Here is a 112,518-nt window from a genome sequence, read left to right as displayed (position 1 = left end):
CAGCTGGGTTTGCCGATCACACTGCCCTCCGGGGAAGGAGGGTCATCTAGACAGCAGACGACCCGGCCTGCCAAAACGCCCGGCTACTGGTCCTCGCTCGACTCGGTTGAGGTGGTTCCTGCACCTGCCAGCGCCTGCATTCGACCGTCCTCAGGTGCTCGATCAAAAAGGATGTCGAAATATTCCTGCCATTGCGACCTCGCCTTTCCGAGAAGACCAGCCCAATCGGTCGCATCCATTCCCTGCCTACGCAGCCCAGCAAGCTTCTCAGTAAACCCTGCCGGCCTCTCCAATCTGTCTGCCACCATCAGACCAGTCACCGACGTGAAATCTCCACCTCGATTCGCAATTATCGCTTCTCGAAGGGAGAAAATGTAGCGCTCGAACCGGCCGACGTGATCCCAGTCGGCCGTGACTCCGGGACGCATAAATTCAATCACAAGAAGCTGATGTCCAGAACAGAGCACCAGATCCACTCGCCCCTTCCATCCTTCCAAAGTGTCAAGGGACGTCTCCCCGACCATCTTCATCAGGTTTTCAAGGCTCTTCTCGACCTTAAAAGTATCCCACTCCGGCGAGATCATCCACGGATTCTCCGCGATGTAATCTCGCACAGCATTCTCAAGTTCGCGATTCTTGATGCGCTGCTCAAGGCCTTCAAGAAGATTCAGTTGGATCTTGACGCGCTCCGCCGCATGAAGCGCGTTCATCGCTCGGGATTCAATCAAAATTCTGACAAGTGCGTCGGCATCCATCTCGCCGGTCTGGCCGAGATCATCGATCAAGTCGCGAAGTCGACCTCCTTCCCATGCGCTCAAGATGGCATTAGCCAAATCCTCGAACTGCTCGTCTGAAATTACGGCGACCCTGGCAAGCGATGTCAAGGCGCGATTCACAATCTTTCGCTCATGCCTCTCAAGCTTTCCGAGGCGCTGCGAGAAAGGCTCAATCCTGGCGTTCATCGCCTTCACCTTCGACTCGGCGCGCCGATCTTGCCAGATCCTCAGAAGGGCCTTCACTCGATCCTGACCCCACGCAGCCAGAGGGAGAGCCGCGTCCGCCTCCCAGTTGATCCGCTGCCGTTCCGTCGAGATCAAATCTTTCTCTTGATCATCAATGAAGTCGGCCTCGATTCGACCTGACAGGTAACTCGTACCTTGCTGCCCTCCAATTCCGCCACTCAGATTGAAGAAGAAGGGGCGCTGAGAGAGTTTATGATGACTGAAGATCGAGATGCCTGCCAGCTCTTCCTCATGGATCGGGTCCCGGTAGAAATGAAACTGCCAGCGAATCTTTTCTCCATTGGAGAGCCGCTCGACTCCCCAGCCTCCGTCGAGGGTCAGACCAGCCGGCGCTTCACCCTCGGCGTAGTCAGCAGGGAAAGAGAACTGAATCTTCTCCACATCCCCCTCATCTGCGATCGGCTTGCCATCCACCAATACTTCAAACTCGTCCGAACGCTCTAGCAGGAGAAAACGTCGCGCCATGCTCAACCGAAACTGATCACTATTCGGTCGCTTCTTGAGCGTTAGATTACGGAGATAGATGGTCGTGCCGCCATCCTTCCTCATGGACTCATTCGGGCCAGAGTAATCGACTACCTCCACATCGAGGCGGGTTTCGCTGGCATATCCGTCGGATTCTCCCGTGAGGCGAGCAACGTCGAGCTTAAAAACCGTCCGCTCTCCCGTCTCTCGACTCACTGTGTCGACGACGACAAGATTCGCGATTCCGAATCCTGCGAACTTTCCAATCCCCTTGCGCCCCATGACCGGACGGCCACCAACAGTGAACTCCGATTGCCGATCCTTCCGGCGATTGTAGCCAACCTTCAGGTATCGATCCTGACACTGCTTAAGGGACATCCCCTCCCCAGTGTCCGAGATTACGATCTCGGCGTCTGCTGAAATGTCATCCGGCAAGCTGACCGTCACGCGTCGAGCGTCAGCATCCCAGGAGTTCGAGACGAGTTCGGCAATTGCGGCGACCGGGGATTGATACATGTCGATTCCAAGGTGCTCGATCACTCGACCATGGAACGCGATGTACAGCTTGGCCGCTTCAGTTGTCACCGTATTCAACTTCTTCCTGTCTGAGGACGCTGTTTTCCGCCAGCGCCTTCTGGCCACCCGATCTCGCCAAGGAGCGCTCCCCGCCCCCGCACGCCGAGTCTCGCCCTAGCTATATGACACGGCCTGGCCGCGTGACAAGATCCTCAAAGACTAGACACGGAGGTTCTGTTGGGCGGCAGGTTTCGCGTAGGGCAGGTCTACCGCTACGCCAGCGGAAAGGACCCCCTACCGCAGGTGCTGGACGGCTACCCAAACTTCCACCACGTGACCTTCTCCCCGGGGCGGAAGCGGGCGTTGCTCGAGCGTGGCATCAACGGGATGGCGAAGGTCTCAGCCCTCGGCGGCGCCCGCAGGCCAGCCATCTTCATCCGGTCCAGCCCTTGGAAGGCAGGGACCGAACAGACGCCGTGGCACGACGTGTTCGACATGGACAACGGGCACGTCCGGTACTTCGGGGATCACAAGGCCGGCCTAAGCATGGCTCCGGGCACGACCACCGGCAATGCCACCCTGCTTGACGCCTTCGATGGCCACCAGGGTCGTACGCCCGAAGCGCGAGCCGCGGCGACACCACTGCTGCTCTTCCGGTCGGTCTCTCGAAACGGGCAACCCAAGGGGCACGTTGAGTTCTGCGGGCTTGGTGTCATTGAACGGACCGAACGGCTCGTTCAGTGGGGTGGAAGTGACCACACCACGTTCGTGAACTATGTCTACGACATTGCACTTCTCGATCTAGCAGTTGAGGGCGATGAGGTCGCCTGGGAGTGGATCGAAGCCCGTAGGGACGAGACCGTCACAGACGCCGAGGCCGTCCAGCTCGCGCCCACGGCGTGGCGGGAATGGGTGAAGCACGGCATCTCAGCGCTGCCACGGCTACGACGTCGTGTCGCTCGTGCCAAGGTCAGCAAGGTTCGCGACCAGCGGCCTAAGCCTGGTAGCAGTGAACATGCCGACCTTGAACTGATCTACAAGCACTTCGACGGCCGCAAGCACGATTTCGAAGCCCTGGCGTCCGCGGTGGCGGCTCGTGTCCTGCGAGGATCCGGGCATAGCTACGTCGAAGGATGGTTGACGCGGCGCTCAGGAGACGGCGGCGCCGATTTTGTGGGTCGCATCGATCTGGGAAGCGGCTTGGCCGGCACGAACCTCGTGGTGCTGGGGCAGGCCAAGTGTGTGAAGCTCGACACGCTCGTCACCGCGGAACAGATCGCTCGCGTCGTGGCGCGGCTCCGGCGAGGGTGGATCGGCGTCTACGTCACTACCGGGGCGTACTCGGAGCCCGCACAGACCGAGATGGTCGAGGACCAGTACCCGATCGTTCTGATCAACGGATCAGAACTGGTGCGTGAACTCAGAGCTATGGCTAGGGACGACCACGGCGGCGACCTGACGGCGTGCATTGAACACATACTCGCTGGGCAGGAAACTGTGATCACGAACCGCAGGCCGGAGGAGATCCTCCTTGAGTGAGCTCTGACGGTCGCGGTCTATTCGCGGACAGGCAGGGGACATCCATGGGCTTGCAATCCTGCCGGGGGCACTTCGCAAGGAGTGCCACACAGACCCCGTCAACAGCGGAAACGCTGAGGACGGGGTCTTGTTGTATGTGCGGGCGTGTGCGGCTCGGAGCAGCCGTATGTCGGGGTCTGTGGACGAGGCGTGGACGGGATCTTGGGCCATCGCCGCAGGTGAGGTGCACGAGGAGACGAGAGGCCGCATCAGCCTGCAGGCAGACCTCTGAGGTATCGGCCGCGCCGAGGAGCCTGCCCGCGGTGCTCCTGGAGACGACCAACGCCCCACCGAGGCACGGCTCAAGCCTTGTTCCATGCCTGGCGATGGCGAGCGACGCTGTAGACCTGCTCGACCTGCTCGGCCGTCAGCACCCCCGAGAGCGGCGCCAGAGCAGCGACTTGGCGCTCCTGGTACACCCGGACGCTGAGTTGCGTGGCGACCACCTTGAGATCGGTGACGCCGACGAAGACGAGGACACCGGTTCAACCGGTACAGGGAAACCGCAGTAGTGCTCAAGCACCCGGACCACACGCTTGGCCTCAGCTCGGCTCTTGCGGACGTAGGGCGCCGGCTTGCCGTGATTGACCTTCACTGCGTCGTCGCCGACCCATACGGCCTTGTCGTGGTGGTGCTTCGTGTTGATGCTGAACACTCCTCCAGGGCCGATCAGCAAGTGGTCGACGTCCACACGTTCGCCCAGGGGAATGGAGTGCAGGACCCGCCAGCCGTGCCGCTCCAGGCGGTTCAGCACGCCTCCCACGCGCTTCTCCCCCCGCCAGTCCTTTCCGCCACGAGTCCCACTTGCTGGGGCGCCGCAGGAGTCGTGAGACAACACGCTCCATGAGACCCGGGCCGGACTTGTCGAGCAGGTCACGAAGGGCTTCACCGGGGCGGTTGGCGGACAGGTCGTCGGTCGGCAGCAGAGGCGGCAGTACCGGACGGGCTTCAGCCCGCGATGCCGGCTCCCGTGGCGAGACCCGCGCGGAGATCTCCCGTAAGTGGTCTGTCAGCAGGGCGATCACGTCATCGCGATACTCGGCAGCCAGGACGGTGATGTCCCCCGTGTCACGTCCGCCCAACCGACCGCAGTGCCATCGGGCAGATTCGCGTACAGGCGATCATGTCCGTACCGCTTCCAGCGCGTGACTTTCAGCTCCACGAGCCCCCCTCGTCCGCTCTCAGCTCGCAGCATTGCAGCGGGTAGGGCTGAAAACGAGTGAGGCCCCGGACAAGATGCCCGGAGCCTCTCTGGGGTGGTGCGGGATGCTTCACTCGTACTCGCGAAGAAGATCCTCAATGCGCCGGTTGGCGACGTCCTGGCGCCCGTCGAGGCACTTCGCGTATCGGGTCAGCAGGACCTCCACGCTGTTGCCGGCGCGCTCCGCAACCTTCAGTCTGGCCCGCACCTTCCTCGCCGAGGGGCGCACGGCCGACGCATCGACGCCCGCGTTCAGCCAGGTCGACAGCGCCGAGTGCCGAAGGTCGTACGGCCGACTCGCGAGCGGCGAGGCGGCGACGGCCGGCGGAAGCGCGAGGAGCCGGGCCTCCTGCCACACGCGGTAGTAGGTCGAGGATGGCACTACCGAGCCCTTCTCACTGAAGAACAGGCGCCCGTCGTCCGCCGTGCCGAAGGTGGTCAGGTGCTCACGGAGAACGGCGACCAGGTGCGGCGGTATGGGCACCCTGCGGACGTCCTCATTCGGGCGGTTCTTCAGCCCGCTGTCGTCGTGGGTCTCTCCCGAATCCGTCCACTGCCTGCCGACCGACGGACGAGTCCGATGAAGAAGGGCCGAGCCCCAACCCTGCGAGGGAAGGTCCAAGTCCGTCTCGACCAGGCCGACGGCTTCGGCCGGACGAAGCCCACCGAAGTACATGGCTGCACGGTCCAGTGGCGCGCTCCACCTGGACGCCCGGCACCGCGCCTGCTCCACAGCGTGTGGGTCGACGGCAGACGGGATGGGAGTTGAGGCGAGGGTGGCAGGTCGGAACGAAGCTCACGCAAAACCCGCCGCACGGCCCTCCGGAGTGGCTAATCTTCTGCGAACCACCCGGGTGTTGGACACCTGAGAGCAGTGGAATACGTGACGGATATTTTCGGGAAGCTGACGGACAGCCTTTATAACCGGATAGAGCAAAAGTCGCATTACTAGCGCGCAACGACGAAAAGCCAGACATCAAGCAAGGGTCCAGCTTCATGACAATGCCGACTAGCGGCGGCGAGTAATCGAGCACATCTACGGTCAATTTGCAGCGGGCGATTGCACGCCAACCCAATGCGACAGGCAGTTATACCGCAAAAGACCCAGGAGGCGACCCATGCCAACACCCCGAGAAAAGGCAGATGATGAGATCCTTAATCTCCGCTCGAACTTGACGACCCTAGGAGTCGCGATCGGAGTAACGGGGCCCACGCGAACAATGATTCGCCGCTATCACGCAACCCGCATGTGGTTCGGCAGATCCCTTTTCAACCTCTTCATGTTCTTCTTCATTCCGACCTTGGTGCTCCGGATTTACCTAGATTGGGTTGAAACCGTCGTACGGGCCATGCGGAATCCTCCCATTGACGTAGCGATACCGGCGGACAACCTGAACGAGTGGTGGAGTCTAGCCAAGGAGGCAAACCCTATAGCCTTCTCTGCAGCCGTTTCCATGGCTTTCATGGTACTTCTCATTGGCATCATTTCTATTGTGGCAGCTGCGCTTCTCATCTACTTCGTTACGATATTTTCATTTAAGCACTTCTGGAGGTCACCCTCAAGGAAGTACGTTCTAGTGCATCATGTTTCTAATGCGATAGATTATGCCGCGCGCGCATACCAGAAGGCGCCGGGAAGCGCAAAACAGCAGATCCTCCTCCGTGGCTTGAGTAGCGAGCTTCGTGAAATCCATAAAGAGGTTGCACTGATTACTCGATTTAACAAAACCATAACGAGAAGCTCTCACCGTAGAATCCCCCTTCATACGCATCATTTGCAGGTTATCGCCAAACTTCAGGAGCAGGAGAGAGGGATTGACGTGGATGTCAGGTCCGCTCTCACTACTCTTGCGGAGACGCTCACCAAGGTGGCTAATGCGCACTCGGTAGGGAAAATCGGCGAGCTACTCTCGGAGACCGAGGTGGGGAGCCTCTCGCCAGCCCGCTCGCGGGATTTTGAACCCCTCAAGATGGCCCTAACGGCCCTGATGCTGAGTGGCTCTGTTTTGCTTGTAACTTTCCTAGACCTTCCCGACGCGGCGGTCACGTCTGTGGTTGGGGCCATGGGCATCCTCGCTGTATCCGTAATTTATGGAAGCAATGCGCGTCGAGGCTTGGAAATTCTAGACTCGGTTCGCGGAATTCAACGCCCATAGAATCCTGCTCTGGCGAGGCAGGGCATGGATTCATCGGCGGCATTCACATGCGTGCGAGTTTGGATTGGCGCTCAACGCGGCGAGAGTAGACCCGGGGAAGACCACAATCCTGCCGGGGGCACTTCGCAAGGAGTGCCACACAGACCCCGTCAACAGCGGAAACGCTGAGGACGGGGTCTTGTTGTATGTGCGGGCGTGTGCGGCGCCTAGAAAGGCTCGGCATCCGCCGTGATCACCGCAGCGCTCGGCGCGGTCGCCTTGTTGGGAACGGCGCCGACAGCACACGCGATCCCCGCCCCCAGCCCCGGCTCCATCGTCGACAAGGGATCGCCACGTGACGTAGGGGCAGCTATCGCCTGTCCGTGGTTCCGTCGGGTGGGGCACCGTGATCGGTCGAGCCGCTCAGTCGGGTGGATCCGTAGCGGCGGGCCTCTCCTCGGACTTGCCCTGCCCTGCCGTGCCGTGCCGTGCCGTGGAGGTCAGGGCGGTATTACGCTTTGACCGGTTCGCCTTTCGGGGTGTTGGTTGATGGGCCGTCAGGTGTCGCTGGGTGATTCCGGCGGCTTCGGCGTCGAGGACGGCCGGGGGGCCTAGGTCGGGGGGAACTGTGACGGGAGAGTCCGTGTCCAGGCGTACCGCCAGGAAGGTCGAGCGAGCGTGGCGTGAGGGGGTCGCGCTGCTTCGGCTCGGGCAGTTCGATGCCGCCGCCGTTCGGTTCACCGAGGTTCTGGAGTACGACCCCACGGCCGCCGACGCCTGGTTGGGGCTGCATGCGACAGGGCGGTCCCAGGCCGAGGCCGTCGAAGCCATGGGGCGGTACCGGCATTCCTTCGGCGCGCTGCGGAACACGTGTGCGCTGACCGTCCGTTCGCAGTTCGACCTCGGCGTCTACGTCACCTTCCGGCTGGAGACCTCGCGCGATCTCTGGCTCGCCGGCATGGCGCAGCAGCTCTCCTCGGGGCGCGTCGACGAGGCCGAGCCGGCTCTTCTCACCGCCGTTCTCGACTGTGACGAGACGCGGTTCCTCTGCACCCGTTACGCCTACCTCAAGCAGAACTGGCCGCAGGTCCTGGAGTTCTCGCGGGGCATCCAGGCACCCTTCCTGCGCGACGAGGCCCAGCTGTACGTCGGGTACGCGCTCGCCCGCCAGCGCGTCTTCCACGAGGTCCTCAACACCGTGGCGCCCCTCCCCCGGGTGCTGGGCCGTGGCGGGAGGTTCGACGGCGAGGTCGCCTACCTGCGCGGGCTCGCCCAGGAGGGTGTCGGCGACGGCCGGGAGGCGCTGCGCCACTTCCAGTACGCCTTCCGCTGCTTCCCCGGCCTCGCCGACGTCGCCCAGCGCGCGCAGGCCCATGTGCCCGTTCAGGTCCCCGCCGCCGCCCCGGAGGGGGCGGCCGCCTCCGCCGCGCCTTCCGGGGAGGGGGCCACCGCCACCGCCGCGGACCGGCGGCTCGACGAGGCGCTCGCGCGGCTCGACCGGATGATCGGGCTCGAACCGGTCAAACGGCAGGTGCGGACCCTCGTCGCCCAGCTGCGGATGGCCACCGTCCGCAGGGAGCAGGGCCTGCCGACGACCGCCGGGCCGCAGCACTTCGTCTTCGCCGGTCCCCCGGGCACGGGCAAGACGACCGTGGCCCGCATCATCGGCGACATCTTCGCCGGGCTCGGCATGCTGGCGACGGGGACGCTCGTCGAGACCTCGCGGGTCGACCTCGTGGGCGAACACCTCGGGTCGTCGGCCATGAAGACGAAAGCCGTCGTCGACTCCGCCCTCGGTGGCGTCCTCTTCGTCGACGAGGCCTACGCGCTCCACAACACCGGTTACTCCGGCGGCGACGCCTTCGGCAAGGAAGCCCTTCAGGTGCTGCTCAAGCGGGCCGAGGACGACCGCGACCAGCTCGTGGTCATCCTGGCCGGATATCCGGACGAGATGGCCGAGCTCCTTTCCACGAACCCCGGCCTCACCTCCCGTTTCAGTACGCGGATCGACTTCCCCTCGTACTCGGCGGCGGAACTCCTCCGGATCGCCCACGGCGTTCTGGAGGCCCAGGGCGACGTCGTGGACGAGGACGCCGCCGCCGTCCTCCACTCCCACTTCCGGAGCGTCGTACAGGACGGGCTCGTCGACCGGCTGGGCAACGGGCGGCTCGCCCGTGAGCTCTGCCGCAAGGCCGCCTCCTCACGCGACCTGCGCCTCTACGACACCCACGGCGGGAGCGCGACCCCCAGCCGGGACGACCTCGTCACCGTGCGCGTCGCCGACGTCAACACCGCGTACGAGGAGTTGCGTTCCGCCGGCGGCGCTCCTTCCAGATGACACCCGGGCACCCGTTGGGCGGGGTGTGGGCGGTGTACGGGCGGGGAGCGGGCAGGGTGTGGGCAGGGTGCCGGCGGCCCGTGGACACCCGAGTGCGCCTTGCGCCGTGCGCTTGCCTGAGGCCGCCGCCCCTACGCCGTGCGCTCGCGCGAGGCGGCCGCCCCTACGCCGTGCGCTTGCGTGGGGTCGCCTTCTTCGCCGTCGTCTTCTTCGCCGTCGCTGTCTTCTTCGTCGTCGTCTTCTTCGTCGCCGTGCTCTTCGTCGCCGCGCTCTTCGCCGTCGTCTTCTTCGCCGCCGTCTTCGACGTGGACTTGCGCGCCGGCGCCGCCGTCTTCTTCGCCGTCGTCTTCGACGTGGACTTCTTCGCGTCCGTCGCCTTCGGCGTACGCGCCCGTGGCTTCAGCTGGGTGACCTCCGCCTCCCTCTTCCCCTTCTCCGGCTCGCCCCTGGCCTCCTTCGCCGCCCTCACGCTGTTCTCCAGGGCGGCCATCAGGTCGATGACCTGGCCGCCGCCGGGCTCCTCGCCCGCGGCCGGGGGTGCGACTCCCTCGCCGCCCTCCGCCTTCGCCGCGATCATCTCCTCGACCGCGGTGCGGTAGTCGTCGTGCAGGGTGCTCATGTCGACCTCGCCCAGGGTGGCCATCAGGGCGTCCGCCAGGTCGAGTTCGGCGTCCCGTACGCTCACCGGGTTCTCCGGGGCCACGCCCTCCGGTGCGCGGATCTCGTCCGGCCAGAGCAGGCCGTGCATGGCGATCACGTCGTCCACGACGCGGAGCATCCCCAGGCGTTCCCGTCCCCTGAGGGCGTACTTGGCCACGGCCACCTTCTCGCTGCGCTTCAGCGCCTCGCGGAGCAGGGTGTACGGCTTGGCCGCCGGGACGCCGTTCGCCGAGAGGTAGTACGCGGCGTCCATCTGCAGCGGGTCGATGTCACCGGCCGGTACGAAGGCGACGATCTCGATCGTCTTCGCGGTGGGGAGCGGCAGCGAGGCCAGGTCCTCCTCGGTGATCGGGATCATGGTCCCGTCGGCGTCCTCGTAGGCCTTGCCGATCTCCGCCTGCGGGACCTCCTCGCCGTCGAGCTCGCACACCTTCTTGTAGCGGACGCGGCCGCCGTCCTCGGTGTGGATCTGCCGGAAGGAGACGGACCGGCTCTCGGTGGCGTTCACCAGCTTGATCGGGATGCTGACCAGGCCGAAGGATATGGCGCCGTTCCAGATGGATCGCACAGATGTTCCCTTCGGGTCGGATCAGGACGTTTCGTCGTCCCCGATTTGTCCGTAATCGTGGGATTCTCATCGTATGACGCCTCTCACAGAGGTGGAGGGACGGCGCCTGGCGCTCAGCAACCTGGACAAGGTGCTCCACCCGGTCACCGGCACCACCAAGGGCGAGCTGCTCCACTACTACGCGACCGTCGGAGCCGCGATCCTGCCGCATCTGCGCGATCGCCCGGTGTCCTTCCTGCGCTATCCGGACGGTCCCGAGGGGCAGCTCTTCTTCACGAAGAATCCGCCGCCCGGCACACCCTCCTGGGTGAGGACCACCCCCGTGCCGCGCTCCGAGGCCCCCCGGGCCCGGCAGGTGGTCGTCGAGGACCTCGCCTCGCTGATGTGGGCCGCGAACCTCGTCGTGGAGTTCCACACGCCCCAGTGGCGGGCGGCCTCCCCCGCCGTCGCCGACCGGCTCGTGTTCGACCTCGACCCCGGGCCGCCCGCGACGGTCGTCGAGTGCTGCCGCGTCGCCCTCCACCTGCGCGAACGGCTCGCCGCGGACGGTCTCGACGCCTTCGCCAAGACCTCCGGCTCCAAGGGGCTGCACCTGCTCGTCCCGGTGGTGCCCACCCCGTCCCCGCTCGTCTCGGCGTACGCGCGCAAGCTCGCCGTGGAGGCGGAGGCCGCCCTGCCGCGGCTCGTGGTGCACCGGATGGCCCGGGCGCTGCGGCCCGGGAAGGTCTTCGTCGACCACAGCCAGAACGCCGCCGCGAAGACCACCGCCACCCCCTACACCCTGCGGGCGCGGCCCCTCCCCATGGTGTCCGCGCCCGTCACGTGGGAGGAGGTCGAGGAGTGCGCCGGGGCCACCGCGGACCCCGAGTCCCTCGTCCTCCTCATGGATGACATCGCGCCACGTCTTGAGCGGTACGGGGAGCTCCTCGCGCCACTTTTCGCGCCCGAGCGGGCGGGGGACGTGCCGTGAACCGGGCCGGGGACGCGTCGTGAACGGGGCAGGGGCGCACGCCCGGGGCGGGCGTGGTGCCGCCGCGAGCGCCGGTGGCGGCGCTCCGGGCGGGCTTGGCGGCACCCCCGGCGGGGCCCCCGGCCGGGGCGCGCCCGCAGCCGGTGGCACTCCGGGCCACGGTCGCGCCGAGCCGCCTCGCCCCGGCAGCGGCCCCGATCGCGGTCCCGCCCCCGGCCACGGCTCCGACCTTGGCTCTGACCCCGAACCCGCCTCCGGCCGCGGCTCCCGCCCCCGCCCTCGACCCCGCCGCGACCTCGGTCCCGGGGCCGACCCTCGCCCCGGGGCCCACGACCTCGTGCTTCTTCCGCCCGTCGACGTCATGAGGCCCCGCTCCGCCGACGAGATCCCCGCGCAGGGAAGTCCGCCCAGGGAGCTCCAGTACTCGCTCAAGCTCGACGGCTTCCGCGCGCTCGCCTTCGTCCTCGGCGACGGGAAGGTCGTCCTCCAGTCGCGTTCCCGTCGCGACCTGGCCCCCGAGTTCCCCGGGATCGCCGCGCACCTGCGTGACCAGCTGCCGCCCGGGATCGTCCTCGACGGCGAGCTGTGCGCCTACCGGGAGGGGCGGCTGAGCTTCACCGACCTGCTGCGTTCCCCCGCCGACCGGGCGCGGGCCGGCGTTCCGGTCTCGTACATCGCGTTCGACCTGCTCGCGGTCCCGGGGCGCGACGTACGGGCACTGCCGCTCCGCGACCGGTGGGAGCTGCTCGGTACGGCCCTGCTCGACGCCGAGCCGCCGCTCCAGCGGGTGCTCGCCACCCGGGACGAGGAGACCGCCCGCGAATGGTTCCGCGATCTGCGGGACGCGGGCGTCGAGGGGATCGTCGCGAAGTCCCTGACCTCCACCTATCGGGCCGGCTCCACCTGGGCCTGGCGGAAGATCCGGCACATGGAGACGAGCGACGGCGTGCTGCTCGGTGTCGTCGGCCCGCCCGATCGCCCCCGGGCCCTGGTCGTACGTCTCGCGGACGGTCGTACGGTCTCCACCTCGCCCCGGCTCACCCCGGCGCAGTCGCGTGAGGTCGGCGCCCTGGCCGGGGATCGCGCGGGGCCGCTCGCCCAGGACCCCGAGCACGGTCCGGTGCGGTGGATCGACCCGCCGCTCCCCGTCGAACTGCGGCAGCTCGCCGTGCGGCAGCGGCAGGAGAACGCGACCTTCGTCCGCGTCCGGTCCGAGGGGTAGGCGGCCGGGGGACCCTGTTTCCGGGGTGGGCACTGAGTGCAACTGCCCCACTGCGTACCGCACATGGCGCAAAGAGACCGCAACTGGGGGTCTACGCGCGCCCGGTGTTGTCGGTAAGGCCTTGCTGCCTGTCCCGTGGTGCACACTTGCTGCCTGGTACAGGGCTCACGGGGAAGGCGGCCTGGCACATGCTGACGGGGATCGAGGAGGTCGACTGGGCCTCGCTGGGGCACGCGTACGGCCCCGCGGACGACGTGCCGGAGCTGCTCCGCGGACTCGCCTCCGCCGATCCCGCCGAGCGGGAGACGGCCCTCGACGGCATGTACGGGGCCGTGCACCACCAGGGCGATGTCTACGACTCCACCCTCGCCTGCATCCCCTTCCTCCTCGAACTCGTCGCCGACCCCGCCGTCCAGGACCGCGGCTGCATCGTCGAGCTGCTCACCAGCATCGGCGGGATCGAGCTCGACGACGACGAGGAACTGGACGAACTCGACCCCGACGAGGAGGAGTTCATCCCCGCCGCCAACTACGCGATGGCCGCCGCCGCGATCGCCGCCGGCGCCGACGTCTTCCTCGGGCTCGTCTCCGACCCCGACCCGGAGGTGCGGCTCGCCGCGCCCTGCGCGCTCGCCTCGCTGCACCCCGAGCCCGCGCGGGTGCTGACCCTGCTGCGGGAGCGGCTCACCGTCGAGCGGGACACCGAGGTGCGGCTCGCCCTGGTCGCCGCCGTCGGGCGGATCGCCCTGCGCCACGCGTCGCTGCGCACCGAGACCGTCGACTGGCTCGACTGGCTCGCCCGCGCCGCCCAGGACCCCGGGCTCCGGCTCGCGGCCCTCGCCCAGCGGGCGCGCTGCGCGCCCGGCGACATCCCCGACGACATCGTGCCGTGGGTGACGGGACTCCTGGAGGAGATCAGGACCTCGGCGCTGGCACCGGCCGTGCCCGGCACCGAGCGCGCCGCGACACCGACCCTCATCGGGCAGGTCCGCGAGCTCCTGGAGGAGCACGCCGCCGGGCGCCCCGCTCCCTGGACGGAGGAGCTGCTCCGGACCCTGCACGCGGCGCTCGACGACCGGGTCGACGACCGCATCGCTCTCATCCTGGCGCAGCTGCGGAGCCCCGACTGGGGCCAGCGCTCGGACGCGATCTGGCTGTGCGGCGGGTTGATACGGATCTGGCGGGGTCGGTACGAGGAGGTCGTCCGGCTCGTCGGCGACCAGCTCAACGACCCCGAGCCACGACTCCGGGAGGCCGCGACCTCGTTCCTGGAGCGTCTCTTCGAGCTGGGCGCACCCGCCGCCGACGCGCTCGCCGCCCGCCTCGCCGTGGGCACCGGCACCGGCCCTGCCCAGGCGAGCGGCAGCGGCGGCAACATCAATGGCAGCCCTCAGGCGGGCTTCGTCGGACGGTCCGGGCGCGACGGCGCCCTCCTCGCGCTCGCCCGCGCCGGGGACACCCGCGCCGTCCCGCTGCTCGCCCGCGCCCTGGAGGAGCGCGAGGTGCGGCGCGAGCTGCTGTACGCGATGGACGGTCTCGGGCCCTCCGCCGCCATGCTGGCCCCGCTGCTGCGGCGCCGGCTCGCCGAGGTCGAGCTCGACGAGCGGCTGTACGACCGGGCGGCGCCCCTGCTCTACGCCCTCGCCGCGGTACGAGGCTCCCAGGCGGTGCCGGAGGTCCTGCGGGTACTGCGCGGCGCGCCCGCGAACCGGCGCGACTGGGTGCGCGAGTCCGCGCTACGGACCCTGGCGGCGTTCGGGCCCGCGGCCCAGGAGGCCGTTCCGGACATGCGCGGGCTCCTCGCCGTCGACTCGGCCACCGTCTCCACGGCGGCGGCGCGCGCCCTGTGGGCGGCCGAGGGTGATCTGGGTGAGGTCCTGACCGCGCTGGAGCGGTGGCTCCGGCCTGGCGCCTCGGGCGCGGACTGGTGCTCGGCCGCCCAGGCCCTCGGTGAGATCGGCCCGGCCGCCGCCTCGACTGCCCACGCCCTCGGACCGGGTCTGGGCGCGCGGGACCTGTGGGTACGGGTCCGCAGTGCCGCGGCCCTGTGGCGGGTGTCCGGGGACGCGGCGGCGGCGCTGCCGGTGCTGCTCGCGGCCTGGGAGGAGAACCGGCACGCGCGCGTGGACGTGGCCGAGTGCCTGGCGGAGATGGGCCCGGCCGCATCGGAGGCGCAGCTGGTGGTCCTCACCGAGCTGACCCGACGGCGCCGTCACAACGCCCGCGAGGGCGCCTCCGGCAGCCATGACATCCACCTCGACGAGAAGCTTCTGACCGTGTGCCGGGCGGCCCTCGCGAGGATGGAGCGGGGCGCGTTCTAGGCTCCACAGCCCCGCCGGTGGGGCTGTGGAGTCCGGTCGGCGGAGCCGTGGAGCCTCAGGCCGGTGGGCGGTGGAGTCCCGGGCCAGGGGTGGCGGAGTACCCGGCCGGTGGGGCGGGCGGTTCCGGGCGGTGGGACAGTGAGCGGTGCCGGACCGACCGGGCCCGCTGCCGAACCGGCCGGGCCTATGAGTAGACAAAAAGGACTTCCCTCCGAATAAGGTCTACTGGAAGCGGGCCCGGACCGGTTCCGCCGCCCGGCGCCCCGGCCCCGGGCCACCCCGGCCGCCCCACCGACCGACCCGTACGAGGAGCAGCGTGAGACCGCGCGGAGTGCAGCTCGCCGCCGCCGGTGTCCTGTGTGCCCTCGTACTCGGCGGCGCCGTCGGCTGCGGACGCAACGAGGGCGGGCTCCAGAGCGCCGGGTCCACACCCACCGCCGTCGGGCCCGTACGCCTCTGGCCCGATCTGCCGCCCGCCACGGATCCGCCGGTCGACTACGGGGAGTCCGACACCGAGCGCGTCCCCGGCATCAAGGTCACCGACAACGACGTCCACACCGTCGACGCCGTCGCGGTGGTCGCCGCCGAGGTGCGCGCCCACCCCGGCACGTACAGCGGCGGCGACGGGCTCTACGAGGAGACCGCCCGCGCCATCGAGACCTGCGACACCGCACCGGCCGCGTGCCCCGTCATGCGGCCGTACTACCGGGACCTCACCGGGAACGGCCGGGACGAGCTGATCGTCGGGATCCGGATGCCGGACCAGCAGGTCGGCGTGCGCGTCTACCTCGCGGAGAACGGCGGGCTCACCCGCATCATGTCCACCGTCGACCAGGTCATCAGCGTGGAGCTGGCGGGCCGTGACCTGATCATGCGGGTCAGTTCCGCGGGCATCCCCGGGTACGAGTACCGCACCGCCTGGTCCTGGGACGAGCAGCAGCACAGCATGCTGCCCACCCGCGACGAGATCGTCCGCGTGAAGCCCGGCCGCACCGCGCCCCCGACCGTCCCCGCGCCCCGCCTGGTCAGCCCGACGCCGACCCCGGGCTCGACACCCCTCCCGGTCCCGCCCGACGTGGCCGTTCCCGCCGAGCCGAGCCCGTGAGGGCGCCCCGGCTGCCCGCCTGGACCGCGACCCTCACCTGGAAGGCCGCGGTCTTCATCGCGGTGATGTGCTGCGCCCTGGCCGCGCTGCTCGGCGTCCTCGTCCATGTGTCGGTGACCGGTCAGACCGTGAACGACTCGCGGGAGAAGGCCCTCGCGCGGCTCACCGACGTCACCCGGCTCTACGAGGCCGGCGAACCGCTCCCCCGGTTCGCCGGGGTCGACCCGCCCGGGCTCCCGCCCTCCCTCCACGCGCTCGCCGTCCGGGGCGAGCGCGGCACGGTGGTCGCCGACGACCGGGGCAGGCCGACGATGTGGGCGGCGGGCCCGGCGGACGGCCGCGCCCTCGCCGTACGCCTCGACTACACCCAGAGCGCCGAGACGATCGACGCGCTCGACCGCTCGATCCTCGGCTCCTCCGTCCTCGCGATCGGGGCGACGCTGCTCGTGGGCGTCTTCGCCGTCACCCGGGTCACCCGGCGGCTGCACCTCACCGCCCAGGTGGCCCGCCGGATCAGCGCGGGCGATCTCGACGCGCGCGTCGACGACCCCCGCACGAAGGACTCCTCGCGCCCCCAGGACGAGGTGGCCACGGTGTCCGGGGCGCTCGACACGATGGCCTCCTCGCTGCAGAGCAAGCTGCAGAGCGAGCAGCGGTTCACCGCCGACGTGGCGCACGAGCTGCGCACTCCGCTCACCGGGCTCTCCGCGGCGGCCGAGCTGCTGCCGGAGGGACGGCCGTCGGAGCTCGTACGGGACAGGGTGCGGGCGATGCGCGGGCTGACCGAGGACCTCCTGGAGATCTCGCGGCTCGACGCCCGCAACGAGACCGTCGACCTGGCCGTGCACGAACTCGGTCCGCTCGCCGAGCGGGTGGTGCGCGCCTCGGGCACCGCGACCGAGGTACGGGTCGTGCGGGACACGACGGTGGAGACGGACCGGCGGCGTCTGGAGCGGGTGCTCGGCAATCTGATCGCCAACGCGCACAAGCACGGCGCTCCGCCGGTGGTGCTGACGGTGGACGGCCCCGTGGTGTCCGTACGGGACCACGGGCCCGGCTATCCCGCGTATCTGCTGGAGTCGGGGCCGCAGCGGTTCCGCACCGAGAGCGGGGGCAAGGGGCACGGCCTCGGGCTGACGATCGCGGTGGGGCAGGCGGAGGTGATCGGCGCCGAGCTCGTCTTCGCGCGCGCCGCCGACGGCGAGGGCGCCGAGGCCCGGCTGCGACTGCCGGAGTACGTGAGCCTCGTGGACACGACGCCGGACGACTGACGGCACGGCCTGGCGGAAGGACCGGGCGCAGGCTGAGCAGCCCTGGTGGCCGGGAGCAGGCGAGCCGGCCCGAAATGCGGGGAACAGAAGCGCGCCACACGGCACACCGTCACACAAAAGGGACATAGGGCATACCGCTTGCTACGTTGCGGCCATGACCGCACCGCGCACGGACGCTCCCCCGCCCGGGGTACGCATGCCGAAGCGCCGCGGCGTGGAACTCTCCCTCCTCGTCTGCGCCGTCCTCATCTGCGTCTACGGGTACGCCGAGGTCGGCCTCGCCCGCAGCGGGGCCGTACCGCCGGACGCCGCGCGCTACGGGGCCGGACTCGGTCTGCTCGCGCTCCTCGCCCACCTCGCGGTCCGGTTCCGCGCGCCGTACGCCGATCCGCTGCTCCTGCCGATCGCGGTCCTGCTCAACGGCCTCGGCCTGGTGCTGATCTACCGGCTCGACCTGGAGACGCCGAAGGACCAGGCGGCGACGACGCAGCTGATCTGGTCGACGCTCGGGGTCGCGCTCTTCATCGTGGTCGTGCTGCTGCTCCGCGACCATCGCGCGCTCCAGGGGTACGCGTACGTGTCGGTGGCCGCCGCGCTCGCCCTGATGATCCTGCCGATCTTCTTCCCGGCGGTGAACGGCGCCAAGATCTGGATCCGGCTCGGCGGTCTCTCCTTCCAGCCGGGCGAGTTCGCCAAGATCCTGCTCGCGGTCTTCTTCGCCGCGTACCTCGCCGCCAACCACAACGCGCTCGCGTACACCGGCCGCCGGATCTGGAAGTTCCAGTTCCCGACCGGGCGGGTGCTCGGGCCGATCGTGGCGATCTGGCTGCTGAGCGTCGGCGTGCTCGTCCTCGAACGGGACCTGGGCACCTCGCTGCTCTTCTTCGGCCTCTTCGTGATCATGCTGTACGTGGCGACCGGCCGGACCGGATGGATCGCGGTCGGGCTCGTCCTCGCCGCCGCCGGGGCCTTCCTCGTCGGCTCGCTCGAACCGCATGTGCACAGCCGGGTGCAGGACTGGCTCGACCCGTTCGCCTCGATCCGGGCGGGGGACGGGCCCGGACAGCTCGCCCAGTCGCTCTTCTCGTTCGCGGCCGGCGGGATGCTCGGCTCGGGACTCGGCCTCGGGCATTCCGTCCTCATCGGCTTCGCCACCAAGTCGGACTTCATCCTGGCCACGGCAGGCGAGGAGTTGGGGCTCGTCGGCCTGACCGCGCTCTTCCTGCTGTACGCGCTGCTCGTCGCCCGCGGCTACCGCGCCGGCCTCTCGCTGCGGGACCCGTTCGGGCGGCTCCTCGCGATCGGGCTCGCCTCGATCGTGGCGCTCCAGGTGTTCGTGATCGCGGGCGGGGTGATGGGCCTGATCCCGCTGACCGGGATGGCGATGCCGTTCCTGGCCCAGGGAGGGTCGTCGGTGGTCACGAACTGGGTGATCGTGGCGCTCCTCATCCGGGTCAGCGACTCGGCGCGCGCACCGCAGCCGGACGACGCCGACACGGGGACGCTCGCACCGGTGAAGGAGGGGGCCTCGTGACCCGGCCGCACGCCCCCGGGGGAACCACGTGATCCGCTACGCCCGGCGGGCGGCCGCGCTCTGTCTCGTGCTTCTCGTGGCGCTCCTCGTCAACTCCGCGCGCGTGATGGTCTTCGAGGCCGAGTCGCTCGACGGCAACCCGGCCAACCGGCGCATCGCGATCAACCGCTACGCGCAGCCGCGCGGCGAGATCGTCGTCGACGGGAAGCCGGTCACCGGCTCCCGGGACAGCGGACAGCAACTGCGCTGGGAACGGACCTACCGCCGGGGACCGTTGTACGCGCCGCTCACCGGCTACTCCTCGCAGACGTACGGCACGACCCTCGTCGAGCACGCCGAGGACGCGATCCTGGCCGGCACCGATCCGATGCTGGCCCCGCTGCCGCTCTGGAACGACCTCACCCGGGGCCGGCAGCCCGGCGGCGACGTCGTGACGACGATCCGCGGCTCGATGCAGGAGGCGGCCTTCCGGGGCCTCGCCGGGAAACGGGGCGCGGTCGTCGCGGTCGAGCCGCACAGCGGCCGCATCCTCGCGCTGGTCAGCTCACCGTCGTACGACCCGGGTGTCCTCTCCGGTACGGGGCAGGGCGTCAAGGACGCCTGGAGGCGGCTCACCACCTCGCCGAACCAGCCGATGCTGAACCGGGCGCTGCGGCAGACGTATCCGCCGGGCTCCACGTTCAAGATCGTGACGGCGGCGGCGGCGCTCGACGCGGGGATGGTGCGGGACGTGGACGCGCCGACGGACACCCCGGACCCGTTCGTACTGCCCGGCACCCGGCAGGTGCTGCCGAACGAGGCGAAGGGCTGCGGCGACGCGTCCCTCGCGTACGCGATCCAGTGGTCGTGCAACACGGTGATGGCCGGCCTGGGGGTGGAGGTGGGCCTGGAGGGGATGGTCGACGCGGTGGGGAAGTTCGGCTTCAACGACACGGGGCTGCGGGTGCCGTCCTGGGTGGCCAAGTCCAACTTCGACCGGGAGATGAGTCCGGACCAGCTCGCGCTGTCGTCGATCGGACAGTTCGACACGACGGCGACGCCGCTCCAGATGGCGATGGTGGCGGCGGCGGTCGCCAACAACGGCGAGATCGCCCAGCCGTACCTCGTCGACCGCACGACGACCTCGGGCGGCACGACGATCGACCGTACGGGCCGCCGCAGTTACCGGCAGGCGATGAACCCGGCGACGGCGATGCAGCTCCAGCGGCTGATGGTGAAGGCGGTGACGGAGGGGACGGGGACGAACGCGGCGATCCCCGGGGCGCTGGTCGGCGGCAAGACGGGCACGGCCCAGCACGGTTTCGGCAACACCGGCACCCCGTACGCCTGGTTCATCGCCTGGGCGCAGGCGGAGGACGCGGCCCAGCCGGCGGTCGCGGTGGCGGTGGTCGTCGAGGACGCGGAGGCGTCCCGTACGGACATCAGCGGGGGCGGGAGCGCCGCGCCGATCGCGAGGGCGGTGATGGAGGAGGCGCTGCGGCTGGAGGAGGAGGCGCGGGGGTAGACGGGGGCGCGGGTGCGGGCGCTCGGGACTGCGTCCCGGCGGCCCCGGGTGCCTGAGCACCCTCCGCCCTCGCCCTTCGCCCTTCGCCTCCGCCCTCGCCCTTCGCCGTTCGCCCTCCGCCAGCCGTCTGCCGCCTGCCGCCTGCCGCCTGCCGTCTGCCGTCTGCCGTCTGCCGTCTGCCGTCTGCCGTGGACCGTCAGCCGGGGACCGTCAGCCGTCAGGCGATCGGCTTGCGGATCTCCGCGCGGATCTTGGCCGTCTTCTCGGCGAGTCCGGCCAGGTCGATGTCCTTCGGGTCGGCCGTGGCCTCCCCGGCGCCGACGAGGGCGACGGCGGCGGCGGTGTTCTCGTCGCCCCAGGCGCACATGGGCAGCGTCGTCGTGCTGAGTCCGTCCCTCGACGTGGTGACCTGGCAGCTGACGGTCACGCCGTACCCGGCGGGTGTGAAGTCCCTGGGCTTGACGACGAGCTTGGAGCCCTTGTCCGTGGCGGCTCCCTTGAGGATGGACGAGCGGGTGGTACCGGGGCTCTTGATCTGCCCGTACAGCCCGGAGAGGACGAGGACGGACTCGTCCTTGCCGCTGTACTGCCCGACCGCCGCCGTCGCGTCCTTCACGGTGAAGTCGGGGGTGTCCTCGATCTCCTTGCCCTGGGTGTCGGAGAGGTCGGAGACGAGGGCGAACTCGCCGTCGAGGACGGTCTGTGGGACGACCAGCTTGTGCGTCGCCGCGGGGAAGGAACCGGTGACGCCGTCGAGCCCGGCCTTGACCCCGTAACCGATGCCGCCGACCACGACCAGGGAGCCGACGACGATGGCGACGATCGCGCCGGCCGACAGCTTCTTCTTCGGGGGCGGACCCATGGGCGGCTGCCCCCAGCCGCCGGGGCCGGGGCCCGCCGGGTACTGCGGCGGAACACCGTGCTGGGGGTAGGCCTGTTGGGGGTGGCCCGGCGGAGGGAAGCCCTGCGGGGCGCCGTACGGGCCGGGCTGCTGCGGGGGCGGCACCGGCCCGCCGTACGGGTTGTGGGGCGGCTGGTTCGGCGGTGGCGGCATGGTCATGACGAGCACGCTACGTCACCTGTACGACAAACCGTTCTTCCGGGGACTCAGCCCTGCGCCGCCCCGTCCGCGATCGCGTCCGCCACCTCCGCGACCCGGGCCTGCTCCTCCTTGGCGAAGCGCTCCGCGTCGAGCTGTTCCGCGATCTCCTCGTCCTGGGTCATGAGGAGGTCGAGATTGGAGTCGCCGAGGTCGAAGACGCCCATGTCGAGGTAGGCCTTCTGGAGGCGTTCGCCCCAGAGTCCGATGTCCTTGACGCAGGGGACGATCCGGCTGAAGAGCAGCTTGCGGAAGAGGTGCAGGAACTCGCTCTGCTCGGTCAGCTCCTCCGCCTCCTTCCGCGGGATGCCGAAGTTGTCCAGGACCTCGACGCCGCGCAGCCGGTCGCGCATCAGATAGCAGCCCTCGATGACGAACTCCTCGCGTTCGCGGAGTTCGGCGTCGGACAGCTGCCGGTAGTAGTCGCGCAGGGCCATCCGGCCGAAGGCGACGTGCCGGGCCTCGTCCTGCATCACGTACGCGAGGATCTGCTTGGGCAGCGGCTTGTCGGTGGTGTCGCGGATCATGCCGAAGGCGGCGAGGGCGAGGCCCTCGATGAGGACCTGCATGCCGAGGTACGGCATGTCCCAGCGGGAGTCGCGCAGGGTGTCGTCGAGCAGGCTCTGCAGGTTGTCGTTGATCGGGTAGAGCATGCCGACCTTGTCGTGGAGGAAGCGGCCGTAGATCTCGGCGTGCCGGGCCTCGTCCATGGTCTGGGTGGCCGAGTAGAACTTGGCGTCCAGGTCGGGGACGGACTCGACGATCCTGGCGGCGCAGATCATGGCGCCCTGCTCGCCGTGGAGGAACTGGCTGAACTGCCAGGAGGCGTAGTGCCGGCGCAGGTCGCCCTTGTCCTTCTCGGTCATCTTCGCCCAGTGGCGGGTGCCGTGGAGGGTCAGGACCTCGTCGGGGGTGCCGAGGGGGTCGTACGGGTCGACCTCCAGGTCCCAGTCGATCCGGGTGGCGCCGTCCCACTGTTTGTCCTTGCCCTTCTGGTAGAGGGCGAGGAGGCGCTCGCGGCCGGCGGCCTCCATGTCGTATTCCCAGTTGAAGCGGGCGGCGCCGGTGGCGGGGACCTGCCAGCTCGGGGTGGACGGGGCCGTGGTGTAGAGGTCGCGCGTCGACACTGACGCCTCCTTGGGGGGTCGGGCCTTTCCCGTGGTGCGAGTCCTGTGGCCCGGCCAGGCTCACACGTTGGTAGACGGATCGTCAACAAGTCGCGCACAAGGGATTGACGGCGCTACTGACGGGCAGTCTGATAAACGGTGACCATCGGTAACGTCACACCGTCGCGACGAGCACAGCGAGGTGCCCCGCAACCATGACCCCCTTCACCGAGTCCACGGAGCCGGACTTCAGTCTCCTCAGGGACGCCCTGGGGCCGCTGCGCGACCGTGAGCAGGTCGCCGAACGCCTCCTGGAGTCCTCCCGCAAGCATTCCTACGACCCCGATGCCGAGCTCGACTGGGACGCGCCGTTCGAGGACGACAAGTGGTTCTGGCCGCCCGAGCTGCTCTCCCTGTACGACACGCCGCTGTGGCGCAGGATGTCCGAGGAGCAGCGGATCGCGCTCTCGCGCCACGAGGCGGCGTCGCTCGCGTCGCTCGGCGTCTGGTTCGAGATCATCCTGATGCAGCTGCTCGTCCGGCACATCTACGACAAGTCGCTGACCAGCCATCACGTCCGTTACGCGCTGACCGAGATAGCGGACGAGTGCCGGCACTCGATGATGTTCGCCCGGCTGATCCAGCAGGGCGGGACCCCGGCGTACCCGGTACCGAGGCTCTACCACAACCTCGCGCGCCTGCTGAAGACCGTGTCCACGACCCCGGGCTCGTTCGCCTCGACGCTGCTCGGCGAGGAGATCCTCGACTGGATGCAGCGGCTGACGTTCCCGGACGAGCGGGTGCAGACGCTGGTGCGCGGGGTGACCCGCATCCATGTGGTCGAGGAGGCACGGCACGTGCGGTACGCCCGCGAGGAGCTGCGGCGCCAGATGGCGACAGCGCCCCGCTGGGAGCAGGAGTTCACCCGGGTGAGCTGCGGAGAGGCGGCGCGGGTCTTCTCGACGTGCTTCGTGAACCCGCAGGTGTACGAGGCGGTGGGCCTGGACCGGCGGGAGGCGGTCGCCCAGGTGAGGGCGAGCGGGCACCGCCGCGAGGTCATGCAGTCCGGCGCACGCCGCCTGACGGACTTCCTGGACGACATCGGGGTGCTGCGGGGGGTGGGGCGACGGCTGTGGAAGTCGTCGGGGCTGCTGGCGTGAGGTGTGTGACGGGGAGCGGTCGGGGCGGAGGCTGCCGCCGCGCCGGAGGCGGCGCGGCCCGGGGCTTCGGCACTCGGGGGCCCCGCGCCGCTGTCCGAGCCGCCCCCGTGCGGGCTCCCGCAGCACAGGACGGGAAGAGAGCGCGGGCCCGGGGGAGGAACAGGCGCCCACAACGGGGGCCAGCAGCGGCGCGGGTGGCAGCCCGCGGCGGCGGGGCCCGGCCGGGCGGGCCCGGTCATGGCAGAGGCCCAACGGCGGCTGCGTCGCAGGCGGCGCGGGCTGCCGGGCGGCGTGGGCCACGGCGGGTGGGGGCATGAGGGGTCCCGCTACGCTGCGGAGCATGACTGCCGCCGCCACCCCCGCGTACCGCAGGCTCAGCGTCGAGGCGCGCCGCGGCCAGCTCCTCGAAGCCGCCCAGGAGCTCTTCGCCCACCGCACCCCCGAGGACGTCTCCCTCGACGATGTCGCCGAGGCGGCCGGCGTCTCCCGGCCCCTCGTCTACCGCTACTTCCCCGGCGGCAAGCAGCAGCTCTACGAGGCCGCCCTCCGGTCCTCCGCAGACGCCCTGAACCACTGCTTCACCGAGCCCCCGGTCGGAGCGCCCACCGAGCGGCTCGGCAGGGTGCTCGACCGCTATCTGGCCTTCGTCGACGAGCACGACGCCGGTTTCAGCGCCCTCCTGCGCGGCGGCAGCGTCGCCGAGACCTCCCGCACCACCGCGATCGTCGACGAGGTCCGCCGCGCGGCCGCCGGCCAGATCCTCGTCCACCTCGGCGTGGACCGCCCCGGCCCCCGCCTCGGCATGCTGGTCCGCACATGGATCGCCGCCGTGGAGGCCGCCTCCCTCATCTGGCTCGACGAGGACAAGCGGCCCCCGGCCCGGGAGCTGCGGGAGTGGCTCGTGGACCATCTCATCGCCCTCCTCGCCGCGAGCACGGCCAGTGACGAGGAGACCGCGCGCGTCGTCGGACGCCTCCTCGCCGAGGAGACGCCCGAGGGGCCCGTGGCCCGGCTGGCCCGCCGGGTGATCCCGGTGGTCGGCGAGGCCGCTCATCTCCTCTGAGCAGGAACCGGAGGCCGGAGGGGACACTGGAGGGGTGAGAAGCCAGAACACCTCCTTCCGTGGCGGCCCCCTCGACGGCCGGGTCCTGCCGATCCTGCTCGGCCCGACCGGCCACCCGCCGAAGTGGTACGAGATCCCGGTCCCGGCCCACAACGGGAACCCCCCGACCCTCCACACCTACCGCCGCGAGCCCGCGGGCTACACGAAGCGACTGGGTCTCCAGCGCGGCTGGATCTACGAGTACGCCCCCGAGGGCCGCGAGCGTCGCGAGCTGAAGTGGCCCTGGTCGAAGCCGAGCACCGGCGCGACCCCTCCCCGGGGCGGCGCTGAGCCGAACGAGTGAGGACGCCGGACTCACCCCCATGCGTACGGTAATCACATGAAGTGACACGTCATCATCCCCGTGGAGGTGGTGACGTGTCGCGAAGGCTGCTGCGTACGGTCTGCACGGGGGCCCTGGCCGCCGCGACCGCCCTCACCGGCGTCCTCCCGGCGGGCGCCGCCGCTCCCGAGCCGCCCGCCGATCCCCCGGTGGAGGCGCCGATCGCCTGGGCGGACCCGGCTGCGGAACCGGTGGGACCGGTCGACCCGGACGCGCCCGCACCACCCAAGGCGCCCACGGCACCCACCGCGGAACCAGCCGAGACAGCCGAGACAGCAACGACCGCGGCGGGCTCTTCCGGGAGGCAGGACGCGGCCGATCCCGCAGACCCCGACGACCCCGGCGACCCGCGGGAGTCCGCCCCTCCCACCCCGCCTCCCGCCACCGACGACGACGCCGCCGCTCTCCCTCCCCCCGGCGGCGACTCCGTCACCGCCCTGCTCACCCGGATGCGGACGCTCTACCAGCAGGCCGAGGAGGCCACCGAGCGGTTCAACGCCGCCGAGGAGGCGCTGAAGCTCCAGACCGCCGACACCAAGAGGGTCACCGCCCGGCTGACCGCCGCCCGTACCGCGCTGGCGCAGGGGCGGGCCGAGGCCGGGCGGATCGCCCGGGACCAGTACCGGGGCGGGTCCGAGTTCTCCTCGTATCTGCGGCTGCTGTTCGCGCCGGATCCCCAGTCGGCGCTCGACCAGGGGCATCTGATGGCGCGGACGTCACGGGACCGGGCGTCGGCCGTGCCGCGGCTCGAGAAGGCCGAGCGGCAAGCCGGCAGCCTGGCGAGCGCCTCCCGCAGGGCGCTCGACCGGCAGCAGACCCTCGCCGCCACGCAGCGCACCCGGCGCGACGAGGTGCGGGCCCGGCTGGCGGAGGTCGAGAAGCTGCTCGCCGCGCTCTCTCCCGAACAGCTGGCCCGGCTCACCGAGCTGGAGCGGGTCCAGACGGCGGGCGCGCAGCGCGAGCTGCTCGACTCGGGTGTCCTGAAGGGCCGGCGTACCCCGTCCGGGGCGGGCGCGGAGGCGCTGCGGTTCGCGGTGGGCCAGATCGGCAAGCCGTACGAGTGGGGGGCGGAGGGCCCGGAGACGTACGACTGCTCGGGGCTGACCCAGCGGGCGTGGGCGGCGGCGGGCCTGGAGGTGCCGCGGACGAGCCAGGAGCAGTGGGCGACACTGCCCCGGGTGTCGCTCGCGGAGCTCCGTCCCGGGGACCTGGTGGTGTATTTCCCCGGCGCGACGCATGTGGCGGTCTATCTAGGCGAGGGCCTGGTGGTGCAGGCGCCGCGGCCCGGCGGGAAGGTGAAGGTCTCCCCGATCGCGGCGAACCCGCTGCTCGGGGCGGTGCGCCCGGATCCGGACGGGGAGGCTCTGGCCGCGTACACCCCGCCGGCGCTGCCGGCGGGGGCGAGGGACGGAGCGGACGAGGGATACGACCGCGGCCCGAGGCGGTCGGCCCCGGCCTGCTCATCGCTCTGTGCATCGGCGGGGGCCGCCCCGGCTGGTACGTCGTCGGCGCGCTCTTCGCCCTGACGGGTCCGCCGGCGCCGTGGGCGGTCCGCCGGGCGGAGGCCGGCGGGCGCTACGAGAAGAGGGAGACGAGTCCGAGCACCCAGATGCCCACCATGACCACGGTTCCCGCGAGGGCGCCGGCGCCCGCGATCACTCCGGCGGACGTCCAGCCGCCGGGTTCCGGGGCGTCGGCCTCTTCGCCCCGGTCCGCCGCGTAGGTGCCCGGGTCGTCCCAGTCGACGGGGTGTCCGAGCCGCTCGGCGCAGGCGGTCCGCACCGCGGCGAGCTGCTCGACGGCGAAGGAGGACGCGGCCAGCGCCTCGGGCCCACGCCAGGCGAGGGCCTTCATCCGCCACCCGGGAGTCCCGTAGCGCTCTTCGAAGGCGGCGGTCTCCTCCGCGTTCCGGTCCTCTTCGAGGTACATCCAGCGCCCCGCCTCGGCCGCGTCCCCGTACAGCCGGTACACCTCGGCAAGCCGACGCCGCAGCGTCAGATCGTCCGGAAACGACGAAACCAGCCCACGCAGCCGCTGCCGCGCCATGGGGACCCTCCCGGCGATGAGGTCGGCGTCCACGCGGGCCAGGGTGTTCGTCTGAGACATGGACACATCATCGAGCACGGGGCGGGAGATCTCGATCCGTTTTACGACCGCCGTTGGACGGTCGATCCCGGGAAGACCGACGCCAGACGAGCCGACGCCAGACGAGCCGACGGCAGACGGCCGGCACCCGGGCCTGGAGCCCCGGGTGCCGGCCGTCGAAGGGAACCGTCCGCGGTTCAGCCGCCCGCGACCTCCGCGAGGTACGCGTCCGTCCTCTCCGGGTCGAAGAAGAAGTTCTCGAAGTCCGACGGGTCGTTGAAGCCGTTCGCGAAGCGGTCGGCGACCGGCTGGAGCCGGCCCGCTGCGCCCAGGAGGTTCAGGACGTGCTCCGGCGGGGGCGCCAGCATCGCGTTCGTCCACTTGGTGACATGCTGGGCCGTCTGCCAGTAGCGGTCGAAGGCCGACTGCATCCACTCCTCGTCGAAGGGCTTGTCGCCCTGCTCGACGATCGCCGCCAGGTACGCCGCCGCGCACTTCGACGCGGAGTTCGAGCCCTGGCCGGTGATCGGGTCGTTGGCCACGACCACGTCGGCCACGCCGAGGACCAGGCCGCCGCCGGGCAGCCGGCCGATCGGGTTGCGGACCGTCGGCGCGTACCGGCCGGCGAGGGTGCCGCCCGCGTCGGTCAGTTCGACCCTGGTGGCCCGCGCGTACTCCCAGGGCGTGAACTTCTCCATCAGCTCCAGGGTCAGCGACAGGTGCTCCGCCGGGTCCTTGACGCCCTGGAAGGCGTCGAGCGGGCCGCCGGGGACGCCCTCCCAGAAGAGGATGTCCGCGCGGCCGCCCGTCGTCAGCGTCGGCATGACGAACAGCTCGCCCACGCCCGGGACCACGTTGCACCGCACCGCGTCGAAGTCCGGGTGCTCGGGGCGCGGGCCGAGGCCGTGGACGTACGCGACGGCCAGCGCGCGCTGCGGCTCGCTGTACGGCGAACGGGACGCGTCCCGGCCGAACATCGAGACCAGCTCGCCCTTGCCCGCCGCGACGAGCACCAGGTCGTAGCTGCGCGAGAAGTAGTCCAGGTCGCTGACGGCCGCGCCGTGTATCACCAGCTGGCCGCCGCGCTGGGCGAAGGTCTCCATCCAGCCGGCCATCTTCACCCGCTGGTCGACCGACTGCGCGTACCCGTCGAGCCTGCCGACCCAGTCGATCGCACGGGTGGAGTCGGGCGCGGCGACCGAGACGCCGAGGCCCTCGATGCGCGGTGCCTGGGACTCCCAGAAGTTGAGGCCGAGGTCCCGCTCGTGCTGGAGCGCGGTGTGGAACATGCACTGGGTGGACATGACCCGGCCGGCCCGGATCTCGTCCGCCGTCCGGTTCGACATGAGGGTGACCTCGTACCCCGACGACTGGAGTCCGAGGGCGAGCTGCAGACCGGACTGGCCGGCGCCGACTATGAGTATCTTCCGCATGGGTGGTGCTCCTGGCGTGACGGGGAGAGCTGAGCGATCTATTCGGGGGTGTGTTCCAGCGCGTGCGCGACCATCGCGAGCAGGCTCTCGACGACGCTGTACCGCTTGCGCGCGTCCATGATCACCACGGGGACGTGCGCGGGCACGGTCAACGCCTCCCTGACGTCGTCCGCCTCGAACAGCTCGGTGCCCTCGAAGTGGTTGACGGCCACGATGTACGGCAGCCCACAGCTCTCGAAGTAGTCGAGGGCCGGGAAGCAGTCCGTGAGCCGCCGCGTGTCGGCCAGCACGATCGCGCCGATCGCCCCGCGCACCAGGTCGTCCCACATGAACCAGAAACGCTGCTGTCCCGGCGTACCGAAGACGTACAGCACCAGGTCGTTGTCGAGCGTGATCCGGCCGAAGTCCATCGCCACCGTGGTGGTGAGCTTGTCCGGCGTGGCGGTGAGGTCGTCGGTCTCCTCGCTCGCCCGGGTCATCAGTGCCTCGGTCTGGAGCGGGGTGATCTCCGAGACCGCGCGCACGAAGGTGGTCTTGCCGACGCCGAATCCGCCCGCGACGACGATCTTCGTCGCGATCGGGGCGCGGGTGTGGTCGAGCTGCCAGTCCTGCGCGCCGTCCTCGGCGTCGGGCTCGGCGGTGGCCGACGCGGTCGTATCTCGCTGGAACAGGTCGGCCTCGGGGGCCTGGGGCTGCGCGGGAATGCCGGTCACCGCCGGTGATGCGGTGTCGGCATCGGAGACGGCGGAGGCGTCAGAGACGACGGAGTCCACTCAGCACCCTTTCGAGGAGCGCGCGGTCGGGCTGCCCGGTGCCGTGACCGGTCCCGTACACACGGATCTTTCCCTGGTCGGCCAGGTCGCTGAGGAGCACCCGGACGACCCCCAACGGCATCTTCAGAAGCGCCGAGATCTCCGCGACCGTCCGCATCCGGCGGCAGATCTCGACGATGGCCCGCATCTCCGGCATCAGACCGCGGGCGCCCGGCCCGCCGTCCGTCAGGAGCTTGCGCACGGCGGGCGCTTCGAGCGCCGCCACGAAGGTCTCGACGAGCAGGACATGGCCGAAGCGGGTCCGCCCGCCGGTCAGCGAGTACGGGCGTACGCGCGCGGGGCGGCGTCCGTCTCCTCGTACGGGCAGCCGGTGGGCGGGAAACCCCGAAGACACTGACGTCACTGGGTGCTCTCCATCGATTTGCGCAGCTCACTGCGGACTTCGGGGGTGAGTACGTGACCGGCGCGGCCCACGAAGAGCGCCATGTGGTAGGCCACCACGCTCATGTCGCAGTCGGGCGTGGCGTGGACGCCGAGCAGCGAACCGTCGCTGATCGACATGACGAAGACGCTGCCCTCCTCCATCGCCACCATGGTCTGCTTGACCCCGCCGCCGTCCATCAGGCGTGCGGCGCCGATGGTCAGACTGCCGATGCCGGAGACGATGGTGGCCAGGTCGGCACTGGAGCCGCGCGGCCCGTTCGGACGGCCGGCTTCGGCGGCGGCCGTCGTGCTCTGCTGGGCGGCCGGGTCGGACGAGAGCAGCATCAGGCCGTCGGAGGAGACGACGGCGACCGAATGGACCCCGGGCACCTCCTCCACCAGATTCCCCAGCAGCCATTGCAGGTTGCGGGCTTCCGTGCTCAGTCCGAACGTTCCCGTCGCAGTCAACTGCGTGCCTCCTCGACTGTGTCCCCCGTCATCTCCTCTGTACGTGCAGTCTTTACGTCATCTATGCGCGCCGTCTCCATCTCCGCCTCCACGTCGCGGCGCCCGGCCTTGGCGCCCTGATGGAAGCCGCCGAGGCGGCGGCGCAGGGCCTCCGCGTCCACGCCGCCCTGACGAGGGGTCGTGGTGGCGGGGCCGGCGGGGCGGACCACCTGCGGGGTCCGCTTGGGCAGGCCCTTGTCGGTGACGCGCTCCCACTGCGGGGTACGCGGCCCGGGAACCGGCTGGTCGGTGACTGGCTCGGGGGCGGCGGGACTCTGCGGAGCCGGGGGCTCCTCCTGGTGGGCGGGAGTGGTGACGTCCGCCGCGCGCTCGTGGGCGTCGGGCTCCGGCGGCGGGTCGGGCAGCCGGACCTGGAGCGTGGTCTCGGAGACGCTCTCACCGAGGGGGACGGGCTCGTCGTGGGTGACGGGCTCGCGGTGGGCGAGCTCGGGCTCGTCGGGGGGCGCGGGCTCGTCGTGGGCGGGCCCGGGCTCGTACGCCGCCTGCGGCTCCGGCTCGTACGGCGCGTCCTGCCCGGGCTCGTAGGAGCCCTCCTGCGGCTCGGGCTCGTACGCCGCCGGCTCCTCCGCCGGCTCCGGCTCCTGGTCCCGCTGTTCCCTCGCCTCCGTCACCTCGGCCTCCATGAACGCCCGCTCCGCCGCCTCGACGAGGGGATCGCGGTTCCGGGACGGCAGCGTGTTGGAGTTGGCCTCCGCGGCCGAGCCGGGCAGGAGGATCGTGGGTGCCGCGCCCGCCACCCGTACGGGCTCCGTCACGGTGGTCGGCAGGGCGGTGGGGAGCAGGGGCTGCGGCAGGACCACGACGGCCGCCGTGCCGCCCTGCTGCTGCTCGCGCAGTTCGACGCGGACGCCGTGGCGGGCGGCGAGCAGGGCGACGACCCGCATGCCGAGCCCCTCGCCTTCGAAGGCGGTGGGGTCGGCCTCGGCCAGGCGCGCGTTGAGCTCGGCGAGCCGGGAGGCGGTCATGCCGATGCCCGCGTCCTGCACGGAGAGCATCACCTCGCCGGACTCCAGGAGCCAGCCGGAGAGCTGGACCTCGGCGTCGGGCGGCGAGAAGGAGGTCGCGTTCTCCAGGAGTTCGGCGATGAGGTGGCTCAGGTCGTCCGCGGCGAAGCCGGCGATCTGGGCGTGCGGCGGCAGGGACTGGATGGTGACCCGCTCGTACCGCTCGATCTCGCTGACGGCGGCGCGCAGCACGTCGACCAGCGGGACGGGCCCGGGGTGACCGTGGACGTGCTCGTGCCCGGCGAGGACCAGGAGGTTCTCGCTGTGGCGGCGCATGACGGTCGCCATGTGGTCGAGCTTGAAGAGGGTCGCGAGGCGATCCGGGTCCTGCTCGCGCTCCTCCAGCTTCTCGATCACGCCGAGCTGTCGCTCGACGAGCCCGAGGCTGCGCAGCGAGAGGTTGACGAAGGTGTGGTGGACGGTGCTCCGGAACCGTTCGAGGTCGGCGGTGAGGAGTGCGACCTGCCCCTGGAGTTCGGCACGCTGGGTGGCGAGCTCGGCGCCGAGTGCCTCCTTGGCGGCGGTCAGGTCGGTCCGGTCGTCGGTGAGCCGCTCGGTGTGCGCGGCCAGGCCGGCGAGCTTGCCGTGCAGGGTGTTGAGCGAGCGGACGACCTGCGCGAACTCGTCGTTGCGGCCGGTGAAGCGGACCAGCTCCTGGGCGCCGGGCTCGGGGGCGCCGGCGAGCCGGGCGGCGCCGAGCCGGAGGACGGCGAGCGGCCGGGTGAGGGTGCGGGCCACGTACGTGGAGATGCCGATCGCGACGATCAGACAGCCGCCGAGGAAGGCGATCCGCAGTTCGAGGGCGGTGACGTCGTCGTCGCGGAGCGCGCCGAGGCGTTCGACCCGCTCGGCGGAGAGGGCGGATTCGACACCGCGCATCTGCTCGATGCGGGCGGAGAGGGCGGACTCGAGCCCGGCCGGGTCGGTCTCGCGCTCGGTCTCCGTCAGCCGCGGCTGGTCGGTGAGGGAGGCGAGGGAGCGCTCCGCGCTCTTGACGTCGGGGCCGGCCACGGTGGCGGCGAGGGAGTCGCGGGCGGTGGAGCCGGCGGCCTGGTCGAAGTCGCCGAGGGCGGCGAGTTCACGGACCCTGGCCTGCTGGGCGGCGGCGGTGAGGATGTCGCGGGCGCGGGCGGCCTCGGCGGTGCCCGCGGGCACCTCGGGGACGTAGGTGCCGGTCTCGGCGTCGTACCGGACCTCGCCGGTGGGCTCGGGCTGCGGGACGGAGAGCGCGGCGAGGAGCAGGCCGCGGGTGGCGGAGGCCTGCTCGACGGCGCGGCTGAGGGCGGCGGGGGCGCGGGTGGCCTCGGTGAGCGCGGTGTCGGAGGCGCGGGCCGGGGTCTTGTCGGCCAGCTCGTCGGCGAGGGCCTGGAGTTTGGTGATGATCTCCGAGTACGCCCGGTGGGCCTCCAGGGCCGTGCCCTTGCCGGTGAGGGCGGTACGGCGGACGGAGGGGACGCCGGCGAGGTCGCGGCGGAGCTCGGCGGAGGCGGCGGGGCGGATCTCGTCGATCTGGCGGTCGACGCGGGTCGATCGCGTGCTGGTGATCTGGCGCCTGTGCTTGGCGTCGCCGCTCTGGGCGTCGCGGCCGGCGGCGATGTAGGCGACGACCTCGTCCCGCTCGTCGGCGAGCGAGTGGGCCAGGGTGACGGCCTGCCGGTCGAGTTCGGCGAGGGTGACCAGGCTCTGGGAGTCGTTGAGCTCGGTGGAGGCGGCGAGGACCGCGGGCGCTCCGGCGACGAGGACCGTGATGCCGACGAGGGCGACGCCGGCGACGAGACGGTTGCGGACGCGCTTGGGACGGCCGGTGGGGGCGCTGCCGGTGAAGGTGCTGCCGTCGGGGAGGCTGCCGGCGGGCGCCGCGGCGCCGTCCGGGGTCGGCACCGCACCGGGGGTCTGGCTCCGCGTGCCGTTCTTGCTCCGAGGCCGCTTCATCTGCACCGGTGCTCGCATTCTTGATTCGTCCGCCCACAAAGCAGAGGTGACGGCCGGTCACATGGAGCGCCCCCACCCCTGGTACGGCTTCCGACCATTCCAGCGCTTCTGGGAAGGGGGCGCGCATCGGCCGCTCCGCCACCCGAACGAGTGAACAACACTCCTGAGTTGGCGAACAACTTCTCCGGGTGGGCCGAGGCGTCCCCGAAGGGCCCCTGGTTGGATCTTCCGCGCGGGCTTTGGCAGGATGCCCGCCCGCAGCTCCCCGGAGTCCGCCGCTCCGGCTCCCCGGGACCGCCGCCGGGTTGGTACAGGCCATTTCCGCACGTTTGCAGGTCCGGTGAAGACGTACACCGGGAACGTACGCCGCCCCGGGCACACTGGTCGTCATGCGCAGTGACGTCGCGACCCTCCCCGGCAACCCCGAACGCCCCAACGAGGACTGGGTGGCCGCCGCCCAGCCCGCCTCGGGCGGCGGCGGAACCGTCGTCCTCCTCGACGGCGTCACACCACCGGCCGGTGATGACGGTTGTGTGCACACGGTGCCGTGGTTCACCGCGCGCCTCGGCGGGTCTTTGACCGAACTGTCCGCTTCCCGCCGGGACATGTCCCTGGCCGGGATCCTGTCGCTGGCAATCCGGCGCACCGCGGAGGCCCATCGGGACACCTGTGACCTTTCTCACGTCCGTACGCCCCAGGCGACCGTCGTGCTCGCCCGCTGGGACGAGACCTCGGTCGAACACCTCGTCCTCTCCGACTCCGTACTCCTCCTGGAGTCGCCGGACGGGTCCGTACGGGCCGTGCTCGACGACCGGCTCGACCGCGTTCCCGACGAGGTCCTGCGGTCCCTGGCGGCGACGGACCGGCTGCGGAACCGGGAGGGCGGCTTCTTCACGGCGGCGGCGGACCCGGCGGTCGCCGCGCGGGCGGTGACGGGGACGAGCCCGCGCGCGGAGGTACGGGCCCTGGCGGCGCTCACGGACGGGGCGAGCCGCTGGGTGGAGATGTTCGGCGAGGGCGACTGGACGGACTGCTTCGGCGTCCTGCGCAAGGAGGGCACGCTCGGGCTGCTCCACCGCGTGCGCGCCCTGGAGGCGGCGGACGCGTCGGCCGGCGGGACGCGCCGCTGGAAGCCGCACGACGACGCGACGGCGGTACTGGTGGAGCTGGGAGCCGGCTGAGCGACGACCGCGCCGACGGAGGCCGGGGCCCGCCGAGCCAGGCCGGTGTCGGCGGAGGCCGGGGCCACGGGCCCGCGATGGGCCGTGTGGACCCGCTCAGCCTTCGGAACGGACGTTGAAGTGGTTCAGGAGCCGGGCCAGTTCGGCGACCTCGGCGCGGTCCCAGTCGGCGAGCTTGCGGACGTACCGCTCGCGCCGCGCGTCCCGGACGTGCCGGAAGCGGTCCCGGCCCTCCTCGGTGAGCCGGACCAGCGAGGCGCGTCCGTCGGCGGGGTCGGGGTCGCGGGCGACGAGCCCGAGGTCTTCGAGGGCCCGGAGCTGGCGGCTCATGGTCGCCTTGCCGACCCCGAAGTACCCGGCGAGTTCGGTGGCCCGCTGGGGCCCGGCGTCGTCGAGCCGCACGAACAGGCCGTAGGCGGCGGGTTCGAGTTCGGGGTGGACCTCGCGGGCCATCTCGCCGGACTGGGCGCGGGCACGGCGCAGGAAGACCGCGAGTTCGCGTTCGAGCGCGAGGAACTCCCGGTCGACCCCGCCGGACGGGGCGTGGGGTTCGCCGCCGACGGTCGGCGGGGCCCCACCGTCACTTCCCGTACCGCTTCCGTGCACGTCAGCACCTCTCACACGTTCTCCGGCGATCCGCCGACGGCTTTCCGGCCGCTGAAAGTTTCTTTCGGCCGGGGCCATCGCCGCAGCTCTTCCAGTATTTCGCAGGCGTAGACCAACGGCGGTATCCAGGCCCTCTTCCATGGGCCGGGTCTACGTGCGTAGCGTCGTCCACGACACCCGCGCTGACATGTCCACACCATGACTGGCGGCGGGCGTCCAGGACCGTCGACCTCGCTCCCCCCACCGATCCTTTCGGAGGCACGCAATGCGTGTGCACAGATCCGGAACGACCCTCGCCGGCGCCGCGCTCGCGGCCCTGACCCTCCTCATCCCCCTCGCCGCGTCCGCCGGAGCGGCCCAGGACCCCGGTGCCCGCCAGGCGCCGCCGCGCGGCTCCGCCAGCATGGGCATGGGCGTCCTCGCGCACGACGGGCAGGGCGGCGCACCCGGCGGCGTCTCCGCCCAGGCCGTCCAGACCGAAGGCGTGGACGTCTCCAGCCACCAGGGCAACGTCGCCTGGTCCACCCTGTGGAACAGCGGCGTCAAGTGGGCCTACGTCAAGGCGACGGAGGGCACCTACTACAAGAACACCTACTTCAACCAGCAGTACACCGGCTCGTACAACGTCGGCATGATCCGGGGCACGTACCACTTCGCGACCCCGGACACGACGACGGGCACGGCCCAGGCCGACTACTTCGTCAACAACGGCGGCGGCTGGTCGAAGGACGGCAGGACGCTTCCGGGCGTGCTCGACATCGAGTGGAACCCGTACGGCGCGACCTGCTACGGCAAGACCCAGGCCGGGATGGTGACCTGGATCCGCGACTTCGTGAACCGGTACAAGGCCAGGACCGGCCGGGACGCCGTCATCTACACGGCGACCAGCTGGTGGACCCAGTGCACCGGCAACTCCTCCGCCTTCGCCACGACCAACCCGCTGTGGATCGCGCGGTACGCCGCGTCCGTGGGCGAACTCCCGGCCGGCTGGCAGTACTACACGATGTGGCAGTACACCTCCTCCGGCCCGACGGTCGGCGACCACAACCACTTCAACGGCGACCTCTCGCGCGTGCAGGCGCTCGCCAACGGCTGACGCCCCCGCGCGTACGGCGGCCCCCGGGTGTGCGGCACCCCGGGGGCCGCTTCGGCTTTTCCGGCCCTCCCCCTTGCCTATTGGTATGGACCAATGCGAGGCTCTACGGCGATCGCCCGGGATTCAACTTCCGTGTGCTCAGCGCGCGTTGCTCGTCCGTCCTCCCCCACGCACGAGAGAGAGCCCCCGCATGCAGTCCACCCGCCGCACCGCCGCCGGCGTCGCAGCCCTGTCCGCAGCCGCAGCCCTCGTCACCCTCACCCCCACCACCGCCAGCGCCCACGGAGCCGTCTTCAACCCCGTGAGCCGCGTCGCCGCCTGTTACGCGGAGGGCCCCGAGACCCCCAAGTCACAGGTGTGCAAGGACCTCGTCGCCGACTCCGGCACCCAGCCGCTCTACGACTGGAACGAGGTCAACATCGCCAACGCCGCCGGGCAGCACCAGGCCCTCATCCCGGACGGCAAGCTCTGCTCGGCGAACCGCGAGAAGTACCGGGCGCTCGACTGGGCGCGCACCGACTGGCCGGCGACGGCGGTCGCGGCGGGCAGTTTCGACTTCAAGGTCCGGGTGACGGCCGCCCACTCCGGCACGATGACCGTCTACATCACCAAGCCGGGCTTCGACCCCACGCAGCCGCTGAAGTGGTCGGACCTGGACGCGACCCCCGTCGCCGTCTACAACACCGCCCGCACGGCCACCGACGGCTACTACAACTTCACGGGCAACCTCCCCGCCCGCACCGGCCGCCACATCGTCTACAAGGTGTGGCAGCGCAACGACAGCCCCGAGGCCTTCTACAGCTGCTCGGACGTCACCTTCGGCGCCGCGGCCGCGCAGCCGGCCGCGGCGAAGGCCCAGGCCCCGAGCGAGGCGAAGATCGCGGCGGGCGCGTCGCTCTCCACCGTGAGCCACGCGGGCCACGGCGGCGACGAGCAGGCCCCGGCCCTCTCCGCCGAGACGACCGAGACCCCCTCCTCGCCGCTGCCCATGGCCCTCGCGGGCGCGGGCGCCCTCGCCGCCTTCGGCGCGGGCAGCCTGCTCCTGGGCCGCCGCCGGAACTCGTCGGCGTCCTAGGAGCGCTCCGGAACCGTCCGGCTCCCGGGGCCGCGGTCCCGAGCGTCCTAGGAGCCGGACGCAGCGAGCGGGAAGAGGGCGGTGAGCCGGGGCATCGCCACCCCCTCCGGACGAGACCCCCGGGGCTCGCCGCCCTCTTCCCACTCCCCCTCGAAGTCCCCCGCGAGCTCGTCCGCGAGCTCCTCGGCACGCTCGTCCACGGCGTCGTCGAACTCCTCGCCGCAGTCGTCCTCCTGGCCGGTCAGCTCGTCGTACGCGTCCTGCGCGACGTAGTCCAGCCACTCCCACTCGGGCCACTCGTCGTCGTCCCACTCGTTCCTGTGCCGGCCCACCAGGGCCCGGATCCCCGGCACGTCGGCCAGCGCGTCGGGGTCGGCGACGACCGAGTCGTACACCTTCCGCCCCTGCCCGACCAGCCAGAGGGTGAAGTAGTGGAAGCCGTCGTCGGTGGAGGCTCCGCTCTCGATCCGGTCCGCCGCCCGCCACAGCGCGCGCGTTCCCGCGACCTCGCACGCGTCGTCGAGGCGCACCTGGAACTCCACGCTCTCGGCGGCCGGACGCCGGAGCAGCTCCGTGCGCAGCCACTCCATCCGCTCCTCAAGGTCCTCGGTGCGGCGGCTCAACTCGTCGATGAGAGCCCAGAAGGCGTCTTCGTTCATGCGTACGAGCATGACACCCCCGGCCGACATCCGGGTGACGATTTACCTGCGAGTACGCGGACGCGCCGGGCATGACGGAGCGGGGTGCCCCCTGTCGGGGACACCCCGCTCCGTACGGGAGTTACGCCGCCGCCACTCCCACGGGCACCGCCGCCGGCGCCAGGGCGATCTCCAGGACCTGGCGGACGTCCGTCACCGGGTGGACCTCCAGCTTCTCCAGGATCTCCGCCGGGACGTCGTCCAGGTCGGCCTCGTTCCGCTTGGGGATCACGACCGTGGTGATGCCCGCCCGGTGCGCGGCGAGGAGCTTCTGCTTCACGCCGCCGATCGGGAGGACCCGGCCGGTGAGGGAGACCTCGCCGGTCATGGCCACGTCCGTACGGACGAGCCGCCCGCTCAGCAGGGAGGCGAGGGCGGTCGTCATGGTGACGCCCGCGCTCGGGCCGTCCTTGGGGACCGCGCCCGCGGGGAAGTGGATGTGCACGCCCCGGTCCTTGAGGCCGGTGACGGGCAGTTCCAGTTCCGCGCCGTGCGAGCGGAGGAAGGAGAGCGCGATCTGCGCCGACTCCTTCATCACGTCGCCCAGCTGACCGGTGAGGGTCAGCCCGGCGGCGCCGGTCTCCGGGTCGGCCAGGGACGCCTCGACGAAGAGGACGTCGCCGCCCGCGCCGGTCACGGCGAGCCCGGTGGCGACACCCGGTACGGCGGTGCGGCGCTCGGCGGGGTCCTGGGCCGACTCGGGCACGTGGTGCGGACGGCCGATGAGGTCCCGGAGGTCGTCCGGGGTGACCGTGAACGGCAGCTCGCGGTCGCCCAGTTCGTGCTGGGCCGTGATCTTCCGGAGCAGCCGGGCGACGGCGCGCTCCAGCGTACGGACGCCCGCCTCCCGGGTGTACTCCCCGGCGAGCTTCCGCAGCGAGGCGTCCTCGAGGACGACCTCGCCGGGCTCCAGACCCGCCCGCTCCAGCTGCCGGGGCAGCAGGTGGTCACGGGCGATGACGACCTTCTCGTCCTCCGTGTAGCCGTCGAGCCTGACCAGCTCCATGCGGTCGAGGAGGGCCTCCGGGATGGCTTCGAGGACGTTGGCCGTGGCCAGGAAGACGACGTCGGAGAGGTCGAGTTCGACCTCCAGGTAGTGGTCGCGGAAGGTGTGGTTCTGCGCCGGGTCGAGGACTTCGAGGAGGGCCGCCGCGGGGTCGCCGCGGAAGTCGGAGCCGACCTTGTCGATCTCGTCGAGCAGGACCACCGGGTTCATGGACCCGGCCTCCTTGACGGCCCGCACGATCCGGCCGGGCAGCGCGCCCACGTACGTACGCCGGTGTCCGCGGATCTCCGCCTCGTCCCGTACGCCGCCGAGGGCGACGCGGACGAACTTGCGGCCCATCGCGTGGGCGACGGACTCGCCGAGCGAGGTCTTGCCGACGCCGGGCGGGCCGACGAGGGCGAGTACGGCTCCGCCGCGGCGGCCGCCCACGACGCCGAGACCGCGCTCGGCACGCCGCTTGCGCACGGCGAGGTACTCGGTGATCCGCTCCTTGACGTCCTCAAGGCCCGCGTGTTCGGCGTCGAGGACCGCCTGGGCGCCCGGGATGTCGTACCGGTCCTCGGTGCGCTCGTTCCAGGGCAGTTCGAGGACGGTGTCGAGCCAGGTGCGGATCCAGGAGCCCTCGGGGGACTGGTCGCTGGACCGCTCCAGCTTCTCGACCTCCTTGAGGGCGGCCTCCCGGACCTTCTCGGGCAGGTCGGCGGCCTCCACGCGGGCGCGGTAGTCGTCGGACTCGTCACCCTCGGCTTCGCCGTTGAGGTCGCGGAGCTCCTTGCGGACGGCTTCGAGCTGGCGGCGGAGGAGGAACTCGCGCTGCTGCTTGTCGACGCCCTCCTGGACGTCCTTGGCGATGGTCTCGGCGACGTCCTGCTCGGCGAGGTGCTCGCGGAGCTGGGCGGTGGCGAGCTTGAGGCGGGCGACCGGGTCGGCGGTCTCCAGGAGCGCGACCTTCTGCTCGACGGTGAGGAAGGGCGAGTATCCGGAGTTGTCGGCGAGGGCCCCGACGCCGTCGATCTGCTGCACGCGGTCGACGACCTGCCAGGCACCGCGCTTCTTGAGCCAGCTGGTGGCGAGCGCCTTGTACTCCTTGATCAGGTCGGTGACCTGACCGGGCAGCGGTTCGGGCAGGGTCTCCTCGACGGTGCTGCCCTCGACCCACAGGGCCGCGCCGGGTCCGGTCGTGCCGGCGCCGATGCGCACGCGGCCGAGTCCGCGGATCAGGGCGCCGGGGTCGCCGTCGGACAGTCGTCCGACCTGCTCGACGGTGCCCAGGACGCCGGTCCCGGCGTAGGTCCCGTCGACGCGGGGCACGAGCAGCACCCGCGGCTTGCCCGCTCCGGGCCGCGCGGCGGCCTGGGCGGCCTCCACCGCGGCGCGTACGTCGTTGTCGGACAGGTCGAGCGGCACCACCATTCCGGGCAGCACGACCTCGTCGTCAAGCGGCAGCACGGGCAGAGTGAGCGGCACGGACGGCTTGGAGTCAGCCATGATCTCCCCTTCGGCAGTCAAGTTGAGCTATGCCGACTCAATGCATGTGAGCCCATGAATGTTCCCGGACGTCCGTTCGCTCTGAGCGATCACCCTCGCACGGGCCACTTTCGACCGATGTAATGACTGCATGGATATTGCAGCTCTTACATCGGCATGGGTCGCGGGCTGGACCGTCTCCCGCGGGACCCCGGCCGCCGTCCACGAGCCGTGGGGCCACCGGATCGACGTGGGGCTGCCCCGGCACGTCGTACGGCATGTCCTGCCCGCTCCCGACGCGGCCACCGTCGGCGCACTCTGCGCCCGGCTGACCACCCCGTACAGCTGGCTCAAGATCATGGCCGAGCCCGCGGACGCGCACGCGTGGATCACGGAGGGATGGACGGTCCCCGACGACCCGGGCTTCATGATGATCAAGCCGCTGGACCCCGGCGCCCGGCCCGCCCCGCCCGAGGGGTACGCGCGGACCACCGAGGTCCGGGACGGTGTCATCCGGGTCCGCGTCCTGGCGCCCGACGGCACCCTCGCCGCGAGCGGCCGGATCGCCCCGACCGGTTCCACGGCCGTCGCCGACCAGATCGAGACCGACCCCGCGCACCGGCGGCGGGGGCTCGGCGCCAACGTCATGCGCACCCTGGAGGCGGCCGCCGCGCAGGCCGGCGCCGAGACCGGCGTGCTCTCCGCGACCACGGACGGCCTCGCGCTGTACGACTCCCTCGACTGGCGCTACCGCGGTCCGCTCACCGGCATCGTCCGGGACGGCGGCGGGACCGGCTGACGGTCGGGTCCGGGCCCGAACCTGACCGTCCGGCTGCGCGCGGTGCCCGTCCCTTGGCATGCTCGGTCCATGGTGAGAGGCGTACGGGTGACGTGGTGCGGGACCCTGCTTCTGGTGGGGGTCCTGGTCGGTGGTGCGAGCGGCTGCGGGCCGGAGACGCCGCCCGCGCCGGGCGGACCGCCGTCGGAGCTGAGCGGACCCGCCGAGCCGGCCGCCACGACGACGGCCCCGGGGGCCACGGCGACCCCAGGAGTCACGACGGTGCCGGGGACCACCGCCGCGCCCGGCACCCCCACGGCGGACCCCCACCCGGCCGAGGTCCTCGTCGAGGTCGTCGTCAACGGCGGCCTCGCCGGTGTCCGCAACAAGCTCGTCGTCCACTACGACGGCTCCTGGACCAGCCGCTCCGGCACCAAGGCGCCGCGCACCGGCCGGCAGACCCCCGCCGAGGCCGCCGAGCTCCGGGCCGCCCTGGAGGACCCCGCGTACGCCCGGGTCCCGGAGCGGCCGACGGGCGGCCCGGTCTTCGACGGCTTCCAGTACTACGTGACGTACCGCCACCGCCTCGTCGTCTCGGGCGACGGCGAGCGCCCGGCCGCGCTCCAGCGGGTCTTCGCCGCCCTCCCGGAGGGCGGCCCGCCGACGAACCCCTGAGCCGGACCGCCGGCGGACCCCCGCCGGCGAGCCCCTGAAAGGGCCGCCGTACTCCCGCACCGGACCGGTGGACTCCCGAATCGGGCCCGGCACGGAGAACCGAACCGGGGCACGCGCGCGATAGGGAAGGCGTGAGACTGTTGCGCCCCGCAGGGGGAGGCCCCTCCGGGGGCGACGAGGACGACGCGGCGCTGCTGCGCGCGGTCGCCCGGGGAGACTCCGAGGCGCTCGCCGTGCTGTACGACCGGCACGCCGGCTGGCTGCACGCGCGCCTCGCCCGGCGCTGCCCGGACGAGGAGACCGTACGGGAGGTCCTCCAGGACACCTTCGTCACGGTCTGGCGCTCGGCGGGCGGCCACCGGGGCCGGGGCGAGGCCGGTGGCTGGATCTGGGTGATCGCGGCCCGGCGCCTCGTGGACGCGCAGCGGGCCCGGGCCCGCGCGGAACGCGTCGTGGAACGGGCGGCCGAACACGCCGCCGTGCCCACGGAGCCGTCCTCCGCCGAGGACCGCGTGCTCGCCGGACTGGAGTACGGGGAGGTGGGCGCGGCCCTCGACCGGATCTCGCCCGAGCTCGCCGAGGTCCTGCGGGCGACCGTCGTCGACGGCCTGACGACCCGCGAGACCGCCCGGCTCCTCGGCATACCCGAGGGCACGGTCAAGACCCGCGCCCTGCGCGCCCGCCGCGAACTGCGCGCCGCGCTCGGGGCGGCCCACCCCGGTGGCCCACACGCCTTGGGAGGCACCGCATGACGACACGACGCCCCCCTGCCGACGTCCCCGGGAGCCCCGGGCTCCCCTGGCACGTCAGCGACGCCCTCGCGCGCCGGTACGCCGACGGGTCGGCCGCCGAGACCGACGCCTGGTCGCTGGAGAAGCACGTCGAGTCCTGCGCGGGCTGCGCCGGCCGCGTCTCGGCCGCCGTACGGGCCGGAACGGCCGGCCCGGTGCTGGCGAGCGTCCGCGCCGAGCTGCTGGCGTCCCTCGGACCCGGTCGGGCACGGGAGGGCGCCCGGGCCGTACGCCCGGGTTCCCCCGCCCACCGGACCGCACCCGGCGCCCCCCTCGGCCGCCGGATCGCAGCCGTCGCCTCCCTGGGGCGGCGACCCGGACCCACCACCTCGCCCGGGCTCCGACCTGAATCCGCCACCCCCGGCGCCCGGCCCACCCGCGTCGCGCACACCCCCACCCCGCACGCCCCCACCCCCTTCGGCCGGTGGGCGCGGCTCTGGTGGGCCGTCGGGCCCGCCCTGCGCGGGTCCTGGGTGGTGGCCGTGATGCTGGTCGTCGGTGGGGCCTACGGGCTCGCCTACGGAGCCGGGGTCCAGGGGGCGCGGAGTCTGCTGCTCGCCCTCTCGCCGGTCCTTCCGCTCGCCGGCGTCGCCGTCTCGTACGGACGTCATGCCGATCCGCTGTACGAGATCACCGCCGCCACCCCGTCCGGCGGGCTGCGGCTGCTGCTCACCCGTACCGCCGCCGTCCTCGCCGTCTGCGTACCGCTGCTGACCGCGGGCGGCGCGCTGCTGCCGCCGGTGGCCGGCTTCCCGGGAGCCGCCGCCTGGCTGCTGCCCGGCCTGGCGCTGACGCTGGCCACGCTCGCACTCGGCTCGTTCGTCGGCTGCCGTGCGGCGGCCGCGACGCTCGGCGGCGGGTGGCTGCTCGCCGTCACGGGTCCGCTGCTCGGGCCCGTGGACACGGCCGCTTCGGCCACCGCGCTCGCCCTGTACTTCTCCGGCCCCGCCGCCCAGGGGGGGTGGGCCGCCGCAGCGCTGGCCTGCGCGGCCCTCCTCGTGCTGCGGCGCCGTTCCTTCGACCACCTGGAGTCCCGGTGAACGTCTCGACCGCCGTCGCGGTGAGCGGACTGACCGTCCGCCATCGCCGTACCGTCGCCCTCGACCGGCTCGACCTGTCCCTCGGTCCCGGCGTCCACGGCCTGCTCGGCCCGAACGGCGCCGGAAAGACCTCCCTCATCCGGGTCCTCGCGACCGTCGCCGCACCCTCCTCCGGCCGGGTGGAGCTGCTCGGCGGGGACGCGACCAGTCATCGCGAACGCACCGGCATCCGGCGCCGGCTCGGCTATCTGCCGCAGGACTTCGGCCACTACCCGGCCTTCACCGTGCGGGAGTTCGTGGCCTACGTCGCCTGGCTCAAGGAGGTGCCGGCCGAGCGGGTCCCGGCTGCCGTGGAGCACGCCGTGGCACGGGTCGGGCTCGGCGACCGGATCGACGCGAGGATGAAGACGCTCTCGGGCGGCATGGTCCGGCGCGCCGGAATCGCCCAGGCCATCGTGAACGAGCCCGAACTGCTGCTGCTCGACGAGCCGACGGCCGGTCTCGACCCGGAGCAGCGGGTCGATTTCCGTTCGCTGCTGCGGGAGTTGGGCACGGAGGCGACGGTGGTGGTCTCCACGCACCTGGTGGAGGACGTGGCCGCGGCCTGCACCGACGTCGCCCTCATCGAGTCGGGCCGCCTCGCCTTCCAGGGCTCGACGGCGGAACTCACCGCGCTCGGCGGGGAGTCCCCGGACGGGAACGACTCCACGACCCACGCCGTCGAGCGCGGCTACACGGCCGCCCTGCACGCCCACCGAACCCCCTCGCACACCGCGAAGGGAGCACTCCGGTGACCGCCACCCTCACCCCTCCCCCGCCCCGGACCGCCGGACGGGCCGTCCGCGCGCCGAGGCCCGTCCTCATCGAGCTGCGCCGCGGACTGGGCCCCTGGACCGGTACCGCCGTCCTGCTCACCGTCCTCGTGGCGATGTACGGCAAGACCCCCGGCTGGCAGGGGCGTTGGGCCGACGCCACGAACCTGCTGCACGTGGCGGCCGGGCTGCTCGCCGGACCGCTGGCACTCGCGGCGGGCTGCTGGCAGGGCGGCAGGGACCGGCGACGCGGAACGCTGGACCTCTGGGAGTCCGCACCCCGCTCGCCGCTGCGCCGCCTGTTCGTCGCGGTCGCCCCGTCCGCGCTCTGGCCGGCCGCGGGCGTGCTCCTCGCCGACGCCGTCTGTCTCCTCGCGACCTGGCCGTACGCCTCCGGCGGCCGCCCCTTCCTCGAACTCCTCGCCGCCGACGCGGTCGCCGTCGCCGCTCTGGGCGCCGTCGGCCATGTCGTCGGACGTGCGGTCCGCTGGCGGCTGACGGCCCCGCTCCTGGGCATCGTCGGGTACGTCGTGCTGGGGGCGGGCGCGTACAGCCAGGGCCCCGCCCGCTGGCTCGGCCCCGCCGCCGAGCACCAGTTCCTCTGGGACCGGCCGGTGTGGTGGTTCGGTCCGGTGTCGATGGCGTGGACGGCCGGACTCGCGCTCACCGTCCTCCTCGCGTACGGGATCCGCCGGGCGCGGCTGCGTCCGCTCGTCCTGGTGCCGCTGGCCGTGGCGGTCGCCGCCGCCGCTGCGATCCTGCGCCTGCCGTCGGACGAGGGACCGTGGCGTCCGGACCCGGCCCTGGCCCGTCCGCTCTGCGACGACGGCACGCCGCAGGTCTGCCTCACAGCCGTGGACGAACGCCTGCTGCCGGAGGTGACGGCGGCGCTCGCCCCGCTCAACGCGCGCCTCAAGGGGCTGCCCGGCGCCCCGGTCCGCTGGGTCGGCGGCCCGTTCGGTCCCCCTCGCCCCGGGGACGTCGAACTGCCCAACGCGGCGACCGCCGCGGTGCGTGGCCGGCTCCCGCGCCCGGATCTGTTTCTGAACTCGGCGGTGTCGTGGCTGTTCTCGGACACGTGCCGACCGGGTGACAACACCGGCCCGGACGCGGAGCGGGCGAGCATCGTCAACCTCGCCGTCATCGAGTGGCTGGCGCCGACCCCCGAGGGCTACGGCCCCGACACCACCGCCGCCCGGCCGTACATCGACCGCCTCCGCGCCAAGTCCCCTGCCGCCCAACGCGATTACCTGGGCCGCTACCTGGCGGCGAACACCTGCCACCCCGACGAGGTGCCGGTCCCGTGAGGCCTTCCGCCCTGCTCTATCTGCGCTCCCGCGCCCTCCCCGGTGCCCTGGCCGCCCTCGCCGGAACGGCGGTGGCCGCCGCCTGGGCGGCCTGGTGGCTGGAATCGCGGCCCGACTTCGACCACACGGCCCGGCTGCCGGTCGTCGTCCTCGGCCCGCTGCTCGCGGCCGCCGCGATCGGCAGCAGTCTCCACACGCCGAGCGACGAGCTGGACCGTACGGCCGTGCGCGCGTGGTGGCCCCGCCGTCTCGCCCATGTACTCGCCCCGGCCGCCCTCGCCGTCACGCTGCTCGCCCTGGCGGTACCGGGGCACGCGGAGCAGTTCGGCGCGCTCGCCGCCGTACGCAACACCCTCGGGCTCGTGGGGGTGACGGCGGTCGCCGCCGCCGTCGTGGGCGCCCGGCTGAGCTGGCTGCCGCCGGCCTTCTTCGTGGGCACGGTCTATCTCGCGGCCCCGTCCACCCCGGGCGGTGGGGCGCAGTGGTGGGCCTGGGTGATGCAGCCGGGCACCCAGGCGGGGGCGTGGACCGTGGCGGTCGCCACGCTCACGGTGGGCACGGCCCTGTACGCGTGGCGGGGCGCGCGGCGGGTGACGGGCGAGTCCTGAGGACCGCGCGCGCGGCGGCCGCCACGCCCGCGCGCGCCGTGACCACCCCCGCACGCCATGACGCGGGTACCCGTGAAGTGAGGCCGGCGCCTGTGAGGTGAGGTCGGTACCCGTGAAGTGAGGTCGGTACCCGTGAAGTGACCGGGTGACTTCGAAGTGCCTTCTTCCCCGAATCTCCGCCGTGCCGCAGGATTTCCCCATCGACGCGTGGGAATCCCGCGGCACGGCTTTCTCCTTGTGCCGCGCCCCTGCCGGGCCGGCTTCTCACGCGGATCACGAGGGAATGCCGCGCGCCTGCCGCAAGAATTCGGCCGATTCCCCACGACCATTCCTCCGCGCACAAGGAGCAATTCTGTGTCCATCCCGAAATCCCCGTCGAGCAGCGGTACGGACCGGATGAGCGGGCGCGCCTGGGGCGTGCTGTTCGTCCTGTGCGGCGCGATCTTCCTCGAGGGCATCGACGTGGCCATGCTCAACGTGGCCCTGCCGTCGATCCGCGAGGACCTGGACATGTCGACCGGCATGCTCCAGTGGGTCATGAGCGCCTACGTACTCGGTTACGGCGGGTTCATGCTGCTGGGCGGCCGGGCCGCCGACCTGTTCGGACGCCGCCGGATGTTCGTCTTCTGGCTGGTGGTCTTCCTGCTCTTCTCCGGCCTCGGCGGGTTCGCCACCGAGGGCTGGATGCTGATCGTCGCCCGCTTCGTGACCGGTGTCGCCGCCGCGTTCATGACTCCGGCCGGCCTGTCCATCATCACCACCAGCTTCGACGAGGGCCCTCAGCGCAACAAGGCGCTGCTCGTCTACTCCGGCACCGCGGCCGGCGGCTTCTCGATCGGCCTCGTCGTGGGCGGCCTGCTGGCCGCCGTCGACTGGCGCTGGGTGTTCTTCGCGCCGGTCGTCCTCAGTCTTCTCATCCTGATCGCGGCGATCGCCCTCATCCCGGGGTCGCCGCGCCCGGACCGCGCGGGCCGGGGCATCGACCTGGCGGGCTCGATCAGCGTCACCGGCGGCATCCTGCTCCTCGTCTTCGGCGTCGAGCGTGCCGCGCACGTCTCCGTGGCGTCGACGGTCGGCACCGTCGCCGCGAGCCTGGTGCTCTTCCTGGTCTTCGTCGCCGTCGAGCGCAGATCGCCCTCGCCGCTGGTGCGCCTGGGCCTCTTCCGCAACGGTTCGCTGGTCCGCGCCAACCTGGCGGGACTGCTCTTCGCCGCGGGCTTCTTCGGCTTCCAGTTCATCGCGGTGCTCTACCTGCAGGAGCTGCGCGGCTGGTCGACCCTGCAGACCAGCTTCGCCCTCATCGCCATCGGTGTGGACGCGGTCCTCTCCCCCACCCTCACGCCCCGGCTCGTGGCCAGGTTCGGCAACGCCCGGGTGATCTTCGGCGGTCTGCTCCTCGCCGCCTTGTCGTACGCGCTGTTCCTGCCGGTCGGCGCCGACTGGACGTACCTGGCGATGTTCCCGAGCCTGATCATCCTGGGCCTGGCCTTCTCCCTGGCCTACGGGCCGCTGACCATCGCCGCCACCGACGGCATCGCCGAGGAGGAGCAGGGCGTCGCCGGCGGTCTGCTGTACACGTCCTTCCAGTTCGGCGCCGCGCTGGGCCTGTCCGCCGTCGCCGCGGTGAACATCGCGGCCACGGACGGCACCTCGCCGACGGCGCTCCTCGACGGCTACCGGGCCGCCCTGGTCGTGCCGCTCGTCGCCGCCCTCGTCGCCGCCCTCGTCAGCGCCTTCGGCCTCCGCGGCCGGGCGGGGGCTGCCGACGCCGGACCCGGTCCCGGCACCGACCCCGCGGACATTCCCCGTACGGCCGAGCGCGTCGACGCGTCGATGTAGCCGTCCCGTCGACCACCGGAATACGGGATACGGGATACGGGATACCGAAAGGAATCGATATGGCCATCCGCGTGGAGTCCTTCTCGGAAATCGAGGACAAGTTCAACGCCTATATCCAGGACATCGTCTACTGCACCATGATCACCGTCGACAGTGCGTCGCGCCCCAGGGCCCGGGTACTGCTGCCGGTCTGGGAAGTGGTCGACGGAAGGCCGGTCGGCTGGCTCGCCGCCCACAGGACACCCGTCAAGGTGGCTCATCTGGCCGGCAACCCGCACACCACCTACTCGTACTGGAACCCGCGCCAGAACGCCGTGTTCATCGACAGCGTCTCGATCTGGGCGGAGGACCGGGAGAGCAGGCGGTACGCGTGGGACCTCTACCGCGAGGGAAGCCCCACGGGCGTCGGGTACGACCCCGCCGGATTCTGGCGCGGCGGTCCCGAGGACCCCGACTACCACGTCCTTCGCATCGAACCGTGGCGGGTTCAGGTGCTCCGGGGCTCGGACCTCGGCAGCCGGATCTGGACGGACGGGACCCGGCGCTGAGCGCGGCGCGGGCGGGGAGCGGGCCTCTCGCACGGCTGTCCGATCCCATCCCCTCCCATCCCCCCTTCCCCGAAACGGGTTTGTCCCCGCCCCGATCGCCCGCGAGGATGGCCGGGGACCCACTGCCGAGCCGAGAGCGGAGCGACCGACCATGTCCGGAACCGTCACCCTCGACCGCCGCGAAGGACCGTACGGAGAGGTCGTCCTCCGCCGTCGCGACGAGCACTACGAGATCATCGCCAACGGGACCTTCCTGATGGACACCTCCGACGGGCGCTCCGAGCGACTCCTGATCGACGCGGCGCAGGCCGCGCTCCCCGAGCCGTCCCGCGCCGGCGCGTCCGTCCTCGTCGGCGGTCTCGGCGTCGGTTTCTCGCTCGCCCACGCCGCCGCCGACCCCCGCTGGGGCCGGATCACGGTCGTCGAGCGTGAGGAGGCGATCATCGACTGGCACCGTCGGGGGCCTCTCGCCTCGATCTCGGGGGCCGCGCTCGCGGATTCCCGGACCGTGATCCTGCACACGGACCTGGTGGACCATCTCCGCACTTCCCCGGACACCTACGACGCCCTCTGTCTGGACATCGACAACGGACCCGACTGGACGGTCACCGAGGACAACGAATCCCTGTACGCGGCCGAGGGTTTGGCGGCCTGCGCGGCCCGTCTGAACCCCGGCGGCGTGCTCGCCGTCTGGTCCGCCCGGCCCTCCGCCGATTTCGAATGGTCCTTGCGGAATGCCGGATTCAGCGCGGTACGGACGGAAGAGATCCCCGTTGCCCGGGGCGTCCCCGACGTGGTTCACCTCGGCGTCCGCCCCGAGTAAGTCCTGGATAGCCGGGACGCCTGCGGTACCTCTAGGCTGCAGAGCCGACATCGGCGACGCGAGGCGGGGCAATGGAGCAGACACACACCACTCACCACGGTGCGGCGGCGACTCCGGGTGCCCAGCGCCGGGTGCTCGTGGTCGAGGACGACGCCACGATCGTGGAGGCGATCTCCGCTCGGCTGCGCGCCGAGGGCTTTCTCGTCCAGACCGCGACCGACGGCCCCGCGGCCGTCGACGCGGCCGAGGCATGGCAGCCGGACCTGATGGTCCTCGACGTGATGCTGCCCGGGTTCGACGGCCTGGAGGTGTGCCGCCGGGTCCAGGCCCAGCGCCCCGTCCCGGTCCTCATGCTGACCGCCCGCGACGACGAGACCGACATGCTGGTCGGCCTCGGCGTGGGCGCGGACGACTACATGACCAAGCCGTTCTCGATGCGGGAGCTGGCCGCCCGGGTGCACGTGCTGCTCCGCCGCGTGGAGCGGGCCGCGCTCGCGGCCGTGACCCCGCGCAGCGGCATCCTGCGCCTCGGCGAGCTGGAGATCGACCACGCGCAGCGCCGGGTCCGGGTGCGGTCCGAGGACGTGCACCTGACCCCGACCGAGTTCGACCTGCTGGTCTGCCTGGCGAGCACCCCGCGGGCGGTCCTCTCCCGCGAGCAGCTGCTCGCCGAGGTGTGGGACTGGGCGGACGCCTCGGGCACCCGGACCGTGGACAGCCACATCAAGGCGCTGCGCCGGAAGATCGGGGCCGAGCGGATCCGCACGGTCCATGGCGTCGGCTACGCGCTGGAGACCCCGGCGCTGTGAGCCGGCGGAGGCCCGGGCGGCCGCGGGAGCTGCGGGGGCCGGAAGGCGAGGCGCGCCGGCCGCGCCGGATCGCGATCTCGATCAAGACCAAGCTGGGCACGCTGGTGGTCGGGGCGGTCCTGCTGACCTCCGGGCTCGCGCTGGTGGCGATCCGGACGTCCACGGAGTTCCGGTACATCACCATCTTCGCGATGATCGCGACCCTGCTGATCACCCAGTTCGTGGCGCAGTCCCTGACGGCGCCGCTGGACGAGATGACCACGGTGGCCGGGACGATCTCGCGCGGGGACTTCACCCGGCGGGTGCGGGGCGCGGACCGGCGCGACGAGCTGGGCGACCTGGCGTCGACGATCAACCGCATGGCGGACGACCTGGAGGCGGTGGACCGGCACCGCAAGGAGCTGGTCGCCAATGTGTCGCACGAGCTGCGGACCCCGATCGCCGCACTCAGGGCCGTACTGGAGAACGTCGTGGACGGGGTCTCCGAGGCGGATCCGGAGACGATGCGGTCGGCGCTGAAGCAGACCGAGCGGCTGGGCCGGCTGGTGGAGACGCTGCTCGACCTGTCACGTCTTGACAACGGTGTCGTGGCGCTGAGGGCGAGCCGTTTCGAGGTCTGGCCGTATTTGTCCGGGGTTCTGCGCGAAGCGAACCTGGCCGCCTCGCAGCGCGGCCTCTCGTCCACCTCGGGCCTGCACAACCGCACGGACGTGCATCTGCATCTGGACGTGTCGCCGCCCGAGCTGGTGGCGCACGCGGACGCGGAGCGGCTGCACCAGGTGATGGCGAACCTGATCGACAACGCGGTGAAGCACTCGCCGCCGCACGGCCGCGTCACGGTCCGGGCCCGGCGCGGCCCGTACCCGGACTCCCTGGAGCTGGAGGTCGAGGACGAGGGTCCCGGCATCCCGGAGTCGGAGCGGCACAAGGTCTTCGAGCGGTTCAACCGGGGCACGGCGCCGCACCGGCAGGGCCCCGGGAGCGACGGCGGCACGGGGCTCGGCCTCGCGATCGCCCGCTGGGCGGTGGATCTGCACGGCGGCGGGATCGGGGTGGCCGAATCATCACGCGGCTGCCGCATCAGGGTCACTCTTCCGGGCAGCCTTCCGCCAAGAGATTGACGTAGGGTTCGAACCGGAAGAGCTCGTTCTGCGTGTACGTGGGGGAGACCTCCGCGCAAGTGAGCGGGACGTGGTCAGAGGTGCGGTCGAAGAGGGCCGTGCCTGCGCTTCTCCCTACCCTCACACATGCGGAACCACGCTTGTTTCCCGCCATTCACGGCCCCGAAACACCGCGTCAAGTGTGACTTGCGCGACGTTGGCGCTCCCCGCCTGCACCTCTCGGCCGGACAGGCGTAGCCTTTATTTCCGCTGTCCATCACCTTGTGAAGCGGAAGAGGGCGGTTGCCGCCGTGTCGTCTCAGTCCCCCAGTACCCCGAGCTCCCCGACCGACCAGGACGGGCAGGGCAAGAGCCCCGCAGCCGCCTTCGGTGCCAATGAGTGGCTCGTCGACGAGATCTACCAGCAGTACCTCCAGGACCCGAATTCGGTCGATCGTGCCTGGTGGGACTTCTTCGCCGACTACAAGCCCGGAGCGTCGGAGACCCCGACCGCCCCGGCTTCCACCACGCCGAGCGCCCCTGCGGTGCCGCAGGCGGGCCCCGCACAGGCCGCGCCTGCCGCTCCTGCGGCCGTTCCGGCTCCCGCGCCCGCTCCGGTCGCGGCCCCGGCCCCCGCAGCCGCTCCGGCGCCCGTGAAGGTCGCCGCGGCCCCTGCCGCGCCGGTCGCCGCCAAGCCGGCCGCCGCCCCGCCTGCCCCGGCCAAGGCCGCTCCGGCCGCCGCCAAGCCCGCGGCCGAGGCCCCGGCCGGCCCCGAGCTGATCACTCTGCGCGGTCCCGCCGCCGCGGTCGCGAAGAACATGAACGCCTCGCTCGAGGTGCCGACGGCCACGTCCGTCCGCGCCGTCCCGGTGAAGCTGCTCTTCGACAACCGGATCGTGATCAACAACCACCTGAAGCGCGCCCGGGGCGGGAAGATCTCCTTCACGCACCTCATCGGCTACGCGATGGTGCAGGCGATCAAGGCCATGCCGTCGATGAACTACTCCTTCGCGGAGAAGGACGGCAAGCCGACCCTGGTCAAGCCGGAGCACGTGAACTTCGGTCTCGCGATCGACCTGGTGAAGCCCAACGGCGACCGCCAGCTCGTCGTCGCGGGCATCAAGAAGGCCGAGACGCTCAACTTCTTCGAGTTCTGGCAGGCGTACGAGGACATCGTCAAGCGGGCCCGCGTGGGCAAGCTGACGATGGAGGACTTCACCGGCGTCACGGTCTCCCTGACCAACCCCGGCGGCCTCGGCACCGTTCACTCCGTCCCGCGTCTGATGCCCGGACAGTCGGTCATCATGGGCGTCGGCTCGATGGACTACCCGGCCGAGTTCCAGGGCACCTCCCAGGACACCCTGAACAAGCTGGGCATCTCGAAGGTCATGACCCTGACCTCGACGTACGACCACCGCGTCATCCAGGGCGCCGCCTCCGGCGAGTTCCTGCGCGTCGTCGCCAACTTCCTCCTCGGCGAGGAGGGCTTCTACGACGAGATCTTCAAGGCCCTGCGCATCCCCTACGAGCCGGTCCGCTGGCTCAAGGACATCGACGCGTCGCACGACGACGACGTCACCAAGGCCGCGCGCGTCTTCGAGCTCATCCACTCCTACCGGGTCCGCGGCCACGTCATGGCCGACACCGACCCGCTGGAGTACAAGCAGCGCAAGCACCCCGACCTGGACATCACCGAGCACGGCCTCACCCTGTGGGACCTGGAGCGGGAGTTCGCGGTCGGCGGCTTCGCCGGCAAGTCGATGATGAAGCTCCGCGACATCCTCGGCGTGCTGCGCGACTCGTACTGCCGCACCACCGGCGTCGAGTTCATGCACATCCAGGACCCGAAGCAGCGCAAGTGGATCCAGGACCGCGTCGAGCGCCCGCACTCCCGCGTGGAGCGCGAGGAGCAGCTGCGGATCCTGCGCCGGCTGAACGCCGCGGAGGCCTTCGAGACCTTCCTGCAGACGAAGTACGTCGGCCAGAAGCGCTTCTCCCTGGAGGGCGGCGAGTCCGTCATCCCGCTGCTCGACGCGGTCATCGACTCGGCCGCCGAGTCGCGCCTCGACGAGGTCGTCATCGGCATGGCCCACCGCGGCCGGCTGAACGTCCTGGCGAACATCGTCGGCAAGTCGTACGCGCAGATCTTCCGCGAGTTCGAGGGCAACCTCGACCCGAAGTCGATGCACGGCTCCGGCGACGTCAAGTACCACCTGGGCGCCGAGGGCACCTTCGTCGGTCTCGACGGCGAGGAGATCAAGGTCTCGCTGGCCGCGAACCCCTCGCACCTGGAGGCGGTCGACCCGGTCCTGGAAGGCATCGTCCGCGCCAAGCAGGACGTCATCAACAAGGGCGGCACGGACTTCACCGTCCTGCCCGTCGCCCTGCACGGTGACGCGGCCTTCGCCGGCCAGGGTGTCGTCGCCGAGACGCTGAACATGTCGCAGCTGCGCGGCTACCGCACCGGCGGCACGGTCCACATCGTCATCAACAACCAGGTCGGCTTCACCGCCGCCCCGGAGTCCTCGCGTTCCTCGATGTACGCGACCGACGTGGCCCGCATGATCGAGGCGCCGATCTTCCACGTGAACGGCGACGACCCGGAGGCCGTGGTCCGCGTCGCGCGGCTCGCCTTCGAGTTCCGCCAGACGTTCAACAAGGACGTCGTGATCGACCTCATCTGCTACCGCCGCCGCGGTCACAACGAGGGCGACAACCCGCAGTTCACCAACCCGCAGATGTACAACCTGATCGACAAGAAGCGTTCGGTGCGCAAGCTGTACACCGAGTCGCTCATCGGTCGCGGTGACATCACCCTCGAAGAGGCGGAGCAGGCGCTCCAGGACTTCCAGGGCCAGCTGGAGAAGGTGTTCGCGGAGGTCCGCGAGGCCACCAACGCCCCGGCGACGGCGACCGTGCCGGACGCCAAGGCCGCCTTCCCGGTCGGCGTCACCACCGCGGTCTCCGCCGAGGTCGTCAAGCGGATCGCCGAGTCGCAGGTCAGCGTCCCGGAGCGGATCACGGTCCACCCGCGTCTGATGCCGCAGATGCAGCGCCGCGCCGCCTCCGTCGAGGACGGCACGATCGACTGGGGCATGGGCGAGACCCTCGCCATCGGCTCGCTGCTGATGGAGGGCACCCCGGTCCGGCTGTCCGGCCAGGACTCCCGCCGCGGCACCTTCGGCCAGCGTCACGCGGTCCTGGTGGACCAGGAGACCGGCGAGGACTACACCCCGCTGCTCTACCTGACCGAGGAGCAGGCCCACTACAACGTCTACGACTCGCTGCTCAGCGAGTACGCGGCGATGGGCTTCGAGTACGGCTACTCGCTGGAGCGCCCGGACGCCCTGGTCATCTGGGAGGCCCAGTTCGGTGACTTCGTCAACGGCGCGCAGACCGTCGTCGACGAGTTCATCTCCTCGGCCGAGCAGAAGTGGGGCCAGACCTCCGGCGTCACGCTGCTCCTGCCGCACGGCTACGAGGGCCAGGGCCCGGACCACTCGTCCGCGCGCCCGGAGCGCTTCCTCCAGATGTGCGCCCAGGACAACATGACGGTCGCCATGCCGACGCTGCCGTCGAACTACTTCCACCTCCTGCGCTGGCAGGTCCACAACCCGCACCACAAGCCGCTCATCGTCTTCACCCCGAAGTCGATGCTGCGTCTCAAGGCCGCGGCGTCCAAGGCGGAGGAGTTCACCACCGGCGGCTTCCGCCCGGTGATCGGTGACGCGACGGCGAACCCGGCCGACGTCCGCAAGGTCGTCTTCTGCGCCGGCAAGGTCTACTACGACCTGGAGGCCGAGCGGCAGAAGCGCGGCGACACGGAGACCGCGATCATCCGCCTCGAGCGTCTGTACCCGCTGCCGGGTGCCGAGCTCCAGGCCGAGATCGCCAAGTACCCGAACGCCGCGAAGTACATCTGGGCGCAGGAGGAGCCGGCGAACCAGGGTGCGTGGCCGTTCATCGCGCTCAACCTGATCGACCACCTGGACCTGGCGGTCGGCGCGGACATCCCGGCGGGCGAGCGCCTGCGCCGGATCTCGCGTCCGCACTCCTCGTCCCCGGCGGTCGGCTCGGCCAAGCGCCACCAGGCCGAGCAGCAGCAGCTGGTCAACGAGGTCTTCGACGCCTGATCGACCGGAGTACGTACGGAGGCCCGGCACCCCGCGTGGGGTGCCGGGCCTCCGGCGTCTCCGCCGGGTGTGCGGGCTCAGCCCAGGTTGGCCTCGAAGTCCCAGTAGGGCCGGTTGCGCTGCCGTGCCGACAGGGTGTGCGGGTGCTGAGCGCCCAGCGTGCGGGTGAGGGTGAGCAGGGCGTCCTCCTCCAGCTTCCCGGCCTCCTCGGTCTCCCTGAGTCCGCGCAGATCGGTGGCGAGGGCCACCTGGCACGACAGGGTGAGCGGGTGCTCGTTGCCGAGGGTGTGCCGGGCCCGGCGGAGGGTGTCCCGGCTGAGCTCGGCCGCGTCGTGCACCCGGCCGTTGAAGTTCCGGGCGGCTCCGGTGTTGAGCGCGCAGCCGAGCACCCAGGGGTGGTCGGACCCGAGCGAGGAGGTCAGGCCGGCGAGGGCGGCCTCCAGGATGGCCAGGGCGTCCGCGCGTTCGCCGGAGGCCTGGAGGACGAGGGCGGTGTTGGCGAGGACGCCGGTGGCCACGGGGTGCGCGGGGCCGAGGAGGGCGCGGTAGCCGGCCTCGGCCTCGCGGCTGAGTTCGCGCGCGTGGTCGAGGTCACCGTGCTCGCGGAGGTAGTTGGCGTAGTTGTTGATCGACGCGAGGGTGATGTAGTGGTCGCGCCCGTGCACCTGCTGCATCTGTTCGAGCACGCTCGCCATGGTGGCACCGAGATCCTGCGGGAACCCGCCCTCCCGCCGACGGCACAGGGCGAGCTGTGCCCGTGCGTACAGGGTCTGCAGGTGCTGGGGCCCCATGACCCGGACGTGCACGCGGACGTTGGCCTCCTGACGGGCCAGCGCCTCACGGTACTGGCCGAGCAGGCGCTGGTCCTGGGCGACGTTGTTGCCGAGGATGAGGGTCTGGGAGTGCAGGGCGCCGAGGGCGCTCTCCGCGCGCGTGAGGGTGGCGATGTCCTGCTCGTACGCCTCCTTGTAGCGCCCGAGCACCCGCAGGGCGACCCCGAGGTTGTTCCCGGCGACGAGGGTGAGGAACTCGTTCTCGCCGAGCAGACGCCGGGACTCGGCGACGACGTCGCGCTGCATCCGCTCCGACTCCTGGTACTGACCGAGGAAGCGGAGGTCGCTGGCGATGGAGATGTCCGATCGGAGCGAGCCGAGCGGGTCGGAGGTCTCCGCCTCGTCGAGGCGGGTGCGCAGGGCGAGATCGAGTTGGTACGCGTCACGGAAGCGCCCGTAGTTGCGCAGGATGGAGCACTCCTGGCTGGTGAGCTCCTGCATCTCGGAGCTCACCGGGTCCATGAAGGTGGACCAGTTCTCCCGGATCCGCTCCGCGAGCCGGATGCCGGCCCGGTATTCGGCGCTGCGGAAGCAGTAGCGCAGACAGTTGAGGACGGCGGTCTGCACGCGTGGGTTACGGCTGTTCAGAGCCCCGGAGGGTTCCAGGTGCGGCAGGAGTTCGGCGTAGCGGGGCCAGTTCCTGCTGTCCATGGGGTTGCCGGGATCGGCCTCGGCGAGCAGGGTGCGGACGGCCTTGCGGTGGGCCGTGCGGTGTTCGCCGTCGGTGAGCCGGGCCACGATGTCGTGGACGAGCCGGTGCATGTGCACGGACTCCTGGTGGGGGCCCATCTCCCCGCTCGGGACCGGACCGCGTGACTCGCGGCTGAGCACGGAGTAGTTGACCAGGGTGTCCAGGGCCCGGGACCAGGCGGCGAGGTCGGTGACCATCCAGCGCAGGTCCTCGGGGAGGTCGGCCTGCGGATAGGCGCGGACGATGCCGAGCGGGATGCGGCCGGGGGCGAAGGAGGCGCACAGGCTGAGCACGTCGATGGCCTGCGGCTGGGTGCGTCGGAGCCGGTTGATCAGTATCGACCAGGAGGTCAGGGAGGCGTTGGGGATGCCGTCGCCGCCGGCCGGCTCGTCCATGGCGTTGATCCGTCCCTCGCGGACCATGCGCAGGTACTCGGGGACCTCCATCCGGGACTCGCCGAGCCAGGCGGCGGCCTGGACCAGCTGCAGCGGCACGTCGCCGAACTCGGCGGCGACCTCGTCGGCCTCGGGTGCGGTGATGTGCGGGGCACGGCGCATCAGATAGGCCGTGGACTCGGCCCGGTCGAAGCCCCGGATGCTCAGGGTGTCCGTGAACTCGCCCCAGCCGCGGTTGCGTGAGGTGATCAGTACGTGGCCGGGTCCCTGCGGCAGCATCACGTTCGCGCCGTCGGTGTCGTCCCAGCCGTCGAAGACGACGAGCCAGCGGGAGTGCGGGTCTCCGCGGCGCAGCGCCTCGCGGACGGCACGGATGCGTTCGCCGGGCTCGTTGCCGGTGGTCAGGCCGAGTTCGGCGGCGAGTTCGCCGAAGCGGTCGCGCTGCACGTTGCGGTCGTCGGAACTGACCCACCAGACGACGTCGTAGTCGGAGCTGAAGCGGTGGGCGTACTCGGCGGCCATCTGGGTCTTGCCGATCCCGGACATGCCGACCAGGGTGCACGCGGCGTTGCCCCGGCCGGCGTCCATGAGTCGCGCCTGAAGCTCGGTGAGCAGGTCGTCGCGGCCGGTGAAGCGCGGGTTGCGGCGCGGGATCTCACCCCAGATCTCGGGGGGTGTGTCCGGGAAGCGGATGAGGGACCCGGCGTGCAGCCGGCGGCCGGAGGCCCGACGCGGATCGATGCCGAGCCGGCTGAGCAGGCGTGCCTCGGCCTCCTCCTCGCCGACGCCCCACAGGCTGACGGGTTCGAGGACGGCGGTGGCCGGGAGCAGGGGCCGGTTGGTGAGGTTGACCGCGGCGAACCGCTCGGAATGGGCGGCGACGAAGCCGCGCAGTACGTCGTTCCACTCACCGGAGGCCCGGGGGCCGAGCTGGAAGAACCAGTCGTCCAGGACGAGCAGCACCTGGCCCCGGGCGAGCAGGAGGTCGCCGAGCGAGTCTTCGAGGGGCACCTCGCGCGGAGGGTCCCAGCGCTGGAGGCTGGCGCGCACGCCGTGGGCGTCGAGCCGTTGGTTGACCCAGGTCGCCCAGGGACGGTGATAGCCGGGGAAGACCACGAGGACGTGTTCCGGCCCGTTCCTGCCCCCGTGGTCCGCCGCGCCGCCCGACCGCTGTTCCGCCATCTGTCGTGTCTCCCGTCCCGCTCCCGCGCAACGCGGTGTCATGTGCCGTGGGCACAGTGTTACCCAGCGACGAGGGGGGTCGTGCCGAGGCTCGCGTGGTGCTGCCGCATTTGATACGCGAACTCCCGCCCCTCCCTAGTCAGTTCATCGGATTCAAGCAGGATCGTCAGCGCCTCGCCCACCTGATCGTGGAGCTCGTCGAACTGTTGCCCGGCATCGGACCGCCAGGACGTCGGCACCCCCTCGACGGTGGCGGCGCGGCGCCACAGATCGGCGAGCGCCAGATGCGCGTAGGCGCCGTGCAGCACGCCGGCGATGGGCCGCGGGTCCGGCCGCCAGCCCACCTGGTGCACGGCGTCCCGCCCGGGGCCGTACAACGGCACGAGTTCGTGGAGCGTGGCCAGCTTGCTGTGGTGCAGCTCGTGGACGAGCGTCTCGGCCATCCCCCACGCCTCGTCGGGCAGCGAGGTCAGCACGGCTCCGGGAGCCGCGCTCAGGGTGGCACCGCGGTGGCCCGGCCCGCACGGGACGAGCGGGACGACGACACGGACCGAGCGGGTGACCTCGAAGGCCCGGCCCGGGTCGGTACGCGCGAGCAACTCCTGGGCCGCGCGCCAGCGGGCGGACCAGACGGCGTGGTCGGTGTCGACGTGGCCGGCGGGGGTGCCGATGGAGCCGCCGGCCGTGCCCACCGGCACCCTGTACGGGTCGAGGTCGTCCAGACGCGTGGTGCCACGGGGCAGCGAACGCACGGGACTCCAGTCGGGCCCGCGTCCCGCGAGCACGCCCCGGCGCCCGGCGAGGAGGGTGAGGACGGTGGGTGCGGGATGCCGGCCGGCGTCCGGATGAAACCGTGCGGTCCGGTTGCCGGCAAGGATCCGGACGCGGTCGGAGGGCATCCGCAGCCGGCCCACGCCCGGCAGGGAGAGCAGGCCGTCCGCGGTCTCGACGGTCAGGTCGAGCGGGTCGCCGGAGCGCAGGGCGGCGGTGAGCGCGACCATGTCGAGACGGGTCAGCAGGCGGTCGAAGTCCGGCCCGGCGGGCTCGGCGAGCGCGGCGGCCAGCCAGACGCCGGTCGTCGGGTAGTCGAGAACGTCCCGGACCACGGCGGGATGGTGCCGCTCGACTTGTTCGAGCAGGTCCCAGGAGCGCTCGAACCGGCCCAGCGCACCCGTTCCGACGGAAGCCCGCTCCCGGTGGACGCGCACCAGGAGCGCCTTGAGGAGCAGCAGCCGCCGTGTGTGCAGGGCGGACCGCAGCAGGGTCAGCCCGGCCGGGGCGGGGCTGGTCCGGGCCAACTCGGCGAACGCGGAGGCCGGCAGGGACGCGACGTTCATGTCCGCCCCCCTTCGAGCCCCCGTGCCGTGCCGCCGTCGCCCGGCGGGCATCTGGCCGGAAACGGCCGGTCGGAGCCGCCCCTCCCCCGGAGGTCAGCCGTGGGACCCGTCCCCGTTGCTCTCCAGCCAGGAGTCGCCGAGGTCCCGCGTCCGCCAGAACACCCGCTCGACGGCTGCCTCCAGGTCGGGATCGTCCATGAAGCGCAAGGTCCGCAGGTCCACGCCGGTGAGATCGGGCAGGCGCCGGGGTCGTCCTTCAGCCCGGTCGACGCCTGCGACCCGCTTCGTGTGCTCCAACACCCTCGGCTCCTCCTCACCGGCCTTTGCCCCCCACGGTCGTAGCGGCGGAGCGGTTCTTCCCTACGCCTCAGAGACGGAAACCCGTTCGACTCAACTGCGCCCATGCGCGCCCCCGTGATCCAGCCGTTCCGCTTCTCCTTCCCGCCACGCCCACCAGGGCGGCGTGATCCTGCGCCGTTCCTCGCGGGAGAACCGCTCCGGCCGGGGGCGGGGGTCGGCACCGACCTCGGCGAGCAGGGCCCGGGTCCGCTCCACGTCCGCCCAGTCCACCGCCACCAGCACGCCGTCCAGCCGCCGCCACTGCTCGGCGGCCTCTTCGAGGAGGGCCGCGGCCTGACCGACACGGTCCATCAGGTACAGCACGGCTCCCTGGGCATGGAGTGCCCGCGCCAGCGTGACCGTGCCGGGGGTGTCGCCGCGGGCGGCGCGGATGCCGTCGGCGGCTCGCTGGAAGGCGGTGAGGGCACCGACGAGCTGCCCGTCCCTCGCCGCCTCGCTCAGCTGCAGCTGCACCCAGCCCAGTTGGAGCGAGACCTCGGCCCGGGTCTCCGGGTCGCGGGCGGTGCGGACGGCCTCGTCGAGCAGGTGACGGCTCTCGTACAGGTCCGGCAGGAAGCCCGCGCGGTCGAAGCGCAGCGCGAGCACGCTGCCGATGAGGATCCGGGCCCGCTCGCGGGCGGCGGCTCCGGCGGGGAGGCTGGTGAGGGCCTCGCGCAGGACGCCCTCGGCCCGGTCGACCGGTGCCGTGCCCGTACCCGCGGCGGCCCGCCGCAGCAGCGATCCGCCCCAGGCGAGCAGGAGCGGTCCGCGCTGTTCGCTGTCGGCGGGGGCGAGCAGGGTGGCCTCCTCGTACGCCGCGTCGGCCGCGGCACCGTCGCCCTCCGTGTCGTACAGCCGCGCGCGTGCGGTGGTGAAGCGCAGCCGCAGGGCGCGCGCGTCGCCGAGGAGGGGTTCGGCGCGGTCGAGCACGAGACCGATGCGGCCGGGGGCGGCCCCGGAGAGATGGAGGGCGTCGGCGAGGTCGAGGAGGGCGGCGGCGCTCTCGTGCAGGGTGAGGGCGGCGGTGAGTTCGGTGGCCGCCTCCGCGCCGTCACCGCGCGCGAGGAGCAGCCGGCCGCGCCGCAGATGGAGGGTGTGGCGGGCGGTCTCCGGCCAGCGGTCGGCGGCTTCGGCGAGGGCGCTGAGGGCCGCGTCGAGATGGCCGGTCTCGTCGCTGTCCCGCCACAAGGCATGGTGGACGACGGCCAGTTCGAGCCGGGCCTCGGCCCATGCCTCCCCGCCGGTCCCGGCGAGCTCCCCGGCCCGTACGAGCGTGTCGGCGGCCGCGCCGAGGAGCTCGGGGCGGCGGCCGGTGCGGCGGGCGGCGGCGGTGCCGGCCTCGGCGTACAGGGCGCGGGCGAGGACGATCCGGGCCTCGACCGGTTCGGCCGGGAGCGCCGCCTCGGCGCGCTCGCGTGCTCCGGCGAGCAGGGCCGGGTCGGACTGGGCGCGGCCCTGCGCGAGGAGGCGGCGGGCCTCGGTGAGCGGGTCGGGGGTGACGAGGTCGGGGTGGTAGAAGCGGAGTACGCGCGCGGGGATACGGGCGAAGAGTTCGGTCTCGGGGCCGTCGGGTCCCAGGGGCTCGTCGGTCGCCTCGGTCTCCTCGGGGAGGTCGGCCGTCCGGCCGTGGCTCCGTCGGGTCCCCGGCGCGGCCGCGGTCCCGGTCCCGGTGTCGGCCTCGGTGTCGGCGCCCGCGAGGCGCGCGGCGGCGAGCGCCGGGAAGTTGCGCATGCCCTGGCCGAAATTGCGCTCCACGTATGCGGAGCAGTGCTTGAGGACGAGGGCGGCGGCGCTGGGGTCGAGCGAGCCGAGGAAGTGCTGCTGGATGCCGGGCGGATAGCTGAAGCAGGGGTACGGGGTGGGCCCGGGCAGTCGTCGCAGGAGCCCGCTGAGCAGCACCTCGGCCAGCTCCATGGGGCCGGTGTCGGGGAGCATGGCGCGCTGCACGAGCTGCATCACGGGCAGGGTCAGCGGGGCCGCCGCGAGGTGGACGGCGAGCCGGAGCGCGCCGGGTGAGGCCGCGGCCCGGAAGGCGCGCAGCAGGTCGTCGTCGCTCCGTGCGGCGCGGGGGGTCCTGGGCGCACGGGGCTCCACCGCCTCGGGGGCGAGCCAGGCGGCCCAGCCGCGTACGGCGTTGCCGCCGTGGCCGGTGTGGAGCCGGGTCCAGGAGGCGAAGGCCTCCGGGGTCGGGGTGAGCACGGGGACGGCTCTGCGGCCGGGGGCGAGTGGCCCCCAGGGCTCCTCGTCGGAGCGGAAGGCGGTGTGGCCGCCGGGGGTGGCGGAGCGCTGGAAGGTGCCGGGCTCGGCGGGGAGCGCGGTGCGGGGCCAGAGGCGCGGCGGCAGCGGCTGGACGAGGGCGAGCGGGGAGTTGCGGGGCCACTGGCGGAGGAAGCGCTGGGCGGCGCCGCGCTGCCAGAGGGGTCCGACGCAGTCGCTGACGACCAGGGTGAACCGGCGGCCTGTGGGGTCGTGGAGCTGGTCGACGGGGCGCAGCCGGGGGCGGCCGTCGGCGCCGGAGGTGGTGGTGACGAGTGGGGGGCCTTCCCCGGCGTCGTACAGCCGGTGCACCTGGACGTCCCGGAAGGCGCCGGACTGCTGGCAGGCCTGGCGGAGTTCCTCGACCATCCGGCTCCAGACGACCATGGCGGGGCCGGTGTCCATGAGGAGCTGGATGTCGGGGCGGCGGCCCGCCGCCGGGCGCATCACGGGGGTGAGGATGCCGGCGGCTGCGCTGCGCTCGGCGGTGGCCTCCTCGTCGAGGACGCCCTCGCCGGGGCGGTGGGGTGCGGGGGCGTAGGCGCGCAGGGGGCGGAGGGCCTTCTGGAGTCCTAAGAGCCCGGGCAGCGCGTTGGCGCCGGGCGCGCGGACGGGCAGGGTCGCGCCCCGGTCCGTACGCCGCTCCTCACCGGTGGCTCCCGTGTCCCCCGGGGTGTGGGTGGCGTCGGCGGCTGGTGTTCCGCTGTTGGCTCCGGCTTCTCCCGTGGTTCCTGTGGTTCTCGTTGTTCCCGTGGCCATGTGGAGGGAGACGGACTCGCGTGGGCCGCCGGGCCCGGCCGCCGCACCCCCGTCCTCGCCGGCGGCACCGGCCGGGCCGCCGCCCGGGTCATGGCCGTCGGCGGAACCGCCCCCGGCCGTCTCCCGCCGAGGATCGGCCGGCGGTCCCTGCGCCCCCTCCGCCCCTTCCTGGTCCGGGGTCGGGCCGGGGAGCCATTGGGACAGCCAGAGGGCGTCCGCGACGTCCTCGGCGGTGGGGTCCTGGCCACCGGCCCGCAGTCTGCGGGTGAGTTCCTCCAGATGCATCCGGTGCATCCGATCGTCACCTCGGCTGATCGAGAGGTTGCATGAGCATGTCGGCGATGCGCTCCCTGGTGACCCGTTCGGCACGGGAGGCGTGCTGGGTCAGATAGAGGGCGTTGAGCAGCTGGTCGGTGGCGATGACCTCACCCGGCTCGCGGTTGAGGAAGCGCTGGACGAGTCCCTGCTCCCCGTCCCCCGCGGCGGCCTCGCTGCCGAGGTGGGCCTCGATCATGGCGCGCAGCTGGTCCTCGCCGGGCGCTTCGAGCTCCAGGCGGATGCAGCGGCGCAACAGGGCGGCGGGGAAGTCCCGTTCGCCGTTGGAGGTGAGCACGATGAACGGGAAGGTGGTGCAGCGGACCCGGCCGCCGAGCACCGCCACCTTGCGGCCGTCGTCGCTGAGCACCTCGACGACGGGCTCCCGGTCGGCGAGCCGCTCCAGCTCGGGAAGGGCGAACTCGCCCTCCTCCAGGGCGTTCAGGAGGTCGTTCGGCAGGTCCAGGTCGCTCTTGTCGAGCTCGTCGATGAGCAGCACCCGGGGCTGCTCGGAGGGGAGCAGCGCGGTGCCGAGCGGGCCGAGCCGGATGTACGAGCCGATGCCGGCCGGCGCCGCGGCGGCCGAGCCGGGCGATCCGGCCTGGGCACGCTCCAGCTGGACGTCCTGGAGCCGGCCGATGGCGTCGTACCGGTAGAGCCCGTCCTGGAGGGTGGTCCGGCTGACGATCGGCCACCGGAGCACGCGCCCGAGGCCCAGTTCGTGGGCGACGGCGTGGGCGAGGGTGGACTTGCCGGTGCCGGGGTTGCCGGTGACGAGCAGCGGACGCCGCAGGTACAGCGCGGCGTTGACGGCGTCGGTCTCGGCGGGCCTGGGGTGATGGTTCTGGACGAGTCTGCGCTTGACGCCGAGCCGCCGGTCGGAGCCCGCCAGGGTGTCGTCGGCGCTGCCCGTGGAGAAGTCGCGCCAGGGCGGCGGGGCGGGCAGCCGCTGTATCTCGTCGTGCGGAAGACCGGCACCACGATAGATCCGCCAATCGCTCACGATGGACTCCTCCTGGCTGTGGTGTCGGTGCCGGGTCCGTCGACGGTACCGCCCGGGAGCGGGGCCTGCCGATGGCCTAATCGGACGGATCGCGGGGCCTTCGTCCCCGTGGGCACTCCGGTCACTGCTCCCCCTCCCCCAGCAGCGGCGGGGGCTCCAGACGACCGCCGTGCGGAGGCCGGTCGGGCGGGTCCAGGAGCAGGGCGATGCTCTCGGCCCACGCGTACTCGGCCGACGCCTCGGGGCCCGCCGCCCGGTCCGTCGCGCGGGTGCGCAGGGATCTGACGGGTCCTCGGACGTCCCAGGCGGTGGGGGCGGCGGAGATCAGCCGGTCGGCCCGGTCGTGGAACTCCGCGCAGTCGGCGTGGTCGTGGGCGCCGGGACGCCAGAGGGCGAGCGGATGCCCGGCGGCGAGCGCCGCGTGCATCGCCATGAGCCCGTCGCCGCTGCCCACGCGGCCGCAGTACACGGGAACGGTGCCGCCCTCGGCCTCCCGCAGCCGGTCGTACGTCTCCGCCCAGGTCTCCCGGCGGACGCGCGCGGTGTGGGCGTCCGGGCCCGTCCCGGGCACCTCCGCGCGCAGCGGGGCGGCGCGGAGGGGCCCGCCCTCCGCCGCCTCCCAGCGCTCGCGCCATTCGGGGGCGGGTTCCCGGTCGTAGCGGCGGCGGTCGCGGATGACGACGAACCTGCGCTGGCCGAGAGAGGGCGCCCAGGCGTCCTCGGGGCCGCCCTGCGGCGGTTCGAGCCGCCAGGTGTCGAGGGGTTCGTCGAAGAGTTCGAGCGGCAGCACCGCCTCCACGGCGGCCAGGTGCCGGCCGCTGTCGCCGCGCCGCAGGGCGTCCGCGAGCGGTTCGCGCAGGGTCTCCCTGAGCTGGGCCCGCGTGACGCCCCGCTCGTCGAAGTGGAGCGGGCTGACCGTGTGCCCGTCGAGGAGGAGCTTGACCCGCCACGGGTACCGACCCGGGTCGTAGACCGGGGGGTCGATCTCCAGGAGGACGTCGGCACGCGCGCGGGGTTCGCGTACGGAGAGGGGGGCCGGCCTGCCGGGGCTGACGAGCCGGTCGATCTCGCGCCGGAGGTGCCGGTCTGCGTCGCCCGACTCGTCGACGATCCAGTGGGTGAGGGCCGCGGTGTCGACCCGCTCGCCGTACCGCCCGCGCACGTGCCGGGCGACGTGAGCGGCGTACAGGAGCACCGCGTCCAGTTCGAGGTCGCGGACGCCGTCCCTGCGGGGCGCCCGCAGACCGCGCAGGAGTCCGGCGCCCTCGCTCCAGGTGCGCGGGTCGTCCTCCAGGGCGTCCGGCAGTTCGTCGTCCCTGATCCAGGCCTTGACCTGGTCGATGAGGTCCATGATCTCGCCGGGCGCGGTGGGCGCGGGCAGCTCGGCGAAGTGTCCGTGCAGCTGGGTGCGCAGTCCCGGGCCGACACCCGTCGAGCCGGTGAGACGTCCCTGGGTGCGGGTCCAGTCGGGCCGGTCGTCCAGGGAGCGGTAGCGGGCGAGGTGGTACCGGTCGTGGGCGCGCAGCGCCTCGCCCATCGCCTCGCCGCCGGGTAGGTCGTGCAGCCGGCGCAGCGCGGTGACGGGGACGACGGCGCCGCCGTCGCGGCCGCGTCCCTTGTTGAGGCCGACGACGGCGCCCTGCTGGTGGTCGACGACGGGCCCGCCGGAGCAGCCTTCGACGGGCATGACCCAGTCGGTGATGAGCGCCTTGCCGTCCGTGCCGATCAGGGTGCCGTGGACGTGCCGGATGCCGAGCTCGCCGGTCTCCCGGGACCAGCCGTGCAGTCCGACGGAGGTCGGCGGGATCGGCGGACGCTCGCCGAGGCGCACACAGGAAGCCTTCTGCGCGCCGGGCACGCGGACGAGCGCGATGTCGGGGAAGGCCCACCGGTCCGGCGGGTCGTCGGGCCGGTCGGGGCGCGGCAGGGCGAGCACGACGGTGCCGGTGGTCTCCCGGGAGGTCTTTCCGTCCTCCCAGGTGATGCCGACGGCGGGCTCGCTCCTCCACACCGCGCTTCCCCCCTCGGCCACGACATGGGCGCAGGTCAGCACCCAGCCGGGGGCGATGAAGAAGCCGGTGCCCCAGTACCGGTCGCCGTGCGGGTCATACCCGCAGTCGGGAGCGGCGATGCGTACCAATGCGGGGCGCACGAGAGCGTCGAAGGCGCTCATGCGGGTCCATCGGCCGCCGGGTCCGCTGCGGAGGGATCGGGTGCGGGGGGCCGGGGCGCGGGAACGCCCGCGGGATCCGCTGCGGAGCCCGGCGCGGGACCGGTGGCGGGCTCGGCGGCCCGGCCCGGTTCGGTCCAGGTCAGGGAGACGTTCACGGACGCCTTGCCCGAGCCGTCGGCGAGGACGCCGATCACCTTGCCGGACTGGGCGGACAGTTCGATGCCGAAGCTGACGGCGACCTCCACGGACCCCTGCGGGTCGAGCCCGGCCCGCAGCGAGCCGACCACTCCGCGCACCACGTCCGTGAGTCCGCCGGCCATCGAGACCACCCGGTCCTTGACGCCGGTGTCCTGGAAGCCACCGCCCCTGCCGAGTTCCTGTACGTCACTGACCCGGGCCCAGACGGGCGTGCCGTCGTCCAGCCGAATACGCGCGATCCCGTGCGTCACAGCGCCCCCGCTCCCCGAAACGATGATGGGGAAGGCTAGTCGGTGGGGCTGACGGGCGACAGGGGACGTGAGGTGTTCCGCCTATCCTGAACGCATGTACTTCACCGACCGTGGCATCGAGGAACTGGAGAAGCGGCGCGGCGAGGAGGAAGTCACCTTCGAGTGGCTCGCCGAGCAGCTGCGGACGTTCGTCGATCTCAACCCCGACTTCGAGGTGCCGGTCGAGCGCCTCGCGACCTGGCTGGCCCGTCTCGACGACGAGGACGACGAGGACGAGTAGGGCCCGCTCGTAGAAACGGCCGCTCCGAGGGGTGTCTCCGCGCGCGGGGTCACCCCTCCCGCAGTCGGTCGTAGGCGAGGCCGAGCGCGCCGTGGGCGACGAGCAGCGCCCCGGCCGTGGCCCAGCCGCCGCTGCGCCGGCCGAGACCCCAGATCAGGAGCGGCATCCCCGCGGCGAGCTGCGCCCCGCCCAGTACGCGCGCCCTGGGGCCGCGCAGGTACGGGCCGAGGGGGCTGCCCTCCACCACGTCGAGTTCGGCGCGTACGGCATCCCTCCAGCCCGACCATTCGAGCTGCTCGGCGCCCTGGGCCAGGGCCACGGAGCGGAGCCGGTCGGCGCTCTCGCCGGGGAGGAGTCCGGTCGGCAGGGCGAGCCCGACGCGGCCGAGGACGGCGACGACGCCGAGGAGCCGGGCGTCGGCGTCGACGTCCGGATCGGGCTCGGTGAGCGGTTCCAGGGCCTGGACGTCCAGGACGGGGTCGAGCGCGAGCCGGGCGGCGAAGGTGCGCATGGCCTCGTCCTCGCCGACGGGCGTGCCGTCCGCGAGCCAGGTGTAGCCGACCGTACGGCGGAAGCCGGCGGCGAGCGTGAGGCCGGCCCGGTCGCGGTCCCACCAGAACGCGACGACGGGCCAGCCGGCGGCCGAGACGGCGAGGGCGGTGGCCCAGCCGGTGACGACCTGTTCGACCGGCTCCCCGCCGTGGAGCCAGGGCTTCCCCTCCGGTACGAGCACGCTCCAGTCGTCGCCCGCGGGGGCGAGCAGCAGGTGCTCGCGGAGCAGCTGGGCGGGTGGCCGGACCGTCGGGGGATCGGCACGGCAGAGGAGCAGTGCCCCGACGGGATGCGGTCCGGATGTCGCGTTCATGGCCCTACGCTAGGCCAATTTGTCCGTGTATGGAGGCAATTGCCCCCACCCTGTCAGGGGAGAGTCAGGGTTGACTTCCCTTCACCGCGATATATCGTGTCTATCGAGAAACACGATATGTTGCGTTGCCGAAACGGGAGGTCAGCACCATGACAGAGTGGTCCGTCACCGAGCCGACGAAGCTGGCCCCTGCCGACCCCGTGACCCGGCTGCAGGTCCGCATCGTCAACGGCACGGTGAACGTGGTGGGGACGGACGAGAGTTCCGCCCGCGTGGAGGTCTCCGAGGTCGAGGGCCCGCCGCTGATCGTGTCCCAGGACGGCTCCACCCTGACCGTGGGCTACGAGGACCTCCAGTGGAAGAGCGCCCTCAAGTGGCTCGACCGCAAGGAGTTCCGGCGCCGGGCCGTCGTCTCCGTCGCCGTCCCCGCCGGCGCCGACGTCGAGGTGACCGTGGTCGGCGCCGAGGCCGTCGTCACCGGCATCACCGGGCGCACGGAGGTGCGCGGAGTCTCCGGCGACACCACCCTCCTCCGGCTCGCCGGCCCGGTCCGCGCCGAGAGCGTCTCGGGCAATCTGGAGGCCCAGTCGGTCACGGGCGCGCTCCGGATCAACTCGGTGACCGGCGACGTGACGGTGATCGAGGGCGCGGGCGCCTCCGTGCGGGCCGAGACCGTCAGCGGCGACATGGTCATCGACCTCGACCCGGCCGAGCTCGACGGGCCGCCCGCCGACATCCGGCTCTCCAGCCTCTCCGGCGAGGTCGCCATCCGCCTCCCCCACCCGGCCGACGCCCGCGTCGAGGCCAACACGACGACGGGCTCCGTGTCGAACGCCTTCGAGGACCTGCGCGTGGCCGGACAGTGGGGCACCAAATCCGTCACCGGCACCCTCGGTTCGGGCCGGGGCACCCTCAAGGCGACCACCGTCTCCGGCTCCATCGCGCTGCTCCGCCGTCCCGAGTCCGAAGAGGACGGCGGCTCCGCCCCCTCCCCCACCCCCTCCGCGACCGGAAAGGTGCTCTGACATGCCGCCCGTCTTCGCGCACGGCCGCCTGCGTCTCTATCTGCTCAAGCTGCTCGACGAGGCGCCACGCCACGGTTACGAGGTGATCCGCCTCCTGGAGGAGCGCTTCCAGGGGCTGTACGCACCCTCGGCGGGCACGGTCTACCCGCGCCTGGCCAAGCTGGAGGCCGAGGGCCTCGTCACCCACGCCAGCGAGGGCGGCCGCAAGGTCTACTCGATCACCGACGCCGGCCGCGCCGAGCTGGCCGGGCGCGGCGCCGAACTGGACGACCTGGAGAGGGAGATCCGCGAGTCGGTGTCGGAGCTCGCGGCGGAGATCCGTGACGACGTGCGCGGTGCGGCGGGCCGGGTGCGCAGCGAGATGCGCGCGGCGGCGGGCCGGACCCGTGCGGCGGAGTCCTCCTCGTTCGCCGAGGCCAAGGAGGAGCTGCGCCGGGTCGGGCAGGAGTGGAAGGAGCAGGCCCGCCAGGCCCGCGCCGAGGCCAAGTCCGCCCGCCACCAGGCGAAGGAGTTCCAGCGGATCGCCCAGCAGGTGCAGGAGGAGGTCCAGGACCGCTTCTCGCGCGGCGACTGGCCCAAGGGCGTCTGGGAGGGCCTCTCGGACATCACGGCGCAGCTCGGCGGTCTCGTCGCGGGCACGACCCACCCGAAGGCCGCCGGCCAGGAGCCTCCGTTCGCGGCGGCCCCGGCCGACGAGGTGCCGGAGTGGGCGCGGGACACGGAGGGCTCGGGCGACCCGGCCCGCGACCTGGACCGGCTCCTCGACCGCTTCCGCGACGAGATCCGGGACGCGGCCCGCGACCACGGGGTGAGCCAGGAACAACTGGCCGAGACCCGCGACCAGCTGTCGACGGCGGCGATCCGCATCACGGGCCTGCTGCGGTCCCGCCCGAGAGCCTGACCGCCGGGGTCGCGGGGTCCGGGCCGAGCAGGACGACCGGGGCCACGCGGGCGCGGGTGTGGAACGGGACGGCCGGGGTCACGGAGGCCGGGCCGCGGGCCTGAACAGCCAGGGCCACGCGGGCGCGGGTGTAGAACGGGACGGCCGGGGGCGTGCGTGAGCGCGTGACCGCCGGGGGCACGACCACCCCCGCCGGCGGTCTGACCCCGCCTCCCCGCAGGACCTCAGCGCCGGGTGACGGTCACCGTCACCCGGGTGCCCGGGGCCGCGAGGACCAGCGCCCGGCCGGGGGTCGGGCGGAGCACCAGCGCCCCGCCCCGGGCCGTCACCCGCCAGTCGCCGGACGGCAGGGCGAGCTCGGTGACCCGGGAGCCGCGCAGCCCGGCGGAGTCGTACGAGAGGCGGTAGACCCCGGCCCCCGGGTCGTAGGCGGCGGAGCGCACCGTGCCCGCGACCGCCTCCGCGTAGGGCTCGGCGGTCAGCTCCTTGTTCGTACGGAACGCCCCCGTGCCGTCCACGGCGCAGTAGCCGCCTCCGTAGCACCATTCCCAGCCCGCCCAGCCGGAGCTGTAGCGGCCGAGCGAGGCCATGGCCTCCCGGTAGAAGCGGTTCATGTTCGGCTGGGAGTTGTTGAGCGGTCCCCACTCGCCCACCACCACGGGCACCTTGTACTCCTTCGGGTACAGGGTGACGGCCTGCTCGTAGTTCTCGATCCAGCGGGCCGCCGGGTCGTAGTCCCCGCCGGCCTCCATCGCGCCGTTGTAGAAGTGCGGGGCGTAGACGATCTTCGGGTCGTCGATGCGGCCGAGTCCCGTGGGCACGCCCTCGCCCACGATGGGCGTCGGTTCCACGAAGATCCAGTTGTCCTTGTCGACCGAACGGATCGCGTCCGCGACGCGGTTGTACATCGGGGTGATCTGATCCCGCTCGATGCGCCGGGCGGCGGTCGCCAGGTCCTCGCCCTCGCGCAGCTCGCCCATCGGCTCATTGATCGGGTCGTAGCCGAGCACGGCCGGATGGTCCTCGAAGCGGTCGGCGAGCACCCGCCACATCCGGGCCTGGGCACGCCTCAGGTCCTCGTCCTCGTACAGGTGGGTGAAGGCGCGCTGCACGGCCGGCTCGAAGTACTCGGAGAACCAGTCGTCGGGGTGCGGCGTGAAGGGCAGTCCGTCGGTCCTGGTCGCCCAGGCGGGCACGCCCCGGTGGCCGAAGGCGGGACCGAAGACGTCCTGGTGGGCGTCGATGAGGACCTTGACGTCGTGCTTCTCGGCCCAGTCCAGGATCCGCTCGATCTTCCGCAGATAGGACTGGCTGTACTGGCCGGGCCGGGGCTCCAGGTCGTCCCAGAAGACAAGGAGCCGGGCGAAGTTGAAGCCCTTGGCCCGCATGTCGCGGAAGTGTTTCTCGGTGACGCCGGAGAGGGCGGCGTCACCGCTGTGCGCCTTGTCCCCGACGTTCCAGCCGCGCAGGGTGAGGGTGCGGCCGCGTTCGTCGGTGAGGGCGGGTATCGCGTCCCCGCCGGTCTCCGGGCGATCCGCGGCAGCGGCAGGCACGGTGGGGGTGATCAGCGCGGCGGCGAGGGCGCCCGTGACAAGGGTGGTTCGCCACGCGTGGGTGGTTCGCGACAAGGTAGACCTCCGGCACGACGAAGTGAGCGTTGTTCACGTTTCACGTGCCGGAGATCTCATCAGTCCTACCGACGAGTCATCAAGAGGTCGTCACGAGGTCTTCAGGACGATCTTTCCGAAGAGTTCGCCGGAGGCCATCCGCTCGAAGCCCTCCCGCGCCCGGTCCAGCGGCAGGACCTCGTCGACGACCGGCCGGACCCCCGTCGCCGCGCAGAAGGACAGCAGGTCCTCCAGTTCGTCCTTGGAGCCCATGGTCGAGCCGACGACCTTCAGTTCGAGGAAGAAGATCCGGGTCAGCTCGGCGTGCGCGGGCCGGTCGCCGCTCGTGGCGCCCGAGATGACGAGCGTGCCGCCGGGCCGCAGCGACTTGACGGAGTGGGACCAGGTGGCGGCACCGACGGTCTCGATGACCGCGTCGACCCGCTGCGGAAGCCGCGCGCCCGGCTCGAACGCCTCGACGGCGCCGAGCTCGACGGCCCGCTTGCGCTTCTCCTCGTCACGGCTGGTGGCGAAGACCCGCAGGCCGGCGGCCTTGCCGAGGGCGATCGCGGCGGTGGCGACACCGCCGCCCGCGCCCTGCACGAGCACCGAGTCCCCGGGCCGTACACCGGCGTTGGTGAAGAGCATGCGGTAGGCGGTCAGCCATGCGGTGGGAAGACAGGCGGCCTCCTCGAAGGAGAGCTCCTTCGGCTTGGGCAGCACGTTCCAGCGGGGCACGGTCACCCGCTCGGCGAAGGTTCCCTGGTAGCGCTCGGTGAGGATGGACCGGGGCTCGTCGGGTCCGACGCCGTGGCCGGTCTGGCCGATCACGGAGTGCAGGACGACCTCGTTGCCGTCCTCGTCGATCCCCGCGGCGTCGCAGCCGAGGATCATCGGCAGCTTCTCCTCGGGCAGTCCGACCCCGCGCAGCGACCACAGGTCGTGGTGGTTGAGCGAGGCGGCCTTGACGGTGACGGTGGTCCACCCCGGCCGCACCTCGGGTTCGGGACGTTCACCCAATTCGAGGCCGTTCAGGGGCTGGTCGCGGTCGATTCGGGCAGCGTAGGCAGCGAACATGGCCCCGACCCTAGGCGGCCACGGGCAGGCCACGGAACCACGCGCCCGTGTGACGCGCGTCCCTCCCTCGTCCCGGCGACCCCCCTTGCACGAGAGGGCCCCGTCCTGGGATCAGGACGGGGCCCTTCACGGGGTGCGCGACGCGTCAGCGGCGGGCGACGCCCTCCGCGCGGGCCGCGGCGGCGACCGCGGCCGCGACGGCCGGGGCGACCCGCTCGTCGAACGGCGACGGGATCACGCAGTCGGCGGCGAGCTGGTCGCCGACGACGTCCGCGATCGCGTTGGCCGCGGCGATCTTCATGCCCTCGGTGATCCGGGAGGCCCGGACCTGGAGCGCGCCGGCGAAGATGCCGGGGAAGGCGAGGACGTTGTTGATCTGGTTCGGGTAGTCCGAACGCCCCGTCGCCACGACGGCCGCGTACTTGTGCGCGACGTCGGGGTGGACCTCGGGGTTCGGGTTGGCCATGGCGAACACGAAGGCGTTCGGAGCCATGGAGGCGACGGCCGCCTCGGGGACCGTACCGCCGGAGACGCCGATGAAGACGTCGGCGCCGGCGAGGGCGGTCTCCAGGGAGCCGCTGAGGCCCGCCTTGTTGGTGAGGTCGGCGATCTCGCGCTTGACCGGGTTGAGGTCGTCCCGGTCGCGGCTGACGATGCCCTTGCGGTCGGCGACGGCGACGTCGCCGAGGCCGGCCTCCAGGAGGAACTTGGCGATGGCGACTCCGGCCGCGCCGGCGCCGGAGATGACCGCGCGCAGGTCACCGAGGGTCCGGCCGGTCAGCTTCGCCGCGTTACGGAGGGCGGCGAGGGTGACGATGGCGGTGCCGTGCTGGTCGTCGTGGAAGACGGGGATGTCGAGGCGCTCCTGGAGCTTGCGCTCGATCTCGAAGCACCGCGGGGCCGAGATGTCCTCCAGGTTGACGCCGCCGAAGGACGGGGCCAGCCGGACGACGGTCTCGACGATCTCGTCGGTGTCGGTGGTGGCCAGGGCGATCGGGACCGCGTCCACGCCGCCGAACTGCTTGAAGAGGATGGCCTTCCCCTCCATGACCGGGAGGGAGGCCTCCGGGCCGATGTCACCGAGGCCGAGGACCGCCGTACCGTCGGTCACGACCGCGACGACCTGGGACTTCCAGGTGTAGTCGTTGACCAGGTCGGGCTGCTCGGCGATCGCGGTGCACACCTTGGCGACGCCGGGCGTGTACGCGAGGGACAGGTCGTCCTTGTTCCGGACGGGAACGGTGGCCTGAATGGCCATCTTGCCGCCCCGGTGGAGGGCGAAGACAGGATCGAAGGGCTCCTCCGGAGCTCCTTCCGTACCGCTGTCACTGCGAGGATTGACGATCTCCGCTGCCATTGGGTTGACCCCTTAAGTCTGCTTCATTTGAGGGTTGGCCGCTCCTGGTGTGGAGCGGTGGGCGGGTCCCGCGGCCGCCGTGTCTGGTAGCCGCGCGGGCGCGCCGCACAACGCGCCCTGAGCCCCGGATGAGGGGTGTAAGGATCCTTCTTACCGGACGGACGGCACCGCAGACGAGTCCATATCCGCTCGGTGACGCGACTCATACCGAGCGCATCCGGACACGGACGGAGGACGACACGTCACCCCATGTCCATATAGGTGCTTCAAGCACCCGATTGGTGGCCTTCGTGTCGTCCGAATGGCGAGATCAACAGGAAATTCTTCGGTGGCGTGGAAGGCATCCAGCAGAAGATCCGGCCCTGATGTACCGGCCTGTTGGCATTCGGGGGTCACCCGTTATCCGATTTTGACATCCGTGGCCGTCGGTTTGAGGCGGTCCGAATGGCAAGATGCCGTAATCACACGAGGTCACGACACTCGAAGAGACATACGTGACCACTGGCAACTCCCTCACACGCCGGAGGAACCCGATCATGACCGCACGCTCCACGCGCTGTACGACCGCCAAGACCCGCACCTCCCGTCTTGCCGCGGTCGCCGCCATCGCGGTCGTCGGCTCCGTGCTGCTGACCGCCTGTGGCGACCAGACCGAGGGCGGCTCGTCCGCCACCCCGACGAAGGACGCCGGCTCCGCCAACGCCGCCCCGCTCTTCTCGAAGCTCCCCGCCGACATCCAGAAGGCCGGTGTCATCAAGGTCGGCACCGACGCCTCGTACGCCCCGATGGAGTTCACCGAGGGCGGCAAGATCGTCGGCGTCGACCCCGACATCGCCGCGGCCCTGGGCAAGCAGCTCGGCGTCGAGTTCAAGTTCACGTCGGGCACCTTCGACGGTCTGATCACCTCGATCTACACCGGTCGCCAGGACGTGATCATGTCCTCGATGACGGACAACAAGAAGCGCCAGGAGGGCCTGGACGACAACGGGAAGAAGATCGGCAAGGGCATCGACTTCGTCGACTACTTCAGCTCCGGCGTCTCCCTCCTGGTCAAGAAGGGCAACCCGCAGAACATCAACTCGCTCGACGACCTCTGCGGCAAGACCGTGGCCGTCCAGCGCGGCACGATCTACGAGGACACCTTCAAGGCCCAGGCCACGAAGTGCGGCGCCAACAAGCTGACGATCCAGGCCTTCGACACCGACGCCGAGGCGCAGACGCGCGTCAAGGCCGGCGGCGCCGTGGCCGACCTCAACGACTACCCGGTCGCCGCGTACATCGCGAAGACCTCGGGCGGCGGCAACGACTTCGAGGTCGTCGGCAACCAGAGCGACGTCGGCCTGTTCGGCATCGGCGTCTCGAAGGACGACACCCAGCTGCGCGACGCCATCAAGGAAGCGCTCGACGCGGCCATCAAGGACGGCACCTACGCCGATGCCCTCAAGAAGTGGGACGTCTCGGACAGCGCCGTCAAGACGGCCACCGTCAACGCCGGCCAGTGACCTTCCTCGTCAACGCCGGCAAGTGACCTCCCCGCTCCACTGAAGGGCAGTCGTCATGACTGACAAGATCTCCAAGGACCCGGCCGCCGCTCCGGCCGGGTCCGGCGCCTCGGGTTCCCCGTACGAGGCGATCAAGGCCATCCCCGTACGGCACTACGGACGCTGGGTCAGCGGCGTCGTCGTCGTCGCGCTGCTCGGATGGCTCATCTACGCCTTCTCCCAGGGCAACATCATCTGGGACACGGTGTGGGACAAGCTGTTCGACCCGTCGGTCCTCGACGGCCTCGCGAACACCGTGATCATCAGCGTCGCCTCGATGGCCCTGGGCCTCGTCCTCGGTGTCGTCTTCGCGGTGATGCGGCTGTCGAAGAACCCCGTGACCGGCGCCGTCGCCTGGCTCTACATCTGGTTCTTCCGCGGCACTCCGGTGTACGTGCAGCTGCTGGTGTGGTTCAACCTGTCGCTGATCTTCGAGTACATCAACCTCGGGCCGATCTACAAGAACGAGACCGTCGACGTCATGACGCCGTTCATGGTCGCGCTGCTCGGTCTCGGCCTCAACGAGGGCGCCTACATGGCGGAGATCGTCCGGGCGGGCATCCAGTCCGTCGACGAGGGGCAGACGGAGGCCGCGCACGCGCTCGGCATGTCCCAGACCAAGACCATGGGCCGGGTCGTCCTTCCGCAGGCCATGCGGGTCATCGTGCCGCCGACGGGCAACGAGTTCATCAACATGCTGAAGACCTCGTCACTCGTCTCGGCCGTGCAGTACACAGAACTCCTGCGGGCCTCGTCGAACATCGGCAGCACGGCGGGCGCCGTGATGGAGATGCTCTTCGTCGCCTCCATCTGGTACCTCGCGCTGACCAGCGTGTTCAGCGTCGGCCAGTACTACCTGGAGCGCCGCTTCGCCCGCGGTTCGCTGCGGAGCCTGCCGCCCACCCCGTGGCAGCGGATCCGCGCGAACCTGACCACCTTCAAGCGATCGGCGGTGTCCGGATGACCGGCGAGCCCATGGTCAAGGCCGAAGGCGTCCACAAGTCCTACGGCGCGGCCCACATCCTCCGGGGCATCGACCTGGAGGTCCAGAACGGAGAGGTCTTCTGCCTGGTCGGCCCCTCCGGCTCCGGCAAGTCGACCTTCCTCCGCTGCATCAACCACCTGGAGCGGGTCGACGGCGGCCGGCTCTCGGTCGACGGCCAGCTGGTCGGCTACCGGGAGAAGAACGGCAAGCTGTACGAGCTGAAGGACAGCGAGGTCGCGGTCCAGCGCCGTGACATCGGCATGGTCTTCCAGCGCTTCAACCTCTTCCCCCACATGACGGCCCTGGCCAATGTCATGGAGGCCCCGATCCAGGTGAAGGGCGAGTCGAAGGCGGTGGCACGCGAGCGTGCCGAGCGTCTGCTCGACCGCGTGGGCCTGCGGGACAAGATGGGGAACTACCCGTCGCAGCTCTCCGGCGGCCAGCAGCAGCGTGTCGCCATCGCCCGCGCGCTGGCGATGGAGCCGAAGCTGATGCTCTTCGACGAGCCGACGTCGGCGCTCGACCCGGAGCTGGTCGGTGACGTCCTCGACGTCATGCGCGACCTCGCCGAGTCGGGCATGACGATGATCGTCGTCACGCACGAGATGGGCTTCGCCCGCGAGGTCGGCGACTCGCTGGTCTTCATGGACGGCGGTGTGGTCGTCGAGTCGGGCAACCCGCGCGACGTCCTGGGCAACCCGCAGCACGACCGGACGAAGGCGTTCCTGTCGAAGGTGCTGTAGCCGGAGACACGGGAAGGGGCGGTACGGGTTCTCCCGTACCGCCCCTTCCCGCATCCGCGCCGGCTACTTCACGGCGAGGAGCAGGGTGTCGGAGGGCGAGGCCCACACGGTCCTGGCCTCGCCGAATCCGGCGGCGAGGAGGGTGTCGGCGTGCCAGCGCGGGGAGGGCATGTCGCCGTCGGCGTGCTCGCCGTAGATCTCGAAGCGGCGGGCGGTGGGCCCGGCGAGGACGGGGTCCTCGGCGGCGAGCGCCCACCACTCGGCCCAGTCCAGGGCGCCACCGGTCCTGGCGCGGTCCATGACGGCGTGGCGCTGGGCGCGCTCGGCGGCGTTGATCCGGGGGGTGGTCGTGTCGATCATGTGGTCGGCGTTCATGAAGACGCCGTCGTCGCGGACGAGGCCGGCGAGCCGGCCGTAGAGGGCCGTCAGGGGCTCGCTGTGGAGCCAGTGGAGCGCGGTGGCGGTGAGGACGGCGTCGTACGCGTCGTGGGGCAGCCCGGCGGCCCAGTCGGGGTCCTTGAGGTCGGCGGTCACGAAGGTGACTCGCTCGTCGTCGGCGAAGTAGCCCTCGGCGATGGCGAGGAGGGCCGGGTCGAGGTCGACACCGGTACTGGTCGCCTCCGGGAACCTCTTGAGGAGCCGATCCGTGATACTTCCCGTACCGCACGCGAGGTCGAGGACGCGGGGCTTCGGTCCCACCATGGCCTCGACCATGTCGAGCATCACCCGGAAGCGCTCCTCACGGTCCGGCATGTACCACTCCTGCTGACGGTCCCAGCTCTGCTGCCAGGCCGCCCAGTCGGTTCCGGTCATCGCCGTTCCTCCCCCTCTTCGTAATACCCTCATAGGGGAAACAGTTGTTACCCCTCCCGACCGAGACACTAGCCCGCCGGAGTAAGGACTACAAGTGGAACTGGCCTATTACTCGGATTACGCCGTGCGTCTGGTCAACACCGAGGAGCCGGCCCGCAACAAGGACGCCCTGACCTCCGTCGAGGTCATCCGCGAGCTCTTCGGCGCCGCCACCCAGATGGCCCGCCGGGCCACCGACTCCGACGTGACCCGCTTCCGCGCGGTACGGGCCCGGCTGCGGGCGGTCTTCACCGCGGCCGACGAGGGCGACCACACGGGAGCCGTGGACCTGCTGAACTCGCTGCTCCTGGAGTTCCCGGTCAGCCCGCAGATCTCGGGCCACGACATCCTCGACGAGGACGGCCGGCCGCGGTGGCACATGCATCTCGCGGACCACCCGTCGAACGCGACCGCGGGATACGCGGCGATCGCGGCGATGGGGCTCGCCTTCCACCTGACGGAGTTCGGCGCGGACCGCCTCGGCCTCTGCCAGGCACCGCCCTGCCGCAACGCCTACCTGGACACCTCCACCAACCGCTCCCGGCGCTACTGCTCGGACCGCTGCGCGACCCGCGCCAACGTGGCCGCCTACCGGGCCCGCAAGCGCCTGGAGGCCGACCGGTCGGACCGGACCGGCCTCACCGCCGAGAACAGCCAGGAGAGCGTCACCCCCAGCGACCGCTGACGCCCCGGTGTCACCGGCCGGTAGCGCGCCCGCACCCGCCCGAGAACCAGCTCGGGCGGTACGGCCCCGAAGACCCGGCTGTCGCCCTCGGCGTCCGGGTTGTCGCCGAGCACCCACCAGCCGCCGTCACGTCGCTCGATCAGCCGCTTCACGATGAGCAGATCCTGCTGGAGCGGGTGCCGCACCACGGCCACGCACCCCGGCCGCAGACGTCCGCCGTAGTGCACGAGCAGCTGATCCCCGTGGAGCAGCGTGGGCACCATGGACACCCCCGTCACCTCGGCGATCCCGAACGGAGCCCCGGCATCCGCCACTCGCTCCCGCCCCGATTCCCTCATCGGCCCTCCCGCTCCGCCCGCCGGTCCACACGCGCCTCCACCCACACATCTGCTCGTTCACTCGTACACGAGTCCCATGGTGACCCTGGACTTTTGACCTAAGCCCCAGGGGGCGCCCGCGAAATCGCCCTTCTCACCGAGTAATGTCCCACCTGAGAAGACGATCACGAGGAAGGACGGCTCAATGCTCTCCCGCCTGTTTGCCCCCAAGGTGAAGGTCAGCGCCCACTGCGACCTCCCGTGCGGCGTGTACGACCCGGCCCAGGCCCGCATCGAGGCCGAGTCGGTCAAGGCTGTCCAGGAGAAGTACCAGGCGAACGAGGACGCGCACTTCCGCGCCCGCGCCACGGTCATCAAGGAGCAGCGCGCGGAGCTCGCCAAGCACCACGTGTCGGTGCTCTGGAGCGACTACTTCAAGGCCCCGCACTTCGAGAAGTACCCCGAGCTCAACCAGCTGGTCAACGACACCCTGAAGGCCCTCTCGGCCGCCAAGGCGTCGACGGACCCGAAGACGGGCGAGAAGGCGCTGGAGCTCATCGCCGAGATCGACCGCATCTTCTGGGAGACGAAGAAGGCCTGACCTTCTCTTTCCCGCTCGAAGGGGTACGACCGCCTGGCGGTCGTACCCCTTCGGACTTTCCCGCCGCAATACCGACGTACCTACAGAAGGGTGATGCTCCATGCGCGTCAAGGCTTTCGACCACCTGGTACTCAACGTGACCGACGTCGAGGAGGCGCTCGCGTTCTACACCGGGCCCCTGGGGCTCGCGGGCGAGCGCGTCGAGGAATGGCGGGCTGGGAAGGTGTCGTTCCCCTCCGTGCGGATCGACGAGAGCACCGTCATAGACCTCTTCTCGCGCCCGCGCGGCGAGTCCAACGTCGATCACATCTGTCTCGTCGTGGACCCTCTCGACTGGCAGGAGGTCCTCGACGCCGGGACGTTCGACGTCATCGAGGGCCCCGTCCCCCGCTGGGGCGCCCGTGGTTCGGCCCAGTCGGTCTACGTGAAGGACCCGGACGGCAACACGGTCGAGCTGCGCTGGTACCCGCAGGACGTCACGGAGTAGGGCCTACCGCCCCTCCGCCGGCGCCGGCAGCGCCAGGGCTCTGGCCAGCGCCCCGGTCACCGCGGTCGCGTGGTCGGGGACGTACCGGGCGGTCCACTCGTCGGCCAGCCGGAGGAAGCCGGTCAGATCGCGTTCCGCGTCGGCCAGCAGGCGCCGCAGGTCGGTGACGGGGAGTTCGATCACCGGGCTGTCGGCCCGTTCGACGTCGACGGTCAGCCGCACCGCGTCGCCGACGCGTTCCGCGAGCGGCGAGGGGTCGTGGCCGAAGCCGGCCCACCCGTCGCCGTCGAGGACCTCGAACCAGTCGCGCCGCTCTTCCAGCCCGTTGCAGCAGCCGGGCAGGAGCGTGACGCCCGTCGCGGTGTCGGTGACCCGCAGACCCCCCGCAGCGGAGAGTTCCTCCACGGTCAGCAGTCCGTGGAGGAAGCTCCCCAGCGGATCGGTGGGACGCGGCGGGCGGCCCTCGTCCGCCGTCTCGTCGCTGTTGTACTCGGCGATGCGCATCACCGCCGTACCGACCTCAGCCGTGCCGAGCCGGCCGCTGAGCGGCAGGAAGCCGTACGGCTCCGATTCCACGACCGGCCAGAGGTCGAAGTCGCGCGTGCCGAGGATCTCCAGGACGGGGTGAAGGGTGATCATCCGAAGAGTGTGCGTCACTAGGCTTCGGGCATGGCCACGTTCTCCCCGTCCTCTCCGTCCTCTGCGTCCCCTCGGTTGACCACCGAAGACGCCCGGGTCCTTCTCCATCTGCTCCCGGCCGAGATCGGGCCCGGTCTCAGTGACGCGGAACTCGACGCCGTCGAGGCGCGGTTCGGGTTCGGGTTCTCGGCGGACCATCGGGTGTTCCTCGCCGCCGGGCTGCCCCTCGGGTCGCCGAACTGGCCGGACTGGCGCGACGGCGACCCGGACGACCTGGCCGACCGGCTCGCCCGGCCGGTCGAGGGCATGCTCTTCGACGTGGAGCACAACGGCTTCTGGCATCCCGACTGGAGCCCCCGGCCCACGGATGCCGCCGAGGCGCTGAAGGTCGCGCGGGCCGAGTGCGCGAACGTTCCTCCGCTGGTCCCCGTCTACGGCCACCGCTACCTGCCCGGCACTCCGGGCGCGTGGGGGCACCCGGTGCTGTCCGTCCACCAGACCGACGCCATCCTCTACGGGAACGACCTCTCCGACTACGTCCGGCACGAGTTCGCCGGGCGGGCGAGCAGTCTCACCGCCCACGTCACCGTCGACTTCTGGTCGTACCTCGTCGAGGGCGGACCCGGCATCGACGTCATCGCGCCCACTCCGTACGCCCCGTACGCCGTCACCCCGCAGGAGGCCGTCGAGTGCCTCCGGATGCTGGCCGTCGAGCGGCTCATCGGCCGGCGGCCCTCGCCCGAGCAGTTGGTCGAGGCCGGGCTCACCGCGCTGCTGCTCGACGTCGAGACGGAGTCCCTTCCGCTGCTCGCCGGTCTGACCCGGTCGGAGCACGAACGCGCCGACGGTCTCTTCGAACGGGTTCTCGGCGAGCTGGGACTTGCCGACGCCCTGCCCGTGGACGACACCGGCCTTCCGTGGGAGGCCGCCCGTTGGGAGCTGGTGCGCTGGTGGCTGGGGCTGATCGTGAACGGTCACCTCGCCCCAGGTGCCGGAGGTGACCTCATCACGTACGAGGGCTGGGGCGCCCTGGCCCGGCCGCGGGTGCTCCGGCCGCTCTTCGAGGCGACCGACGCCCACAACGACTGGGCGGCCGTCCGGTCGGGCGCGCGCGAGCATCTCGCGGCGGCGATCGTCACCGAGGCCGAGCGGCTGCTCGCCGGGCCCTGGCCGCCGGCCCGCGACTGAGCCCCCGCGGGCCGCCTACGCCTCCGTGCGGAGGCTGTAGCGGCGCTTCTCCTTGGACGTGGCGCCCAGCCGGTCGTAGAAGCGGATCGCGTTCTCGTTCCACGCGGGGGTCTGCCACTGGATCTCGGCGAGCCCGAGCCGGCTCGCCTCCGCGCGGACCGCCGCCATCAGGAGCGGGCCCAGGCCGTGCCCCCGGGAGGTCTCCGTGAGGTAGAGGCAGTCCATGTGGAGGTACTCCGTGCCGTCCCAGGTGGAGAGCTCCGGCGCGCAGCTCGCGTAGCCCGCGAGGGTGCCGTCGGGGAGGGCGGCGACCAGGCAGCGGAGGCGGGGCGGTTCGGTGCCGAAGAGGAGGCCGGTGAGCCGGTCCGCGAGCCCGGGGGCGGGGGGCGCCGCCTTCTCGTACGCCGCGTGCTCGGCGATGAGTTCCACGACCCGCGGCAGGTCCTCGGGGCGCGCGTGTCGGACCAGTGCCGGTGCCGGGTGTTCGCTCATGCCGTCATCATGCACGGTCCCACCGACAGGCTCGCGGCCGTTCCCTGCCGCCGCAGCCACTCGCGGTACGGGGCCGCCCTCAGGGCCACCTCCCGGTAGGCCGCCGCGAGTTCCGCGTACAGCGTGTCCAGGGGCGCCCCGGGGCGCGCGTACAGCAGCAGTCGGACGGCCAGCGGGTCGCCGCGCAGCGGGCGGACGGCCATGTCCTCGCGCGGGACCGAGGTCGGCTGGCAGGGGGCGACGGCCTCGCCGAGGACGATGAGGGAGGCGGCCGTGTGGTAGTCGCCGTGCAGCAGCGGCGGGTCGATGCCGGCGGCGTCCAGGACCCGGCGCAGGCCGTCCCATTCGCCGTCCACGGTCGGGTCGACCATCCAGTGGTCGCCGGCCAGGTCGGCGAGGTCCACCACGGGCCGGGCGGCGGCCGGATGGTCACGGGCCATGGAGACGAACTGCGGTTCGCGGGCGACCAGGACGCGCCCCTTGAGGCCCTCGGGGACCCGTAACGGGCAGCCCTCCACCTCGTGCACGAAGGCCACGTCGAGCCGCCCGGCGGCGACGCTCCGCAGCAGCGCGTTCGCGGAGACGTCCATCCGCAGGCCGATGTCGGTGCCGGGCAGCCGCTGGCGGAGCCGGCGCAGCCAGCCCGGGAGCGCCCGGCTGGCGGTGGACCCGACCCGGAGCCCGAGTCCGTCGGTGCGGGCGGCGGCCCGGGTCTCGGTGACGAGCGCCGCCATGTCGGCGACGAGCGGGCGGGCCCGGCTGAGCAGGGAGCGACCGAGCGGGGTGGGGCGGCAGCCGGTTCGGCCGCGGGAGAAGAGCTCGGCGCCCAGGGTGTTCTCGATGCGGCGCAGCTGGGTGGTCAACGACGGCTGACTCATGCCCAGTTGGCGGGCCGCCTTGTGCAGGCTGCCCGTGTCCGCGATGGCGCAGAGCGCGCGCAGGTGTCTCACCTCCAGCTCCATGCCCCGAGGGTAGGGCGGCTCCCTGGCTCGCACCAGATACCCGGAACCCCTCAATCACCTTTGATTTCAAGGGAGTTGAGGGTGTTTCGACCAGGTGATGCGGTGATGCTATCGCCGGTTGACATCATCCCCACGCGCCCCGGCTCCCCCGAGACTCTCTCCCATCCCCTACAGGAGGAGCCCCCCATGCGTCACCCCAAGGTCCTCACCTCTGTCCTGACCACCGCCCTCGGCCTCGGTCTCGCCGCCTCGCTGGGCGCGGCCCCGGCCGTGGCCGCCCCCGCCCCCACCGGCGTCCCCGCGGCCGGCAACACCGCCGTGGCGTACGCCGGTTCGGCCGAGGAGGCGAAGGCCAACCAGGCCTTCTTCGACGCCGTCGTGAAGTCGGTGGCGAAGAAGCGGGCCGCCGCTCCCGGCGCGGCCGCCGTCACCGTGGTCTACAGCGCCGCCAACGCGCCGAGCTTCCGCAGCCAGATCTCCCGCTCGACGCAGATATGGAACAGCTCGGTGGCGAACGTCCGGCTCGTCGAGGGCAGCAACCCGGACTTCCGCTACTACGAGGGCAACGACTCCCGTGGCTCGTACGCGAGCACCGACGGTCACGGCAGCGGCTACATCTTCCTCGACTACCGGCAGAACCAGCAGTACAACTCCACCCGTGTGACCGCCCACGAGACCGGGCACGTCCTCGGGCTGCCGGACCACTACAGCGGTCCGTGCAGCGAGCTGATGTCGGGCGGCGGCCCCGGCACGTCCTGCCAGAACGCCCAGCCGAACTCCCAGGAGCGGTCCCGCGTCGACCAGTTGTGGCGCAACGGCCTCGCCTCCGCGTTCAAGAGCTGAGCACGCGGAAGACGAGAAGCGGCGGCGTCCCCTCCCCGGGGCGCCGCCGTCCTCGTTCTCCGTTCCGGTACGGGTGCTCTCAGGCCGCCTGAAGCAGTCGGCGGCCGAAATCCGCGCCGGGCGGCAGCTGGCGCCTGACCCGTTCGAGCGCCCCGTCGAAGTCACCTCCGGCGACGCACGATTCGAAGGCGGCGCCACCGTAGTGCAGCGTCAGGCTGAGGTCCGCGCGCTCACCGAGGGTCAGCAGGCAGCTCAGCGTGGCCTGCTGGGAGGCGCCGTCCATGACGACGGGGAGCGGCAGGTCCCACTCCAGGACGCAGGCGGTGAGAGGCTGCCCGCCCTCCGCCGCCGCGCTGAGCTCGGCGAAGCCCTCGCCCGTGTACTCGATCCCCCTGATCCGGGTGGCGACATGCCGCCCGTCGGCCGTGATGACGATCGCTTCCGCGCCGCTGCGGTCCCGGTACCAGCCGGTCCAGACTTCCGTCGACTCCGATGACATGCGCGGACTGTAGCCGTACGACCGGCTCCTGCGCGCGTCCGGTCACCCCGTGGCCTGACTTCTCCCGATCTCGCCGTTCTTGCCGGTCACGTGCGTGCTCGCGGCTTCCGCACCCGCGACGGGACGCGTGCCCGCAGCCACGTCGGCGGCCGTTTCCACGCTTTCGCCCAGGTCTGCCTCCACGCTCCGGTAGAGCGTGCAGTCCGGGTTGCGGCAGGGCTGCACCTCCCACTCCGGCACCCAGGCCCCGAGGACCTTGTGCCGGGTGGCCGTCACGGCTCGCGGCTGCCCGCAGGCCGGGCATCCGTGCTCGGCCCGGGGGTCCCTCGTCGTGTGAGGCGCCTCGTCACCCATAGGTCCAGGGTAGGACGGCTCGCACGGGAGCGCCTGCCGCCGTTCACCGCTTCCTGGTGTACGTACGGACGAACGCGCCGTTACCGAAGACGCGCAGGTCGTTCAGCTCGAAGTCGCGGGGCTCGAAGTCGGCGCCGAACATCGGCATACCGGAGCCGTACACCTGCGGATAGGTCTTGATGACCAGCTCGTCGATCTCCTCGATGAGCTCACCGGCGATCGTGGAGCCACCGCAGAGCCAGATGTCCAGGGGGCTGTCCTCGGCCTTGAGCTCGCGGACGCGGCCGACGAGGTCGTCGGCGATGAGCTCCACGTTGGCGTCGGGCGACTCGGCCAGCGAGCGGGTGGCGACGACCTCCCGCAGGTGGCCGTACGGGCTGGTGATGCCCATGTCCAGGGCGATCCGGTACGACCCCAGCCCCTGGACGACGGTGTCGAACCGCTGGTTCTCGGCGTCGATCCCGAGCATCTCCCGGCCCTGCGCCGAGACGGTCTCCGGGTACTCGCCGGTCAGGAACTCCAGGAACTCGGCGTCCACGAACTGGTACATGGAGGTGGCATCGCCCTTGGGGTCACCGATGAAGCCGTCGATGGTGCAGGCGATGAAGTACGTGAGCTTGCGCAAACCGGTCCTCTTCCACTTCGGATCGTGGCCGCGATCGCAACCACGACGGCTATAGTGCTTCACCTGTAGTGGTTACGCAAGCCCTATGTTCGAAGAAGGAGGAAACACGACATGGCGAGAAACCCCGAACGACGTACGGCGCTGCTCGACGCTGCCATCCAGGTCCTGGCGGACGACGGTGCCCGCGGGCTGACCTTCCGCGCGGTCGACGCCTGCGCCGGGGTCCCCACGGGAACCTCGTCCAACTACTTCCGCGACCGGGACCAGGTGCTCTCCGAGGTCGCCGACCGGATCTTCGTCCGGCTCACCCCCAAGCCCGGAGTCATGGAGACCGCCATGCTGCCCGCGCCGAGCCGCGCCCTGGTCTTCGAGCTGATGCGCCAGGTCGCCCAGCGGCTCGCCGCCGAGCGCACCTGCTACCTCGGGCTCTTCGAGCTCCGCCTCGAAGCCGTGCGCCGCCCCGAGCTGCGGACCCAGCTCACCAAGGTGCTCCGGGGCGATCTGGACGCGAACATCCAGGGGCACCTGGAGGCCGGGATGCCCGGGGACGCGGACACCGTCCGGCTGCTCTACTTCGCCCTCACCGGGCTGCTGCTCGACCACTTCACGGTCCCGGGCCTGCACGACGACCGGCACCTGGACGACCTGATCGAGACCGTGGTCAACCGGATCGTCCCCGAGGCGTGACGACGCCCCGGGGCCTCAGCGCGAGCGTCGCGTGACGAACTCCGCGAGCGCCAGCATGTCCCCCGCCGCCGCCAGGTCCGGGACCGCCTGGGCCAGGTGCTCGACGGCACGGCCCATCCGCTCGGCCGCCTGGTCCTGCGCCCAGTCGCGCCCACCGGCCCGCTCGACCGCGTCCGCGGCCGCCCGTACCGCCTCGGCGTCGAGGACCGGGCGGGAGTACAGCTCGGCCAGCTCGTCACCCGCCGGCGTCCCCGAGGCGAGCGCCGCCACCACCGGCAGCGACTTCTTGTGGGCGACGAGATCGGCCCCGGCGGGTTTGCCCGTACGGTCCGGGTCTCCCCAGATCCCGATGAGGTCGTCGATCAGCTGGAAGGCGAGGCCCGCCTCACGGCCGAACGCGTCCATCGCGGCGACCTCCTCGTCCCCCGCGCCCGCGTAGAGCGCGCCGATGGTACAGGAGGCGCCGAGCAGCGCGCCGGTCTTGGCGGTGGCCATGGCCAGACACTCGTCCAGGGAGACCTCGCGCGGCGCCCGCTGCTCGAAGGCGCAGTCCGCCTGCTGTCCCGCGCAGAGCTCGATGATGCAGGCGGCGAGCCGCGCGGACGCGGCCGCCGAGGCGGGGTGCGGATCCTCGGCGAGCATCCGCAGGGCGAGCGCGCTCATCGCGTCCCCGGCGATCAGCGCGTCCGGGATGCCGAAGACCGTCCAGGCGGTGGGCCGGTGCCGCCGGGTCACGTCCTCGTCGACGATGTCGTCGTGGAGCAGGGTGAAGTTGTGCGCGAGCTCCACCGCGGCCGCGGCCTTCACCGCCGAGGCCTCGTCGGCGCCGAGCGCGCGGGTCGCCGCGAGGACCAGGGCGGGCCGGATCGCCTTGCCCGGCTGCTCCCTGGCAGGAGTGCCGTCGGCGTGCTCCCAGCCGAAGTGGTACATCGCGACCCGCCGCATCGAACCGGGCAGGGTCTCGACGGTCGAGCGCAGTTGAGGATGGACGGCCGTCCGCGTCCGGTCCAGGAGCCGCACAGCCCCCTGACCGTCGGTGACGGCATCCCCGCCGGCAATGCTCAAGGTCACTTCCTTCGTCTCCTCCGTGGCGATGCTGCGCGGCGACGAGCCGGGAGCGCCCGGGGGCGGGAGGGTTCGGTCCCCGCCCCCGGGCGTCGTCGGCTCAACGCCAGCGGCTGACCTCGACGTTCTCCAGGACACCGAGCGCGTCCGGGACGAGGATCGCCGCCGAGTAGTAGGCCGTGACCAGGTAGGAGATGATCGCCTGCTCGTCGATGCCCATGAAGCGGACGGAGAGGCTCGGCTCGATCTCGTCGGGGATGCCGGTCTGGTGCAGACCGATCACACCCTGGTCGGCCTCGCCCGTGCGCATGCAGATGATCGAGGTGGTCCGGGCGTCCGAGACCGGGATCTTGTTGCACGGGTAGATCGGCACACCGCGCCAGGTCGGGATGCGGTTGCCGTTGATGTCGATCGTCTCGGGCACCAGTCCGCGCTTGTTGAGCTCGCGGCCGAAGGCGGCGATGGCGCGCGGGTGGGCGAGGAACAGCTTGGATCCCCGGCGGCGGGAGAGCAGCTCGTCCATGTCGTCGGGGCTGGGGGCCCCGTCGTGCGGCTGGAGGCGCTGCCCGTAGTCGCAGTTGGCGAGGAGGCCGAACTCCTTGTTGTTGACCAGCTCGAACTCCTGGCGCTCGCGGAGCGCCTCGACCGTGAGCCGCAACTGCTGCTCGGTCTGGTTCATCGGCTGGTTGTAGAGGTCGGCGACGCGGCTGTGCACCTTCAGCACGGTCTGGGCGACGCTCAGCTCGTACTCGCGGGGCGAGGCGTCGTAGTCGACGTACGTGTGCGGGACGACGGCCTCGCCGACGTGGCCCGCGGAGAGGTCGATCTCGGCCTCGCCGTACCTGTTCGTCCGCTGGTTGGGCAGGGCGGCCACGCTCGCGAGGTGGGCGGCGAGCGAGCCGGCCCGCTCCGCCAGGTTCCGCACGTCGTCCCTGGTGAGCTCCAGGACCGTACAGGCGGTGGCGGCGCGGGCGGACCACTCCCAGGTGGCCTCCGGGTCGACGAGGGCGTTGTCGCCGAAGTAGGCGCCGTCGGCGAGGACTCCGAGGACGGCCTCGTCGCCGTACGGCCCCTCGCCGATCTGCTCGATCCTGCCGTGCGCGAGGAGGTGGACCCGGTCGGTCGGCTCCCCGGCGACGGCGACGACCTCGCCGGCCGCGTACTCCCGCTGGCGGCAGCGAGCCGCGAGCTCGCCCAGGGCCTCCTCGTCCTCGTAGCCGCGCAGGACGGGGAGTTCGCCGAGCTCGGCGGGGATGACCGCGACGCGCTCTCCGGTCTGGACGAAGGTGACCCGGCCGTCACCCACGGAGTAGCTGAGCCTCCGGTTCACCCGGTACGTACCACCCTGCACCTGGACCCAGGGCAGCGCCCGCAGCAGCCACCGTGAGGTGATCTCCTGCATCTGCGGCGCCGACTTGGTGGTCGTGGCGAGGTTCCGCGCGGCCGCGGTGCCGAGACTCTGCTGCGGCGCCTGCTGCTCCGCGACGCGGACCTCGTCGCCAACCGAACCAACGGACATGGAACTCCCTCTCGTATGACTGAGTTGCGAGACGAAGCCTTTCAGCACGCAGCGTGTCGGCGCCATTACACATTCGAGTGGGACTGTTCGACGATCTTCGGGGCATGTCACGTGATTTCCATCCGAACAGCGGAGTCCCGGAAGCCTCACGGGACCCTGTCCGGATCGGCTCGCACACGGTCCGAACGGATGGCGGTGGAGGAGCGGACTCCGGTACTCCGGAACCTCCGGTACTCCGGACTCCGGCGCTCCGGAAGCCCCCACCCGTCCTCCGAAGGGAGTCGGTCATGTCCACCCCCATGTCCGCGAGCAGGTTCCTCGACGCGCTGCGCGACGCGGGCCTCGCGGTCGTCCAGGTCGGCGCATGGTCCACCCACAACCGCAACCACAAGGGTCCCTGGGGCCCCGTGCACGGCGTGATGATCCATCACACCGTGACCCGCGGCACCGCCGGCACCGTCCGGATCTGCCGGGACGGCTACGCGGGTCTGCCGGGGCCGCTCTGTCACGGCGTGATCGCCAAGGACGGCACCGTCCATCTCGTCGGCTACGGCCGCGCGAACCACGCGGGCCTCGGTGACGACGAGGTCCTCAGGGCGGTCATCGCCGAGCAGGGCCTGCCCCGGGACGACGAGGCCACCACGGACGGCAACCGGTACTTCTACGGCTTCGAGTGCGAGAACCTCGGCGACGGCGTGGATCCGTGGCCGAAGGTCCAGCTGGAGGCCATCGCGAAGGCGGCGGCCGCAGTGTGCCGGGTGCACGGCTGGACGCAGCGCTCGGTCATCGGGCACCTGGAGTGGCAGCCGGGGAAGGTGGACCCGCGCGGCTTCACGATGGCCTCGATGCGCGAGCGGGTGGCCGACCTCCTGCGCTGACCGGACGGAGCGTGCGGACGAGGGCCCGGCACACGGACAATGGCCGGGTGAACGCGTTCGACCTCTCCCGCCTGCGGCCCCGGATCCCCTCGCCCCTGGAGCCGGTGGAGGACGAGCGCTTCACCCGGCGCGGGCTCACGCTGTCGCTCAAGCGCGAGGACCTCATCCATCCCGATCTGCCGGGCAACAAGTGGCGCAAGCTCGCGCTCAACCTCGAGGCGGCGGCCGGCCGTCCCGTGCTGACCTTCGGCGGCGCGTACTCCAACCATCTGCGCGCGGTGGCGGCCGCCGGACGGCTGCTCGGCTTTCCCACCGTCGGGATCGTGCGCGGCGACGAGCTGGCCGGGCGGCCGCTCAACCCCTCGCTCGCGCGCTGCGCGGCGGACGGGATGCGGCTCGTGTTCGTGGACCGGGCCACGTACCGCGCGAAGAATGACCCGGCCACGCGCGCGATGCTCCTGGAACGGGCCCCCGCGGGCGCGTACGTGGTCCCCGAGGGCGGCAGCAACGCGCTCGCCGTCCAGGGCTGCGTGGAGCTGGGGCGGGAGCTCGCCGGGCGGGCGGACACGGTCGCCGTCGCCTGCGGCACGGGCGGCACCCTCGCGGGTCTCGCGGCCGGCCTGTCCCCGGGCCCGGGGGCACCTCCCGCCGGAGGCGGCGGGAGGGCACTGGGCGTCCCGGTCCTCAAGGGCGGTTTCCTGGGCGGGGAGGTGCGCGCCCTCCAGGACGCGGCGTTCGGCGGGCCGCGCGGCGACTGGGCCCTGGACGAGCGTTTCCACTGCGGGGGCTACGCGCGCGTGCCCCCGGCCCTCGACGCGTTCGCACGCGACTTCGAGGCGCGGCACGGACTCGCCATCGAGCGGCTGTATGTGGCCAAAATGCTGCTCGGCCTCACGACGCTGGCGGAGGAGGGCGCGTTCCCGGCCGGCACCCGGCTCGTGGCGGTCGTCACGGGCGCCCCGGACACGCCCCGGCAGGACGGCGGGGCTCAGCCCGCGGTCTCCTCGCGATAGGCGGCGGCCTCCTCCAGGTCGAGCCTGCGCAGCAGCGTCCGCATCATCTCGTCGTCGATCCGCCGGGCGTCACGCAGTTGCACGAAGACCTCGCGCTCGGCGTCGATCATCTCGCGCGACAGGCGCCGGTAGGTGTCGTCCGCGGTCTCCCCGGTGACCGCGTTGACGGCGCCGAGCCGCTCCCAGACCGCGTTGCGGCGCCGTTCGAGGACCGTGCGGAGCCGGTCGGCGAGGGGCTTCGGCAGGGCGTTGCGCTCGTCGGCGAGCAGCGCGTCGAGGCGCTCCTCGGCGGCCTGCGAGGCCTCGCTCTGGGCCTGCGCCTCGGCCAGGGTCTCGGCGTACCGGTCCTTTCCCGGGAGCTTCAGGAAACGGATGAGGGGCGGCAGGGTGAGGCCCTGCACGACCAGGGTGCCGATGACGGTGGTGAAGGTGAGGAAGAGGACGAGGTTGCGGGCAGGGAACTCCACGCCGTCGGTGACCACGGGGATGGAGAACGCGATGGCGAGCGAGACCACCCCGCGCATGCCGGCCCAGCCGACGACGAGCGGGGCCCTCCAGTCCACCTCCGGCTCCCGTTCCCGGACCCGGGCGGAGAGCCGGGGCAGGAAGGTCGCGGGATAGACCCAGACGAACCGGACCACGACCACCGCGACGAAGACGCCGGCCGCGTACCAGGCCGCCTCGCCGATCCCGTACGGCCCGAGTTCCTGGACGACGTACGGCAGCTGAAGGCCGATCAGGGCGAAGACGGCGGACTCCAGGACGAAGGCCACCATCTTCCAGACGGCCTCCTCCTGGAGGCGGGTCGCGAAGTCGACCTGCCAGGCGCGGTGGCCGAGGAAGAGACCGACCACGACGACGGCGAGGACGCCCGAGGCGTGGACCTCCTCGGCCGCCGCGTAGGCGACGAAGGGGATGAGGAGCGAGAGGGTGTTCTGGAGGAGGGAGTCGCCGAGGCTCCGGCGCAGCCAGTGGATGGGGACCATGAGGACGAGACCGACGCCGATGCCGCCGAGGGCCGCGAGCGCGAACTCCCCGAGGCCGCCGGCCCAGCTCAGGCCCTCGCCGACGGCCGCCGCGAGGGCGACCTTGTACGCGGTGATGGCGGTGGCGTCGTTCACCAGGGACTCGCCCTGGAGGATCGTGGTGATCCGGTTCGGCAGGCCGAGCTTGCGGGCGATGGCGGTGGCGGCGACCGCGTCCGGCGGGGCGACGACCGCGCCGAGCACCAGGGCGGCGGTGAGCGGCAGATCGGGCACGAGGGCGTACGCGAGCCAGCCCACGGCCACGGTGGCGAAGAGGACGTACCCGACGGAGAGCAGCGCGACGGGCCGGATGTTGGCCCGCAGGTCGAGGTACGAGGAGTCGACGGCCGCCGTGTAGAGGAGCGGGGGCAGGATCAGCGGCAGCACGATGTGCGGGTCGAGGGTGTAGTCCGGTACTCCGGGGACGTAGGCGGCGGCCAGACCGGCGGCGACCAGGAGAAGCGGTGCGGGCACCGGGGTCCTGCGGGCGAGCCCCGCGATCGCCGCGCTCGCCGCCACGAGTGCCACCAGCTGTAGAGCGTCCATGCCCGTCCCCGTCTCGTCCCGCAACGTAACCTGGCCATCATGAGCGAGTGCCCACACGTTGCCGAAATGCCGCGCCCCGAACCGGCGCCGCTGGCCGACACCTGCCCGGAGTGCCTGGCGGACGGGACGCATCCGGTCCAGCTGCGGCTCTGTCTGACCTGCGGGCACGTGGGCTGCTGCGACTCCTCGGCGGGGCAGCACGCGACGGGGCACTTCTCCACGACGGGACACCCGGTGATGCGGACCTTCGAGCGGGGCGAGGCCTGGCGCTGGTGCTTCGTGGACGGGTCGATCGTCTGAGTCCACGGCCGGGCCGACGGTCCGACCGTCCGGCGATTCGGCCGTTCGACGATTCGCCCGCCCCACGGTTGGGTACGTCACCCCTCCGCCGGTCGCTCGCTTTCGGCCCCCGCAGACCCCTACCCACCGTCCGCGCCCATGGGCCTACCATGGGTGACGACCGGTGACCGGGGGGCCGGTGGGGACAGGGATGCGCGGCGACACGGCGGGACGGATCGCGATAGCGTCACGGCGGACTGCGCAGCCCCCTGCGTACCGCCCGGTTCGGGGGCCTCTCCCCCCGAGCCCCGAATGAGCTTGTGCCACCTTGGAGGTGAGGGTGTCCCAGATCGCAGGCGAGCCCGGGACCCAGGACTTCGTCGAAGTCCGGCTGCCCGCTGCGGGTGCCTATCTGTCCGTGCTGCGTACGGCCACGGCCGGCCTCGCGGCGCGCTTGGACTTCACCCTCGACGAGATCGAGGACTTGCGGATCGCGGTCGACGAGGCCTGCGCCATCCTGCTCCAGCAGGCCGTGCCGGGATCCGTCCTCAGCTGTGTCTTCCGGCTGGTCGACGACTCCCTCGACGTGACCGTCTCCGCCCCGACCACGGACGGCCGGGCGCCCGAGCGCGACACGTTCGCCTGGACGGTGCTGTCGGCACTGGCCGGGAAGGTGGAATCGTCGGTGGCCGATGACCGTACGGTCTCGATCAGCCTGTACAAACAGCGCGGCGCGGGGCCAGGCCCGGCGTGAGGCGCGGGGACGCGACGGCCGGCATCCCTGAGCAACAGGCACGGCCGTATGAGGTCGCTACGGAGCAGGCGGACCAGATGAGCGAGCACGAGCAGCACCACGAGGTTCCCGAGACACCAGGCGTCTCCGAGGCCCCCCGGGGCCCCGCCCGTGCGGAGGGCTCCCCCGAGGCGGGCGGGACCGCGCAGACGGCCACCGAGGCCGTCGCCGGGACGGCCACGGAGCCGGTCGCGGAATCGGTCGCGGAGGCGGAGAAGGCGCAGGACGGGGACGAGCCGGACGACGTCCCCGATGTCCCCGTCGCACCGGACCCGCACGACCGGAGCGGCGCCCGCGCGCTCTTCGTCACGCTGCGTGAGCTGCCGGAGGGTTCGCCGGAGAAGGCCGAGCTGCGCAACCAGCTGGTGCGGATGCACCTGCCGCTGGTGGAGCACCTGGCGCGACGCTTCCGCAACCGCGGCGAGCCGCTGGACGACCTGACGCAGGTCGCGACCATCGGCCTGATCAAGTCGGTGGACCGGTTCGACCCGGAGCGCGGCGTCGAGTTCTCGACGTACGCGACCCCGACGGTCGTCGGCGAGATCAAGCGCCACTTCCGTGACAAGGGCTGGGCGGTCCGTGTGCCGCGCCGGCTCCAGGAGCTGCGGCTCTCGCTCACCACGGCGACGGCGGAGCTCTCCCAGCAGCACGGCCGCTCGCCGACCGTGCACGAGCTGGCCGAGCGGCTCGGGATCTCGGAGGAGGAGGTCCTGGAGGGTCTGGAGTCGGCGAACGCCTACTCGACGCTCTCCCTGGACGTCCCCGACACGGACGACGAGTCGCCCGCGGTGGCGGACACCCTCGGCGCGGAGGACGAGGCCCTGGAGGGGGTCGAGTACCGCGAGTCGCTCAAGCCGCTGCTCGAGGACCTGCCGCCCCGGGAGAAGCGGATCCTGCTGCTTCGCTTCTTCGGGAACATGACCCAGTCGCAGATCGCGCAGGAGGTCGGCATCTCGCAGATGCACGTGTCCCGGCTGCTGGCCCGGACCCTGGCGCAGCTGCGGGAGAAGCTCCTGGTGGAGGAGTAGCCCCCGTCAGCCCTCCTGACCGGGGCGCCGGATACCGAGCGCCTCGGTCGTGGCCGGGTTCACGAGGAGGACGAGCCCGGTGACGGCCAGGACACCGAGGGCGATGCCGGCCGGAATCATCACGCTGTTCGCCTGGAGCATCTGCCAGGCGACCGGCAGGGCGAGGATCTGGGTGATCACGGCCGGACCGCGGCTCCAGGAACGGCGCATCCACAGGCCACGGGCGGCGGCGAGCGGGATGAGCCCGAGCGCGACGAGCGTCACGGCGCCCGTCGCGGCGCCCGTGAGGCCCTCGGACGTCCCGGTCAGTGCGTGCAGCAGCATGGAGACACCTCCGACGAAGAGGCCGAGGGCCTCGACACCGGCCACGGCCGCCGCGGCGGCGAGTCGGGCGGGGCGGGGGGTCTGCTCCGTGCTGCTCTCAGCGGGACTGCTCATACAGGGCAGGGTAGCGGGGGCCGACCGGCCCGCCCGAAGCCGGGCGAGAGCACGGTGCCCGGACCGGGCCCGGAGCACGACGCCGGGGCCGGGGCCGGGGCCGGGCCCGGAGCACGACGCCGGGGCCGGGGCCGGGGCCGGGCGGATATGTCCAGGGATCGGGCTGGACTGGGCCCGGTACCGCCGGGTAGGTACCCTGGCGCTCATGCGCGCACTTCTCGTGGTCAACCCGGCAGCCACCACCACCAGTGCCCGCACCCGTGACGTGCTCATCCACGCGCTCGCGAGCGAGATGAAGCTGGAGGCGGTCACCACCGAGTACCGCGGGCACGCGCGGGACCTCGCCCGGCGGGCCGCGGACTCCGGCACCACCGACCTGGTCGTGGCCCTCGGCGGCGACGGCACGGTGAACGAGGTCGTCAACGGACTGCTGCACGGCGGGCCCGACCCCGACCGGCTCCCGGGCCTCGCGGTCGTCCCCGGCGGATCGACGAATGTGTTCGCCCGGGCCCTCGGACTGCCGAACGACGCCGTGGAGGCGACCGGCGCCCTGCTCGACGCGTTGCGTGAGCGGCGGACACGCACGGTGAGCCTGGGTCTCGCCTCGGGAACGCCGGGCACGGAGGACGAATCCGTCCCGTCCCGCTGGTTCACCTTCTGCGCCGGTCTCGGTTTCGACGCGAGTGTCATCGGTCGGGTCGAACAGCAGCGGGAACGCGGGAAGAGATCCACCCACGCCCTGTACCTGCGCCAGGTGGTGCGCCAGTTCCTGGAGGAACCGAACCGCCGGCACGGCACGATCACCCTGGAGCGCCCCGGCGCCGAGCCGGTCGAGGACCTGGTCCTCTCCATAATCTGCAACACCTCCCCCTGGACCTACCTGGGCAATCGCCCGGTGTACGCGTCCCCGGAGGCCTCCTTCGAAACCGCGCTGGACGTGCTCGGACTGCGCCGTCTCTCCACCCCGGCGGTGGCCCGGTACGCCACCCAGCTGCTCACCTCGACCCCGGAACGAGGGCCGCGCGGCAAGCATGCGGCAACTCTGCACGACCTGACCGACTTCACCTTGCATTCGAAGGTTCCCCTCCCCCTGCAGATGGACGGAGACCACCTGGGACTGCGTACGAGCGTGACGTTCACAGGCGTACGCCGTGCACTGCGTGTGATTGTGTGAGTGGAAGGGCCCAAAGTCCTTTCACTCGAACGTTTAGGCGCGCATCCACCCCTTAGAAGTACGGCTGTGACCTAGCCGACACCGAGGAATCAAAAAAAACTTTCCGGAAGGGGTTGTATCCGTTGCTGGGGTTTGGGAGTCTCTTCTTGGCGATCGGGACGGCCCGCAACACCGGCCTCCACTGAGAGTCAGAACCCCTCCTCAGTCTTAGGACCACACCAGTTCATCTGGCAGTCGGCCCTTCCCTTGCGGGGGGATTCGTGAAAGCGTTCACATTCACAAGCAACCAGCTTGTAACACCCTAGAGAGGTAGCAGCCATGGACTGGCGTCACAACGCCGTTTGTCGTGAGGAAGACCCCGAGCTGTTCTTCCCCATCGGCAACACCGGTCCTGCGCTGCTGCAGATCGAGGAAGCCAAGGCCGTCTGCCGCCGCTGCCCCGTCATGGAGCAGTGCCTGCAGTGGGCGCTCGAGTCCGGCCAGGACTCCGGCGTCTGGGGTGGCCTCAGCGAGGACGAGCGCCGCGCGATGAAGCGCCGTGCCGCTCGCAACCGGGCGCGTAACGCCAGCGCCTGACGCCCACCGACAGCCTGAGGCGAGCGGCGCATACATCGCGTATGCAATCACCGCCCTTGAGCCGCAGCGCGCAGCAGTAACCCACAGCATTCGAGCCCCGGACCGACTTCTTCGGTCCGGGGCTCGCTGCTGTGTCCGCGCCGATCGCTGCCGCGACCGCTACTTCTGCGGCTGCACGGGGATGTCGAGGACCACCTTCGTACCGCGCTCGACGCCCGGCAGCATGTCGAAGGATCCTCCCAACTCCCCTTCGACCAGGGTCCGTACGATCTGCAGACCGAGGTTGCCCGCCCGCTGCGGGTCGAATCCCTCGGGCAGACCGCGGCCGTCGTCCTGGACCGTGATCAGGAGCCGGGCGTCCGGCCTGGGCTCACCCCGCACGGCGGTGACCTCGACGGCACCCTCGTCGCCCGGGGCGAACGCGTGCTCCAGGGCGTTCTGGAGGATTTCGGTGAGGACCATCGAGAGCGGGGTCGCGACCTCGGCGTCGAGAATGCCGAAGCGGCCGTTGCGCCGGCAGGTCACCCGGCCCGGGGAGATCTCGGCGACCATCGCGATCACGCGGTCGGCGATCTCGTCGAACTCCACCCGCTCGTCGAGGTTCTGGGACAAGGTCTCATGGACGATCGCGATGGAACCGACGCGCCGCACGGCCTCGTTGAGGGCCTCGCGGCCGCCCTCGGAGTCCATCCGGCGGGCCTGGAGGCGCAACAGGGCGGCCACCGTCTGGAGGTTGTTCTTCACCCGGTGGTGGATCTCCCGGATGGTGGCGTCCTTGGTGATCAACTCTCGCTCGCGGCGGCGCAGTTCGGTGACGTCCCGGAGCAGGACGAGCGAGCCGATGCGGGTGCCCTTCGGCTTGAGCGGGATGGCCCGGAGCTGGATCACGCCGCCGTTCCCCTCGACCTCGAACTCGCGCGGCGCGTAGCCGGAGGCCAGCGTGACCAGGGCTTCGTCCACCGGTCCGCGAGAGGGGGCGAGTTCGGCGGTGATCTGGCCGAGGTGCTGTCCGACGAGGTCGGCGGCGAGGCCGAGCCGGTGGTACGCGGAGAGGGCGTTGGGCGAGGCGTACTGGACGATGCCCTCGGCGTCGAGGCGGACGAGTCCGTCGCCGGCGCGGGGCGAGGAGTCCATGTCGACCTGCTCGCCGGGGAAGGGGAAGGTCCCGGCCGCGATCATCTGCGCGAGGTCGGAGGCCGACTGGAGGTAGGTGAGCTCCAGGCGGGAGGGGGTGCGGACGGTCAGCAGGTTGGTGTTGCGGGCGATGACGCCGAGGACGCGGCCCTCGCGGCGGACGGGGATGGACTCGACCCGTACCGGTACCTCCTCGCGCCACTCGGGGTCGCCCTCGCGGACGATCCTGCCCTCGTCGAGCGCGGCGTCGAGCAGCGGGCGGCGGCCGCGCGGCACGAGATGGCCGACCATGTCGTCCTGGTAGGAGGTGGGGCCGGTGTTCGGCCGCATCTGGGCGACGGAGACGTACCGCGTCCCGTCGAGGGTCGGGACCCAGAGGACGAGGTCGGCGAAGGAGAGGTCGGAGAGCAGCTGCCACTCCGACACCAGCAGGTGGAGCCACTCGAGGTCCGAGTCGCTCAGGGCGGTGTGCTGGCGCACGAGGTCGTTCATGGAGGGCACGGTGCGAGCGTACCCGCGGAATAAAGGGGCGGTGAACCTGGATCTCCGGGGCTCCGTGCTGGAGGATGGGCCAGGAAGGACCGCGTTCCTGTGGATGGACAGACAAGAATGGTCTAGTCCACAATGAATGCGATAGACCTCCATCCTCCCCGCACAGGAGGATGGAACGAGGTACCCGACGCTCTCTGCCCTGACTGCGTCGAGACCTCCCACACGGCCGAGGGACCGCACACCCCCGGCCGGAGCAAAACTCCGGGCTGCGGTGCCGGGCGGGCTGAGGGTCCCGCCGGGCGCCGCGGCCCGCGGGTGTTTCCGGGGCCGGCCCTACGGGCGCTCCGGGGGCCATGCCCGCATCGCCGTCGCGGCCACGGCCGCCAGCTCCTCCGCCGTCGCCCCGTCGCGGGCCTGCTGGGACATGCCCTGGAGGACGGCGCCGCTGAAGCGGGCGAGGGCCCGGGGGTCGGTGTCGGCGGGCAGCTCGCCCGACTCGACGTCCCGGCGGATCCGGGCCTCGAAGCTCGCCAGGTTGGCGTTCCTGTGGGCTCTCAGGGACTCCTCGACCTCGGGGGTCGAGCAGTTGGTCGCGGCGGAGATCATCAGGCAGCCGCGGGGGTGACCCGGCTCGGTGAAGAGCTCGGCGGCCTCACTCAGGAGCCGCCCGATGGCGCCGCGGGCGGTCGTCTCCTCGGCGAAAGCCCGGCCGCCGTACGCCCCGTACGAGGTGGTGTACGCCTCGACGACCTCCTCGAACAGCGTCTTCTTGTCACCGAAGGCGGCGTAGAGGCTGGGGGCACTGATGCCCATGGTGCGGGTGAGGTCGGAGACGGACGTCGTCTCGTAGCCGTGCTCCCAGAAGGCCATCGTGGCCTTTTCCAGGGCCGTGAGCCGGTCGAAGGAGCGGGGGCGGCCGCGCTGTGTCGTCACCATGGAGTGAATTCTATAGCGGGCGCTACGGAAGTGGGGTACGGTCTTTTCGTAACGACCGCTACAGAAATGAGGGGGGCGTCGTCATGGGCGTGCTCGAAGGAAAGACGGCTCTGGTGACGGGTGGCAGCCGGGGCATCGGACGGGGGATCGCCGAGCGGCTCGGCCGCGACGGAGCGCGGGTCGCGGTGCACTACGGGAGCAACGAGGCGGCGGCGAAGGAGACGGTCGCGGCCATCGAGGCCGCCGGCGGCGAGGCCTTCGCGATCGGGCAGGAGCTCGGGGTGCCGGGGGACGCGGAGGCGCTGTGGGCCGCGTTCGACGCCCACAGCGAGGGCCTGGACATCCTGGTGAACAACGCGGGGATCGGGACCTCCTCGCCGTTCGCGACGATCACCGAGGAGGAGTACGAGCGGGTCTTCGCCGTCAACACCAAGGCTCCGTTCTTCCTCGCGCGGCTCGGCGCGGAGCGACTGCGCGACGGGGGCCGGATCGTGAACGTCTCGACGGGCCTCTCGCACGCGGCGGTGATGCCGGAGCTGATGGCGTACGCGATGTCGAAGAGCGCGCTCGACGTGTTCACCCGCTATCTGTCGAAGGTGCTGGGCTCGCGCGGGATCACGGTCAACGCGGTGGCGCCGGGCATCGTGGACACCGACATCAACGCGGGCTGGCTGCGGGGGAACGACGAGGCCTGGGCGGGGGCGGCGGCGATGTCGGCCCTGGGCAAGGTCGGCACCCCGGAGGACATAGCCGACGTGGTGGCCTTCCTGGTCTCGCACGACGGGCGCTGGGTGACCGGGCAGTGGATCGACGCGACAGGGGGCTCCATCGCCTGACCCCGAGGGTCCGAGAGGTCCGAGGGGTTCGAGTGGCTGGTGGGACAGGGGCGGCCGACGATGGAGGCGGCGGGGGCGTCCGGGGGGCGGAACGGCATGAGGGGAAGGCCCCTCCTCTGCTAGATTTGGCTTCGATTGGTCTATACCACATGGCTCCTCACCAGCCCCTCACCAGATCGGCAGGCACAGCGTGGAAGTTGTCATCGTCAAGGACGCCAAGGCGGGCGGCGAGCTGATCGCGGACGGCATCGCCGACCTCCTGCGCCGCAAGCCCGACGCGCTGCTCGGCGTGGCCACCGGCTCGACTCCGCTGCCCATCTACGACGCCCTGATCGCCCAGGTCGAGGCCGGTTCCGTGGACGCCTCACGGGCCCGGATCGCCCAGCTGGACGAGTACGTGGGGCTGCCCTCGGGCCACCCCGAGTCGTACCGCTCCACCGTGCTCCGCCAGGTCGTCGAGCCGCTCGGGCTCTCCCCGGAGGCCTTCATGGGCCCCGACGGCTCCGCCGAGGACGTCCTGGCGGCCTGCGAGGCCTATGACACCGCGCTCTCCACCGCCGGTGGCGTGGACCTGCAGATCCTCGGCATCGGCACCGACGGACACATCGGTTTCAACGAGCCGTGCTCCTCGCTCGCCTCCCGCACCCGGATCAAGACCCTCACCGAGCAGACCCGCGTGGACAACGCCCGCTTCTTCGACAACGACATCGAGCAGGTGCCGCACCACGTCATCACCCAGGGCATCGGCACCATCCTGGAGGCCCGTCACCTGGTGCTGCTCGCCACCGGCGAGGGCAAGGCCGAGGCCGTGGCGCAGACCGTAGAGGGCCCGGTGGCGGCGCTCGTGCCGGCCTCCGCGCTGCAGCTGCACCCGCACGCCACGGTCGTGGTGGACGAGGCCGCCGCCTCCAAGCTGAAGCTCGCGGACTACTTCCGTCACACCTTCGCGAACAAGCCCGCCTGGCAGGGCATCTGAGCCGCCCGGAATCCCCGTGCACGACGAAGGGGCCCGGCACCTGTTCAGGTGCCGGGCCCCTTCGCGTCCGTCCCGTCAGGCGCCGGTTCCGGCGACGGCCTCCGCGGCCGCGCGGCCGCAGACCCGGGCGGCGCCGTGCGTGGCGATGTGCAGGGCTCCCCGGGGCTCCGCCTCGTTGAGGCCCATCTCGACCACGACGGTGTCGGGGCGGGCCGCGACCAGGGCGTCCAGGGCCTCGGTCATCCACGCGTGCCGGTGGAGGTCGCGCACGACCGCGACGATCCGCCGCTCCCCCGCCGCGGCGAGGAGGGCGTCCACGGAGGAGTCGGCGTAGGAGCCGGTCTCCGTGCCGGGCAGCAGCCGCTCCAGCTCGGCGGCGATGCCCCAGGGCGTCTCGTCGCCGACCGCGAAGTTCGCGACGGGGGTGAAGGAGGCCACGTACGGAGCGCTGGTCATCGGGGTGTACGGCCGCTCCCCCCGGGTCACCTTCAGGGCCCGGCGGGCGGCGACGAGTCCGATGTCGGCGCCGGGCGCGGTCCCCTCCTGCACTGCCGCGCCCGACACCGATTCAGCCCCCCTGGCCCGGTGCGCCTGGGTCCAGGCCGCCAGGGCGCGCACGCGCGCCGCGGCGTCGGCCAGCCGCTCCTCGGGCAGTTCACCGGTCCGTACCGCAGTGACGAGCGCGTCGCGCAGCTGCAGGACGGTGTCCTCGTCGCACAGCCCGCCGCCGACGCAGATGGCGTCGGCGCCCGCGGCGATGGCGAGAACGGATCCACGCTCGATGCCGTACGTCGCCGCGACGGCCTGCATCTCCATGCCGTCGGTGACGATCAGCCCCTCGAAGCCCAGCTCCTGGCGCAGCAGACCGGTGAGGATCTGCGGGCTCAGGGTGGCCGGACGGTGGGGGTCGAGCGCGGAGAGCAGGATATGCGCGCTCATCACCGCTTTGGTACCCGCGGCGACGGCCGCACGGAAAGGCACCAGCTCACGGGCGTGCAGTGTGGCGAGGTCCACATCGATCCGGGGCAGCGCGTCGTGGGAGTCCACGTTCGTGTCGCCGTGTCCGGGGAAGTGCTTGGTGCAGGCCGCGACCCCGACGCCCTGGAGGCCGTCGACGTACGCCACGGTGTGCCGGGCGACCAGATCCGGGTCCGGCCCGAAGGACCGGACGCCGATGACCGGGTTCTCGGCGTTGGAGTTGACGTCGGCGGACGGCGCCCAGTTGAGGTCGACGCCGCAGGCCGCGAGCCGGCGGCCGAGTTCACGGGCCACGGCCCGGGTGAGCTCGACGTCGTCCACGCTGCCCAGGGCGTAGTTGCCGGGGAACGAGGAGCCCTGCTTGACCTCCAGGCGGGTGACGTCGCCACCCTCCTCGTCGATGGCGACGAGGACGTCGTCCCGCTCGGCCCGCAGCTGCGCGGTGAGCGCGGTGAGCTGCTCGGGGCTGACGATGTTCCGGCCGAACAGGCCGACGGACGACAGGCCCTCGCCGATGCGGCGGAGCAGCCAGTCGGGCGCCGTGGTGCCGACGAACCCGGGCTGGAGCACCGTGAGCGCGTCACGGGTCAGGGTGTCCGTGCCGTGTACGAGTGTGGTCATGGGGAGCCCTTATCCCTTCACCGCGCCGGCGGTCATGCCGCCGACGGCCTTGCGCTGGAGGAAGAGGAAGACGACGAGCACGGGAAGTGCGAAGAGCGTCGAGGCGGCCATGGTGGCGCCCCAGTCGCTGCCGAACGCGGTCTGGAACTGCGTCAGCCAGAGCGTCAGCGTCTGCGACTCCTTGTCCTTGTTCAGCATGAGGATCATGGCGAACTCGTTCCAGGCGGTGATGAAGCCGAAGAGCGAGGTCGACATCAGGCCGGGGGCGAGCAGCGGGAAGATCACCTTGCGGAACGCCTGGCCCCGGGTGCAGCCGTCGATCTGCGCGGCCTCCTCCAGCTCGACCGGGACGGCGGCGATGAAGCCGCGCAGGGTCCAGATCGTGAAGGGGAGGACCATGACGAAGTAGATGAGCGTGAGCATCGGAATGCTGTTCAGCATGTCGTTCTCACGGGAGATCATGTACATGGCGATGACCATGACCTCCCAGGGTGCCATCTGCGCCATCATCACGATGAGGACGATGCCCTTGCGCCCCTTGAACTTCATGCGGGCGATCGCGAAGCTCGCGGCCAGCGCCACGAGAAGGGCGAGCACCACGGCACCGATGGTGACCATGAGGCTGTTGCTGACGTACGTCCAGAACAGGTCGACCCCGGTGGCGGTCGAGTAGTTCTCGAACGTCGGCGTGAAGACGAAGACGGGGTCCTTCGTCATGATCTCGTGCTGCGGCTTCAGCGAGGACGAGAACATCCAGTACACGGGGAAGACGAACACGACCGCGAGGACGAGGGCGGTGAGGTTCTTGGCGACCACGCCGACCGTGAGCGGCCTCCTGGTGCGCAGCTTCTGCGGAGTCTCGGTGGTGGCGCTCACAGCTCCTCCTCCTGCTTCAGGATCAGGCGGAAGTAGAAGGACATGACCGCGATGAGCATCACGATCGTCAGGATGGAGATGGCGGCGGCGACACCGTAGTGGAACTGGCCGACGCCCTCGATGTAGGCGAAGACGGGGAGCGTCTCGGAGCCTCGGTCGGGGCCGCCCTGGTTCATGGCGTAGACCTGGGCGAACGCCTTGAAGATCCAGATGATCTCCAGGAACGTCGTGATCATGAAGAACGACTTCAGGTTCGGGAAGACCACGGCCCAGAAGGTGCGCCAGCCGCTGGCGCCGTCCATCTTCGCGGCCTCGTACAGCTCGGACCCGATGGTGGTCAGGGCGGCGTACATGTTGAGGGCGACGAACGGGATGGATCCCCAGACCAGCAGGATCATGATGATGACGAGGGTGGAGAACCCGGTCTCGAACCAGTTGTGCTGCTCGTAGCCGTCGAAGCCCAGGGTCCGCATCAGCCAGTTCACGACGCCGAACTGCTCGTCGAAGAGCCAGCGGAAGACCGTGACGGAGGCGACGATCGGCATGGCCCAGGCGAACATCAGGGCCAGCGAGAGGACCAGGCGCATCTTCTTGCCCAGGCGGTTGAGCAGCAGGCCCACGCCCGTGCCGATCGCCATGATGAGCGCGACGTTGACCGCCGTGAAGACGACGCTTCGGACGACGACCGTCCAGAAGTCCGGGTCGCCGAGGAGCTCGGTGTAGTTGTCGAAGCCGGTCCAGACGGTCTCGCGGGTGATGAACTCCTTCCGGTTGAGCTCCTGGAAGGAGAGGATCACATTGCGGATCAGCGGGTAGAGCAGCAGCACCGCCATGGACAGCAGGGCCGGCGCGACGAGCAGGTACGGCAGCCACCCGCTGGGCAGGGAACGTCTGCCGCGCGAAGGCTTAAGGACTTCCTTCGGGCCCGAAGGGGGTGGCGGAGTCTGAGACTTCCCTGCCGCCCTCCCGGGCGCGTCCTGAGGATCGGCGGTCGCCGTCCCCTGGGAGTCCACGGTCATGGTCTTATTCCTCGCGGTTCTGGGGCTCCCGCGCCCACCGGGGCGCGGCCCGGGGGAGCGGGCCGCTGATCACTCGTGAAGCGCCGATGGTGCGGCCGGTGCGTGACCGGCCGCACCACCGGGCTACGGATTACTGCTGGTGCTGCGTATTACTGCTGGTTGATGCGCTCGTTGATGACCTTGTCGGCCGCCTCGCCGGCGGTCTTGGGGTCCTCACCCTTCAGGACCTTGGTCATGAAGTCCTTGATCGGGTTCGGGGCGGTCTCGACGTTCGCCCAGCCCGGGGTCACCGGGGTGACCTTGCCGGAGGCGGAGGAAGCGGCCATGGCCTCGGCGAAGGAGCCGGCGGCCGGCTTGAACTGCGCGGAGTCGGTGTTCGGAAGCAGCGCGCCCTCGGTGGCGGTGGCGTACTTCGTCATGAAGTCCTTACCGGCGGCGAGCGCCAGCCACTCCTTCGCGAGGTCCTTGTTCTGGGAGCGCTCGGCGATGGCGAGGTTCGAGCCGCCGAGGAAGACGGAGCCCGGCTTGTCGGCCGTCTTGCCCGGGATCGGGAAGTAGCCGAAGTCGGCGGTCTTGCCGGCCTTCTTCATGGCGTCGATCGCGCCGCCGGCCTCCCAGCCGAGACCGATCCAGGACGCCACGCCGCCCTTGGGGACGATGTCGGTGGACTGCTGCGGGGTCGCCTCGTCCTTGTCCTTCGGAGCGGTGGAGTAGGACGCCAGCTCCTTGTAGAAGTTCACGGCGTTGGCGGCCTCGGGGGAGGACAGGTTGCCCTTCCACTTGTCGCCGTCCTTGACCGCCAGGTCGCTGCCCTCGTCCCAGATGAGGCCGGCGAGGACGTACCAGGACTGACCCGGGAGGTAGATCGCCTGCGACTTCGGGTCGGACGCCTTGAGCTTCTTCAGACCGTCGATCCACTCGGCGCGGGTCTTGGGCGGGGTGACACCGGCCTTCTTGAAGGCGGCCTTGTCGTAGACGACGACACGGTTGGCGGCGTACCACGGGGCCGAGTAGAGCTTGCCGTCCAGCTCGTTGGAGGCGACCATGCCCTTGTTCCAGGCGTCGTAGCCCAGCGTGGCCTTGTCACCGGACAGGTCGGCGAGGCCGCCGGTCACGGCGTAGCCCGCGGTCTGCGTGTTGCCGAGCTCCAGAACGTCCGGCGGGGTGTCCTCGGAGAGCGCGGTGGTGACCTTCTCCTGGATGCCGTTCCAGATCTGCTTCTCGACCTTGACCTTGACACCCGGGTGCTTGGCCTCGAAGGCCTTGTTCACCTCGGCCATCCACGCGTCCGGGGCGGAACCGTCCATGACCCAGACGGTCAGAGTCTTGTCGCCCCCGGCCGACGCCTTGGCGCCGTCCTTACCCTTGTCACTGTCGGAACCACACGCAGCGATAGAGACCATCATGCCTGCGACGCCGATCGCCGCGATGAGCTTGCGCTTCACGCCACCCTCCTCAGGGATGCCTGCAACCCCTGCCCACCGCGCGAAGACATACGTCAGGTAGTGCTCGTGGGGCTGGGACCTGGTCTTTAATGGTTTAGACCAGTACCCGGAGCTTGGCCTAGACCTTTAGGGGTGTCAAGGGTGTATAAGAAGGGCAGTCGCGTCCGTTATCGGACCGACACCTGAGGGAGGGCGACGACCCGTGACCGGTCCGTGCCACCATGTGAGCCGCGACAGACGGAGGAGCCGGTGACGGCAGCAGCACAGGAGTCGGGAAGGCAGGCAATGGCCACGGACGCGGGCAGCACGGAGTCGGAGGGCGGGACACCCACCCGTACCGCGCGCGTGCCCAAGTACTACCGACTGAAGCGGCATTTGCTCGACATGACGGAGACCCTGCCACCCGGCACACCGGTCCCTCCCGAGCGCACACTCGCCGCCGAGTTCGACACCTCGCGCACCACCGTGCGCCAGGCCCTGCAGGAGCTGGTCGTCGAGGGCCGCCTGGAGCGCATCCAGGGCAAGGGCACCTTCGTGGCCAAGCCCAAGGTCTCCCAGGCGCTGCAACTCACCTCGTACACCGAGGACATGCGCGCCCAGGGCCTGGAGCCCACCTCTCAGCTCCTCGACATCGGCTATGTCACCGCCGACGACACGCTCGCCGGGCTGCTCGACATCTCGGCCGGCGGACGGGTGCTCCGCATCGAGCGACTGCGCCTCGCGAGCGGCGAGCCGATGGCGATCGAAACCACCCATCTCTCCGCAAAGCGCTTCCCCGCGCTGCGTCGTTCGCTTGTGAAGTACACCTCGTTGTACACCGCACTCGCCGAGGTGTACGACGTGCACCTCGCCGAGGCCGAGGAGACCATCGAGACCTCCCTCGCCACCCCGCGCGAGGCCGGCCTGCTCGGCACGGACGTGGGCCTGCCGATGCTGATGCTCTCCCGCCACTCGCTGGACGCCGAGGGCGAGCCGGTCGAGTGGGTGCGGTCGGTCTACCGCGGCGACCGGTACAAGTTCGTGGCGCGCCTCAAGCGCCCCAACGGCTGAGCGACGACACCACCCCGGCACGACACGAACGGCCGCACCCCACCGGGTGCGGCCGTTCGGCGTTTCCGGAAGCCGTACGAAGGGGCCCCGGGGCCGAACACAGGGGCCCCGGAAGCCGCACGAAGGATCCCCGCAGCCGTACGAACGGTTGCCTCAGGTCGCACGAAGGGGTTCGGGGCCCACGCGAAGGATCCCGGGGCCGTACGAGGAGATGACGGCCACCCGGCACCTTCCGCCTGGCAGGAACGTGACGCCTCCCGGAAACCTCCAGATCAGCGGCGCGCGGCGGCCGTACATACGGACTGGCTCCTCACGGCCACGCACTTGGTGCCAGCCTTTCTGCGGTGACAGGGCACCCCCGGCAGGCCAGTCTTGGACGTGTCGGAGCCGCCCGGAAGAGCCCGGGAGCGGCGCCGGGAGACCCGCCCCGACATTCCTCGTCCACATCTCCGGAAAGGTAGTTCCGCCATGCCCAGCAGCGCCCGTTTCGCCCCTTTCACCCGTGTTCAGGTCCGGCCCGTCCTCGCCCTGCTCGTCCCCGCCGCGGCCGCGCTGACCCTCGTCCTGGCGGCGGAGCCGGCGTCCGCGGGAGCCCCGGCGGTCGCCGCCGCCGACGCCGTGCCTGCCGCGACCGCGACCGCGCAGACCGACGACAGCGACAACGGCTTCTCCTGGGGCTGATCGTCATCTACCTCGTCGGCATCTCGATGAGGGCATCGGACGACGACCCCGCCCCGGACACCGACCCCCCACCGGCCCCGTCCGCAGCACTCCTCGTCGAGACGCTGCACCGCGTCGCCCGTCCGCAGGACCGCTTCGAGTCCGCACGGGCGCTGGTTCTCGACCGGACGATCCGCCTGGCCCTCTACATCCGGGGCCCCGACGAGATCGAAGCCGTCGGCCACGCGCTGCTGCTCTGCCGGCGCCTCCTCGGCCACTCCCCCGAGCTCTCCCACCACCGCATCGCGGACTTCCGGCTGCTCTGAAGCGCCCCCCACACGCCGCAACCCCCCGACCGCCCTCCCAAGGAACCCCCATGTCCAGGGCTCGTCCCAGCGTGTCCGTCGTCATCCCCAACTACAACTACGAGAAGACCCTCCACGCCTGTCTGACCTCGGTCTTCGCCCAGACCCACGCCCCGCTCGACGTCATCGTCGTCGACGACGCGAGCACCGACAGGTCCCGGGACATCGCCCGGCGGTTCGACGTCGTCCTGATCGCCAACCCCCACAACAGCGGGGTGTCCGCCGCCCGGAACCTCGGGGCCGCCGCCGCCCGCGGCGAGATCCTCTTCTTCCTCGACTCGGACACGGCCCTCCACCCCGAGGCCCTCGCGAACGCCGCCGACCTGCTCCGGGACGACCCCGAACTCGGCTGTGTCCACGGGGTGCTCGACCCCGAACCGCTCTTCGACGACGGGCCCGTGGAGCGCTACCACGCCCTGCACGCCCACTTCTGGCGCCGCCGCGCCGTCGGCGAGGTCCGCACCGCGTTCTTCGCCCTCGGCGCGATCCGCAAGGAGGTCTTCGACACCACCGGGCCCTTCGACGAGAACCTCCGGGACTCGGAGGACGTCGAGTACAGCGGCCGGCTCGTCCGCACCCACCGGATCGTGATGACGGAGGCGATCCGAGGCCGGCACGACGACGTCGACCGGCTCGGGGCGATGCTCCGGGAGCAGTACCGGCGTTCACAGCTGCTCATCGCGGCGCTCGGGCAGTTGAGGGAGGGCGGACTCACCGCCAACCGGCCACTCGGCGTCCTGGCCGCCGCGCTCACCCTCCCCACCCTGCCGCTCGGCCTGCTCACCCCGTGGCTCCTGCTCGTCCCCGCCCTGTGCGCGCTCGTCTTCGCCTGCGCCGATCCGGGCCTGAGCCGGTTCGCGCTGCGGACCCGCGGTCCCGGCTTCCTCCTCTACTTCACCGCCGTCCACTTCGTGCTGCACCAGGCGATCGTGCTCGGCGCGGCGCGGGGCACCGTCCGCTGGCTCACCGAGCCGGACTTCGGGCCCAGCGTGCGCGGCCGCGGAAAGGCCCTCCCGGCGGACCGCCCCGGAGCCGGCGCATCCGCCGCCGCCCGTGCCGGAGCTTCGGCTTCCGCCGCCGCTCCCTCCCCCACCGCCACCGCCACCTCCACCGGATGACCGCCGCCCACCCCCGTACGCCCCTCCCCCCAGGAGTCCGTTCATGGCCACGCCCACGCTCACCGGCCGAGAGGCGCCGACGGCCCGCCCGCCGGCCTCCCGCCCTCCCAGTCGGCTCGCCGACCTCACCTCTCTCGTCCGGCCCCACCAGTGGACGAAGAACCTGGTCGTCGTCCCCCTCGGCCTGCTCGGCGCGCCCCACCTCGACGGTGCCGCGCTCGGCGGAGCCCTCGCCGCGATCGGTGTCTTCACCCTCGCGTCCGCGCTGATCTACCTGATGAACGACCTCGGCGACCGGGACCGGGACCGCCGCCACCCGGAGAAGCGGCACCGGCCGATCGCCGCCGGCCGGATCGGCGTCGCGACCGCCGTCTCCTTCGCCGCCGCCCTCGCCGTCCTCCTCGCGGCGACGGTCGGTCTCACGGTGTACACCGGGACGGCCGCGCTCGTCGACTGGTGGCCGGTCGCCGCGTACGTCGCGCTGAACGCCGCGTACAGCAAGGGGCTCAAGCACGTCCCGCTGCTCGACGTCTTCATCGTCGCCCTCGGTTTCGTCCTGCGGCTCGCCCAGGGCTGCCTTGCCTCGGGCAACCCCGTGCCGAGCTGGCTCACCCTCTGTGTCTTCTCCCTCTGTCTGCTGCTGATCCTGGGCAAGCGGCGCCACGAGATGGCGGTCGGCGGGGTGCTGCACCGGCCCGCGCTGCGCGGCTACACCCTCGGCTTCCTCGACCAGCTGCTCGCCTTCACCGCGGTGCTCACGGCGGTCAGTTACGTCCTGCAGGTGCAGGACAGCCCGGTCTTCGGCCCGCACGGACCGCTGGTCGCGGTGCTCACCGCCCCGTTCGCGCTCTTCGGCCTCGCCCGGTATCTGCAGCTGCTCGTGGTCGACGCGGGTGGCGGCAATCCCTCGCGGGCGCTGTTCAGCGACCGGATGACCGTCTCCAACGCCCTGCTCTGGTCGGCGCTGCTCGCCGGCGCGTGGCCGCTGAGCCACCTCGGGTCATGACGGCGACGACCACCGCGCCGCCCGGTACCCCGTCCGCCACCGCCTCCGGCCCGACGTCCGCCGCGGCCGAGGCTCCCCCTGCGCCTCGCGGCCGCCTCCGGCGCGCCCGCCGCGCCCTCACCGTTCTCTTCCCGGTCGCCGTCGTCACCGGCATCGGCTTCGCCCTGTACGGCCGGGCCGGAGAGCTCGCCGCCCTCGTCCTGCGCCCCGACTCCGTCCCGTACCTCCTCGCGGCCCTGGTCGCCAACGCCCTCGCCGTCCTGCTCTCCCTGACCACCTGGCGAACCCTCCTCGCCGACCTGGGCCCCGCGGTGCCGGGCCGGACCGCGACCCGGATCTACTTCACCTCGTACCTCGGCAAGTACGTGCCGGGGGCCGTCTGGGGTGTCCTCGCCCAGCTGCGGATGGGCGGTGCGGCGGGGGTGCCCGCGCCGGTCGTGCTCGCCGTCTTCCTGCTGAACCTCGTCGTGGCCGTCCTCACCGGCCTCGCCGTCGGCCCGATCGCCGCTCCCTGGACGATCGGCGCCGAGGCCTGGTGGCTGGTCCTGCCGGGCGCGGTCACCGTCGCCTGGGCCGTGCGTCCCGCGCTGCTGCACCACCTGGCGGCGTTCGCCGCCCGGATCGCCCGGCGGCAGGCGCCCACCACCCGGGCGAGCGACCGGGGCATGCGGCGGGCCCTCGCCTCGGCCACCGCCTCCTGGGCGGTCGGCGGGCTGCACCTGTGGGCCCTCGCCGTGATGCTCGGGGCCCCGCCGCTGACCGCGCTGCCGGTCTGTGTGGGCGGCTTCGCCCTGGCCACCGCCGCCGCCAGCCTCGTGGTGGTGCTGCCGGACGGCTGGGGTGCCCGCGAGGCCCTGCTGCTCCTGGCGCTGACCGCCGTACTGCCCTGGCAGGAGGCGACCGCCGTCGCCGTCGCCAGCCGGGTGGTCTGCACCCTCAGCGAGGTCCTCGTCGGAGGCGCCGCCCTCCTCCTGACCGTCCCCCGCCGATCCGCTCCCCCCGCCCATCCGATCCCCGTGAAGGACTGACCATGCCGCCGCTGTACTCCGTCGACGACTGCGAGTCGCTGACGACGAAGCAGGTCCACGGCCTGTACAAGGACCACGTCAACAAGAGCCAGGTCTCGCTGATGACCTCCTTCGGCTTCGGCCAGGAGCTCGTCGAGAGCGCCGAGGGCGTCTGGATCACCCAGCGCGACGGCCGCCGCGTGCTCGACTTCACCGGTGGCGTCGGCGTCCTCAATCACGGCCACAACCACCCCCGGATCCTCGCCGCACGGCAGCGCTTCCAGGAGCGGAAGAGCATGGAGGTCCACAAGACCTACTTCTCGCCGTACGTCGCGGCCCTCGGCCACAACCTCGCGGAGCTGCTGCCCGGCGACCTGAACATGTCGTTCTTCCCCAACTCCGGTGCGGAGGCGGTCGAAGGCGCGGTCAAGCTGGCGTACAAGTACCACGGCGGCCGGCGCTCCCGGGTGCTGCGGGCCGACATCTCCTTCCACGGCAAGCTGCTCGGTTCGGGCAGCCTGACCGGCCAGA

At 71.5% G+C, this 112,518-nt stretch carries 100 protein-coding genes and 2 pseudogenes (1 of these 102 running past the window's edge); 58 read left to right on the top strand and 44 right to left on the bottom strand.

Annotated elements, in window-relative coordinates:
• Positions 1-83: 83 nt before the first annotated feature.
• Entirely contained in the window at positions 84-2,072 is a 1,989-nt protein-coding gene (locus IF00_RS0123285; protein WP_030321019.1) for an ATP-binding protein, read from the bottom strand.
• A 234-nt stretch (positions 2,073-2,306) separates the two neighbouring features.
• Between IF00_RS0123285 and IF00_RS0123280 the strand changes: the two genes are divergently transcribed.
• Positions 2,307-3,542, top strand: coding sequence for a restriction endonuclease (locus tag IF00_RS0123280; RefSeq protein ID WP_245234611.1), 1,236 nt, complete (start codon positions 2,307-2,309; stop codon positions 3,540-3,542).
• Between the two features lie 341 nt (positions 3,543-3,883).
• Here IF00_RS0123280 and IF00_RS43965 read toward each other — a convergent pair.
• Together IF00_RS43965 and IF00_RS0123270 are read right to left on the bottom strand one after the other, a co-directional pair.
• Positions 3,884-4,776, bottom strand: a pseudogene (locus tag IF00_RS43965) (nuclease-related domain-containing protein).
• 76 nt (positions 4,777-4,852) lie between these two features.
• Positions 4,853-5,464: pseudogene (locus IF00_RS0123270) on the bottom strand (tyrosine-type recombinase/integrase); the annotation flags it as partial.
• A gap of 436 nt (positions 5,465-5,900) precedes the next feature.
• Between IF00_RS0123270 and IF00_RS45750 the strand changes: the two are divergent.
• Both IF00_RS45750 and IF00_RS0123265 read left to right on the top strand, forming a co-directional pair.
• Complete coding sequence (locus IF00_RS45750; protein WP_158710515.1) at positions 5,901-6,938, top strand: hypothetical protein; 1,038 nt, start codon at positions 5,901-5,903, stop codon at positions 6,936-6,938.
• Positions 6,939-7,560: 622 nt separating this feature from the next.
• Positions 7,561-9,255 (top strand): AAA family ATPase, encoded by a 1,695-nt coding sequence (locus tag IF00_RS0123265; RefSeq protein ID WP_051820580.1) that lies wholly within the window; start codon positions 7,561-7,563, stop codon positions 9,253-9,255.
• A 163-nt stretch (positions 9,256-9,418) separates the two neighbouring features.
• Here the strand turns inward: IF00_RS0123265 and ku are convergent, their stop codons facing one another.
• Complete coding sequence (gene ku, locus IF00_RS0123260) at positions 9,419-10,483, bottom strand: non-homologous end joining protein Ku (protein WP_030321008.1); 1,065 nt, start codon at positions 10,481-10,483, stop codon at positions 9,419-9,421.
• A gap of 73 nt (positions 10,484-10,556) precedes the next feature.
• Between ku and ligD the strand changes: the two genes are divergently transcribed.
• The 7 genes from ligD to IF00_RS0123225 all read left to right on the top strand — a co-directional run bounded on the left by ligD (position 10,557) and on the right by IF00_RS0123225 (position 20,410).
• Positions 10,557-11,453, top strand: coding sequence for a non-homologous end-joining DNA ligase (ligD, locus tag IF00_RS0123255; RefSeq protein WP_030321006.1), 897 nt, complete (start codon positions 10,557-10,559; stop codon positions 11,451-11,453).
• 361 nt (positions 11,454-11,814) lie between these two features.
• Entirely contained in the window at positions 11,815-12,675 is an 861-nt protein-coding gene (locus tag IF00_RS0123250) for an ATP-dependent DNA ligase (protein ID WP_051820579.1), read from the top strand.
• 188 nt (positions 12,676-12,863) lie between these two features.
• Complete coding sequence (locus IF00_RS0123245; RefSeq protein ID WP_030321003.1) at positions 12,864-14,996, top strand: hypothetical protein; 2,133 nt, start codon at positions 12,864-12,866, stop codon at positions 14,994-14,996.
• A 316-nt stretch (positions 14,997-15,312) separates the two neighbouring features.
• Entirely contained in the window at positions 15,313-16,101 is a 789-nt protein-coding gene (locus tag IF00_RS0123240) for a hypothetical protein (protein ID WP_030321001.1), read from the top strand.
• Positions 16,098-17,372 carry a sensor histidine kinase gene (locus tag IF00_RS0123235; RefSeq protein WP_030321000.1) on the top strand — a complete coding sequence of 425 codons (1,275 nt, stop codon included), beginning with the start codon at positions 16,098-16,100 and terminating at the stop codon, positions 17,370-17,372. The genes IF00_RS0123240 and IF00_RS0123235 overlap by 4 nt, the downstream gene beginning before the upstream one ends.
• A 154-nt stretch (positions 17,373-17,526) precedes the next feature.
• Entirely contained in the window at positions 17,527-18,906 is a 1,380-nt protein-coding gene (locus tag IF00_RS0123230; RefSeq protein WP_030320998.1) for an FtsW/RodA/SpoVE family cell cycle protein, read from the top strand.
• 28 nt (positions 18,907-18,934) lie between these two features.
• Complete coding sequence (locus IF00_RS0123225; RefSeq protein ID WP_030320996.1) at positions 18,935-20,410, top strand: penicillin-binding transpeptidase domain-containing protein; 1,476 nt, start codon at positions 18,935-18,937, stop codon at positions 20,408-20,410.
• 217 nt (positions 20,411-20,627) lie between these two features.
• On the opposite strand, the gene IF00_RS0123220 is transcribed toward IF00_RS0123225, so the two are convergent.
• Both IF00_RS0123220 and IF00_RS0123215 read right to left on the bottom strand, forming a co-directional pair.
• Complete coding sequence (locus IF00_RS0123220; RefSeq protein WP_030320993.1) at positions 20,628-21,470, bottom strand: hypothetical protein; 843 nt, start codon at positions 21,468-21,470, stop codon at positions 20,628-20,630.
• A gap of 47 nt (positions 21,471-21,517) precedes the next feature.
• On the bottom strand, positions 21,518-22,636 hold the full coding sequence (locus IF00_RS0123215) for a ferritin-like domain-containing protein (RefSeq protein WP_030320989.1): 1,119 nt from the start codon (positions 22,634-22,636) through the stop codon (positions 21,518-21,520).
• A gap of 194 nt (positions 22,637-22,830) precedes the next feature.
• Here IF00_RS0123215 and IF00_RS0123210 point away from each other — a divergent pair, with 194 nt between their 5' ends.
• The 4 genes from IF00_RS0123210 (at position 22,831) to IF00_RS0123195 (ending at position 26,746) form a co-directional block, all read left to right on the top strand.
• The gene (locus IF00_RS0123210) at positions 22,831-23,775 is read left to right on the top strand and encodes an AurF N-oxygenase family protein (RefSeq protein WP_030320987.1); all 945 of its coding nucleotides are present in this window, start codon (positions 22,831-22,833) and stop codon (positions 23,773-23,775) included.
• 340 nt (positions 23,776-24,115) lie between these two features.
• Positions 24,116-24,838, top strand: coding sequence for a TetR/AcrR family transcriptional regulator (locus IF00_RS0123205; RefSeq protein ID WP_030320983.1), 723 nt, complete (start codon positions 24,116-24,118; stop codon positions 24,836-24,838).
• 34 nt (positions 24,839-24,872) lie between these two features.
• Positions 24,873-25,181, top strand: a complete 309-nt coding sequence (locus IF00_RS0123200) for a hypothetical protein (RefSeq protein ID WP_030320979.1) — start codon at positions 24,873-24,875, stop codon at positions 25,179-25,181.
• A gap of 74 nt (positions 25,182-25,255) precedes the next feature.
• Entirely contained in the window at positions 25,256-26,746 is a 1,491-nt protein-coding gene (locus IF00_RS0123195; protein WP_078944816.1) for a C40 family peptidase, read from the top strand.
• Between the two features lie 49 nt (positions 26,747-26,795).
• On the opposite strand, the gene IF00_RS0123190 is transcribed toward IF00_RS0123195, so the two are convergent.
• The 6 genes from IF00_RS0123190 to IF00_RS0123165 form a co-directional block, all read right to left on the bottom strand.
• Positions 26,796-27,326, bottom strand: a complete 531-nt coding sequence (locus IF00_RS0123190; protein ID WP_030320975.1) for a DUF6584 family protein — start codon at positions 27,324-27,326, stop codon at positions 26,796-26,798.
• 176 nt (positions 27,327-27,502) lie between these two features.
• Positions 27,503-28,738, bottom strand: coding sequence for a styrene monooxygenase/indole monooxygenase family protein (locus IF00_RS0123185; protein WP_030320973.1), 1,236 nt, complete (start codon positions 28,736-28,738; stop codon positions 27,503-27,505).
• A gap of 38 nt (positions 28,739-28,776) precedes the next feature.
• Positions 28,777-29,409 carry a GTP-binding protein gene (locus IF00_RS0123180; protein WP_051820578.1) on the bottom strand — a complete coding sequence of 211 codons (633 nt, stop codon included), beginning with the start codon at positions 29,407-29,409 and terminating at the stop codon, positions 28,777-28,779.
• Between the two features lie 82 nt (positions 29,410-29,491).
• Complete coding sequence (locus IF00_RS0123175; RefSeq protein WP_412080169.1) at positions 29,492-29,905, bottom strand: DUF742 domain-containing protein; 414 nt, start codon at positions 29,903-29,905, stop codon at positions 29,492-29,494.
• A gap of 5 nt (positions 29,906-29,910) precedes the next feature.
• Positions 29,911-30,402 (bottom strand): roadblock/LC7 domain-containing protein, encoded by a 492-nt coding sequence (locus tag IF00_RS0123170; protein WP_030320968.1) that lies wholly within the window; start codon positions 30,400-30,402, stop codon positions 29,911-29,913.
• Positions 30,399-33,416: a sensor histidine kinase gene (locus tag IF00_RS0123165; protein WP_245234610.1), complete on the bottom strand. Its 3,018-nt coding sequence runs from the start codon at positions 33,414-33,416 to the stop codon at positions 30,399-30,401. Before IF00_RS0123165 ends, IF00_RS0123170 begins: the two co-directional genes overlap by 4 nt.
• Before the next feature lie 371 nt (positions 33,417-33,787).
• Between IF00_RS0123165 and IF00_RS0123160 the strand changes: the two genes are divergently transcribed.
• A complete protein-coding gene (locus tag IF00_RS0123160; protein WP_030320965.1) occupies positions 33,788-34,579 on the top strand; it encodes a protein phosphatase 2C domain-containing protein in 792 nt (263 codons plus the stop codon).
• Positions 34,580-34,675: 96 nt separating this feature from the next.
• Here the strand turns inward: IF00_RS0123160 and IF00_RS0123155 are convergent, their stop codons facing one another.
• A complete protein-coding gene (locus tag IF00_RS0123155; protein WP_030320964.1) occupies positions 34,676-35,185 on the bottom strand; it encodes a MarR family winged helix-turn-helix transcriptional regulator in 510 nt (169 codons plus the stop codon).
• 265 nt (positions 35,186-35,450) lie between these two features.
• Here IF00_RS0123155 and IF00_RS0123150 point away from each other — a divergent pair, with 265 nt between their 5' ends.
• Positions 35,451-36,281 (top strand): lysozyme, encoded by an 831-nt coding sequence (locus IF00_RS0123150; protein WP_030320963.1) that lies wholly within the window; start codon positions 35,451-35,453, stop codon positions 36,279-36,281.
• A gap of 190 nt (positions 36,282-36,471) precedes the next feature.
• Positions 36,472-37,356, top strand: coding sequence for a lytic polysaccharide monooxygenase auxiliary activity family 9 protein (locus tag IF00_RS0123145; RefSeq protein ID WP_030320962.1), 885 nt, complete (start codon positions 36,472-36,474; stop codon positions 37,354-37,356).
• Between the two features lie 47 nt (positions 37,357-37,403).
• Here the strand turns inward: IF00_RS0123145 and IF00_RS0123140 are convergent, their stop codons facing one another.
• The gene (locus IF00_RS0123140; protein WP_030320961.1) at positions 37,404-38,015 is read right to left on the bottom strand and encodes a DUF4240 domain-containing protein; all 612 of its coding nucleotides are present in this window, start codon (positions 38,013-38,015) and stop codon (positions 37,404-37,406) included.
• A gap of 121 nt (positions 38,016-38,136) precedes the next feature.
• A complete protein-coding gene (lon, locus tag IF00_RS0123135) occupies positions 38,137-40,548 on the bottom strand; it encodes an endopeptidase La (RefSeq protein WP_030320959.1) in 2,412 nt (803 codons plus the stop codon).
• A 130-nt stretch (positions 40,549-40,678) separates the two neighbouring features.
• Here lon and IF00_RS0123130 point away from each other — a divergent pair, with 130 nt between their 5' ends.
• From IF00_RS0123130 to IF00_RS0123070, 13 genes are all read left to right on the top strand, one after another.
• Positions 40,679-41,326 (top strand): GNAT family N-acetyltransferase, encoded by a 648-nt coding sequence (locus IF00_RS0123130; protein WP_037638855.1) that lies wholly within the window; start codon positions 40,679-40,681, stop codon positions 41,324-41,326.
• 69 nt (positions 41,327-41,395) lie between these two features.
• A complete protein-coding gene (locus IF00_RS0123125; RefSeq protein ID WP_158710514.1) occupies positions 41,396-41,980 on the top strand; it encodes a hypothetical protein in 585 nt (194 codons plus the stop codon).
• Between the two features lie 131 nt (positions 41,981-42,111).
• Positions 42,112-42,732 (top strand): RNA polymerase sigma factor, encoded by a 621-nt coding sequence (locus IF00_RS0123120; RefSeq protein ID WP_030320954.1) that lies wholly within the window; start codon positions 42,112-42,114, stop codon positions 42,730-42,732.
• Positions 42,729-43,811, top strand: coding sequence for a serine/threonine-protein kinase (locus IF00_RS0123115; protein WP_051820563.1), 1,083 nt, complete (start codon positions 42,729-42,731; stop codon positions 43,809-43,811). Before IF00_RS0123120 ends, IF00_RS0123115 begins: the two co-directional genes overlap by 4 nt.
• A complete protein-coding gene (locus IF00_RS0123110) occupies positions 43,808-44,605 on the top strand; it encodes an ABC transporter ATP-binding protein (protein WP_030320950.1) in 798 nt (265 codons plus the stop codon). The genes IF00_RS0123115 and IF00_RS0123110 overlap by 4 nt, the downstream gene beginning before the upstream one ends.
• Entirely contained in the window at positions 44,602-45,930 is a 1,329-nt protein-coding gene (locus tag IF00_RS0123105; RefSeq protein ID WP_030320948.1) for a hypothetical protein, read from the top strand. The genes IF00_RS0123110 and IF00_RS0123105 overlap by 4 nt, the downstream gene beginning before the upstream one ends.
• Positions 45,927-46,538 carry a hypothetical protein gene (locus IF00_RS0123100; protein ID WP_030320947.1) on the top strand — a complete coding sequence of 204 codons (612 nt, stop codon included), beginning with the start codon at positions 45,927-45,929 and terminating at the stop codon, positions 46,536-46,538. The genes IF00_RS0123105 and IF00_RS0123100 overlap by 4 nt, the downstream gene beginning before the upstream one ends.
• Before the next feature lie 396 nt (positions 46,539-46,934).
• Positions 46,935-48,377, top strand: coding sequence for an MFS transporter (locus tag IF00_RS0123095; protein ID WP_030320945.1), 1,443 nt, complete (start codon positions 46,935-46,937; stop codon positions 48,375-48,377).
• Positions 48,378-48,436: 59 nt separating this feature from the next.
• The gene (locus IF00_RS0123090; RefSeq protein ID WP_030320943.1) at positions 48,437-48,925 is read left to right on the top strand and encodes a pyridoxamine 5'-phosphate oxidase family protein; all 489 of its coding nucleotides are present in this window, start codon (positions 48,437-48,439) and stop codon (positions 48,923-48,925) included.
• A 151-nt stretch (positions 48,926-49,076) separates the two neighbouring features.
• Complete coding sequence (locus tag IF00_RS0123085) at positions 49,077-49,748, top strand: spermidine synthase family protein (protein WP_030320942.1); 672 nt, start codon at positions 49,077-49,079, stop codon at positions 49,746-49,748.
• 71 nt (positions 49,749-49,819) lie between these two features.
• On the top strand, positions 49,820-50,557 hold the full coding sequence (locus IF00_RS0123080; protein ID WP_030207163.1) for a response regulator transcription factor: 738 nt from the start codon (positions 49,820-49,822) through the stop codon (positions 50,555-50,557).
• Between the two features lie 29 nt (positions 50,558-50,586).
• Entirely contained in the window at positions 50,587-51,678 is a 1,092-nt protein-coding gene (locus IF00_RS0123075) for a HAMP domain-containing sensor histidine kinase (RefSeq protein WP_051820576.1), read from the top strand.
• A 290-nt stretch (positions 51,679-51,968) separates the two neighbouring features.
• On the top strand, positions 51,969-55,790 hold the full coding sequence (locus IF00_RS0123070) for a multifunctional oxoglutarate decarboxylase/oxoglutarate dehydrogenase thiamine pyrophosphate-binding subunit/dihydrolipoyllysine-residue succinyltransferase subunit (protein ID WP_030320939.1): 3,822 nt from the start codon (positions 51,969-51,971) through the stop codon (positions 55,788-55,790).
• Between the two features lie 77 nt (positions 55,791-55,867).
• Here the strand turns inward: IF00_RS0123070 and fxsT are convergent, their stop codons facing one another.
• The 7 genes from fxsT to IF00_RS0123035 form a co-directional block, all read right to left on the bottom strand.
• Positions 55,868-58,891 (bottom strand): FxSxx-COOH system tetratricopeptide repeat protein, encoded by a 3,024-nt coding sequence (fxsT, locus tag IF00_RS0123065; protein ID WP_030320937.1) that lies wholly within the window; start codon positions 58,889-58,891, stop codon positions 55,868-55,870.
• A gap of 59 nt (positions 58,892-58,950) precedes the next feature.
• On the bottom strand, positions 58,951-60,228 hold the full coding sequence (locus IF00_RS0123060; protein ID WP_051820562.1) for an HEXXH motif domain-containing protein: 1,278 nt from the start codon (positions 60,226-60,228) through the stop codon (positions 58,951-58,953).
• A gap of 93 nt (positions 60,229-60,321) precedes the next feature.
• On the bottom strand, positions 60,322-60,528 hold the full coding sequence (locus IF00_RS0123055; protein ID WP_158710513.1) for a hypothetical protein: 207 nt from the start codon (positions 60,526-60,528) through the stop codon (positions 60,322-60,324).
• A 90-nt stretch (positions 60,529-60,618) separates the two neighbouring features.
• On the bottom strand, positions 60,619-63,876 hold the full coding sequence (locus tag IF00_RS0123050) for an SAV_2336 N-terminal domain-related protein (RefSeq protein WP_051820561.1): 3,258 nt from the start codon (positions 63,874-63,876) through the stop codon (positions 60,619-60,621).
• 7 nt (positions 63,877-63,883) lie between these two features.
• Entirely contained in the window at positions 63,884-64,900 is a 1,017-nt protein-coding gene (locus tag IF00_RS0123045) for an AAA family ATPase (RefSeq protein WP_030320931.1), read from the bottom strand.
• 121 nt (positions 64,901-65,021) lie between these two features.
• Positions 65,022-67,073 carry a VMAP-C domain-containing protein gene (locus IF00_RS42800; protein ID WP_030320929.1) on the bottom strand — a complete coding sequence of 684 codons (2,052 nt, stop codon included), beginning with the start codon at positions 67,071-67,073 and terminating at the stop codon, positions 65,022-65,024.
• Positions 67,070-67,522 carry a CU044_2847 family protein gene (locus IF00_RS0123035; RefSeq protein ID WP_106975864.1) on the bottom strand — a complete coding sequence of 151 codons (453 nt, stop codon included), beginning with the start codon at positions 67,520-67,522 and terminating at the stop codon, positions 67,070-67,072. Before IF00_RS0123035 ends, IF00_RS42800 begins: the two co-directional genes overlap by 4 nt.
• Before the next feature lie 94 nt (positions 67,523-67,616).
• On the opposite strand from IF00_RS0123035, the gene IF00_RS0123030 reads away from it, so the two are divergent.
• Entirely contained in the window at positions 67,617-67,802 is a 186-nt protein-coding gene (locus IF00_RS0123030) for a DUF6104 family protein (protein ID WP_010061466.1), read from the top strand.
• Between the two features lie 49 nt (positions 67,803-67,851).
• Here the strand turns inward: IF00_RS0123030 and IF00_RS0123025 are convergent, their stop codons facing one another.
• Positions 67,852-68,667: a membrane protein gene (locus IF00_RS0123025; protein ID WP_030320926.1), complete on the bottom strand. Its 816-nt coding sequence runs from the start codon at positions 68,665-68,667 to the stop codon at positions 67,852-67,854.
• A gap of 149 nt (positions 68,668-68,816) precedes the next feature.
• Here IF00_RS0123025 and IF00_RS0123020 point away from each other — a divergent pair, with 149 nt between their 5' ends.
• Positions 68,817-69,692, top strand: a complete 876-nt coding sequence (locus tag IF00_RS0123020) for a DUF4097 family beta strand repeat-containing protein (RefSeq protein ID WP_030320924.1) — start codon at positions 68,817-68,819, stop codon at positions 69,690-69,692.
• A gap of 1 nt (position 69,693) precedes the next feature.
• The gene (locus IF00_RS0123015) at positions 69,694-70,593 is read left to right on the top strand and encodes a PadR family transcriptional regulator (RefSeq protein WP_030320923.1); all 900 of its coding nucleotides are present in this window, start codon (positions 69,694-69,696) and stop codon (positions 70,591-70,593) included.
• A 224-nt stretch (positions 70,594-70,817) separates the two neighbouring features.
• Here the strand turns inward: IF00_RS0123015 and IF00_RS0123005 are convergent, their stop codons facing one another.
• The 3 genes from IF00_RS0123005 to IF00_RS0122995 all read right to left on the bottom strand — a co-directional run bounded on the left by IF00_RS0123005 (position 70,818) and on the right by IF00_RS0122995 (position 74,634).
• Positions 70,818-72,221, bottom strand: coding sequence for a cellulase family glycosylhydrolase (locus IF00_RS0123005; RefSeq protein ID WP_030320921.1), 1,404 nt, complete (start codon positions 72,219-72,221; stop codon positions 70,818-70,820).
• A 90-nt stretch (positions 72,222-72,311) separates the two neighbouring features.
• Positions 72,312-73,277 (bottom strand): zinc-binding dehydrogenase, encoded by a 966-nt coding sequence (locus IF00_RS0123000; protein ID WP_030320920.1) that lies wholly within the window; start codon positions 73,275-73,277, stop codon positions 72,312-72,314.
• A gap of 145 nt (positions 73,278-73,422) precedes the next feature.
• The gene (locus tag IF00_RS0122995; protein ID WP_030320919.1) at positions 73,423-74,634 is read right to left on the bottom strand and encodes an NAD(P)-dependent malic enzyme; all 1,212 of its coding nucleotides are present in this window, start codon (positions 74,632-74,634) and stop codon (positions 73,423-73,425) included.
• A gap of 536 nt (positions 74,635-75,170) precedes the next feature.
• Between IF00_RS0122995 and IF00_RS0122990 the strand changes: the two genes are divergently transcribed.
• From IF00_RS0122990 to IF00_RS0122980, 3 genes are read left to right on the top strand one after another with little or no spacing between them, the layout of a single operon-like run.
• On the top strand, positions 75,171-76,136 hold the full coding sequence (locus tag IF00_RS0122990; protein ID WP_030320918.1) for an ABC transporter substrate-binding protein: 966 nt from the start codon (positions 75,171-75,173) through the stop codon (positions 76,134-76,136).
• A gap of 55 nt (positions 76,137-76,191) precedes the next feature.
• Complete coding sequence (locus IF00_RS0122985) at positions 76,192-77,139, top strand: amino acid ABC transporter permease (RefSeq protein ID WP_030320916.1); 948 nt, start codon at positions 76,192-76,194, stop codon at positions 77,137-77,139.
• Complete coding sequence (locus IF00_RS0122980) at positions 77,136-77,903, top strand: amino acid ABC transporter ATP-binding protein (protein WP_030320915.1); 768 nt, start codon at positions 77,136-77,138, stop codon at positions 77,901-77,903. Before IF00_RS0122985 ends, IF00_RS0122980 begins: the two co-directional genes overlap by 4 nt.
• Positions 77,904-77,966: 63 nt before the next feature.
• Here IF00_RS0122980 and IF00_RS0122975 read toward each other — a convergent pair whose 3' ends face one another.
• Positions 77,967-78,716 carry a class I SAM-dependent methyltransferase gene (locus tag IF00_RS0122975; protein WP_030320913.1) on the bottom strand — a complete coding sequence of 250 codons (750 nt, stop codon included), beginning with the start codon at positions 78,714-78,716 and terminating at the stop codon, positions 77,967-77,969.
• 94 nt (positions 78,717-78,810) lie between these two features.
• Here IF00_RS0122975 and IF00_RS0122970 point away from each other — a divergent pair, with 94 nt between their 5' ends.
• Positions 78,811-79,440 (top strand): CGNR zinc finger domain-containing protein, encoded by a 630-nt coding sequence (locus tag IF00_RS0122970; protein WP_030320912.1) that lies wholly within the window; start codon positions 78,811-78,813, stop codon positions 79,438-79,440.
• Here the strand turns inward: IF00_RS0122970 and sodX are convergent.
• Positions 79,344-79,778 (bottom strand): nickel-type superoxide dismutase maturation protease, encoded by a 435-nt coding sequence (sodX, locus tag IF00_RS0122965; protein WP_078944814.1) that lies wholly within the window; start codon positions 79,776-79,778, stop codon positions 79,344-79,346. The genes IF00_RS0122970 and sodX overlap by 97 nt on opposite strands.
• A gap of 184 nt (positions 79,779-79,962) precedes the next feature.
• Between sodX and sodN the strand changes: the two genes are divergently transcribed.
• Both sodN and IF00_RS0122955 read left to right on the top strand, forming a co-directional pair.
• Complete coding sequence (gene sodN / locus IF00_RS0122960) at positions 79,963-80,358, top strand: superoxide dismutase, Ni (RefSeq protein WP_030320908.1); 396 nt, start codon at positions 79,963-79,965, stop codon at positions 80,356-80,358.
• A gap of 100 nt (positions 80,359-80,458) precedes the next feature.
• A complete protein-coding gene (locus tag IF00_RS0122955; protein WP_030320907.1) occupies positions 80,459-80,845 on the top strand; it encodes a VOC family protein in 387 nt (128 codons plus the stop codon).
• Between the two features lie 3 nt (positions 80,846-80,848).
• Here the strand turns inward: IF00_RS0122955 and IF00_RS0122950 are convergent, their stop codons facing one another.
• Positions 80,849-81,484 carry a hypothetical protein gene (locus IF00_RS0122950; RefSeq protein ID WP_030320905.1) on the bottom strand — a complete coding sequence of 212 codons (636 nt, stop codon included), beginning with the start codon at positions 81,482-81,484 and terminating at the stop codon, positions 80,849-80,851.
• 75 nt (positions 81,485-81,559) lie between these two features.
• On the opposite strand from IF00_RS0122950, the gene IF00_RS42795 reads away from it, so the two are divergent.
• Complete coding sequence (locus IF00_RS42795) at positions 81,560-82,672, top strand: hypothetical protein (RefSeq protein ID WP_051820560.1); 1,113 nt, start codon at positions 81,560-81,562, stop codon at positions 82,670-82,672.
• A 15-nt stretch (positions 82,673-82,687) separates the two neighbouring features.
• Here the strand turns inward: IF00_RS42795 and IF00_RS0122940 are convergent, their stop codons facing one another.
• A complete protein-coding gene (locus IF00_RS0122940) occupies positions 82,688-83,164 on the bottom strand; it encodes a GNAT family N-acetyltransferase (protein ID WP_030320901.1) in 477 nt (158 codons plus the stop codon).
• The gene (locus tag IF00_RS0122935; RefSeq protein WP_209439789.1) at positions 83,161-84,126 is read right to left on the bottom strand and encodes a LysR family transcriptional regulator; all 966 of its coding nucleotides are present in this window, start codon (positions 84,124-84,126) and stop codon (positions 83,161-83,163) included. The genes IF00_RS0122940 and IF00_RS0122935 overlap by 4 nt, the downstream gene beginning before the upstream one ends.
• Positions 84,127-84,312: 186 nt before the next feature.
• Here IF00_RS0122935 and snpA point away from each other — a divergent pair, with 186 nt between their 5' ends.
• Positions 84,313-84,969 (top strand): snapalysin, encoded by a 657-nt coding sequence (gene snpA / locus IF00_RS0122930; protein WP_030320898.1) that lies wholly within the window; start codon positions 84,313-84,315, stop codon positions 84,967-84,969.
• Positions 84,970-85,048: 79 nt separating this feature from the next.
• On the opposite strand, the gene IF00_RS0122925 is transcribed toward snpA, so the two are convergent.
• The 3 genes from IF00_RS0122925 to IF00_RS0122915 are packed head-to-tail and all read right to left on the bottom strand — an operon-like array spanning position 85,049 to position 86,447.
• Entirely contained in the window at positions 85,049-85,468 is a 420-nt protein-coding gene (locus IF00_RS0122925; protein ID WP_030320897.1) for a DUF6304 family protein, read from the bottom strand.
• A 42-nt stretch (positions 85,469-85,510) separates the two neighbouring features.
• The gene (locus IF00_RS41505) at positions 85,511-85,822 is read right to left on the bottom strand and encodes a hypothetical protein (protein ID WP_106975862.1); all 312 of its coding nucleotides are present in this window, start codon (positions 85,820-85,822) and stop codon (positions 85,511-85,513) included.
• A gap of 43 nt (positions 85,823-85,865) precedes the next feature.
• Positions 85,866-86,447, bottom strand: coding sequence for a dihydrofolate reductase family protein (locus IF00_RS0122915; RefSeq protein WP_030320895.1), 582 nt, complete (start codon positions 86,445-86,447; stop codon positions 85,866-85,868).
• A 111-nt stretch (positions 86,448-86,558) separates the two neighbouring features.
• On the opposite strand from IF00_RS0122915, the gene IF00_RS0122910 reads away from it, so the two are divergent.
• Positions 86,559-87,134: a TetR/AcrR family transcriptional regulator gene (locus IF00_RS0122910; RefSeq protein WP_030320893.1), complete on the top strand. Its 576-nt coding sequence runs from the start codon at positions 86,559-86,561 to the stop codon at positions 87,132-87,134.
• Positions 87,135-87,149: 15 nt separating this feature from the next.
• Here IF00_RS0122910 and IF00_RS0122905 read toward each other — a convergent pair whose 3' ends face one another.
• Together IF00_RS0122905 and IF00_RS0122900 are read right to left on the bottom strand one after the other, a co-directional pair.
• Positions 87,150-88,199 (bottom strand): family 2 encapsulin nanocompartment cargo protein polyprenyl transferase, encoded by a 1,050-nt coding sequence (locus tag IF00_RS0122905; RefSeq protein ID WP_030320892.1) that lies wholly within the window; start codon positions 88,197-88,199, stop codon positions 87,150-87,152.
• 100 nt (positions 88,200-88,299) lie between these two features.
• Positions 88,300-89,718 (bottom strand): family 2B encapsulin nanocompartment shell protein, encoded by a 1,419-nt coding sequence (locus IF00_RS0122900; RefSeq protein WP_030320890.1) that lies wholly within the window; start codon positions 89,716-89,718, stop codon positions 88,300-88,302.
• 287 nt (positions 89,719-90,005) lie between these two features.
• Here IF00_RS0122900 and IF00_RS0122895 point away from each other — a divergent pair, with 287 nt between their 5' ends.
• A complete protein-coding gene (locus IF00_RS0122895; protein WP_030320889.1) occupies positions 90,006-90,596 on the top strand; it encodes an N-acetylmuramoyl-L-alanine amidase in 591 nt (196 codons plus the stop codon).
• A gap of 47 nt (positions 90,597-90,643) precedes the next feature.
• On the top strand, positions 90,644-91,609 hold the full coding sequence (locus IF00_RS0122890) for a 1-aminocyclopropane-1-carboxylate deaminase/D-cysteine desulfhydrase (protein WP_030320887.1): 966 nt from the start codon (positions 90,644-90,646) through the stop codon (positions 91,607-91,609).
• On the opposite strand, the gene IF00_RS0122885 is transcribed toward IF00_RS0122890, so the two are convergent.
• Positions 91,585-93,180 (bottom strand): Na+/H+ antiporter, encoded by a 1,596-nt coding sequence (locus IF00_RS0122885; RefSeq protein ID WP_030320885.1) that lies wholly within the window; start codon positions 93,178-93,180, stop codon positions 91,585-91,587. The genes IF00_RS0122890 and IF00_RS0122885 overlap by 25 nt on opposite strands.
• A 39-nt stretch (positions 93,181-93,219) precedes the next feature.
• Here IF00_RS0122885 and IF00_RS0122880 point away from each other — a divergent pair, with 39 nt between their 5' ends.
• From IF00_RS0122880 to IF00_RS0122870, 3 genes are all read left to right on the top strand, one after another.
• Entirely contained in the window at positions 93,220-93,480 is a 261-nt protein-coding gene (locus IF00_RS0122880) for a UBP-type zinc finger domain-containing protein (protein WP_030320884.1), read from the top strand.
• A 319-nt stretch (positions 93,481-93,799) separates the two neighbouring features.
• A complete protein-coding gene (locus IF00_RS0122875; RefSeq protein WP_019889334.1) occupies positions 93,800-94,213 on the top strand; it encodes an ATP-binding protein in 414 nt (137 codons plus the stop codon).
• A complete protein-coding gene (locus IF00_RS0122870) occupies positions 94,210-95,280 on the top strand; it encodes an RNA polymerase sigma factor SigF (RefSeq protein ID WP_030320881.1) in 1,071 nt (356 codons plus the stop codon). The genes IF00_RS0122875 and IF00_RS0122870 overlap by 4 nt, the downstream gene beginning before the upstream one ends.
• Before the next feature lie 6 nt (positions 95,281-95,286).
• Here the strand turns inward: IF00_RS0122870 and IF00_RS0122865 are convergent, their stop codons facing one another.
• Positions 95,287-95,718 (bottom strand): hypothetical protein, encoded by a 432-nt coding sequence (locus IF00_RS0122865; protein ID WP_030320880.1) that lies wholly within the window; start codon positions 95,716-95,718, stop codon positions 95,287-95,289.
• 205 nt (positions 95,719-95,923) lie between these two features.
• On the opposite strand from IF00_RS0122865, the gene IF00_RS0122860 reads away from it, so the two are divergent.
• On the top strand, positions 95,924-96,892 hold the full coding sequence (locus tag IF00_RS0122860) for a diacylglycerol/lipid kinase family protein (protein ID WP_030320876.1): 969 nt from the start codon (positions 95,924-95,926) through the stop codon (positions 96,890-96,892).
• A gap of 318 nt (positions 96,893-97,210) precedes the next feature.
• Positions 97,211-97,468, top strand: coding sequence for a WhiB family transcriptional regulator (locus tag IF00_RS0122855; protein ID WP_003953983.1), 258 nt, complete (start codon positions 97,211-97,213; stop codon positions 97,466-97,468).
• A gap of 159 nt (positions 97,469-97,627) precedes the next feature.
• Here the strand turns inward: IF00_RS0122855 and IF00_RS0122850 are convergent, their stop codons facing one another.
• Complete coding sequence (locus IF00_RS0122850; RefSeq protein ID WP_030320874.1) at positions 97,628-99,094, bottom strand: sensor histidine kinase; 1,467 nt, start codon at positions 99,092-99,094, stop codon at positions 97,628-97,630.
• Between the two features lie 333 nt (positions 99,095-99,427).
• Positions 99,428-100,030, bottom strand: coding sequence for a TetR/AcrR family transcriptional regulator (locus IF00_RS0122845; RefSeq protein ID WP_030320871.1), 603 nt, complete (start codon positions 100,028-100,030; stop codon positions 99,428-99,430).
• Between the two features lie 83 nt (positions 100,031-100,113).
• Between IF00_RS0122845 and IF00_RS0122840 the strand changes: the two genes are divergently transcribed.
• Entirely contained in the window at positions 100,114-100,866 is a 753-nt protein-coding gene (locus tag IF00_RS0122840) for an SDR family oxidoreductase (RefSeq protein WP_030320869.1), read from the top strand.
• A 190-nt stretch (positions 100,867-101,056) separates the two neighbouring features.
• Complete coding sequence (nagB, locus tag IF00_RS0122835; RefSeq protein WP_030320867.1) at positions 101,057-101,842, top strand: glucosamine-6-phosphate deaminase; 786 nt, start codon at positions 101,057-101,059, stop codon at positions 101,840-101,842.
• 75 nt (positions 101,843-101,917) lie between these two features.
• Here the strand turns inward: nagB and IF00_RS0122830 are convergent, their stop codons facing one another.
• The 4 genes from IF00_RS0122830 to IF00_RS0122815 all read right to left on the bottom strand — a co-directional run bounded on the left by IF00_RS0122830 (position 101,918) and on the right by IF00_RS0122815 (position 106,781).
• Complete coding sequence (locus IF00_RS0122830) at positions 101,918-103,441, bottom strand: glycoside hydrolase family 3 protein (protein ID WP_030320866.1); 1,524 nt, start codon at positions 103,439-103,441, stop codon at positions 101,918-101,920.
• Between the two features lie 9 nt (positions 103,442-103,450).
• Positions 103,451-104,317, bottom strand: coding sequence for a carbohydrate ABC transporter permease (locus IF00_RS0122825; protein ID WP_078944813.1), 867 nt, complete (start codon positions 104,315-104,317; stop codon positions 103,451-103,453).
• Positions 104,314-105,336, bottom strand: coding sequence for a carbohydrate ABC transporter permease (locus tag IF00_RS0122820; RefSeq protein ID WP_030320862.1), 1,023 nt, complete (start codon positions 105,334-105,336; stop codon positions 104,314-104,316). Before IF00_RS0122820 ends, IF00_RS0122825 begins: the two co-directional genes overlap by 4 nt.
• Positions 105,337-105,485: 149 nt before the next feature.
• On the bottom strand, positions 105,486-106,781 hold the full coding sequence (locus tag IF00_RS0122815; RefSeq protein ID WP_030320860.1) for an extracellular solute-binding protein: 1,296 nt from the start codon (positions 106,779-106,781) through the stop codon (positions 105,486-105,488).
• A 285-nt stretch (positions 106,782-107,066) separates the two neighbouring features.
• Here IF00_RS0122815 and IF00_RS0122810 point away from each other — a divergent pair, with 285 nt between their 5' ends.
• From IF00_RS0122810 to IF00_RS0122780, 7 genes are all read left to right on the top strand, one after another.
• Entirely contained in the window at positions 107,067-107,831 is a 765-nt protein-coding gene (locus IF00_RS0122810) for a GntR family transcriptional regulator (protein WP_030320859.1), read from the top strand.
• Between the two features lie 468 nt (positions 107,832-108,299).
• Positions 108,300-108,512: a hypothetical protein gene (locus IF00_RS0122805; protein ID WP_030320858.1), complete on the top strand. Its 213-nt coding sequence runs from the start codon at positions 108,300-108,302 to the stop codon at positions 108,510-108,512.
• Between the two features lie 26 nt (positions 108,513-108,538).
• The gene (locus tag IF00_RS0122800; protein ID WP_030320857.1) at positions 108,539-108,817 is read left to right on the top strand and encodes a hypothetical protein; all 279 of its coding nucleotides are present in this window, start codon (positions 108,539-108,541) and stop codon (positions 108,815-108,817) included.
• A 50-nt stretch (positions 108,818-108,867) separates the two neighbouring features.
• Positions 108,868-109,974 carry a glycosyltransferase family 2 protein gene (locus IF00_RS0122795; protein WP_030320856.1) on the top strand — a complete coding sequence of 369 codons (1,107 nt, stop codon included), beginning with the start codon at positions 108,868-108,870 and terminating at the stop codon, positions 109,972-109,974.
• Between the two features lie 43 nt (positions 109,975-110,017).
• Entirely contained in the window at positions 110,018-110,980 is a 963-nt protein-coding gene (locus IF00_RS0122790) for a UbiA prenyltransferase family protein (protein WP_030320854.1), read from the top strand.
• Positions 110,977-112,008 carry a lysylphosphatidylglycerol synthase domain-containing protein gene (locus IF00_RS0122785; protein ID WP_051820559.1) on the top strand — a complete coding sequence of 344 codons (1,032 nt, stop codon included), beginning with the start codon at positions 110,977-110,979 and terminating at the stop codon, positions 112,006-112,008. Before IF00_RS0122790 ends, IF00_RS0122785 begins: the two co-directional genes overlap by 4 nt.
• Before the next feature lie 2 nt (positions 112,009-112,010).
• On the top strand, positions 112,011-112,518 hold the beginning of the coding sequence (locus IF00_RS0122780) for an aspartate aminotransferase family protein (protein ID WP_030320850.1). It continues 923 nt past the right edge of the window; only the first 508 of its 1,431 coding nucleotides appear in the window; it begins with the start codon at positions 112,011-112,013; its stop codon lies off the right edge, out of view.

Origin of the sequence: Streptomyces flavochromogenes (assembly GCF_000717595.1) — a bacterium.
Classification (GTDB): Bacteria; Actinomycetota; Actinomycetes; order Streptomycetales; family Streptomycetaceae; genus Streptomyces; species Streptomyces flavochromogenes.
This window is presented reverse-complemented; position numbering and strand designations above follow the sequence as displayed.

What these genes read in the sequence shown, in the direction of transcription:
- IF00_RS0122840 (WP_030320869.1), top strand. Translation starts at nt 100,114, where the DNA reads ATGGGCGTGCTCGAAGGAAAGACGGCTCTGGTGACGGGTGGCAGCCGG.
- IF00_RS0123020 (WP_030320924.1), top strand. Translation starts at nt 68,817, where the DNA reads ATGACAGAGTGGTCCGTCACCGAGCCGACGAAGCTGGCCCCTGCCGAC.
- IF00_RS0123150 (WP_030320963.1), top strand. Translation starts at nt 35,451, where the DNA reads ATGCGTGTGCACAGATCCGGAACGACCCTCGCCGGCGCCGCGCTCGCG.
- IF00_RS0123185 (WP_030320973.1), bottom strand. Translation starts at nt 28,738, where the DNA reads ATGCGGAAGATACTCATAGTCGGCGCCGGCCAGTCCGGTCTGCAGCTC.
- IF00_RS0123230 (WP_030320998.1), top strand. Translation starts at nt 17,527, where the DNA reads ATGACCGCACCGCGCACGGACGCTCCCCCGCCCGGGGTACGCATGCCG.
- IF00_RS0122980 (WP_030320915.1), top strand. Translation starts at nt 77,136, where the DNA reads ATGACCGGCGAGCCCATGGTCAAGGCCGAAGGCGTCCACAAGTCCTAC.
- IF00_RS0122910 (WP_030320893.1), top strand. Translation starts at nt 86,559, where the DNA reads ATGGCGAGAAACCCCGAACGACGTACGGCGCTGCTCGACGCTGCCATC.
- IF00_RS0122795 (WP_030320856.1), top strand. Translation starts at nt 108,868, where the DNA reads ATGTCCAGGGCTCGTCCCAGCGTGTCCGTCGTCATCCCCAACTACAAC.
- IF00_RS0123245 (WP_030321003.1), top strand. Translation starts at nt 12,864, where the DNA reads ATGCTGACGGGGATCGAGGAGGTCGACTGGGCCTCGCTGGGGCACGCG.
- IF00_RS0122885 (WP_030320885.1), bottom strand. Translation starts at nt 93,180, where the DNA reads ATGGACGCTCTACAGCTGGTGGCACTCGTGGCGGCGAGCGCGGCGATC.
- IF00_RS0122880 (WP_030320884.1), top strand. Translation starts at nt 93,220, where the DNA reads ATGAGCGAGTGCCCACACGTTGCCGAAATGCCGCGCCCCGAACCGGCG.
- IF00_RS0122805 (WP_030320858.1), top strand. Translation starts at nt 108,300, where the DNA reads ATGCCCAGCAGCGCCCGTTTCGCCCCTTTCACCCGTGTTCAGGTCCGG.
- IF00_RS41505 (WP_106975862.1), bottom strand. Translation starts at nt 85,822, where the DNA reads ATGGGTGACGAGGCGCCTCACACGACGAGGGACCCCCGGGCCGAGCAC.
- IF00_RS0123205 (WP_030320983.1), top strand. Translation starts at nt 24,116, where the DNA reads ATGACTGCCGCCGCCACCCCCGCGTACCGCAGGCTCAGCGTCGAGGCG.
- IF00_RS0123145 (WP_030320962.1), top strand. Translation starts at nt 36,472, where the DNA reads ATGCAGTCCACCCGCCGCACCGCCGCCGGCGTCGCAGCCCTGTCCGCA.
- IF00_RS0123250 (WP_051820579.1), top strand. Translation starts at nt 11,815, where the DNA reads ATGAGGCCCCGCTCCGCCGACGAGATCCCCGCGCAGGGAAGTCCGCCC.
- IF00_RS0122830 (WP_030320866.1), bottom strand. Translation starts at nt 103,441, where the DNA reads ATGACCACACTCGTACACGGCACGGACACCCTGACCCGTGACGCGCTC.
- sodX (WP_078944814.1), bottom strand. Translation starts at nt 79,778, where the DNA reads ATGAGGGAATCGGGGCGGGAGCGAGTGGCGGATGCCGGGGCTCCGTTC.
- IF00_RS0123090 (WP_030320943.1), top strand. Translation starts at nt 48,437, where the DNA reads ATGGCCATCCGCGTGGAGTCCTTCTCGGAAATCGAGGACAAGTTCAAC.
- IF00_RS0123060 (WP_051820562.1), bottom strand. Translation starts at nt 60,228, where the DNA reads ATGAACGTCGCGTCCCTGCCGGCCTCCGCGTTCGCCGAGTTGGCCCGG.
- IF00_RS0122940 (WP_030320901.1), bottom strand. Translation starts at nt 83,164, where the DNA reads ATGAGCGAACACCCGGCACCGGCACTGGTCCGACACGCGCGCCCCGAG.
- ligD (WP_030321006.1), top strand. Translation starts at nt 10,557, where the DNA reads ATGACGCCTCTCACAGAGGTGGAGGGACGGCGCCTGGCGCTCAGCAAC.
- IF00_RS0123160 (WP_030320965.1), top strand. Translation starts at nt 33,788, where the DNA reads ATGCGCAGTGACGTCGCGACCCTCCCCGGCAACCCCGAACGCCCCAAC.
- IF00_RS0122790 (WP_030320854.1), top strand. Translation starts at nt 110,018, where the DNA reads ATGGCCACGCCCACGCTCACCGGCCGAGAGGCGCCGACGGCCCGCCCG.
- IF00_RS0123125 (WP_158710514.1), top strand. Translation starts at nt 41,396, where the DNA reads ATGGTGAGAGGCGTACGGGTGACGTGGTGCGGGACCCTGCTTCTGGTG.
- IF00_RS0122895 (WP_030320889.1), top strand. Translation starts at nt 90,006, where the DNA reads ATGTCCACCCCCATGTCCGCGAGCAGGTTCCTCGACGCGCTGCGCGAC.
- IF00_RS42800 (WP_030320929.1), bottom strand. Translation starts at nt 67,073, where the DNA reads ATGAGCGCCTTCGACGCTCTCGTGCGCCCCGCATTGGTACGCATCGCC.
- IF00_RS0122810 (WP_030320859.1), top strand. Translation starts at nt 107,067, where the DNA reads ATGGCCACGGACGCGGGCAGCACGGAGTCGGAGGGCGGGACACCCACC.
- IF00_RS0122850 (WP_030320874.1), bottom strand. Translation starts at nt 99,094, where the DNA reads ATGAACGACCTCGTGCGCCAGCACACCGCCCTGAGCGACTCGGACCTC.
- IF00_RS0123000 (WP_030320920.1), bottom strand. Translation starts at nt 73,277, where the DNA reads ATGTTCGCTGCCTACGCTGCCCGAATCGACCGCGACCAGCCCCTGAAC.
- IF00_RS0122990 (WP_030320918.1), top strand. Translation starts at nt 75,171, where the DNA reads ATGACCGCACGCTCCACGCGCTGTACGACCGCCAAGACCCGCACCTCC.
- IF00_RS0122995 (WP_030320919.1), bottom strand. Translation starts at nt 74,634, where the DNA reads ATGGCAGCGGAGATCGTCAATCCTCGCAGTGACAGCGGTACGGAAGGA.
- IF00_RS0122855 (WP_003953983.1), top strand. Translation starts at nt 97,211, where the DNA reads ATGGACTGGCGTCACAACGCCGTTTGTCGTGAGGAAGACCCCGAGCTG.
- IF00_RS0122820 (WP_030320862.1), bottom strand. Translation starts at nt 105,336, where the DNA reads ATGACCGTGGACTCCCAGGGGACGGCGACCGCCGATCCTCAGGACGCG.
- IF00_RS0123165 (WP_245234610.1), bottom strand. Translation starts at nt 33,416, where the DNA reads ATGCGAGCACCGGTGCAGATGAAGCGGCCTCGGAGCAAGAACGGCACG.
- IF00_RS0122865 (WP_030320880.1), bottom strand. Translation starts at nt 95,718, where the DNA reads ATGAGCAGTCCCGCTGAGAGCAGCACGGAGCAGACCCCCCGCCCCGCC.
- fxsT (WP_030320937.1), bottom strand. Translation starts at nt 58,891, where the DNA reads ATGGCGGAACAGCGGTCGGGCGGCGCGGCGGACCACGGGGGCAGGAAC.
- IF00_RS0123140 (WP_030320961.1), bottom strand. Translation starts at nt 38,015, where the DNA reads ATGAACGAAGACGCCTTCTGGGCTCTCATCGACGAGTTGAGCCGCCGC.
- IF00_RS0123015 (WP_030320923.1), top strand. Translation starts at nt 69,694, where the DNA reads ATGCCGCCCGTCTTCGCGCACGGCCGCCTGCGTCTCTATCTGCTCAAG.
- snpA (WP_030320898.1), top strand. Translation starts at nt 84,313, where the DNA reads ATGCGTCACCCCAAGGTCCTCACCTCTGTCCTGACCACCGCCCTCGGC.
- IF00_RS0122985 (WP_030320916.1), top strand. Translation starts at nt 76,192, where the DNA reads ATGACTGACAAGATCTCCAAGGACCCGGCCGCCGCTCCGGCCGGGTCC.
- IF00_RS0122860 (WP_030320876.1), top strand. Translation starts at nt 95,924, where the DNA reads ATGCGCGCACTTCTCGTGGTCAACCCGGCAGCCACCACCACCAGTGCC.
- IF00_RS0123130 (WP_037638855.1), top strand. Translation starts at nt 40,679, where the DNA reads ATGGATATTGCAGCTCTTACATCGGCATGGGTCGCGGGCTGGACCGTC.
- IF00_RS0122785 (WP_051820559.1), top strand. Translation starts at nt 110,977, where the DNA reads ATGACGGCGACGACCACCGCGCCGCCCGGTACCCCGTCCGCCACCGCC.
- IF00_RS0122800 (WP_030320857.1), top strand. Translation starts at nt 108,539, where the DNA reads ATGAGGGCATCGGACGACGACCCCGCCCCGGACACCGACCCCCCACCG.
- IF00_RS0122935 (WP_209439789.1), bottom strand. Translation starts at nt 84,126, where the DNA reads ATGGAGCTGGAGGTGAGACACCTGCGCGCGCTCTGCGCCATCGCGGAC.
- IF00_RS0123050 (WP_051820561.1), bottom strand. Translation starts at nt 63,876, where the DNA reads ATGCACCGGATGCATCTGGAGGAACTCACCCGCAGACTGCGGGCCGGT.
- IF00_RS0122975 (WP_030320913.1), bottom strand. Translation starts at nt 78,716, where the DNA reads ATGACCGGAACCGACTGGGCGGCCTGGCAGCAGAGCTGGGACCGTCAG.
- IF00_RS0123085 (WP_030320942.1), top strand. Translation starts at nt 49,077, where the DNA reads ATGTCCGGAACCGTCACCCTCGACCGCCGCGAAGGACCGTACGGAGAG.
- IF00_RS0122955 (WP_030320907.1), top strand. Translation starts at nt 80,459, where the DNA reads ATGCGCGTCAAGGCTTTCGACCACCTGGTACTCAACGTGACCGACGTC.
- IF00_RS0123095 (WP_030320945.1), top strand. Translation starts at nt 46,935, where the DNA reads ATGAGCGGGCGCGCCTGGGGCGTGCTGTTCGTCCTGTGCGGCGCGATC.
- IF00_RS0123025 (WP_030320926.1), bottom strand. Translation starts at nt 68,667, where the DNA reads ATGAACGCGACATCCGGACCGCATCCCGTCGGGGCACTGCTCCTCTGC.
- IF00_RS0122900 (WP_030320890.1), bottom strand. Translation starts at nt 89,718, where the DNA reads ATGTCCGTTGGTTCGGTTGGCGACGAGGTCCGCGTCGCGGAGCAGCAG.
- IF00_RS45750 (WP_158710515.1), top strand. Translation starts at nt 5,901, where the DNA reads ATGCCAACACCCCGAGAAAAGGCAGATGATGAGATCCTTAATCTCCGC.
- IF00_RS0123220 (WP_030320993.1), bottom strand. Translation starts at nt 21,470, where the DNA reads ATGACCATGCCGCCACCGCCGAACCAGCCGCCCCACAACCCGTACGGC.
- lon (WP_030320959.1), bottom strand. Translation starts at nt 40,548, where the DNA reads ATGGCTGACTCCAAGCCGTCCGTGCCGCTCACTCTGCCCGTGCTGCCG.
- IF00_RS0123115 (WP_051820563.1), top strand. Translation starts at nt 42,729, where the DNA reads ATGACGACACGACGCCCCCCTGCCGACGTCCCCGGGAGCCCCGGGCTC.
- IF00_RS0123080 (WP_030207163.1), top strand. Translation starts at nt 49,820, where the DNA reads ATGGAGCAGACACACACCACTCACCACGGTGCGGCGGCGACTCCGGGT.
- IF00_RS0123030 (WP_010061466.1), top strand. Translation starts at nt 67,617, where the DNA reads ATGTACTTCACCGACCGTGGCATCGAGGAACTGGAGAAGCGGCGCGGC.
- IF00_RS0123190 (WP_030320975.1), bottom strand. Translation starts at nt 27,326, where the DNA reads ATGTCTCAGACGAACACCCTGGCCCGCGTGGACGCCGACCTCATCGCC.
- IF00_RS0122950 (WP_030320905.1), bottom strand. Translation starts at nt 81,484, where the DNA reads ATGATCACCCTTCACCCCGTCCTGGAGATCCTCGGCACGCGCGACTTC.
- sodN (WP_030320908.1), top strand. Translation starts at nt 79,963, where the DNA reads ATGCTCTCCCGCCTGTTTGCCCCCAAGGTGAAGGTCAGCGCCCACTGC.
- IF00_RS0123210 (WP_030320987.1), top strand. Translation starts at nt 22,831, where the DNA reads ATGACCCCCTTCACCGAGTCCACGGAGCCGGACTTCAGTCTCCTCAGG.
- IF00_RS0122845 (WP_030320871.1), bottom strand. Translation starts at nt 100,030, where the DNA reads ATGGTGACGACACAGCGCGGCCGCCCCCGCTCCTTCGACCGGCTCACG.
- IF00_RS0122925 (WP_030320897.1), bottom strand. Translation starts at nt 85,468, where the DNA reads ATGTCATCGGAGTCGACGGAAGTCTGGACCGGCTGGTACCGGGACCGC.